Here is a 110444-nt window from a genome sequence, read left to right on the forward strand (position 1 = left end):
GACCAGCTACCTGATCCCCACCGTCATGATCGCGGGCATCACCTGGATCATCTCCCTCCTCAACCCCGCCTCCGCCTTCGTCCGCGCGGTCAAGGGAATCATCGACATCGTCACGTTCATCGTGAACCAGGGCGCCCAGATCGTCGAATTCGTCAACGCCGTCCTCGACTCCGTCATAGCCATCGCCAACGGCGGCACAGCAGGCGTCCCCAAAATGGTCGAAACCGCACTCGCCGCCAGCGTCCCCCTCCTCATCGGCTTCCTCGCCTCACTCCTCGGCATCGGCAACCTCGCCAACAAGGTCAAATCCGTCTTCCACGCCGTATCCCGACCCGTCAACCGCGCCATCGACAAAATCGTCAACTTCATCGCCAAGAAGGGCAAAGCCCTCTGGGCGAAACTCAGGGGAAAGAATAAGACAAAAGACGAGCCAGCCACCCTTGAGGAGAAGCAGACCCGATTGCGCAAGGCTGTCCACGCAGCCATCAGCCAGGTAAACGAAATGCCTGGTGAAACCGCGGAGAAACGCGACATGGATCCCATACTGGATTCCACTCGGGTGAAGTACGGCCTGACTCGCCTCTACGCGGTGCTCGAAAAAGCGAACTGGGTGATCGTCGGAGAAATCAACCCCAAGCGAAAGGAAACCTCCAACAAGAAGTCAAAGAAGAAGAACAAGAACTCGGATGCGCTCATGCGGCTCGCCGAGGACAACAAGGGCAAATGCAAGGCGGTGGCAATACTCCGCACGGCCGGTGGCGGAACGTACGAAGGTGCGAGCACGCAGAAGCGTCCGGCATCATCCATCCACCCGGAGGCACTCAAGGAGATACGGCGATTACGGCCGAATCACCATCTGGGGTGTGCAGAAATAGAGTGCATCAGTGAAGCATACAAAGATAAAGCACGGAAAGAAAGGGAGCGGGCAGAACACAACAGGCGTAATAGAATATATGAAGATGAGACGTCGAGTGAGGGGGAGGGCAATCCGGCACGGAATGGCTCCATGGAAGCGGCCAAAGCAGAGATGGACAACTGCGGAGATCCTTATATGCCCTGCGATTTCTGCGCACCCTTGCTCTCCGCCATGGGCATAAGCGTCAGCAATCGCTGATCGTCGACCACAGCCACGAAACCAATGGAGTATTTCGAGTGAGATTGCAGAAGTTGATCAAGAGGATGTGTACATCTGATCGCCAGGCTGCTCTTTCGGCACTGAGTGCACTTGAAGAAAGGATCAGCCCGCAAGGTGCAGCCTTTACCGAAGAGGCCGTGACAGCAATCCCCATGCTGTTTGATGCCGCCACACGCTCGGAAACAACAATTCGGAGCGAGGTCTTAAATTACCTGGGAAGCGCTTACGAGTACACGCTGGGGACCTGGCGCTTCCGATGGGACGAGGATCCGGACACACGCCATCACTTCACCGAGATGGTTTCGTGGGAGCAGATGATCTCGGAGAGCTACTGGAACCGCGCCCCCTCGGTCGTACCTCTCCTGGGAGCGGATCACGACGAAGCAGTGCGAGGATCGGCTGTCTATCTGCTGTCACGGATCAAGGAATCGGGTCCGGAGTTGGTACCGACACTCCAGCATATGTACGACGAACAGGTGGGTGAGCCATTGCGGATCGACATCATCGAAGGCGTGGCAAACCTGACCTTCACGCAACGGCCTGCCCGTGCGTCCGACCTGCAATGGCTCCATGAGAAACTGAACGATTCCTCGCCGGCCATCCGATTGGGGACTGCGTTGAGCCTCATGGCGAGGGAAGGGCAGGAAAAAGAGGCAGGACACGAGGATGACGGCCGCAGCCCTTTGAAACAGATCGCCCTCGATGCCCGAGCCGAGGGGGAGCACGCGTTGCGGCAGACCGCTTGGCTGGCGAATAAGTCGACCGACTGGGCCCTCGAACGCACAGCCGATCAGAACGCGGAGTCCGGTGGAACGGGCGTCTGAAGGGGAACGATGTCGGGCGGGAGGCGCCCGGATCGCGCTCGGTGCTGCTGCACTCCACCCCGACCACCGGCCGCGCAGCCCACGACGCGGGCAGTCGCTCGCACCGCGCAGCCGTTCGTCCCTGCCGGCCTCTGGTTCAGGCCGCGACGGCCCGTGACGTCTGTGCCCGGAGTCGCCGGAGGCCATCTGATCTCGGGCTAGGGTCATCGTATGAGCGACAGTTCGCGTGCAGGCGGTGCCCACGGGGTCGACAGCGCCGATGACTCCCTCCGCGAGCGCTGGCGGAACGCGCTAGTCGGTGCCCGAGGCGGGGCGTCCGGGCCCGATCCGACGCCGTACGCCGACAATCTGCTGGCACGCTGGGCCGAGCCGCAGCGGCGCTACCACACCACCGCGCACCTGGTCGCGGTGCTCGACCGCATCGACACGCTCGCCGGATACGCGGCCGATGCGGATGCCGTGCGCCTCGCCGCCTGGTTCCACGATGCGGTCTACCGGCCCGACCGGTCGGAGAACGAGGAGCGCAGCGCGGCCCTCGCCGAACTGGCCCTGCCGGAGGCCGGCGTACCGGCCGACGTCACGGCCGAGGTCGCCCGGCTCGTACGCCTCACCGTCACCCACGACCCGGCGGACGGCGACACCAACGGCGAGGTGCTGTGCGATGCGGATCTGGCCGTCCTGGCGGCACCCCCGAAGGAGTACGCGGCCTACGCGGCGCAGGTGCGCGAGGAGTACGGCTTCGTGCCCGACGACGCGTTCCGGGAGGGGCGGGCGGCGGTGCTGCGTCAGCTGCTCGGACTGCCGCGGCTGTTCCGTACACCACACGGGGTGGCCCGGTGGGAAGCGCGTGCGCGGCAGAACCTGCTGACCGAGCTGGAGCTGCTCAGCCACTGAGCAGCTCACGGCAGGGGCGGTGACCGAAAGCCGACGGTCGTGGAGGAGCCGGGAATGTAACGGCCGTGATGGCTGTTGGCAGCTGTCATGCCCGACTCTGCCGCTCGCCGCTCACGCATGCCCCTCGCCGTGTACATCCTGGGCCTCTCGGTCTTTGCCCTGGGCACCAGCGAGTTCATGCTCTCCGGGCTGTTGCCGCCCATCGCCGACGACATGAACGTGTCCATCCCCCGGGCGGGACTTCTCATATCCGCCTTCGCAATCGGCATGGTGATCGGCGCCCCGCTGCTCGCCGTGGCCACGCTGCGGCTGCCGCGCCGCACCACACTGATCGCCCTGATCTCCGTCTTCGGCCTCGGTCAGGTCGCGGGTGCGCTGGCTCCGACGTACGAGGTGCTCTTCGCGTCCCGTGTCGTGAGCGCCTTCGCCTGCGCCGGATTCTGGGCGGTGGGGGCGGCGGTCGCCATCGCGATGGTGCCGGTGAACGCGCGGGCCCGTGCGATGGCCGTGATGATCGGCGGTCTGTCGATCGCCAATGTGCTCGGCGTGCCCCTGGGGGCCTTTCTCGGTGAGAACCTCGGCTGGCGGTCGGCGTTCTGGGCAGTGGGTGCGGCGTCCGCCGTGGCACTGGTCGGGGTGTCGACGCTGATTCCGCGCATTCCGCTGCCGGAGCAGAAGCCGCGGCTCAAGCAGGAGATGAGCATCTACCGGGACCGGCAGGTGTGGCTGTCGATCGTGATCACGGCGCTCGCGGCGGGCGGTGTCTTCTGCGCGTTCAGCTATCTGGCCCCGCTGCTGACGGATGTCGCCGGGCTGGACTCCGGCTGGGTGCCGACGGTGCTCGCGCTGTTCGGGATCGGTGCGCTGGTCGGCACGACGATCGGCGGCCGGGTCGCGGACGCGCATCTCTTCGGGGTGCTGATGAGCGGTATCGCGGCCTCGACGGTCTTCCTGGTCGCGCTGGCACTGTTCGCCTCGAACCAGGTCGCCGCGGTCGGGCTCTCGTTCCTGCTCGGACTGTCGGCGTTCTACACGGCCCCGGCACTGAATGCCCGGATGTTCAATGTCGCGGGCGCCGCTCCGACGCTGGCCGGTGCCACGACGACGGCCGCGTTCAACCTGGGCAACACGGGCGGCCCCTGGCTGGGCGGCACGGTGATCGACGCGGACTTCGGTTTCGCCGCGACCGCGTGGGCAGGGGCCGCGATGACGGTACTGGCGCTGGTGGCCGTGGTGTTCTCGCTGCGGCTGCAGGGCGGGGGCAGGTCGCGACGGGTGACCGGATCGCCCGCCGCGGCGTCGTCGGGAGTGTCCGGAAAGGCGTCGGCGGACGCGGGTACCCCCGCGGTCTGACCCGCGGCGGTCAGCCGGCGGGGGCCGGGCGTCCCTTGGGCCGCCGCAGACCGGCCTCCGTGATCCGGCGGACGAGCTCCTTCGAACCGATCTGCTTCGCCCCGGCCCGTACCGCGTCCTCGTACCGCGATTCCGGTACGTCGTAGTGGTCCCGCTCGAACGCGCGGGGCGGGCAGCCGATGGATGCCGCGAAGGCGTGCAGTTCCTCGAAGGACACATCGCTGACCAGGTGCGACCAGAACCGCCCGTGCCCCGGCCAGTCCGGCGGGTCGATGTAGACCGTCACCGCCGCAGTATCCCGCTCAGCGAACCGACCGGTGCGACGGCCACTGCGGCCTTGGTGCACACCCAGTGCGGGTCCGGGCCCAGCTCCGGTTCGACGTCCAGGGCGTGCGGGTCGCCCGCGTCGCAGACCGGGCAGAGCGGCCACCGCCCGTACCGTTCGAGCAGGGCGTCCTGCACGTCCTGAGCGACGAGGCCGACGACGAACGAGGCGCCGTCGGGCCACTGTTCGACCCACCACCGGCGATGCGTCACCGCGTCCTCGACCAGCGAGACGATCCCGGCCTCGGCGACGTCACCTGCGGCGAGATCGGCCATGACCAGCGCACGGGCCGTGTGCAACGCCTGTTCCAAGGGATTCATCTCCATGGGCCCATTGTCACCCCGCCCGAGAACCCGCTTCGCGCGCCCGCCCCTGCAGTTTCCGCACTGTCGGCAGTGCCGTGGAAGCGGCCTCGGAAGTGGTGTCGGAGGGAGGGACCAAAGGGGGTTGACGGGCAACCGGGTTGAAAATATCTTTCAAAGGTGACCAATGACCTGAAGGAAAGTTTCAGCGCTGATTCACCGCCCGCCCCGGCGGCTCTCGCGGCCAAGGTGCGCACGCTCGCGCCGTCCATGACCCGCTCCATGCAGCGCGTCGCCGAGGCCGTCGCCGGTGACCCCGCAGGCTGCGCCGCCCTCACGGTCACCGGTCTCGCCGAGCTCACCGGCACCAGCGAGGCGACCGTGGTCCGCACGGCCCGCCTCCTCGGCTACCCCGGCTATCGCGATCTGCGTCTGGCCCTCGCCGGGCTCGCCGCGCACCAGCAGTCGGGCCGGGCTCCCTCCGTCACCGCCGACATAGCGGTCGACGACCCGATCGCCGATGTGGTCGCCAAGCTGGCCTACGACGAGCAGCAGACCCTCGCCGACACGGCCGCGGGGCTCGACACCGTCCAGCTCGGTGCCGCGGTCGCCGCCGCCTCCACCGCCCGGCGCATCGACATCTACGGTGTGGGTGCCTCGTCCCTCGTCGGCCAGGACCTGGCGCAGAAGCTGGCCCGTATCGGCCTGATCGCGCACTCCCACACGGACCCGCACCTCGCGGTGACCAACGCCGTGCAGCTCCGCTCCGGCGATGTGGCCATCGCGATCACGCACTCCGGCTCGACCGTCGATGTCATCGAGCCGCTGCGGGTCGCCTTCGACCGCGGTGCGACGACGATCGCGATCACCGGCCGCCCCGACGGCCCGGTGACGCAGTACGCCGACCACGTGCTGACCACGTCCACGGCCCGGGAGAGCGAGCTGCGCCCCGCCGCCATGTCGAGCCGTACGAGCCAGCTGCTCGTCGTCGACTGCCTGTTCATAGGGGTCGCGCAGCGCACCTACGAAACGGCCGCACCGGCGCTCGCCGCCTCCTACGAGGCGCTGGCCCACCGCCACACCCCACGCCCGCGCTGACCCCGACCCGAGCCGAACCGGCCCTCACCGCCCGCACCCGCTGAACCGTACGAGATCGAGAAAGCAGAGCCGCTCTCCATGACCTCCACCACCGACGCCGACACCACCACCCCCGACGGATACGGGGAACTGCGAGCCCAGCTCGACACGCTCACCACCGAGGCGTTCCGGCCCGAGCTCGCCGAGATCGACCGCCTGGACACGCTTGAGATTGCCCGGATCATGAACGGCGAGGACCGGTCCGTCCCGGCCGCCGTCGGCGCCCGGCTGCCCGAGATCGCCGCCGCGATCGACGGCACCGCTGAGCGCATGGCCCGCGGCGGCCGGCTGATCTACGCGGGCGCGGGCACCGCCGGCCGGCTCGGCGTGCTGGACGCCAGCGAGTGCCCGCCCACCTTCAACACCGACCCCTCCGAAGTCATCGGCCTGATCGCGGGCGGCCCGTCCGCCATGATCAAGGCCGTCGAAGGCGCCGAGGACAGCAAGGAGCTGGCCGCCGCCGACCTCGACGCCCTGGATCTCACCGCCGACGACACCGTGGTCGGCATCTCCGCGTCCGGCCGCACGCCGTACGCGATCGGAGCCGTCGAGCACGCCCGTGTCAAGGGCGCGCTGACCATCGGGCTGTCCTGCAACGCGGACTCCGCACTGGGTGCCGCGGCCGAGCACGGCATCGAGATCGTCGTCGGTCCGGAGCTGCTCACCGGCTCCACCCGGCTCAAGGCGGGTACGGCCCAGAAGCTCGTCCTCAACATGCTCTCGACGATCACGATGATCAGGCTCGGCAAGACGTACGGAAACCTCATGGTCGACGTCCGCGCCTCCAACGAGAAACTGCGCGCCCGCTCCCGCCGCATCGTCTCGCTCGCCACCGGAGCGTCCGACGAGGAGATCGAGGCCGCCCTCGCCGCGACCGACGGCGAGGTGAAGAACGCCATCCTCACCATCCTCGGCCAGGTCGACGGGCCCACCGCCGCCACCCTGCTGACCGCGTCCGACGGCCACCTCCGCGCCGCCCTCGCCGCCGCCCCCCGCACCACCTGACCCACCGGCCCCACCCCGCACCCCCGCACAGCAAGGCACCACGCACCATGGCAACAGAAGACAAGAACCGCGCCACCGCCGCCGCGATCCTTCCGCTCGTCGGTGGCGCCGCGAACGTCAGCTCCATCGCCCACTGCATGACCCGGCTCCGGCTGGGCCTGCACGACCGCTCGCTCGTCGACGACGAGGCCCTGAAGGCGGTACCCGCCGTCATGGGCGTGGTCGAGGACGACACGTACCAGATCGTCCTCGGCCCGGGCACCGTCGCCCGGGTCACCCCGGAGTTCGAGCGGCTGGTGGAGGAGGGCAGGGCACCAGCCCCTGAAGCGGCAACTGTTTCCGCCCCGGCCTCGGCTTCCGCTTCCGCCTCCGCCTCCGCCTCCGCCCCCGCCTCCGCTTCCGCTTCCGCTTCCGCTTCCGCTTCCGCGGATGAACTGGCCGCCCAGGGCGCAGCGATCAAGGCAGCGCGGAAGGCGAAGAACGCCACCCCGTTCAAGCTGTTCCTGCGCAGGATCGCGAACATCTTCGTCCCGCTGATCCCTGCGCTCATCGGCTGCGGCATCATCGCCGGTCTCAACGGCCTGCTGGTGAACCTGGGCTGGCTGACCTCGGTCACGCCTGCCCTGGCCGCGATGGCGTCCGGATTCATGGCGCTGATCGCCGTGTTCGTCGGCTTCAACACGGCGAAGGAGTTCGGCGGTACGCCGATCCTGGGCGGTGCGGTCGCCGCGATCATCGTCTTCCCTGGCGTCGCGAACATCGAGGCGTTCGGCCAGAAGCTCTCCCCCGGCCAGGGCGGTGTGCTGGGCGCACTGGGTGCGGCGGTGCTCGCGGTGTACGTGGAGAAGTGGTGCCGCCGCTGGGTGCCCGAGGCACTGGACGTGCTGGTCACCCCGACTCTCACCGTCCTGGTCTCCGGCCTGGTGACGATCTTCGGGCTGATGTATGTGGCCGGTGAGATCTCCACCGCCATCGGTACGTTCGCCGACTGGCTGCTCTCCAACGGCGGCGCGGGCGCGGGCTTCGTGCTCGGCGGTCTCTTCCTGCCCCTGGTGATGCTGGGCCTGCACCAGGCACTCATCCCGATCCACACCACCCTGATCGAGCAGCAGGGCTACACGGTCCTGCTCCCGATCCTCGCGATGGCGGGTGCCGGCCAGGTCGGCGCGGCCGTGGCGGTCTACTTCCGTCTCCCCCGCAACGAGTCGATCCGCCGCACCATCAGGTCCGCGCTCCCGGCCGGTCTGCTGGGCGTCGGCGAACCGCTGATCTACGGTGTCAGCCTCCCGCTCGGCCGCCCGTTCATCACGGCGTGCGTGGGCGGTGCGTTCGGCGGCGGCTTCATCGGCCTGTTCAACCAGCTCGGCGACAAGGTCGGCTCCACGGCCATCGGCCCGTCCGGCTGGGCCCTGTTCCCCCTCCTCGACGGCAACCACGGCCTGGGCACCACGATCGCGATCTACGCGGGCGGCCTGCTGGTCGGCTACCTCGCCGGGTTCCTCGCGACGTACTTCTTCGGCTTCGGCAAGGACCTGCTGACGGAGTTCAACGTCTCCCGGGAACCGGCCGAATCCACGGTCGCGGCAACAGGCGGCCCGGCGTCCCCGACGACGGGCCCCGACAGCCCGGCAAAGGAACCGGCCGGGGTCTGATCCCTGCATACGGATACGCATGAGGGGCGGCACCCAACCGTCGGGTGCCGCCCCTCTCCTTGCTTCCATGCCCGCTCAGACCGGGAATTCCTCCGTGAGGAGGGTCGTACCGAAGGGCTCCGGCAGCGTGAGCGGCTTGCCGAACGGCACCGGGTCGGAGCGCTTGTACGTCCCGTCCTCGTTCGGCTCCGTGAACAGCGTGGCCATCGCACCACGGGTGTCGAACCGGTCGATCAGCAGGTACAGCGGCACGCCCGCGCGCGCGTAGGCGCGGTACTTCTTCGTCCGGTCCTCCCGGGCATTGCCCTTCGACGTGATCTCGACGATGAGCAGGGCCTCGGAGGCGTTCATCGGATCGCTGGATTCCGGATCGGCTTCCACAATCAGCTCCGACGGCATGACGACCAGGTCGGGAACGTAGAGCTTGTCCAACGGGGCAACGTGTACGCCCAAGGTCTGGTAGATGCCCAGTTCATCGGGGAGGCCCCGATACAGGCGCCGCTGCACCATCTCGGCGATGCCGTTGTGATGCGCATGAGGCGGAGGTACCAAGACGATCTGCCCTTCGTCGATCTCGGCGCGCCACCCCTCGGGCACGTCCAGTTCACGCCATGTCTGCAGCAGGTAGTCCCACGGGCGGCCCTCAGAGGCCTGGTCGTTCTCGACCATCGCGGCAGTCATCGCGGGTCCCTTCTCCTGTGGCCTGTCGAAGGAGCGTAGATCGACGGTTCTGCGGCAGTTCGCCGCTCCCACCAGCGTCCCACGATCGTGTGACGTATGCGGCGACCCTCCGCCGTCCGCCCGGTCGCGGTGCGCGCTTCCGAACGGGCAGGGGCTCCTTCTACGCATGCCGGCGGGGTGGCCGGGCCCGCTCAGGCGGTCGTTGACCTGCTGGAGGCGTTCCCAAGCGCCAGGCCCCGTTCTGTTGCCGAGCACATAGTGCAGGACGGGCCGGGCGGCCGGGCCGAGCTGGGTGGGCGCGGTGTCGGCGAGGACCCTGCGAGCGTGATCGAGGCCCACGGCCGGCCAGGGCGTCGGGCCCACCTGCTGCTCCGCCCCGGCCACGCCCGGATGGTGTCGCACGCCACCTGATCAGGGCCTGAAAGCGCTGGGGTGCCCAGCACGAATCGGGTAATACTGGCCCGGTGACCGCTGCACGCATTCTTGTCGTCGAGGACGACCACGGCCTGCGCGATGTCCTGGCCCGTGGCCTGCGCGACGAGGACTTCGACGTCGTGACCGCCGTCGACGGCGCGACCGCCCTGAAGACCGTCGACGAGTCGGTGCACGCGGTCGTGCTCGATGTGGGGCTGCCGGACTCCGACGGGCGTGATGTGTGCCAGGCGATGCGCGGTACGGGGTTCACCGCTCCGGTGATCTTCCTGACCGCCCATGGCAATCTCACCGACCGGCTCTCCGGTTTCGCCTCCGGCGGCGACGACTACCTGGTCAAGCCCTTCCACCTCAGCGAGCTCGCGGCCCGCGTCCGGGCGGTCCTGAACCGGGCCGGTCACCACGGCACAACAACCCTCGCCGACAGCGCGGGTGCCATGCGGCTGAACCCGGTCAAGCACGAGCTGACGGTCCACGGCCACCCCGTGGCCCTGACACCGACCGAGTTCCGCCTGCTGGCGTGCCTGATGGCGGGCCCCGGGAGCGTGGTGCGCCGCCGGGCCCTGCTGCGGGCGGGCTGGCCGGAGGGGGCGCAGGTCAGCGACAACACCTTGGACCAGTACCTGACCCGCCTGCGCCGCAAGCTTCGCGAAGCGGACAGCCCGCAGACCATCAGCACCGTCCGCGGCATCGGCTACCGCTTCGGCTGAGAACCAGAACGGCAACACATCCGCCGCGTCCGACCAGAGGCCCCGATGCACCGATGAAACGCCCCCTGACCCTCCGCGGCCGCCTCGCCCTGATGGCCCTCGCCACCAGCGTGTTGTGGATCGGCGTCCTGACCACCGTCTTCAACATCGCCCTCGACAAACGGCTCCACGCACAGGCCGACGACGTCCTGCGCACCCGCGCCGAGGCCGTGGCGGCGACGGTGGACGTACGACCGGACGGCCGGCTGGTCGTCCGGGAGCCGACCGAGGACCAGGCCCTGGACGCCGGGATCTGGATCTTCCAGGGCGGCACGGTGGTCGAGAAGCCCCCCACCGCACCCGCCGGCCTGGAGGCGCAGGCGGCCCGCCTCGCCGGCCGGCGCGAGACGTTCGCCGACACCGAGGGCCCCGGGTCGTGGCGGCTGTACGCCTTCCCCGTCGACACCCCCGCCCGGCAGGGTCACACACCCACGCAGGCCGGCACCGTCGTCAGCTCCGTCAGCCTCGACCCGTACCGCAGCACGGCGGACACCGCACTGATCGGTTCGATCGCGCTGGCGGTGCTTCTGCTGGCCACCATCTATCTCCTGACCCGCCTCGTCGTACGACGGGCCCTGCGCCCGGTCGCCGCGATGAGCGAGCAGGCCACGCAGTGGAGCGCCGCGGGCGCTCCCGAACGGTTCGGTGCGCAGGGCAGACCCGCCGAGCTCGCCGCGTTCGCCACCAGCCTGGACGCGCTGCTGGACCGGCTGGCCGCCGTCCTGCGCCACGAGCAGCAGCAGGCCGCCGAGCTCTCCCACGAACTGCGCACACCGCTCGCCCGCATCGCCGCCGAAACCGAGTGGCTGACGGGACGCCCACGCAGCGCGGAGGAGCAGGAAACCTCTCTGGAGGCCATCGCGGGCGCCGCCGCGACCATGCAGCAGATCTGCGACTCGCTGCTCTCCGAGGTCCGTACCCGCAGTGCGCAGACCCCCGGCCGCTCCCGCTTCTGCGACATCGCGCACCGTTTGGCGGAGCGCAACGCGGCCCTGTTCCCCGACGCCCCGCCGGTGACCGTCGCGGCGGGCAGCAGCGCCCCCGGCGGCCCACCCGAGGTGAGCATCGGCGTCTCGGAGGACGTCGCCGAGCGCATCCTGACGCCGCTCCTGGACAACGCCCGCCGCTACGCGGCCCACTCGGTCACTCTCACCTGCGAGGCGAGCGCGGGCGAGGTCACGGTGTACGTGTCCGACGACGGACCCGGCGTGCCGGAGGACTTCGTCGCCTCGCTCTTCGAACCCGGCCGTCGCGCCCGCCCCGAGGACGGACACGACGGCGCGGGACTCGGTCTGGCCCTGGCCCGCCGGCTGGCCAGGGCAGCGGGCGGCGACATCGCGCTGGACACCGCGGCGCCCGGCGCGCGCTTCGTCGTCACCCTTCCTGCGGGCTGACCTCGGCAGGGCTGTTCTGCGCCACATCGCGCCGCGTCCGGGTCAGGAAGACGACAAGAGCGAGGATGACGACGAGGAACAGGATGCTGGTGCCGACCGTGCCCAGTCCCAGCCCGCCGTCCGCGGTGGGCTGCGACAGGTAGTCGCCCAGCGAGGCGCCGAGCGGCCTGGTCAGGACGTACGCGATCCAGAACGACCACACCGCGTTGAAGTCCAGCGTGCGGTGTGCGAGGGCCACCGCCGCGATCAGCGCGGCGAACACGAGCGCGGAGAGCCAGTACCCCAGGTCCAGCTTCTCCGCCGTGAGGTCGCCCGCGGACGTGCCCAGAGCGAAGGTGAACAGGATCGCCAGCCAGTAGAACGCCTCGCGGCGCGTCGTCCGGATCGAGTGGATGGACAGCGTCCGCTCACTCGCGTACCAGGCGAAGAACGTGACGGCGAGCGCCACCGCGAACACCACGGTCGTGGTCTGGAGCGGAACGCCGAGGTTGTCGGTCAGGTTGTCGCTGATCAGCGTGCCGACCACGCTGATCAGGACCACGGAAAGCCAGTACAGGCCGGGTACATACCTACGCACCCGGAACTGGAAGACCAGGGTGACGACCAGCAGCGCACTCATCAGGTACGAGGTGTTGGTCAGCCCCATGCCCAGGTTGTCGTTGAGCAGATCGGCCGCGGTCTCACCCACGGTGGTGCACAGCACCTTGATCACCCAGAAGTAGATGGTCACTTCCGGGACCTTGTTCAGCATCTGCCGCGCCCGGGAGCGCGTGCCGGACGCATACGTGTCGGTCATGTCGGTTGTCATGGAACGGCACGCTGGCAGGGCCTCCCTGAAATTTTCCTGACTGCGCTCAGCACTGCGCTCAGCGCCGGAGCCACCCCTCCCCCATCGCCGTCGGTCTGCCGTTGCCCACTCAGGACCGCTTCCGCGGTCTCAGTGCTCCCGGTAGTGGTCGGCGACGGCGTTGAACGCGGCCTTGGGTTCCCATGGCAGGTCGGGGTAGGTGGTTCCGAGGCGGTCCTCGAAGACCTTGACGATGCCGTAGCTGGCCAGGTCCAGGTCTTCGCGGGGGTCGCCGTCGGGGCGGTGCACGTGGTCGTACAGCGCAAAGGTGAACACAAACGTGCTGTCGATGCCGCCGGCGTCGAAGGCCTCCAGCAGTTCCCGCACATACGCGGCCTGACCGGCCTCGTCGCGGGCGTACTCGCCGTTCAGCCGGAGTGGACCGGCGTCCTTGTCGTACTCGACGATCTCCAGACCGTGGGCTCCCCGGTCACCCGCACCCCGGTAGCCGGCCGCGCCGAACTCGGTGATCGCGACCGGCTTTCCCTGCGCGACGAGGTGATGGACGCCTTCGGCGAACCGGTCGGCGGTCTCGGCCGACCGGTAGAGATCCACGGACATGATGTCGAAGGGGGCCCAGTCGACACGTTCGAGCGGTACGGACGCGTAGGTCACCTTGCCGCCGAAGCGCTCGCGGACGAGTGCCACGGCTTTGTCGAGGAAGTCGTTGACACGCGCACCGACCTGCCCGATGTGCTCGCGCACGCGATCCGGCCGGCTCAGCAGCGCGACCCGGTCGTCGATGCTGTCGCCGGGCAGGAACCCCTTGTTCATCAGACTCAGCTCGGCGCCGACGACGAACACGACCTCCGCTCCCCGCCGCCTCAGTCGCTCCGCGCGCTCGGCGCAGTCGGCGAACAGCGACAGCATCTCGTCGGTGGTCAGTTCGAGCGGGTACGGGGAGAACCAGACCTCAAGGCCGAGATCGGCGGCGTACCCCGCCGCGAGCTCCACCCGTTCCGGATCACCGCCCATGACGCGGACCGCGTTGCAGTGCAGGTCGTCACGGATGATGCGCAGTTCGCGCCTGACCACCTCCGGGTCGAAGAGCTTTCGGGAGACCACTCCGTTCTTGACGAAGCCGGTGTCGTAGCTGATGCCTCTGGCCCGCATGCGTCGCATCCTCTCCTGACGGAAGAATTTACGGTACTTGCCGTACCCTAATTGCCGCTCCTCGGGGATGGCAACCACAATGGGAAGGTACGAGCGGTACCGCTTACGAGAAGGGGCCATGACGGAGAATCCGATGAGACAGCCGGGCGCCGGGCAGACGCGGCGACGCGGAGCCGTCCTGGAGGAGGCGATCCTGCGCGCAGCGGTGGACGAACTCACCGAGTCCGGATTCGCCGGGTTGACCATGGACAAGGTCGCCGCCCGCGCGGGCACCAACAAGAACGCCATCTACCGCCGGTGGCCCAACCGCCTCGCGCTCGGCATCGCCGCCTACCGGCAACTGGCCACGACAGTGCAACCGCCCGACACCGGCGACCTACGCAGCGACGTGCTCGAACTGCTACGCGGGGCCAACCGTCACTGGAGTTCCCCCCTCGGAGCGATCCTGCGCGAACTGCTTTCCGCGGCCGGCGGCACGTCGGAACTCCTGGCACAACTGCAAGAACAGTCCAGCGACGCCGCAGCCGCCCCCTGGCTGACCGTCCTGGGGCGCGCGGTCGCACGCGGCGAGGCCTCCCCCGAAGCGCTCCATCCACGGGTCGCCACCGTGGCCGTCGTCCTGCTGCGTAATGAATTCGTCGTGCGCGGAGCCCCTACGGCACCCGACGACGTCCTCGTCGAGATCGTCGACGAGGTGTACCTGCCCCTGGTGCGGCGCCGCGGCCCGACCCCGAACTGACCGTGCGACCCGTCGCGTGTCCACCCGACGAGGCCGGTGGCCCCTTGCCGCCCGGTCTCATCTTCTGTCCCTGGACTTCAGAGCTCGTACGCGAAGTCCCGGCCCCTTGAGGTACTCCCTGGCCTGAAGTCCAGGGATTCCGGCCTGGGTCGGCTGACCCTTCCGAGGGCTTCCTGCTTCAACGCGCTGTGCCGGCTTGGCGAGGCGCGTCGATCTGCCGGTCGAGGTCCTGAGCGATCGTACTGACGCGGGCGTAGGCGAGATCGGCTTGCCGATCCGGCACACCCGGCCAAGCGGTCCGGGTGTGCCGGGCACGGTCTTGAGACCTACCGGCCGCTGCGGTCAGCGGCTGTAGCGGGGCGGCAGCACAAGGCGGTCGTTGGGGTCCAGAAGGATGTCGGCAGGGCCGAACTTTCCAGCCAGCTCATGGATTTCGGGGTCGTCGAGGAGCAGCAGGTAGCCGTCCTCGATGAAGGGCTTGCCGTCGAGGGTGATGGTCGGCCTGTCGAACTGGCAGTCGCAGTGGGCATGTCCGGGGCCTTTGCGGTCGGCCGTTCCCTCCGGGGTGAGTCCGTCGAGGCCGAAGTAGAAGGCGCCGGCGTGCTTCTCACGCTCGAACTGGGTTCCTCCTGCGGACCGCACCTTGGGGTTGAGCCCGATGAGCGCGTGGCGCATGTAGTAGCCGTTCGGTGCGTAGCGCCGCAGTGCGGCGGCTGCGCCGCCCTCGATGGCGGTGACGCGGTTGTTGGCCAGCTCAATTGTGGTCCGTTCGGCGGGGACGCCGGTGACGGTGGATTCCTCGATGACGACGACGCCGTCGGTCTGGTCGGGGTAGAAGTTGACACCGCCGTAGGGGAAGGGGCGCCACATGCCGGGGGTCAGGGGGGCGTGGTGTCCGGCGGTGGTGAAGTTGCGGAAGGTCACATCGGTGCCGAGTGCGGTGGTCACCCGGATTTCTTCAGCAGCGGCGAGCTCGGCCGTTGCCCTGGCCTCCAGCGCAAAGTACAGATCGAGTGGGAGCCGGGCACCGGTGGACAGGGCCGCGGCGGTCGCCGTTTGGTGCAGCGAGACGAACCGGGCTCGGCGCTTGGCGATCTCATCGAAGAACAGGTGCGGTGTGTGCACCTCTCCCCACCAGGTCAGTGAGATCACGACATCGGCAGCGCCATGGGCGGCGGGCAGGAGCGGGGAGGGCGTCGCGCGGTCCCATCCGCCTGCGCTGAACGGTGCGGTGGACAGCACGTGGACGTCGGCGTTGCGGTAGGCGGCCGCTGCCGCGATGGCCTGGATGACCACCGGGTCGGTACCGTGCTCGGCAAGTATCAATACCTGTTCCCCTGCCGCGACGGCGGCGTACTCCAGCAGGTTGTAGACGCCGGGCATCAGCTCGGTGATCGACAGAGGTGCCGCTGTCGGCGTGTCCAGGTAGCTGAAGGGGGCGGTTACGGTCATGGTCGTCAATCTCCGATCCGTACGGGTGTAGAACTGCATGAGGTGGTCTTCAGGAGGAGGTCCCGGCCGGCGCCGGCTCCGACGACGGCCTGGGTGAGAGTGAGGGCGACCAGCACGGTCAGCGGAAACGCCCAGCCGCCGGTGAGGTCGTGCAGCGCGCCTAGAAGCAACGGCCCCAGAGCTGCCACCAGGTAGCCGACGCTCTGCGCCATGGAGGCAAGCGCGGCCGCCTGCGAGGCATCGGCCGCCCGCTGGCCCTGGAAGGCCAGGGCCAGGACCAGGCACGCTCCGCCGCCGAAGCCGATGAGCACACTGGAGACGACCGCCAGCTGGGGGGCCACCGCCAGCAGTGCGAAACCCAGAGCGCCGATCGCCGAGGCGGCCGCGGCCAGGATCCGCTGGTCTTTCCACCGGCGGGTCAGGACAGGCAATGTGCTGCTGGAGACGAGGCCGACGATCTGGAAGAGAAACAGCTGCCACCCGGCGGCGGCCTCGCCCACTCCCTGATCGTGCACGATGCTGGGCAGCCAGGTGATGGTGCTGTAGAAGCCGAGGGACTGCAGCCCCATGAACAGGCTGACCTGCCAAGCCAGGGGGGAACGCCAGGGAATGCGCTGCCGTCCCGCATACGTGGGCGTCGCGGGGCCGGTGCGGCGGTACTGCGGAGCCCACACTGCGTAGGCCAGCACCGCGAGGACGGCCCAGCAGCCCAGCGCGGCGCGCCAGCCCCCGGGCAGATGGTCGGCCAGCGGCACGGACACTCCTGACGCCACGGCGGCCAGGAAACCCATGGCGGTGACGTACAGGCCGGTCACCTGGCTGATCCGGTCCTCCGGCACGGTGCTCTTGACCACGGACGGCAGCAGCACGTTGCCGTAGGCGATCGCGGCGGCGACCACCACAGTGCCCGCGAACAGGAAGAACGTGCCGGGAAGGGACCGCAGCAGCAGCCCGACCGCCAGGACGGCCAGAGAGAGGCCCAGGGTGCGCGGGGCGCCGTAGCGGTGTGTGGTGCGGCCGACCAGCGGGGAGGTGGCGGCGAACGTGAGCAGTGGCAGGGTGCTGAGCAGTCCGGTCCAGGTTCCGGACAGGCCGGTCGATCTGCCGATGTCCGGAAGCAGCGGACCGACCCCGGTCAGCGCGGCGCGAAGGTTCGCGGCCACCAGCAACACGCCCACCAGCAGCAACGCGGACAACTGGCCGCCACGTACGGCACCGGGCACCTCACGCATCAGGACCGGCCCCGGTCTACCGCATCGTCGTGTTCGGCGACCGCGTCCTGGCCCGCTTCGTCGGCCAGCCGGCTGGTCACCCGGACCAGCATGGATGCCGCGTAGCGGGCGGCAACCGCGTCGCCGGCGGCGACTGCGTCGACGAGCGCACCGTGCCAATGGTCGTGCTCGACAGCGACGTCGTCGTCCCAGGGCAGCGCCGTCAGCAAGGACGACAAAGCACTGCCCAGGTAGTCGTACAACTCCCCGAGCAGTTCGTTGCCACCGGCCTGTACCACCGCCCGATGGAAAGCGCCGTCGGCGGCAGCGACCTGCGTCATGGACCCCGAGCGGTTACTCTCCTGCACCGCCGCAAGCACCTCGCGCAGCCGCGCAATGTCTGCCTGGGAGCGCCGTTCGGCAGCCAGCCCGGCGGCATGCTCCTCCAGCACCGCCCGCAACTCCAGAACATCCACCGGCCGCGTCGTGGCCGTCCGTCGCAGCAGGACGGCTTCCAACTCGTTGGCCACCCGGACATAGGTGCCGTCGCCGACCCGCGACTCCAGCAGACCCAGATGCACCAGAGCCCGCAGCGCCTCACGGACTGTATTCCGGCTGACCTGGAGCAGGCCGGCAAGCTCCAACTCTCCCGGGATCCGGGTGCCTACCGGCCATTTCCCCGTGGCCAGCTGCTCCCGCAGCTGGTCGGCGACCTGCGCGGCGAGAGTCGACGCTCGGCGCGGCTGCCGCAAAGCATCCATGGAGACCTCCAAATGTTGGACATCTGAACATCTGCATAAAAACACACGGACAGTCGAATCGGATAGCGCCGACTCGGGTCGATGAGCATCGCGCGGGCTTCGTCGTGTCCGACGATGAGCCACACCTCACGGCCGGCCAGGAGGGCGGACCCACTGAACGGGCCCCTGCGCACGCAGATCGACGTATACGGGAGGGAGGTCGGCGGTGAACGCCTGCCGGTCGGAGCCGAGGTCGATCACGGTGCCTCCTGGGGTGGGGGACAGGAGGTCAGCGGCTGGGCTCGTAGGTGAGCTGCTTGACCTGGCGCAGGATGAAGGCGGTCTCGGCAGACCGGATGCCCTCGAGACTGCCGATCTTGTCGCTGAGGTAGGCGTAGACGTGCTCGGGGCTACGGAAGAGGCCAAAGACGACGAGGTTGGCCAGGCCGGTAGTGGCGGAGGCGAACTGCACCTCAGGGTGGCTGGCCAGGGCCTGTCCGGCGGCGGTGGTGGCGTGAGGGGCGACGGTGAGCCAGAGCATGGCCTGCACGTCGTGGCCCATGGTCGCGTGGTCGTACTGGACGTCGAAGTACAGGACGCCCGTGGACCGTAGACGGTCGAGCCGTCTTTTGACGGCGGATTCCGGCTGCCCGGTGACGGTTTGCAGAGTGCTGAGGGTGCTCCGGCCATCCCGTGACAGGAGAGCCAGGAGTTCGTCGTCCGCGGCGTCGAGCAGGACGGGGTCTTCGAGGGGTGCAGGGGCCGGCGGGCGCAGTGCTTCCTGCTGGCTGCGGTCGAGCGCGTCGATCTTGGCAAGCCATCCGAGCGGGCCGCCGTAGAAGCGGTGCAGCAGGCAGTGGGCCGTCACGGAGCCCACGTGCGGGGTGCGGGGCAGCCGTTCGAGGAGCAGTTCGTCTCGCTCGCGGGTGCTGCGCGGCTTCATCCCGCAGATGACTTCGGTGCCGCCGGACATGAGGGCGACGTAGATCGTGTCAGGGCGCTTGGCGAGCGCGCCGGCGAGCCGTTCGGCCACGTCCGGTGTGCAGTGCAGGCGGACGATCCAGTTCTGCCGCGCGAGCCGGGCGTCGTCGGTCCTGCCAAGGACACGGAGGTCGACGGCGGCGAGCAGGCGACGGTAGCGACGGGCCACGGTCTGGTCGGAGACACCGAGCACGGACGCGATCCGTTTGAAGGGGGCGCGTCCGTCGAGTTGCAGCGCCTGCAGGAGCTTCAGGTCGAGGGAATCAAGTGTGGGCAAGGGCACCGGTGCTCCTGACGGACTGAGTCTGGGCGGGCTGTGGTGTCGGACATGCGGCCCGCGGCGATTCCAGGATCAGCCCGGTTCGGGGTGGGATGCCGCCGTGTGTCCGTCGGGTGGGAGGCCGGGAGCGGGCGCCTCCGCTCCCGGCCTTGCAGGGTGTCCCGCTGTTCCCGCAGGGAACACCCTGCAGGCAGTGGGGCCGCTGTCAGGTTGCTGTGTGCCCTGCGGGAAGGCCGGTCTGTACCAGCGCAGCAGTGGTTTCACGGACTATTCTGCGCCGGTCGTCCTGGATATCCGGTGTGTCGGGCGTCGAGTGCTGCGGTGGGCGGCGCAGCAGGACCATGCCGACCAGCGCTGCGAGCAGAACCAGGGCTGCGGCGACGATCAGGCACAGATGGATGCCGTCGAGGAAGGAATCGCTCACGGCGCTCAGGGCCCTCCCCTTGGCGCTTCCCAGATCCATCCGGGCCACTGCGCCCAGGCCCCTGCTGCTTACGGCTGACATGATCCGGTCCGTGGTCGGTCCGGGCAGGCCGGCCCCGGTGAGGTGGCCGGGCAAGGCGTCGGTGGCCTTGGTGGTGAGCAGCGCGCCGAGGACCGCAGGTCCGAGCGCGCCACCGACTTGACGGAAGGCGTTGTTGCCGGCGGCAGCCATGCCTGCGAGGTGGTGCGGGACCGAGGCCACGGCCGTGGCGGTCATCGGCGTGATGATCGCGCCCAGGCCCGCGCCCAGGAGAGCCAGCCGCCAGGCCAACGATCCGAAGGAGGTGTCGGCGCCGATGCCGGTCAGGGAAAGCAGGGCAGCCGCCGTGACGAGCAGCCCGCTGGTGATGAGCAGGCGCGCCGAGACCCGGTGCATCAGACGTCCGGCCGGGATGCCCACCAGGATGGACATCCCGGTGACCACGAGGAGCCTGTAGCCCGCCGCCAGGGTGTCCAGCTGCTGCACGAGACCGAAGTACAGGCTCAGGACGAAGAAGAAGCCGATCAGCCCCAGGAAGGTGATCGTTGCGATCAGGGTTGTCCCGGTGAATGCGGGACTGCGGAACAGGGACAGGTCCAGCATGGGACTGCTGCTGCGGCGCTCCGCCACCACGAAGGCCACAGCGCTGACCGCGCCCACCATCAGCGACAGAACCACCCGGGAGTCGGTGAAGGAGGCGGCGCCACCCTCGATGACGCCGTAGACCAGGGCGGTGACGGCAAGGGCGGCAGTGATCTGGCCGGGCCAGTCCAGGCGTCGTGTACCTGGGGCGCGGGAGTCGGTCACCAGCCGGGCCGCAGCCGCCATGGTGAGAAGGCAGGCGGGAATGGGCAGAAGGTAGATCCAGTGCCAGGCAGCGCGGTCGAGGATGACACCGGCGATCAGCGGCCCGACGGCCAGGGCGGCCAGAAGGGCGGTGGCCCACAGGCCGACGTACTTGCCACGCTCGCGCGGGTCGGGCACTGCGTGACTGATCAGCGCCAGCGTGGTGGGCAGCAGCGCGGCCGCGCCGAGCCCGGCGAATGCCTGGCCGACCCACAGGACCTGGACCGACTGGGAGCACAGGGCGATAGCGGCGCCGACCGCGGCGAAGGCGAGCCCGGCCTGGAAGACCTTCTTGCGGCCGTGGACGTCACCGAAAACACCGGCGGTCAGGATCAGCGCGGCCATGGGCAGGACGAAGGCGTCAGAGACCCAGGACAGCTCGGCCGTCGACGTGTGCAGGGCCCGTTGGATGGCCGGCAGGCTCACTGACACGGTGGTCACTGGCAGATAGGCGACAAACACGCCGACGCAGGCCATCACGACCGTGGCCGCTCGCCGCTGGGATGGCAGGTTTGCTGGACTGGGGGCGTTCACAGAGTTCTCCCTTGCGGCGCCCAGCGCCGCGGTCAGATGATTCCGGCCGTCACCCTCGGACACGGACCGTTCCGAGGCCAGCCACCGGCGCGAGCCACCGGAAAATCGACACAGGCACCCAACGTCGTGAGGATTTGCGACACCCGCTTGTGGTGCTGACCGATCGGCCTTGAGCGCCGTTCCCCTGGGCGCAGGAGTGCCGCGATCTGTGGAAAGCCCTGGCAATGGCCAGCGTCCCGCTCCTCGACTCGCTGGCCCAAGCAGGGATACATGACATGAGTCGTCATGTATGTGGGGAGCAAGCTCTGCGGGCAATCCGTGCCGCGCGGTCGGCGCGCGGGGGAGTGGGACCGGTCACGCCGCCGACGTCCGGCCACACTGCACGCGGACAAGGGCTACGACAACGACCACCTGCGCCGATGGCTCCGCAAACGCGGCATCCGCCACCGCATCGCCTGCAAGGGCATCGAGTCCTCAACCCGCCTCGGCCGCCACCGCTGGGTCGTCGAACGGACCGTGTCCTGGCTCGCCGGCTGCCGACGCCTGCACCGCCGCTACGAACGCAAACCCGAGCACTTCCTCGCCTTCGTCGGCATAGCCGCAACCCTCATCTGCCACCGCCGCCTCACCAAGTGAAACGACCTCTTGGAGTGCAGGTCAGAGCAGTCCTGAGATGCATTCATCCCCGGAGTGAACGCCGGGGCTTTCTGCAAGGCTTCGGTAGGGCGAGTCGACCGGACCGGCCGGCCCGATCGAAGGGCGGCACCCGTCCAGGGCGTCGCCCTTCCTCTCGTCCGCCGCCGCGTCAGGCCCGACACCCCGACACCTTCACGGCAGCCGCCCCTCCCGGTTGACCTCCCTGACCTGGGCCCGCAGCACTTCCCCGAGTGGTGCCGGGCGCACCGATTCCGGCGGGCAGTCCCACTCGGCCCCACCGCCCGGCGCCCGCAGCTGTACGTACGGCCCGACAAACCCCATCACGCGCCCCACCCGCCCGTCCCGTGTGTCCACCGCGAACGACCCGGGCTCCGGCGTACACGACTCAAGCCCCTCACCCGTCATGACCGGCCAGCCCCTGCGCCTCCAGGACCGCGCTCAGTCGCAGCGCCGTGTCGAGATTGCACCGGCCGAGGTCCACCAGCGGCGACGCCGGTTCGTTCCCCGCGCACGACACGGGGTCGACCCGCAGCGACGGCAGCGTGATCCCGACCCCGGAGAACCCCTCCCTCAGCCGCGCCACAGCGTCCTCCGCCGCCCGCACTCTGCCCTCTGCCGTCCTGCGCCGTTCCATCGTCGTCATGATCCATCCCTTTCCACGCTGAGTAATGACAATGCATACCCAGCGTGGCCAACACGTCGCTAGCCTGGAAGAGGCGCAGAACCAACAACCGCACGTGTGTCACAGGGAGTTGTCATGCCAGGCCCCAAAAGACTCGACCCCTCCTCCTCGCCACGCGCCCTGCTCGGCGCCGAACTCCGCCACCGGAGAGAGGGCAAAGGCCTCTCCCAGGAGGAGCTGGGCCTTCCGCTGTTCGTCAGCGGCTCCTTCATCGGGCAGCTGGAGTCCGGCACACGACGGATGCAGGTGGATCAGGCCGAGAAACTGGACGAGATCCTGAAAGCGGACGGGTTCTTCGTGCGCAACTGCGCCGCCCTGAAGAAGTCGAAGTACCCGGATCACTTCGCCGAAGCGGCCGAGGCGGAGGCCGTGGCAAAGACGATCAAGGAGTACGCGCCTCAGCTGATCCCGGGGCTGTTGCAGAAGGAGGCATACGCGCGAGCGGTGTTCCGGGCGTACCAGCCAACGGCGGTGGAAGACGTCATCAGCGATCTGGTCGCGGCACGGCTGGAACGAGCTCAGCTCCTGACCGATCCAACAACGCCCTTGGTTTGGGCGGTTCTGGATGAGGCGGTGTTACGTCGCCAGGTTGGCAGCCCGGCGGTGATGGCTCAGGCGCTCCGCCACATCCTGGAGCTGGCCCGCAAACACCGGATCATCGTGCAGGTGCTGCCGTTTCACGCGGGCGCCCACATGGCCATGGAGGGCCAGCTCAAACTGATGTCCTTCGAGGACGCGCCCCCGCTCGCCTACCTTCAGGGTCTGAGCACAGGGACGTTGCACGATGAACCGGCAACCGTCAGGCACTACGAGCTGACCTACGATCTGGTGGTGGCCAGCGCATTGTCACCGGAATTGTCCCTGGCTCTGATCGAGTCGGTGGCGGAGGATTACGCCCATGAAGATCAGCGGTTCTGACTACGACCTGTCCACGGCCACCTGGCACAAGTCCTCCCACAGCGGCGGCAGCGGTGGAGACTGTCTGGAGGTCGCGACCTGGCGGAAGTCCACGTACAGCGACGGCAGCGGCGGCGACTGCCTGGAGGTCGCCGACGGCCACCCCGGCCTCGTCCCCGTCCGCGACTCCAAGGCCACCGAGGGCCCGACGCTCGTGTTCCGGGCCGCCGCCTGGACGTCCTTCATCGCGGAACTCAAGCACGCCTGAGAAGTCATCCCGCTGCGGAGAGGCCGGCCGCACGGCCGGCCTCTCCGCGGGTCAGCTGGTGTCGGGCGGCTCGCGCCGGGGACGGAACCAGGCCGTCACGGCTTCAGCTTGTCGGCCTCCCTGACTTCGTGGAGGTGGATGAGGACGTCGTAGGCCTTGGCGAGTGCGGTGTCGCGCCGCTCCACGGGAAACAGCGTGCCGACGTTGAGCGTGGGCCGGGCGGTGTTCAGCCAGTCGCGCGCGGCGGCCGGGGCGGTGCGGACGTCGAGGTAGAAGTCCCGGTAGCGGACCTTGTCGAGGGTGGCCTCGTTCCGGTCGGGCTCGGCGGCGGGAACGGTGAACTTCTTCCACTCGCCGCCCAGCGCGGCGTCCTTCGACAGGAACGAGCCCTGGTCGAAGGTGAAGCCGATGGGGAGGTAGTTCTTGCCCATCGTGTCGCGCAGGAACGACCCCTGCGTCTTGGAGTACGTCTCGGGATCGCTGGCGACGTAGGCGACATGGTCGTTGTGCGCGGACAGCAGCACCTTCTGGCCGGTGCGCTGCTGCCACCAGGAGACGTTCTGGGCCATCACCTCGTCACGGAAGCGCTGGGAGGCGGCGTTGGACTCCGGGTCGTCGGGGTTCAGGGTGAGGAACTTTGCGGTCTGGGCGACGGACCGGGCGTTCTGCTCGGCCCAGTCGAACGCGTCGCCGCCGGAGCCCTTCAGACCGCTGACCAGCTCCAGGGCCTGCTGCGCCTTGGCGGCGAGCTGCTGCCGTTCCGCGAGCGGCTTGCCCAGGTAGGCGAAGACGTCGTCGATCGGGCGCAGGCCGGTGTAGAGCTCGTTGAGCCGCGGCAGCGCCGCCGGGTGGTTCTTCTGCACGTAGCCGGTCACCCGGCCGAAGAACTCGTCGCTCAGTGAGGGGGCGCCGATGTCGTCACCCATGAAGTGGACGGTGCGGTCGGGGTGGTGGCGGTTGTAGTCCCGCATCCACTCGATGAGGCTGACGAACTCCTCGCGTTCCCAGGGCGAGTTGGTGAGCGTCTCCTTGGCGATCTTGCGGGCATCGCCCTTGCCGGTCTGGAGGTAGTCGTCGATCTGCAGTCCCGCGGACCAGCTCAGCTCCAGGGCGAAGGTGGTGAAACCCTTCTTCTCGACGAGGTGGCGGAAGACCCGCTCCTTCATGGTGAAGAACTCGTGGGAGCCGTGGGTGGCCTCGCCGAGGCCGACCACCTTGGCGTCGCCGATCATCGAGCCCAGGGCTCGCAGGTCGGCCGTGTTCCCCCCGGGCTCGGTCGAGCGCAGCGGGTGGGCCGCCTGCTCCAGTGCGCGGACCGGGTTCTGCCCCCTGCCGGCCGTGTCGGCCGTGGCTGCCTGGACCGCCGCAGGGGCGAGGACCGCTCCCGTCGCGACCGCCGCCGTCGCCAGCAGTACCCGCCGACTGATCCGCTTCCGGTGCCTAGCCATGCTGCTACCTCTCAACTTTCGTATGGCAACTTGAGAAGGATCATTGCCTGCGATTCCACTGCCGCGCGCTGGGAGAAGCCTCCGGCTCTTCCGGGGGGACAGCCCCCGGAAGAGCCGGAGGGCAGCGCCCGCTACACGCACTCGATCGGGTGGACGTTTCCGGCCATAGATGCGGTTTGGGTGAAAATGCCCTCGCCGAACGCGATCATTCGGCGGTGATCTCAACAATCCGGACGGCCCACCGTCCCAAGTCCCTGCTCCCGGCCGGGCTCGGCGTAGTCGCCGTACTGTCCCTGCTTCCCGCGGTCCCGGCGACGGCGGCACCGGTCGGCGACGCGTCGCCCCGCGCGGTGACCCAGGCCGAGCGCAGGACCGCCGCGTACCTCGACTCACTGCGTAACAAGCCCGAGGGGCTGAAGGCCTTCTTCAAGGCGCTGCCCAAGGGGGGCGACCTCCACAACCACCTGTCGGGCGCGGCAGAGACCGAGTTCCTGATCAAACTCGCGGGCGAGAAGGGGCTGTGCATCGACGCGACGATGACGGCCGTGGCGCCGCCGTGCGGACCGGGCAAGCGGCCCGCCGTCGACGCACAGACGGACGCCGTCTTCCTGCAACAGATCGTCCGGGCCTGGTCCATGCAGGACTTCCCGTCCGATCAGTCCGGTCACGACCACTTCTTCGACACCTTCGGCAAATTCAGCCTGGCGACCTGGGACCGCGGCAAGCTGCTCGCCAATGTGGCCGACACCGTGGTCGAGCAGAACCAGTTCTATCTGGAGACCATGGTCACCCCGGCGTCGGACAGCGCCAGGAAGCTTGCCGACGCCGTGGGTTACGACCCCGACTTCGCCGCCTTCCACCGCAAGCTTCTGGCCGGCGGGCAGCTCGACCGGGTCGTGGACGATGCGGTCAAGGAGGCCGACGACGCCGATGCCCAGTTCCGGGTGGCCGCACACTGCGACACCCCACGCCCCGACCCGGGCTGTCGGCTTCCCGTCAGGTGGATCTCCCAGGTCTCCCGGGGCAGCACGCCGGCGCGGGTGTTCACGCAGATGGCGGTCGGCATGCGGCTGGCGGAGCGCGACCCGAGGTTCGTCGCGGTCAACCTCGTGCAGCCCGAGGACGGGGAGAGCGCGCTGGCCAACTACAGCCTCCAGATGCGGATGCTGAACTATCTGCGCGGCCAGTACCCGGGCGCCCACCTCACCCTGCACGCCGGGGAATTGGCTCCCGGCCTGGTCAAGCCCGAGGACCTGACGTTCCACATCCGCGAGGCCGTACTCGTCGCCGGAGCCGAACGCATCGGACACGGCGTGGACCTGGTCCACGAGGACGACTGGCGGCAGCTCGCCCGGACGATGGCGCAGCGCAAGGTGGCGGTCGAGGTGCCGTTCAGCAGCAACAAGCAGATCCTCGGCATCGCGGGCGACGACCACCCGTTCAACGCGTACCGCCGCTACGGCGTCCCGGTGGTCCTGTCCACCGACGACCCGGGGGTCTCGCGGATCGACATCAGCCACGAGTACCAGTACGCCGCCAGGACGTACGACCTCGGCTACACCGAGCTGAAGGACCTGGCCCGCGCCTCGCTGGAGTACGCGTTCCGCAACGGCCGCAGCCTGTGGGCCACCGGCTCCGCCCCCTCCGGCTACCGCCTGGTCGACGCCTGCCGCAGCGACCGGCCGGGCACCGACCACCCGAGCGCGCGCTGCGCCCGCTATCTCGCCGACAACCCGAAGGCGGCGACCGAGTGGCGTCAGGAGACGGCCTTCGCCACCTTCGAGAGCCGTCACCGGTAACAGGGCACAGCACACGTCCGGGCCCGGGGCCCCGGGCCCGGACGTGTCTCCGCTACTCCGCCGGAGCCGACCAGAGGTGCCTGAGCGTGCCCAGCACGAGACGGCACACGTCGTCCGGATCGGCCCCGGCCAGTGGCTCGCGCGCGACGACCGTCCGCATCAGGCCGATGCCGAGAAGCCACGCCATGGCGAGATCCGCACGCAGGGCACCGTCCTCGGTGCCGGAGAGCCCGGCCAGCACACTCTGGTACTCCTCGCCCAGCTCCCGCAGGGTTCCGGCCGCCTCGTCACCCCGCCCGATGGAACGCAGATAGACCTCCAGGGAGCGATCCCCCGCGCCGCCGACCGCGCTGCGGGTCAGCATCGAGCGCAGGGCGGTCTCGAAGAGCTCTTCGGGCGGTGTCGCGCGCAACTGCTCAAGTCCGCCCTGCGCGAGGACCTCCGTGAGCAGCCCCTGTTTGGACCCGAAGTACCGGAACAGCAGCGCCTGGTTGGCCCCGGCCCGCTCCGCGATACTGCGGACCGTCGTCCCTTCGTAGCCACGCTCCGCGAACAGGTCACGAGCCGCTTCCAGCAGTCGGCGACGCGTGGCCGCGGCATCGCGACGGCGCTCTCCGGACGGCGGTGCGGGCGCGGACTCCATGGCGGGTTTCCTCTCGGACGGCCCGTCAGGATAACGGCCGTAAAGCATTGTTGACCGCCCCAAGGCACACTCCTACCGTTGTAAGCAGCTGCTTACATAAGGGAGACCGCAGTGACGACAGCAGACAACACCCCCACCGCCTACCCCTTCAACACCCCCGACGGGCTCCAGCTCGCCGACGCCTACGAGCGCGCCCGCGACCGGCCCGGCCTCTTACGGGTCCAGATGGAATACGGCGAACCGGCCTGGCTCGTCACCCGCTACGCCGACGCCCGGCTCGTCCTGGGTGATCAGCGCTTCAGCCGGGCCGCGGGCGCCTCGCACGACGAGCCCCGGCAGTCCGAAGGCCGGCGCGACGGTGGCATCCTCAGCATGGATCCGCCCGACCACACCCGGCTGCGCTCCCTGGTCGCCAAGGCTTTCACCGTCCGCCAGATCGAGAAGTTGCGGCCCCAGGTCCGGGAGCTGACCGCCGGCCTCCTCGACGACATGGAGGCGGCCGGACCGCCCGCGGACCTGGTCGATCTCTACGCGCTGCCGCTGCCGGTCGCGGTGATCTGCCGAATGCTGGGCGTACCCACCGAGGACCGTCCACGATTTCGGGTGTGGAGCGACGACGCGCTGTCGACCAGCTCTCTCACGGCCGCGGAGTTCGACGCCAGCCGCGAAGAACTGCGCGCCTACATGGCCGGATTGATCGAGCAGCACCGGCAGTCGCCGCAGGACGACCTGATGACGGCACTGATCGAGGCCCGCGACGGCGGCGACCGGCTCTCCGAACTCGAACTCGTCGACCTGTGCGTGGGCATCCTGGTGGCAGGACACGAGACCACGGCGTCCCAGATCCCCAACTTCGTCCTCACGCTGCTGGACCACCCGGATCAGCTGGCCAGGCTCAGGGCCGAGCCCGAACTCATCCCGAACGCGGTGGAGGAACTACTGCGATTCGTACCGTTGGGGAGCGGCGCCGGCCAACCCCGTTACGCCACCGAGGACATCGAGGTCGGCGGCACCCTCGTCCGGGCGGGCAGTCCGGTCCTGGTCGCCATGGGCGCCGCCAACCGCGACGCGCTGCGGTTCGCCGCCCCGGGCGTGCTCGACATCGCCCGCGAGGGCAACCAGCACCTCGGCTTCGGCCACGGCGTCCACCACTGCCTGGGCGCCCCACTGGCCCGGCTGGAACTTCAGGAGGCACTGATCGCGCTCATCACCCGCTTCCCGGGGCTGAAGTTGGCCGGCGATGTGACGTGGAAGTCCGAGATGCTGGTACGCGGCCCGCGTGTCATGCCGGTCGGGTGGTGACCGGGATGACCTGGAACGTACGCGTCGACCCCCAGCTCTGCCAGGCATCGGGCATGTGCGCCGGGGCCGTACCCGAGGTGTTCGCGCTGGACGGGGAGCACGCCCGGGTGCGGGCGGACGGCATCGAGCCGGACGAACGGGTCCTGGACGCCGCCGACATCTGCCCGGCCCAGGCGATCACCGTGCACGACGGGAAGTCGGTCATCGGCCCGCGCCGCGAGTGAGAAAACGCCCCGTGCCTGGAAGGACGTTCCAGGCACGGGGCGGGTCGCGCCATCGACCGAGCAGGTACTAGCCGAGCCGCTCCATGATCCACTGGGGCCCGCCGTCAGGGCTGATGATCGCCCGGTGGCCCTGCGTGGTCAGGTTGCCCAGCTCGCCCCGGCCGAGGGCGATGGCGACCGGCTCTTGCGAGGCCTCGCCCTGGATCGTCCACTGGTCGGGCTGCCTGCCGCACTCGTCGACCCACACCGCCGGCGGGTAGATCCGGATCGGCGAGAGCGCCAGGCAGCGGCCTTCACCGCGCGCCTCGACGATCTGGGCCAGGCCGTCACCCTGGTTGCGGATCTCCCACACGGTGCGGGGGCTGCAGGGCTCGATGTGACCGCCCATCGGGCCTTCACCGCCCGCCAGGCATGCGCCGGTGCGTACGTCACGGATGAGGTAGGTGCCGTCGTCGGCGGCCTGGGACGGGGTGGCGAGCGCCAGGACCGCAACGGCGGACGCGGCCAGCGACAGGATCGAGCGAATACGCACGGGACTCCTCATACGAGTTCGAGGCGGGAAGTACGGACCACCTGGCCCGGACACCAAGTTCACAAGAGCTCGCCGCCCTTGCCCCGCTTCCCGCATCGCGCCCCCACCGATCCACCCCCTCAGCAGCGGCGCATTCGGAGTACACCCGGCGCATTCAAACCAACGCGCACGCCCCCCTCACCAGGTGAAATCCCCCGGAGCTCAAGCCGCGAAGTCCGAGCGCTCTTTCCGAGGAACGGGAGGTGGGCCACTTCCCACCCACCCTCCCTGTCCAACCAGTTGACTTTTCGTGACCGGCTTGCCACGGATGGTGGCGACGCCCGGGTCGGATTCACCCTCGACACGGGCAGGCTCAAGGACTTCGTCAGCTGACGGCCGGATGTCCGAAACCGGCTCCCACCTGGGAGTGGTTTGATCCACTTCCCCCCTCCTGGTCGCTACTGCGCGTGCTCATCTTGACACGCGTTGTAACAAACCAGCCCAAAGGGGAACGAACCATGTCCGAACCGACCTACGAGCAAATCGTCTCGGAGTTCCACAGCAGGCGCCCCATCACTCTCGCCCCCGGACCCCGTCTGGACGCCGAGAAGCACGGCGCCCTCCCGCTGCCGCCCAACACCGTGTGGGATCTTCCGGGCGGCACCGCCTGGGTCTACTACGGCGAGGGACACTCTGGTCTCACGCGGCCCGTGATCTTCGCCGACGGATTCAACACCGGGCCGAGCAGCCTGGACTTCTCCTGGGAAATCATGGAGTTCGGCGACTACGCGCTCATCAGCGAACTGCGCCGCCGTGGACACGACGTCATCATTCTCGGCTTCCATGAGCGCAGTGCATCGATTCTGGACAACTCCCGGACCGCGCAGGCCGCGATCCTGCACGCCATCGCGGAGCGGCAGGGCAACGCGCCGCTGGCCGTCGGCGGGTTCAGCATGGGCGGGCTCGTCACCCGGCATGCGCTGGCCAAGATGGAGAGCCAGGGCATCGACCACCAGACCTCTCTCTACTTCTCGTACGACAGCCCGCACCGGGGCGCCTGGATCCCGATCGCGCTGCAGGCGTTCGCGCACTACATCAAGGATCTCGACAGCCGGTTCTCCGACCAGATCAACAGCCCGGCCGCGCGTCAGCTGCTGTGGCGGCACATCGAGAAGTGGGACGGGACGCCGGACCGGAGCGATGAGCGCGCCACGTTCCTCGCGGAGATGGAGGCCATCGGCGAATGGCCGCGCCGGCCGCGGCTGATCGGTGTCGCCAACGGTGTGGCCGACGGCACCGGCACCGATGCGCAGGCCGGCGAACTGGCCCTGGAGGGCAAGGGCCTCTCGGTCGTGGGCACCAAGCTCTACACCCAGTCCCCGGGCGACAACGAACTCGTCGCGAAGATGCGAGTGGTGACGCTGAAGACCAACCAGGTGCATACGTCCGGACTCCCGTCGGTCGACGGCGCACCCGGCGGCTCGCTGGAAGGATTCGGCATCCTCGCCGACGGGCTCAACGCCCTCAGCCCCGTCCTCGGGTTCAAGACCGACGTACGTATCCGCTCGCACTGCTTCGTGCCGGCTGTCAGCGCCGTCGACGTAGGCGACCTGGACACGGACGAGGAGCTGTACAAGGACATCTCCGCACTCCCGCCGAATGCCGGCGGGCTCGACGAGTTCAGGCTCGCGTCCCACAACGAGGGGCACACCCTCGTGACGGAGGAGCTCTGCACCTGGCTCCTCGACCGGCTCCCGTAGTCCCTCAGTTCCGCAGTTCCGTCGTGCGGGGTATCACGCGCTCACGGTGCTCCGGCGGGCATCGTGGGTGCAGAAACGACATCGACCCCCGGGACCTGCTGGTCCCGGGGGTCGATGCGGCAAAGCTGTACAGGAACTACCGATCCGTCAGGATCAGAAGTCCATGTCACCGCCCGGCATACCGCCCGGAGCGGCCGCAGCGGCCTTCTCCGGCTTGTCGGCGATGACGGCCTCGGTGGTGAGGAACAGCGCGGCGATGGACGCGGCGTTCTGCAGAGCGGAGCGCGTGACCTTCGCCGGGTCGAGAATGCCCTCGGCGATCATGTCGACGTACTCACCGGTCGCGGCGTTCAGACCGTGGCCGACGGCCAGGTTGCGCACCTTCTCCACGACGACGCCACCCTCGAGACCACCGTTGACGGCGATCTGCTTGAGCGGGGCCTCCAGCGCAAGCTTGACGGCGTTGGCGCCGGTCGCCTCGTCACCCGAGAGCTCCAGCTTCTCGAAGACGGCCGAGGCCTGGAGCAGAGCCACGCCACCACCGGCGACGATGCCCTCCTCGACGGCGGCCTTGGCGTTGCGCACCGCGTCCTCGATGCGGTGCTTGCGCTCCTTGAGCTCGACCTCGGTCGCGGCACCGGCCTTGATGACGGCCACGCCGCCGGCCAGCTTCGCGAGGCGCTCCTGGAGCTTCTCGCGGTCGTAGTCCGAGTCGGAGTTCTCGATCTCGGCACGGATCTGGTTGACGCGACCCTGAACCTGGTCGCTGTCACCGGCACCGTCGACGATCGTGGTCTCGTCCTTGGTGATGACGACCTTGCGGGCGCGGCCGAGCAGGTCGAGACCGGCGTTCTCCAGCTTGAGGCCGACCTCCTCGGAGATGACGGTGCCACCGGTGAGGATGGCGATGTCGCCGAGCATGGCCTTGCGGCGGTCACCGAAGCCCGGGGCCTTGACGGCGACGGACTTGAAGGTGCCACGGATCTTGTTGACGACCAGGGTCGACAGGGCCTCGCCCTCGACGTCCTCGGCGATGATCAGCAGCGGCTTGCCGGACTGCATGACCTTCTCCAGCAGCGGAAGGAGGTCCTTCACGTTGCTGACCTTGGAGTTCACGATCAGGATGTACGGGTCGTCGAGGGACGACTCCATGCGCTCCATGTCGGTGGCGAAGTACGCCGAGATGTAGCCCTTGTCGAAGCGCATACCCTCGGTGAGCTCCAGCTCCAGACCGAAGGTCTGGGACTCCTCGACGGTGATGACGCCTTCCTTGCCGACCTTGTCCATGGCCTCGGCGATGAGCTCGCCGATCTGGGTGTCGGCGGCGGAGATGGAGGCGGTCGAAGCGATCTGCTCCTTGGTCTCCACGTCCTTGGCCTGCTCCAGGAGAGCGGCGGAGACGGCCTCGACGGCCTTCTCGATGCCCCGCTTGAGGGCCATCGGGTTGGCACCCGCGGCGACGTTGCGAAGGCCCTCGCGGACGAGAGCCTGGGCGAGAACGGTGGCGGTGGTCGTACCGTCGCCGGCGACGTCGTCCGTCTTCTTGGCGACCTCCTTGACCAGCTCCGCACCGATCTTCTCGTACGGGTCCTCCAGCTCGATCTCCTTGGCGATGGAAACACCATCGTTGGTGATCGTGGGGGCGCCCCACTTCTTCTCAAGGACGACGTTGCGACCCTTGGGGCCAAGGGTGACCTTGACGGCGTCGGCGAGCTGGTTCATGCCGCGCTCGAGACCGCGCCGGGCCTCCTCGTCGAACGCGATGATCTTGGCCATGTGAAGTGGTCCTCCCGGACAGGGGTGGATTTCTCCGGACCGAGTGGCGCCCGCGACGGACGGCCTGCGTGACCGGTGGTTCCTTGCCCCACCGGACCTGCGGGCCTCACCGGCCCGGTCCAAGTTCTGTCACTCTCACCTGGAGAGTGCTAACGCCAATGATTAGCACTCGACCCCCTGGAGTGCAAGCGTCCGCCTCGGGGTGTGGACAACGACAGCCACGCATGGGTGGCCACGGACGCGGACGCACGGAGGGCCCGTACCTCAGGGGTACGGGCCCTCCGTGCGTGAGTAGTGTCGTTGGCCGACCGCGTCGAGCTCAGCCGACGGCGAGCTTGACCATGTCCGCCTGCGGCCCCTTCTGGCCCTGCGAGATCTCGAATTCAACTCGCTGACCCTCTTCGAGGGTGCGGTACCCGTCCATCTGGATCGCGCTGTAGTGGACGAAAACATCCGCACCACCGTCGACCGCGATGAAGCCGTACCCCTTCTCCGCGTTGAACCACTTGACGGTGCCCTGAGCCATGCCTAACTCCCCTATTACTGGCCCTTGCACAGGACCGCACTTCGCGGACCCGGGTCAGAACCCACCCCCCGACAGGAGGGGGTGCGTGCGCCGGAACGCGTCGACCGCGGCCGAATGTATCTGCCCAACTGCCCTCTGCAACAGGTCAATCGGACGAGAATTCTGGGCAGCACCGAACGCCCGAATATGAGGAATTCACTGGATTCCAGGGCAAGTCGGGCCGGGCAAAGGTGACTTATGGCGCAAGGCGATCGAGCACTTTGGCTGCTTCTTGTCGTGGCCGGGCGCATTCTCATATGCGGGCGGCATGGGCAGCTGGGGGGACTTCCCACACTCTACCGCGCCCAACCATGCAGAATTGCCCCCTCCGCTTCTCTCGCAGAGGGGGCAATTCCGATAACGCTGTGAAGTCGGACGGACGGTCAGCAACCGCCTGCGACTGCGGGGATGATCGAGATGCCCGCGCCGTCCGGCGTCGCCGCCTCCAGGCCGCCCTCGAAACGCACGTCGTCGTCGTTGACGTACACGTTCACGAAACGGCGCAGCTTGCCCTGGTCGTCCAGGACGCGGGCGGCGATGCCCGGGTGGTTCTGCTCCAGGGACTCGATGACCTGGGAGAGGGTCGAGCCCTCGGCCGGGACCTCGGCCTGGCCGCCCGTGTAGGTGCGGAGGATGGTGGGGATGCGGACCTTGACGCTCATGAGGGGTGCCTTTCTTCGGTCTCGGGTGGTCAGCTGGTGGCGAGGCCGGCGGCGCGGAACGCGTCCAGGCTCGGGCGGATCGTCGCGGTCGCCTGCGAGGTGGCGGCCACCGCGTCCAGGGTCTTGAGGCCGTCACCGGTGTTGAGGACGACGGTGGTCAGCGCCGGGTCGAGCAGGCCGGCCTCGATGAGCTTCTTCGTCACGCCGACCGTCACCCCGCCCGCCGTCTCCGCGAAGATGCCCTCGGTGCGCGCCAGCAGCTTGATCGCGTCGACGACCTGCTCGTCGTCGACGTCCTCGACCGCTCCGCCGGTGCGGCGGGCGATGTCCAGGACGTACGGGCCGTCGGCCGGGTTGCCGATCGCCAGGGACTTGGCGATGGTGTTCGGCTTCTGGGGCCGCACGACGTCGTGACCGGCCTTGAAGGCGGTGGAGACCGGGGAGCAGCCCTCGGCCTGGGCGCCGAAGATCTTGTACGGCTTGTCCTCGACGAGGCCGAGCTTGATCAGCTCCTGCAGACCCTTGTCGATCTTCGTGAGCTGCGACCCGGATGCGATCGGGATGACGATCTGGTCGGGCAGCTGCCAGCCGAGCTGCTCGCAGATCTCGTACGCCAGGGTCTTGGAGCCCTCGCCGTAGTACGGGCGCAGATTGACGTTGACGAAGCCCCAGCCCTCGCCGAGCGGGTCGCCGATGAGTTCCGAGCAGAAGCGGTTGACGTCGTCGTAGTTGCCCTCGATGCCGACCAGCTCACCGCCGTACACCGCGGCCATGACGACCTTGCCCTGCTCCAGGTCGTGCGGGATGAACACGCAGGAGCGGAAGCCGGCGCGGGCGGCGGCGGCGCCCACCGCACCGGCGAGGTTGCCGGTGGAGGAGCAGGAGAGGGTGGTGAAACCGAAGGCGCGGGCGGCCTCGACGGCGATGGCGACGACGCGGTCCTTGAAGGAGTGCGTCGGGTTGCCGGAGTCGTCCTTGACGTACAGGCCGCCGGTGACGCCCAGCTCGCGGGCGAGGTTGTCGGCCTTGACCAGCTTGGTGAAACCGGGGTTGATGTTGGGCTTGTCCGCGACATCGGCGGGGACCGGCAGCAGCGGCGCGTAACGCCAGATGTTGTTGGGCCCGGCCTCGATGCGCTTCTTCAGCTCGTCGGGGGAGCCGCTCGGCAGGTCGTACGCCACTTCGAGCGGCCCGAAACAGGACGCGCAGGCGAAAATGGGGCCGAGCTCGAAACGCTCGCCGCACTCGCGGCAGGAAAGCGCCGCGGCGGGTCCGAGGTCGACAGCTTCGGCGGAAGAATCGGTGCTTGCTGCAACAGTCTGCACGGCCATGATGGCGGAGGCCCTTTCTCCTCATCTTCCTTGCGACGCGTTTCGCCACAAGACGGAATTGGCACCTTCCCCACCGTGACCTCGCGGTCGGCAGGAGGGTTGCCGGGACTTCAACGGGCCGTTCCCTCAGTCCCTCTGGATGAGCGCTGTGGCACTGGATCACCGATCCAGGCATTTGTTGGCGGACCGACCCCGACATGCAACGGCCGTCCGCGTTGTTCAAGACTGTAACCGAAGCACCGGACAGTTGAGATAGTCGTCCGAACCGCGAGATGGATCACATACAGGGAGTATCGACCGTGCTGGAAGAGGTCGAACGCTGGCTGGCCAGGCGTTCCTGGTCGGCCGCCGACCGCCCGCTGGACCGCATCCTGGCCGCCAAGGCCAGGGACCCGCGCCGCGGAAGCGTGAGCGTCGTACTGCCCGCGCTGAACGAGGAGGCGACGGTCGGCCTGATCGTCGCGACGATCCGGCGCGAGCTGATGGAGAAGGTCCAGCTGGTCGATGAACTCGTGGTGATCGATTCCGGCTCCACGGATGCCACCGCGAAGGTGGCCCGGGAGGCAGGCGCCCGGGTGGTGCACCGGGACGGGATACTCCCCCGGATACCCGCCGTACCCGGCAAGGGCGAGGTGCTGTGGCGGTCGCTCCTGGTCACCAGCGGTGACATCGTCTGCTTCATCGACGCCGATCTGAGGGACTTCTCGGCGCACTTCGTCTCCGGCATCGTCGGCCCGCTGCTGACCGACCCGAGCGTGGAGTTCGTGAAGGCGATGTACGACCGTCCCTTCGGTGACACCGCAGGTCAGGGGGGTCGCGTCACCGAGCTGGTGGCCCGTCCGCTGCTCAATCTGCACTGGCCGCAGCTGGCCGGTTTCGTCCAGCCGCTGGGCGGGGAGTACGCCGTACGCCGCTCCCTCCTCGAACGGCTGCCCTTCCCCGTCGGCTACGGGGTGGAACTGGGCCTCCTGGTCGATGCGCTGCACACGGTGGGTCTGGACGCGCTGGCCCAGGTCGACGTAGGGGTGCGCAAACACCGTCACCAGGACGGGCAGGCGCTCGGCCGGATGGCCGCGACGATCTACCGGACCGCTCAACTCCGGCTGTCCCGGGGTCACCTGGTGCGGCCTTCGCTCACCCAGTTCGAGCGCGGCGAGGACGGCTTCGTACCGCGCACCCATGCGGTGGACACCGAGGAGCGGCCCCCGATGCGCGAGATCGAGGAGTACGTCTCGCGCCGGGCGGCCTGACGTGGCCTGACTTCGCACGTTTGGGCGGTTCGTGATCTGGCTAGATTCCGCAACATGGTCTCCGCGTCCGAAGCCCAGTCCGCTGCCCAGGTCCTCGTTGCGTCCAACCGCGGCCCGGTGTCGTACACCCTCGCCACGGACGGATCGCTCGACGCGAAGCGCGGCGGCGGCGGGCTCGTCTCCGGGCTGAGCGCCGTCAAGGACAAGCTGTGGGTGTGCGCCGCGCTCGGTGACGGGGACCGGGAGGCGATCCGGCGCGGGGTCGGTGAGCAGGGCGTACGGATGCTGGACATCGACGCGGCCGTCCACGCGGACGCGTACAACGGCATCGCGAACTCGGTGCTCTGGTTCGTCCACCACATGCTGTACCAGACGCCGCTGGAGCCGGTCTTCGACGCGGAGTTCCGGCGGCAGTGGGCGTCGTTCGAGACGTACAACCGGGCCTTCGCCGAGGCGCTCGCCGAGGAAGCGGGCCCGGGTGCGGCGGTGCTGGTGCAGGACTACCACCTGGCGCTGGTGCCCGGCATGCTCCGCGAGCTCCGCCCCGACCTGCGGATCGGCCACTTCTCGCACACCCCGTGGGCGCCCGTCGACTACTTCCGCCTGCTCCCCAACGACATCGCCGAGCAGCTGCTGCACGGCATCCTGGGCGCGGACCGGGCGGCCTTCCTGACCCGGCGCTGGGCGGACGCGTTCATCGGCTGCTGTACGGAGATCCTGGGCGGCACCGGCCGGACCAGGATCGGGGTGCACGGGCTCGGCGCGGACGCGGAGTTCCTGCGCAGGCGCGCGCACGAGGCGGACGTGGACGAGCGGATGGCGGCGCTGCGGGAGCAGGTCGGCCCCGGCCGGAGAACGATCGTACGAGTGGACCGAACGGAACTGTCCAAGAACATCGTGCGCGGTCTGCTCGCGTACCGCGAGCTCCTCGAAGAGCGGCCTCAATGGCGTGAGCGCGTCGTCCATGTCGCCTTCGCGTACCCCTCGCGGCAGGACCTGGCGGTGTACCGCGACTACACGGCCGAGGTGCAGCGGGTCGCCGACGAGATCAACGCCGTGTACGGCACGGCGGGCTGGACGCCGGTCGTGCTCCACGTCAAGGACGACTTCGCCCGCTCGCTCGCCGCGTACCGGCTGGCCGACGTGGCGCTCGTCAACCCGATCCGCGACGGCATGAACCTGGTCGCCAAGGAGGTCCCGGTCGTCTCCGACCACGGCTGCGCGCTGGTGCTGTCGCGGGAGGCGGGGGCGTACGAGGAACTGGGCAGCGACGCGGTCGTGGTGAACCCGTACGACGTGTCCGCGACGGCGGCGGCGCTGCACGAGGCTCTGACGATGGCGGACGACGAGCGGGCCGCGCACACGGAGCGGCTGGCTGCGGCGGCGGTGGCGCTGCCGCCGCAGCAGTGGTTCCTGGACCAGCTGGACGCGCTGCGGCGGGAGTGAGCCGGAACGGGCTAGAGCTGTCGCGCCAGGGTTGCCAGGAAGTCGACGACGGCCCCCGGGCCGTTCAGCAGCAGATCGGCCCGCTCGGCCAGTTCGGGAACTTCCGCGCTGCCGCTGCAGACCAGCAGGCCCGGGATGCCGTCGGGGCCCTCGGTGCGGAGCTTCTCCACGGCGGCGTACGCGGCGAGGTCACCCAGATCGTCGCCCGCGTACAGAACGGACTCGGCGTCCAACTCCCGTACGTACTGCGCGAGCGCCACGCCCTTGTCCATGCCCGGCGGGCGCAACTCCAGGACCAGGCGGCCCGGTTCGACGATCAGCCCGTGCCGGGCGGCGAGCTCGCCGAGGGGGCCGCGCAGGGCCTCGAACGCGGCCTGCGGGTCGGCGGCGCGGCGGGTGTGGACGGCGAGCGCCCGGCCCTTCTCCTCGATCCAGGTTCCGTGCCACGAATCGAACCGGTCGAGCACGCCCGGGAGTTCGGCACGGACCGCGGCCACGCCGGGGTGCGCGGCGGGGGCGTGGACGGTGCCGGAGACGGCGTCCCAGCGTTCGGCGCCGTAGTGGCCGAGGACGACGAGGTGGTCGAGTCCCGGTACTCCGGCGAAGCCGCCGTGCCGGACCGCGACGCCGGCCGGGCGGCCGGTGATCACGGCGATGGAGGCCACTTTCGGGGCGAGCGCGACGAGCGCGCCGACGGCGCCGGGGTGGGCGCGGGCCTGTTCCGGGTCCGGGACGATGTCGGCGAGGGTCCCGTCGAAATCGAGCGCGACGACGGCACGGTCCGGGCGCGCGAGGATCGCGGCCAGGGCTTCGCGGCCGGCTGGGGTGGTGGGGGTCGGGAGCTCGGACGGGATCTCGCTCGGCGCGGGTACGTGCGGATTGCTGCCCATGGGGCCGAGCCTATAGGCGTACCGCCGGGCACAGCCATGGGTGACGTGGCCCGCGGGCGGCATCCGCGGCATGACGTACACGCAGCGGCTGACTGCCGCATGAGCGTGAAACATCGAACGGACGCACCATCCCGGACCGATGCATGGCATCGGCGAGGCCGACTCCTCGGAGAAGGCCGTCACTGCCACGATGACCTTCAACTGCGGCGCGGGTGTGTAGGGAGAAACGATGGGTGATGCGGTGCGGGACTCCACTCTGCTCATGGGCGTGCACGGAGTTCTCACCCGGCATCCCTGGCTCGCACCGCCCGAGGGCACCTCGGAGCCCGACGTCGATGTCTTCGGCCTGGCGGTGAACCGGGCCGAGGTCTACGGGTGGAGCAGCACCCTTCTGGGGGCCGGCATGGAGCTCGGGGGGAGCCGGTGGGGGCACAACGACGCCGGGGAGGACTGGACGCAGGACGGGCGCGTACGGGAGATCGGCTGGCTCCAGGTGGACGTGCCCGCCCACCTGAACCGGCAACGACTGCCCGTACTGCCCGTGGCGACGGTCCTCGGCGACACACTGCGGCAAGTGGGCGACATCCGCGTCACCGGCGTGCACACCGTCGCGCCGGTGCACCTGGCGCCGGACCCCGCCGCCGCCCTCCTGTACGCCGCCGGCTGGTACGAGCTGGCCGACCCGGGCGCGGTCAGGCAGATCACTGTGACCGTGTCGGGCCGCGAAGCGGAGCTGGCCGGCCGCGCCGGGCGCATTCGCGAGGAGGCGCTGGCGTGCACGTACGGATGCATGACCGTCGAGCCGGAAACCACCGACGTGGACCTCCCGGGTCTGGCCCTGCCGCTGACCGGTGAAGTGCAGACCGAAGGGATGCACCGGGCCCTGGCCTTCCGCTGCCGGGTGCCCGTGTGGTCCCTTGACGCGGCAGCCTGGACCACGGAGGTCTTCGTCGAGGCACTACGCGTCACCGGCACTGCGGAACCCGTCATGATCACCGTCTCCGACTGAGTGGGTGCCGGTTTCAGCGGCGCCCCCGCCTCGCATCCCGTACCCGGCGCAGGCGGTTCACCGTCACCGGGTCCTCCTCCAGCGCGCGGCGGTCGTCGAGGAGCGCGTTCAGCAGCTGGTAGTAGCGCGTGGGCGAGATGCCGAGCTGTTCGCGGATCGCGCGCTCCTTCGCCCCGGGTCCGGCCCACGACTGCCGTTCGACGGCGAGCACGGCACGGTCCCTGGCGGAGAGGCCGACGGGACCGTCCGTGTCATCGGGGCCATTCGGAGGGGCGGTCATATCAGCCAACATATCGCCCGGACGGAAAGCCGCCGCCCGTTACTCCGCTTCCTCCGCCGCCCTCGCGTCCTGTGCGATCTTCCCCAGCACGCTCTCGGGGCTCTCGTTCGGCGCGACCGCGTTGCCGATGTTCTCCTTGATCGACTCGCTGGCCCGCGCCCAGGACGTCTTGCCGAACGGGTAGAACTCCGAGTTCGGCAGCGCGGCCAGGAACTTCCACAGCGGCTTGTACTCGGGATCGGACTCCATCGCTGCGGAAGCGCTGCCGGTGACCGGCAGCAGGTCGTACTCGTCGGCGAAGTCGATGACGTTCTTGTCGGTGAACAGATAGTCGAAGAACTTGCCCATCTCCACACGGTGGCCGCGCTGTTTGAAGCCCATGATCCAGTCGGCGACGCCCATCGACCCCTTTGTGGGGCCGCCGATGCCGGGCAGCGGCACCATGCCCACGGAGACGCCCTTCTTCTTGGCCTCCTGCATCAGCGTCGGGTGACCGTTCAGCATGCCGACCTCGCCGCGCGTGAACGCGTCGAACGCCTTGCCCCGGTCGAGCTTGCCGGGGGCGACGGGGCCCACGAGGCCCTTGTCGACCAGGTTCGTCTTCAGCCAGTCGAACGTCTTGACGTTCTCGGCCGAGTCGATCTCGTACGAGTCGACGTCGTCGATGTAGCCGCCGCCCCCGCTGAGCAGCCACATCATGGTCTCGGCCTGGGACTCCTCCGGACCGAGCGGCAGTGCGAGCGGGTACGTCACACCGCGCTGCTTGAGCACCGCCGCGTCGTTGCGTATGTCGGCCCAGGTCTGCGGGGCATCGAGGCCCGCCTGTGCGAAGAACTTCTTGTTGTAGAAGAGCAGTCGGGTGCTGGCGACGAACGGCAGTCCGTACTGGGTCTGGTCCACGCTGCCCGCGTCGGCGAGGTGCGGCAGGAAGTTGGCCTGGGTGGGGATGTTCAGCATCTCGTCGGCCCGGTAGAGCTTGCCGGCCTTGGCATAGTCGGCGTACGCGCCGATCTGGGCGATGTCGGGGGCCTGCCCCTTCTTCACCATCTCGGCGACCTTGCGGTCGACGTCCTTCCACGAATAGACGCTGACATCGACCTTGATGCCGGGATGGGACGCTTCGAAACCCTTCACGAGCCCGGCCCAGTACTTCCTGGAGCTGTTGGCCGCGCTGTTGCCGTAGTCCGCCGCGACGAGCTTGAGGGTGACATCCCCTGATCCGCTGCCGCTGCCGCCGCATCCCGACAACGTTGCCGTCAATCCCAGTGCGGCCACAGCCGCCGTCAGTCCCAAGTAGCGCCGCTGCACAGCCCAGTCCGTCCTCGTCCATTAACGTCATCCGCGCCGGCCACGTCCTCGTGGGGGCCTCCGGTGAGCTGCGATCCTCCCCCGAGCGCTCGTCGAAGGTCTACACCACCGGTGTATCGCTTTGGCAACGCACCCGGACCCGCCCCCAGTTGGCGCCTGAGGGCATTGCCCTTGACCTGCGCCGACCGCTAAGTAGGTTTCGGCGCAAGGTTCTTCATGACCCAGACCTTTGCTCCGCTGCTGTGTCGCACCGCCCGCATCATTGTCGTTCCACGCCGCAAGAAGCCGTCCAGCATGTCCCGTAGCGCATCAGAAATCGCCACCCAGCCCGACTGCCGGCGGCGTGCCGCAGAGGCGGGGGCGGCGTTCGACGGGCTGCCGCGGCCGGGCGAGCGGGGCGCCGTCACCGGGTGCGGCACCTCCTGGTTCATGGCGATCGCGTACGCGGCGCTGCGCGAGGCGGCCGGTCAGGGCGAGACTGACGCGTATCCCTCGTCGGAGTTCCCGGCCGGGCGCCCGCACGACCGGGTGGTGGCGATCACCCGGTCCGGTACGACGACCGAGGTGCTGGAGCTCCTCGGCGAGCTGCGCGGCAAGGTCACCACCGTCGCCCTGACCGCCGCCCCGAAGACGCCGGTCATGGACGCCGCCGACGCGGTGGCCGTACGGGATATGCGTCGCCGCTCAGGACGCGAAAGCGGAGGGCCGGTGCGCCCAAGGCCGTTCGGAGCATGCCGGTGAGACAGGACTCACTCCTGCTCACCGCCCAGGAACGGTACGGCCCGGACCACCCGCGCAACCTCTCGCGCAACGTGATCCTTTCGTCCTGAGCCGTCCGAAAGGGCCCTGAGTCGGTTGCGGAGGTGTCGCTGGCGCGATTTTGTACGGGCACGCAACAAACCGCGATAGTGGACTAGACCTTTTGGGGTTCGTCGGGCGAAACTGTTTCCCGTGAAACACGTCATCGCCCTCGATGTGGGCGGCACCGGAATGAAGGCCGCACTGGTCGGGGCCGACGGCTCCCTGCTGCACGAGGCACGGCGGGCGACCGGCAGAGAACGCGGTCCCGACGCCGTCGTGGAGTCGATCCTCGCCTTCGCCGCGGACCTGCGGGCGTACGGCGAGGAGCACCTCGGCGAAAGCGCCGTCGCGGCCGGTGTCGCCGTGCCCGGCATCGTCGATGCCGAGAACGGGATCGCGGTCTACGCCTCGAACCTGGGCTGGCGCGACGTACCCATGCGGGAACTGCTCGGCGAGCGGCTCGGCGGTGTCCCCGTCGCGCTCGGCCACGATGTGCGCACCGGCGGACTCGCCGAGGGCCGGATCGGCGCGGGCAAGGGCGCCGACCGCTTCCTCTTCGTACCGCTGGGCACCGGGATCGCCGGGGCCATCGGCATCGCGGGCACCATCGAGTCCGGCGCGCACGGGTACGCGGGCGAGATCGGCCACATCGTGGTCCGGCCGGACGGCCCGGACTGCGGCTGCGGCCAGCGCGGCTGTCTGGAGACCCTGGCGTCCGCCTCCGCGGTGACCCGGGCCTGGGCCGCGGCGTCCGGCGATCCGACGGCGGACGCCGCGGACTGCGCGAAGGCCGTGGAGTCGGGCGATCCGGCGGCCGTGGAGGTCTGGCGGAACGCGGTCGACGCGCTCGCCGCCGGGCTGGTCACCGCGCTGACGCTGCTCGACCCCAGCGCGCTCATCATCGGTGGCGGTCTCGCCGAGGCCGGGGAAACCTTGTTCACACCACTCCGTGCGGCCGTCGAGGAACGTGTCACGTTCCAGAAGCTGCCCCACATCGTCCCGGCGGCCCTCGGGGACACCGCCGGATGCCTGGGCGCAGGGCTGCTCGCCTGGGATCTTCTCTCCACGGAGGTATCCGCCTGATGGCCGGACGCGCAGACAGCACAGTTCTCGCAGGTGCCCGGGTGGTGCTTCCCACCGGGACCGTCGAGGACGGCCGGGTGGTCGTCGAGGGCGCCCGGATCGTCGGCGGTGCGGCGGAGGGCGCCCGGACCGTCGACCTGAGCGGCCATTGGGTGGTCCCCGGCTTCGTCGACATGCACAACCACGGCGGCGGCGGCGCGTCCTTCACCTCCGGCACCGTCGACGAGGTCCTCACTGGCATCCGCACCCACCGCGAGCACGGCACCACCACGCTGGTCGCCTCCACCGTCACCGGCGAGATGGACTTCCTCACCCGGCGGGCCGCTGTCCTCTCCGAGCTGGTCGAGCAGGGCGACCTGGCCGGTATCCACTTCGAAGGGCCGTTCATCTCACCGTGCCGCAAGGGCGCGCACAGCGAGGATCTGCTGCGCCACCCGGACCCGGCCGAGGTCCGCAAGCTGATGGACGCGGCGCGCGGCACCGCGAAGATGTTCACGCTCGCCACCGAACTCCCGGGCGGCATCGAGTCGGTGCGGCTGCTCGCCGAGCACGGGGTGATCGCCGCGATCGGGCACACCGACGCGACGTACGAGCAGACCGTCGAGGCGATCGACGCGGGCGCCACCGTCGCCACCCACCTCTACAACGCGATGCCCGGCCTCGGCCACCGCGCGCCCGGCCCGATCGCGGCCCTGCTGGAGGACGAGCGGGTCACCGTCGAGCTGATCAACGACGGTACGCATCTGCACCCCGCCGCCCTGGAGCTGGCCTACCACCACGCGGGCGCCCACCGCGTCGCGCTGATCACCGACGCCATGGACGCGGCCGGCTTCGGCGACGGCCGGTACCAGCTCGGCCCGCTCGCGGTCGAGGTCAAGGACGGCGTCGCGCGACTGGTCGAGGGCAACTCGATCGCGGGCTCCACGCTCACCCTGGACACCGCGTTCCACCGGGCCGTGACCATCGACAGGATCCCGGTCGGCGATGTCGTGCAGTCCATCTCCGCCAACCCGGCACGGCTGCTCGGCGTGTACGACAGGGTCGGCTCGCTGGACCCGGGCAAGGACGCGGACCTGGTGGTCCTGGACGCGGAGTTCACGCTCAAGGGCGTCATGCGCAAGGGCGAATGGATCATCGATCCACAGATCGGTTGATTTGGCCCGTTATTGACAACGGGTCGAATACGTAACGAAGAGACGGCGGTTGGTCCCGAGGCCTGGGCCGACCGCCGCCTCTTTGACATGATCGCCTGGGAAACAGGCAGAGAAAGCGCATTCCGTCCAAGGATTCGCGCTCCAGAGCAGGGATCGAGGGAGCGGCCGCGGTGATCCTCACGGTCACACTGAATACGGCACTCGACCTGACGTACGGCGTCCCGGAGCTCGTCCCGCACGCCAGCCACCGCGTCAGCGACATGTCCGAGCGCCCCGGCGGCAAGGGCCTCAACGTGGCCCGGGTGCTCTCCGCCCTCGGCCACGAGACGGCAGTCACCGGCTTCGCCGGAGGCTCCACCGGAGCCGTCCTGCGCGAACTGCTGGCCGGCCTGCCGTCGCAGGACGCGGACACGAAGACCGGGAACGGTGCCACGCCCGCCGCCGCGCCGGTCACCGACGCCCTCGTCACCGTCGCCGGGAACACCCGTCGCACGATCGCCGTCGTCGACCGGGCCACCGGCGACACCACCCAGCTCAACGAACCCGGCCCGCTCGTCACCGCCGACGAATGGACCGCCCTCCTCGGCCGGTACGAGGAGCTCCTCACCGGGGCCGACGCCGTCGCCCTCTGCGGCAGCCTGCCGCCCGGCATCCACGTCGGCGCCTACGCCGAACTGGTCCGCCTGGCCCGCACCGCCGGCGTCCCCGTGCTCCTGGACACCAGCGGCGAACCGCTGCGCCGAGGCATCGCCGCCCGCCCCGACCTGATCAAGCCCAACGCCGACGAACTCGCCCAGCTCACCGGCTCCCGCGAGCCGCTGCGGGCCACCCGCGACGCCCGCCGCCGCGGCGCGCACGGGGTCGTCGCGTCACTGGGCCCCGACGGCATGCTGGCGGTCACCCCCGACGGCGTCTGGCAGGCGTCCCCGCCCGCCAAGGTCCTGGGCAATCCGACCGGTGCGGGCGACTCCGCGGTGGCCGGGCTGCTGTCCGGCCTCGTCGAGGGCCTGAGCTGGCCGGACCGGCTGCGGCGGGCGGTGGCACTGTCGACGGCGACCGTGCTCTCCCCGACGGCCGGTGACTTCGACCGCGCGGCGTACGAGGAGCTGCTGCCGCGCGTCGGCATCGAGGAACACACCACGGCGGCCTGAGGCCGCGCCCGTCCCGGACCCGCGTTCAGCCGGTTCGAAGAAGTAACAAGAGGTCAGCATGCCGCTCGTCAGCACCGGTGAACTCGTCTCCGCCGCCCAGGCCGAGGGACGCGGGATCGCCGCCTTCAATGTCATCACGCTGGAGCACGCGGAGGCCATCGCGGCCGGAGCGGAGCGGGCCGGGGCGCCTGCCATCCTGCAGATCTCCGAGAACGCCGTGAAGTTCCACGGCGGACGGCTCTCCGCCATCGCCGCCGCGGCCGCCGCCGTCGCCCGTACCTCCGGCGCCCCCCTCGCGCTCCACCTCGACCATGTCGAGTCCGTGGAACTGCTGCACCAGGCGCACACGGAGGGCTTCGGCTCGGTGATGTTCGACGCCTCCAAGCTCCCCTACGAGGAGAACGTGCGGGCCACGGCCGAGGCGGTGGCGTGGGGGCATGAGCGCGGCATCTGGATCGAGGCCGAGCTCGGCAAGGTCGGCGGCAAGGAGGGCGAGGCCCCGCTCGACGCCCACGCCCCCGGCGTCCGTACCGACCCGGCCGAGGCCGCCGCGTACGTCCGCGACACCGGGGTGGACGCGCTGGCCGTCGCGGTCGGCTCCTCCCACGCCATGACCGAGCGCACCGCCGCCCTGGACCACGAGCTGATCGGCCGGCTGCGCGACGCGGTCCCGGTCCCGCTGGTGCTGCACGGCTCCAGCGGTGTCCCGGACGACGAGATCCGCCAGGCCGTCGCCTCCTCCGGCATGGTCAAGATCAACGTGGGCACGGCGCTGAACACGGCGTTCACCGGCGCGGTGCGGGCGTACCTGGCCGAGAACACCACGGGTGTGGACCCGCGCAAGTACATCGCACCGGGGCGCGAGGCGATGGCCGCGACGGTGGCGGGGTTCCTGAGCCTGATGGGCTGACGGCCCGCACGCAAAAGCGGTCCGGCCCCCACACCCGAAGGCGTGGGGGCCGGACCGCTTACGTACGGGTCAGCGCTTCACGTGACCGGCCTTCAGCGACAGCTGGTCCAGGTTGGCATCACACTGATCGCCCTCGTTGCAGGAGATCATCAGGGTGTTCGCACCCTTGGTGAGGTTGAGCCAGGCGAACGTGGTCGTCCAGCCCTTCTCCAGGTCACCCTCCGGCGCGTGCGCGTAGTTCTCCATGTTGATGCCGCGGGGAGCCTCGGCATTGACCGTGAGGGACGTCTTGGCGTCCTTGCCCGGTACGCCGTACGTCACGAACAGCGTGTACGGACCGGCCTTCGGCACCTCGACCGACCAGGTCGCCGACCTGCCGACCTCGTTGAGGTTGATGTACTGGCCGTTGGCGCTCTTCGCACCCTTGGTGGTGTTGTCCAGCTGGGCCGTGCCGCCGAGCTTCAGCGTCGCCGCGTCCTGCTTGGGGAGCTCGACCGGAGCCTCGGAGCTCGGGGACTCCTTGGGCTTCGGGGACTCCTCGACCTGGTCGCCGGGTCCGGCGGAGGAGGTGGCCTCGTCCTTCTTCTTGTCCTTGTTGCCGTCGCCCGTGATCAGCGCCGCGCCGATGCCGATGAGCACGACCAGGACCACCGCGACGGCGCCGATCAGCAGGCCCTTGGTGTTCGGGCCGCCCCTGCCGGGGCCGCCGGAGCGGCCGCGGCCGCCCTGCTGCGGGACAGGCGCGGTGGGGGCGCCGCCGGGGTACATCTCCGGGGCGGCGTACTGCGCGTTCGGCTGGCCGTACGGCTGCTGGTGCGGCACCTGCTGCCCGTACTGGCGCTCGCCGACTGTCCGCACCTGGTTGTACGAGGTCCGGGGCACGCCGGGCTGCGGGGCCGCCGGCCCCGGGTAGCCGTAGCCGCCCTGCCGTGGCGGCTGGGCGCCTGCTGCCTGTCCGTCCTCGTACAGGTAGCCGAACGGATCGTCGTCCTCGGGCTTGCTTGCGCCGTTGTTCCCGGCCGTCATCCCTGGGTCACTCCTCACCATGTCGCCAGCCGTCGCCGAATTTCGCCAGCCGTGGCCGACCGGCCGAGCCTACCCCGAACGGACCGCACCAAGAATTGCCGTCGCACGTCCTGGAACCGCGAGCGGATGCGGGGGCAGCGCCGTCGTGAACGTCAGCCGGCCCTGCGGTGAACCTTCGCCCGGGACCGCTTCTCCACATACATCCGCTGGTCGGCGGAGCGCAGCACCTCTTCGGCTGTCATGCCGCACTCCGCCCAGCCGATGCCGAAGCTCGCCCCGACGCGCACCGCCCGACCGTCGACCCGAATGGGCGGAATGATGGCGTTACGGAGGCGTACGGCCAGGTCCGCGGCATCTGCGGCGCCGAGTCCGTCGGCGAGAACGACGAATTCGTCACCCCCGAGCCGGGCGACGGTGTCGCCGTCACGGACACAGGTGGTGAGACGGCGGGCGACCTCGATCAGTACCGCGTCCCCGGTGTGGTGGCCGAAGCGGTCATTGATCGACTTGAAGCCGTCGAGGTCGCAGAAGAGGACCGCGAGGCCCTTCGCCCCGTCGTCGTTCTCGGTGTCGGGTGCGACGGCATGCACATGGTGGTCGTACGGGCCGCCGGGCACCGAGTCCACGTCGTAGCCGTGCGTCCGCGTGTCCGGATCGTCGACGTCGCCGTAGGCCGCGTCCAGCGCCTCCACCGCGGTGGTGGCCACCGAGTGCGGGCGCTCGCAGAGCCTGGAGCCGAGCCGGGAGCGCAGCTCGGCGCTGTTGGGCAGGCCGGTGAGCGCATCGTGCGAGGCTCGGTGCGCGAGATGCAGCTCGTGGCGCTTGCGCTCCTCTATGTCCTCGACATGGGTGAGCAGGAAGCGCGGGCCGTCCGTGGTGTCGGCGACGACGGAGTTGCGCAGCGAGACCCAGAGGTAGGTGCCGTCCCGCCGTCCGAGCCGCAGCTCGGCGCGGCCGCCCTCGGCGGAGGTGCGCAGCAGGGTGCCGATGTCCTCGGGGTGGACGAGGTCGGCGAAGGAGTAGCGGCGCAGGACGGACGCGGGGCGGCCGAGCAGCCGGCACAGGGCGTCGTTGGTGCGCAGCAGCCGGCCGTGCTGGTCGCCGCCCATCTCGGCGATGGCCATGCCGCTGGGCGCGTACTCGAAGGCCTGGCGGAAGGATTCCTCGCTGGCCCGCAGCGCCTGCTGCTCACGTTCCAGACGGACCAGGGCGCGCTGCATGTTTGCTCTCAGCCGGGCGTTGCTGATCGCGATGGCGGCCTGTGATGCGTACATCTGGAGCGCCTCACGGCCCCAGGCGCCGGGGCGGCGGCCGTTGCGCGGGCGGTCGACGGAAATGACACCCAGGAGATCGAGGCCGCCGCCGGACGCGTACATCGGGGCATAGAGCCGGTCCTGGGGGTGCCACTCGTCCTCGAAGCGGGGTTCGGGCCCCTCGGTGTGCCACTGCGGTACGTCGTCGTCGAGGAGGACCCAGCCGTCGGTGTGCGGTATGAAGCGGAGCTCGTCCCAGGCCTCGCCCATCGAGAGCCTGCGCTCCCAGGAGCTGCGCGTGCCGACGCGGCCGGTGATCAGGGCTTCTGCGGCACTGTTGCCGGCGAAGGCGGCGACGACGAGATCACCGTCGGGGCGGACCAGGTTCACACAGGCCAGCTCGTAGCCGAGACCGGCGACGATTCCGTCGGCCACGGTCTGCAGCGTGTCGGCCAGACTCCGCGCCGTATTGAGATCGGCCACGGCCTGGTGCAGTTGCCGCATCGTCGCTAGACGGACGTACGGCTCCGACTCGGCCTCCATTGCTCGCACTCCCCGAGACCTCGACAGCACTCCAGGTTTCATATCGACGTACTGGCTTCAGTGTCACGGCCACTGAATCACAGTGAGCTGTGCAGTCGGTACACAGGGTCAGCAAATATTGCACTCTGTGACTCAAGTCACAACAGATGGTAAAGAGATCAGAGGGCCGCGCGGATGCGGTCCATCCTTTTCTTGAACGCACATCCGTACGTCGCAGTGCCGGGCCGCCGCCGCCACGGACCGCGGGTCCTAGGACCAGGCTGGTCCCCTGGCCCGATGCGACGGCACAGCATCCACGGCTAGCGTGCCCGGTGTGTTGCAGACGAAGCCCCCCACCCCGCGTTCCGAGCCCATCCCCCATGCTGAGGGGGTGAGCAACGATGAGTTCCGAGGCGCCCTCGCCCGGCTGGCCGCCGGTGTCGTGCTGATCACCGCCGAAGAGCCGCCGCTCGACGAGAACGGACGCGGCGAGGACGTCGGGATGACGGCGACCGCCTTCATGTCGGTGTCGCTGGACCCACCGCTTGTGATGGTCAGCCTGCGCAACGACTCACGGATGGACGACCTGCTGTCGGAGCAGCCGCTGTGGGCGGTCTCCGTACTCTCCGAGAGCCAGCGGCACATCGCCGGCCGGTTCGCGATGAAGGGCCGGATCAGCGACCGGCTGCTGTTCGAGGACATCCCCTGCACAAGGGGTGAAATCAGCCACGCACCCCTGATCGGAGGCGCGCTGGCCACGCTGGAGTGCCGCACCGAACAGCGGGTCCTGGCGGGTGACCACACGCTGGTGATCGGCCGGGTGCTGAGCGCGGCCCTGCCGAGCGGGGACGGATCGCCGCTGACGTACTTCCGGGGGCGCTACCGGCAACTGGGGTGAGGGGGCGGCATCGCGCGGGCGCGGCCACCGGTCGCGGCCGGAGCGGCGGTCACCAGTCGCGGCCGGAGCGGCCGCGCTTCGTCTCGCCGCGCTGCTTCTTCTCCCGCAGGCGGCGTTCGTTGATGCCGCGCGGAATCCTGGTCTTGCGCCGTGGCCTGGGAGGTGGCGCCGTGGCCTCGGCCAGCAGGGACGCGAGCCGTACGAGAGCCGTCTCGCGATTGCGCCACTGGGAGCGGTGCTCGGAGGCCCGTACCGCGATCACCCCGCCCACGAGCCTGCTCTCCAGTCGCTGGAGCGCCCGCGCCTTCCACACCTCGGGAAGCGACTCGGTCGCCGCGAGGTCGAAGCGGAGCTCCACCTGGGAGTCGCTCGTGTTGACGTGCTGCCCGCCGGGCCCGGAGGACCGCGAGAAACGCCACATGAGCTCGGCCTCCGGCAGGGAGACCGAACCGCGGATGACATAGGGCCCGGACATGGCACCCATGTTCCCCGGCCCACAGGGCGTTCGTCACCTTCTTTTGCCGTACGAACCGTACGGACCGTCGGGCCGACCGGGGGACTTCGGTAAAGAAAGTAAAGGGAGCAGGAACCTCCCGGTCCCTTGCCCGCGTTATGACCTGTGACGGTAGCTTCGTGAGGGCACGAAGCCCGCGATCGACGATGAAAGGGACTTCCCATGGCTGTAAGCCTGTCCAAGGGCGGCAACGTCTCGCTCACCAAGGAGGCCCCGGGCCTGACCGCCGTCACGGTCGGCCTCGGCTGGGACGTCCGCACCACCACCGGCACCGACTTCGACCTCGACGCCTCGGCGATCGCGGTCAACCCCGGCGGCAAGGTCGTCTCCGACGGCCACTTCGTCTTCTTCAACAACAAGTCGACGCCGGACCAGACCATCGTGCACACCGGTGACAACGTCACGGGCCAGGGCGAGGGCGACGACGAGCAGATCAACGTCAACCTGGCGGGCCTGCCGGCCGACGTCGACAAGATCGTCTTCCCGGTCTCGATCTACGACGCCGAGACCCGCAGCCAGAACTTCGGCCAGGTTCGCAACGCGTTCATCCGCATCATCAACCAGGCCGGCGGCACGGAGATCGCCCGTTACGACCTGAGCGAGGACGCCGCCACCGAGACCGCCATGGTCTTCGGCGAGCTCTACCGCAACGGCGCGGAGTGGAAGTTCCGCGCGGTCGGCCAGGGTTACGCCTCGGGCCTGCGCGGCATCGCCCAGGACTTCGGCGTCAACATCTGACGCAGGAGCTCATCACGCAGAAGCCCCCGGCCGCTGGAACTCAAGCGCGGCCGGGGGCTTCTGCGTGCGCACCGACCGGGCTTGAGCCGGGGCCGTTGCGCATGAGCACTCTGCGCACCGTCACGGATCACCGCACAGCCAACACCGAGCAGGCCGAGCAAGGACGGCGGCCCGTCCGCGCCGGTCGAAGACGGTCGGCCGGCTCGATGTCCACCACTCGTCAGGGCCGGCCCCACGACCCTTCACGCGCCGCGCACATGCTCCGCACCGCCGGAACCGTGCGCGGCGTTTGCGTGTGCGGAGTTCCGAGCCGCGGTCACTATCGGACTCCGCCAAATAACGAACACAAGCGCATCCCATTCGGACAAGAAGTGGTCAAAAAAATGTGAGGCATTTGTTAGTACACCGTCAATGGTGGTCATTCGGTGGCACGCTCTCGGCTCGTAACCCCCCACGGAACGAGCAACGGAGAACGCATGACCCCCCACATGAACACCCGTCGCGCCGCAGCCCTGGCCGCCGTGGCCGCGATGGTCGTCGTCGGCGTCCAGACCGGTGCGGCAAGCGCCGCGCCGGACAACGGAAATGACGGCCCCTCCGCCTCTCGCAGCGCCGCCCCCTTCGGCGCGAACAGCGCCTCGAAGCGCACAGCCGCCATCAAGTCGGCTCAGTCCGACGCCTCTTCGACCGCCGACTCCCTCGGGCTCGGCAGCCGGGAGAAGCTGATCGCCCGTGATGTGATCAAGGACGCCGACGGCACCGTCCACACCCGCTACGAGCGCACCTACGCCGGCCTCCCGGTCATCGGCGGCGACCTCGTCACCCACACCGCCCGCAGCGGAAAGCTCAAGAGCGTCACCAAGGCGACCCGGGCCCGGATATCCGTGCCCTCGACGACGCCGAAGATCAAGACCGTCGCGAGCGGCCGCAAGGTGATCTGGGCGGGCGGCGGCAAGCCCGTCCTCGCCTTCGAGACGGTGAAGACCGGGGTGCAGAAGGACGGTACGCCGAGCAGGCTGCACATCATCACCGACGCGACCACCGGCAAGAAGCTCCAGAGCTACGAGGCGATCGAGACCGGCGTCGGCAACAGCCAGTACAGCGGCCAGGTCGACCTGACGACCACCGCGGCCGGCTCCGGTTTCGAGCTGACCGACGGCGACCGCGGCGGCCACAAGACGTACGACCTCAACCAGGGCGAGAGCGGCACCGGTGACCTCGTCACGGACGACGACGACACCTGGGGCGACGGCACCGGCAACGACCGCCAGACCGCCGCCGTCGACGCCGCCTACGGTGCTGCGCAGACCTGGGACTTCTACAAGTCGGCGTTCGGCCGCGACGGCATCGCCGGTGACGGCAAGGCCGCGTACTCGCGGGTCCACTACGGCGACGGGTACGTCAACGCGTTCTGGGACGACAGCTGCTTCTGCATGACGTACGGCGACGGCGCCGACAACAAGAGCGCCCTCACCGCTCTCGACGTCGCGGGTCACGAGATGAGCCACGGCCTGACCGCGTCCACCGCCAACCTCGACTACGTCGGGGAGTCCGGCGGCCTGAACGAGGCGACCAGCGACATCCTCGGCACCTCGGTGGAGTTCGCCGCCGACAACAGCACGGACGTCGGCGACTACCTCATCGGCGAGAAGATCGACATCAACGGCGACGGCACCCCGCTGCGCTACATGGACAAGCCGAGCAAGGACGGCGGCTCCGCGGACTACTGGGACAGCAGCGTCGGCGACCTCGACGTGCACTACTCCTCCGGTGTCGCCAACCACTTCTTCTACCTGCTGTCCGAGGGCAGCGGCGCGAAGACGATCAACGGCGTCGACTACGACTCCCCGACCATCGACGGCTCGACGGTCACCGGCATCGGCCGGGACAAGGCCGTCCAGATCTGGTACAAGGCCCTCTCCGAGTACATGACGTCGACCACCGACTACGCGGCCGCCCGCACGGCGACCGAGAAGGCGGCGACCGACCTGTACGGGGCGGACAGCGCCGAGCTCGCGGCAGTCGACGCCGCCTGGAGCGGCGTCAATGTGAAGTAGCCCCACTGCTGCACGCGGGAGCCGGTCAGCCCTTCGAGGCGGGCCGGCTCCCGCCGTACAGCCAGGTGTTCCACAGCGCCGTCAGATCCTGACCGGTCGCCTTCTCCACATAGGCGGTGAAGTCGGCGGTCGACGCGTTGCCGTGCCGGTGGGCCCGCGTCCAGCCCCTGACGAGCGCGAAGAAGCGTTCGTCGTCGCCCACAGCCTGCCGGATCCTGTGGACGACCATCGCCCCGCGCCCGTACACCGGCGCCTGCGAGATGTCCGCGGCGGTCGGCGGATGGGCGGGCGGAAAGGCCCAGTTGTCGTCGTCGTCGAAGGCGGCGTCGAACCGTTTCTGTACCGGGTCGCCCCCGTGGTCGGCCTCCCACAGCCACTCCGCGTAGGTCGCGAAGCCCTCGTTGAGCCACATGTCCCGCCAACTCTTGGGCGTGACGGAGTCCCCGAACCACTGGTGCGCCATCTCATGGACGAGCAGTCCGGCGTCCGGCACCCCCGGGAAGTACGGCCGGTTCTGGGTCTCCAGCGCATATCCGGCGTCCCCGGGTCGCCCGACGATCGCACCCGTGGCGGAGAAGGGGTACGGGCCGAAACGTTCCGCTTCCCATTTCACGATCTCGGGAACCCGGGCGAGAACCCGCGCGCTGTCCGCCGCCACCTTCGAGTCCGCGGCGGTGAACACCTTGATGCCGTCCGGGGTGGTCGACGTCTTCGTGTCGAAGCGGCCGATGGCGACCGTCGCGAGATAGCTCGCCATCGGTTCGGCGGTGTGCCAGTGGTACGTGGTGGTGGTGCCCGAGGTGCCGCGGGATGTCAGCTCGCCGTTGGAGACGGCCGTCAGGCCCTTGGGAACGGTCACGGCGATGTCGTACGACGCCTTGTCGCTCGGGTGGTTGTTGCCGGGGAACCAGGCCATGGCACCGGTCGGCTCACCGAGCGCTACCGATCCGTCCGCCGTTCTCAGCCAGCCCTCCTTCGACTTGTCGGGGTCGGTGAGGGTCTGCGGGGAGCCGGAGTAGTGGACGACCGTACGGAACGTCCTGCCCTTGTGGAGCCGGCTCTCGATCTCGGCGTCGGGGCGCAGCGTCAGCTCGTGCCCCGCCCGGTTGACCGCGGCAGGGCGGCCCTCGACGGTCGCGGACCGCACGGTGAGCCCGGCGAGGTCGAGGTTGAAGGCGCTGAGGTCCTGGGTGGCGCGCGCGGTGATCGTGGCCGTGCCGCGCAGATGGTGAGCGGCCGGGTCGACGTCGAGGGCGAGGTCGTAGTGCGTGACGTCGTAGCCGCCGTTGCCGAGCTTCGGGAAGTACGGGTCGCGCAGACCGGCGGCGCCGGGGGTGCCATCGACACCGCCGGCGCAGGCTGCGGACGTCGTCAGAACCAGCAGGGCGAGGGCAGCGCGTGCCGTGCGGCGTACAGATGTTCGCTGATCCACACAAGTGATCCTAGGCGCGAAATGTCCGAATGCGCTTGTGCAGGCACGGCGGCCCCCATGTGCCGGTCGGTCCTACTTCGCGAGAGTGGCGACGCCGGCCTTCGCGAACTTCTCGTCGAGGTCGCCGCTGGGGGCCCCGGCCACTCCGATGCCCGCCACCGGGGCACCCTTGACCTGCACCGGGGCGCCGCCCGCGAGGAACAGGGTGCCGGGGATGTCCTTGAGGTTCGGGGCCTGCTCCAGGCGCTTGGCCAGCTCGGAGGTGGGCGCGTTCCAGGAGACGGCGGTGTACGCCTTCTTCACGGCCGACTCGTACGACTGCGGTCCTGCGCCGTCACCGCGCAGCGTCACGACGGTGTTGCCGTTGCGGTCGACGACGGCGACGGAGACGCGCTGGTTCTCCTTCTCCGCGGCGTCGAGCGTGGCCTGCGCGGCCTTGGTGGCGGCGGCCACGGTCAGGTGGGTGGTCTGCTGGAGGTGCCGGTTCGCGGTGTCGGCGGCGACCGCCGCGGCGGGTGCGGCGGCCGGGGTGGAAGCGTTGGCGGACATGGCACCGAAGGTTCCGGCGCCGAGGGCGGCGGCGGCAACGGCACCGGTCAGGACGCGAGTGCGCAGCGACAGCTTCTTCATGGTGGGCTCCTTCAACAGCGGGGTCGGCGGATGAGCTTGTTCGGCTCTGTCATCGATCCTCCGGCCGCGTCCGGCGCCGTACGGTCGACGAACCGGCTCGACGCCACGCGCGGTACGGTCGACGGCCCCATCGGCCGATCGGTTGATGCGGGGGTGGTCATCCGGGGTGACCATGGACGTATCTGCGCAGGTCAGCAGCGCCGATGGCGATGGTGAGGAGCGAGGGGTACGAGGTGGAGCACCGAACCCGGCCGACGCCCGGCACGGTCACGGGGCAAACCGACGGCACCGTGGCAGGGCGGACCGGCGCCTTCGGCGAAAGCAGGAACGGCACAACCGGGGCCGGCGACCCGGATGCCCGATGGCTGACGCGCCTGATGCACGCCGCGTTCTTCCTGCTGCTCGGCGCCTCGCTCGCCCGCTTCCTGCTGCGGCACCCGGGCGAGGCCCGCACCCCGTGGATCATCGCGCTCTCCGTCGCCCTGGCCCTGCTGTACGTGCTCGGGCCGGTGCTCGGTTCGCGTCCGACGCCACGCAGCGTGGTGTGGCTGGGGGTGCTGGTCGCCGTATGGATGGTGCTGGTCGTCCTCGCCCCGAGCTTCGCGTGGTGCGCGGTCCCGCTCTTCTACACCGGACTGCGGATCCTTCCACCACGCGCCGCACTCGCGCTCGTCGCTCTGCTCACTGTGTTCGTCGTCGCCGCGCAGCTGCGGCTGGCCGACGGATTCGACCCGAACCTGGTGCTCGCCCCGCCCGCGGTGGCGGCGGTCGCGACGGCGGTCTTCGTCCATATGCAGCGTCAGGCCGTGCGTCAGCGCGAACTGTCCGAACGGCAGGGCGAACTGATCGACGACCTGCTGCGCACCCGCCGCGAACTGGCCGCAACCGAGCGCCGCGAAGGAACCCTCGCAGAACGCCAGCGGCTCTCGATGGAGATCCACGACACTCTCGCGCAGGGCCTGTCCAGCCAGCAGATGCTGCTCCAGGCCGCCGACCGCACATGGGACGCCGACCCGGCGACGGCCCGCCGCCATGTCCGTACGGCAACGGGCATCGCGGAACGCAATCTCGCCGAGGCCCGCCGCTTCGTCCACGACCTGGCCCCGGCCGATCTCGCGGAGGGCGGCGGCCTGGAGGCCGCCCTGCACGCACTGGCCGCACGCGAGACGGTCCAGGCGCAGGGGCGGCTCACCGTCCGCTGCCATGTGGAGGGAGAGCAGCACACCGCGCTGCCCGACCGGGTGCAGTCGGCGCTCCTGCGCATCGCGCAGGGCGCACTGGCCAATGTGAAGGAACACGCACACGCGACGGAGGCGGCGCTGACGCTGACCCATCTCGACGACCGGATCGTCCTGGACATCGCCGACAACGGCCGGGGCTTCACACCCGCCGAGCGCGCCGGACCCACCGGTGGTGTGCGCGGCCACGGGCTGCCCGCGATGCGCGCCAGGCTGCACCAGCTCGGCGGCACGCTGACGATCGAGTCGGCCCCGGGCGAGGGTACGGTCCTGTCCGCCGCCGTCCCCCTCACACCCGCACCCGCACCGACGACCGCCCCGGAGGCCCCCGCATGACCGCGCCGCCCGTACGCATCCTGCTCTGCGACGACCACGCCGTCGTACGCGCAGGGCTGCTCGCCCTCCTCGGCAGCGAACCGGACATCGAGGTCGTCGGCGAGGCCGGCAGCGGCGAGGAGGCCGTCGCCCTGGCAGCCAAGCTCACCCCCGACGTCGTCCTGATGGACCTCCAGCTCGGCGAGGGCATCGACGGCGTCGAGGCCACCCGCCGCATCGCCGCCACCGGCGTCCACGTACTGGTCCTCACCACGTACGACACGGACGCCGACATCACCCGCGCCATCGAGGCGGGCGCCACCGGCTACCTGCTGAAGGCCGAACGCCCGGAGGAGCTCTTCGCCGCGATCCGCTCGGCCGCCCAGGGCCGCACCACGCTCTCCCCGCCCGTGGCCAGCCGCGTCATGGCCCGGATGCGCAAGCCCCGGCCCACCCTCACCGACCGGGAACTCGACATCCTGGCCCAGCTCTCCCAGGGCCTGGGCAACCGGGACATCGCCCGCGCCCTGTTCATCAGTGAGGCCACGGTCAAGACCCACCTGGGCCGCATCTACGACAAACTCGGCGTCGACACCCGCGCGGGCGCCGTAGCCGTGGCGAAGGAGCAGCGGCTGCTGCCCTAGGAGGGTGTGCTGCCGGACTCCTGGGGCCCTGCGGCGCAGCGGCCCCACCCGACGGTGTCGGCCCCCGTCACCGGGCATGACACCATCGAACTGTGCTCGACATCGGCTACTCCCTCTCCCGACGCTTCCCCGATCCCCCGCAGACCGACTACCGCCGCGCGGACGTCCACGCGCTGCGGCACGATCTGTTCTCCGGGGACGTCTACCTCGCGGACACCAAGGCGGACCGCGAAGTGTCCACAGCCTGGGGATGGGTGCCGGTGCTCGACTTCGCGTGGGCGCTGTGCGACATCGTCGAGCAGATCGACCAGGACCCGCGCGGCAACCGCTCACACCGGCGGCAGTTCGCCGAGCTGGACTTCACCGAGTCGTCCGACCGGATGTTCTTCGAGCGCCGCTTCGGCTGGGTCGATGTCGAGGCCGACTGGATGCCCGGCGACGAACCCCCGCTCACCTTCAGCCACTCGCTGCTGCGCCGCGAGGCCCGCGACTTCCTGCACGACCTGATCGCCGACCTCGCCGACATGCACGAAGGGCTCGCCGACAACCCGGTGATCTGGGACCTCCAGGCCCGCTTCCCCCGTATCTGACCCGGCCCCGGCGGGCTACGCCTCCACCCGCACCCCGATCTGCGCCGCGAACGCCGGGGCCAGCTCCATCAGCTGTGACGGGCTGATCACCGCACCCGCCAGCCGCTCCACCCCGCGGGCGATGTCCAGCTCCGCGACCGTCCGCAGATCCACCGACTCCATCCGTACGGAAGTGAAGTCGGCCCGTTTCAGCACACAGTCGCGGAACTCCACCCGCACCAGCTGCGCATCCCCGAAATCCGGCTCGGACAGCACACAGCCCTCGAACACCACGTCCTTCAGCCGCGCCTTCCGCAGATTCAGGTAGTCGATCTTCCCGCCGCGCACCAGCACCCGCTCCAGCACCGCACCGTGCAACTGCACCCCGCCCAGCCGTGCGTCCACCACCTCCACGTCGCGCAGCGATGCCCCCGCGAGATCGGTGCCCACACCCCGTACACCCGTCAGCACCGAGTCGATGAAACGGGCCCTGACCAACTCCGTACGGTCCAGTGCGCAGCCGTCCAGCGCACAGTCCATGAAACGGGCCCCCGGACCGGACTCGTCCGCAAGATCCGTCCGGTCGAACCGCACACCGTCGTAGTCCCCGTCCGGCTCCAGTCCTCCCCCGTCGTACGGAACGAGCGGCGGGAGCCGCACCTCCGGCCGCCGTGCCGCTGCGATCGTGTCCGTCTTCCTGCTGCGCACCATGCCCCCATCGTGACCCACCCCACTGACAACGCCCCCTCGCCGATGTCACAAACCAGCGCCGCGAGCCGTCCCGTACACAGCAGCGCCCTTCAGCGAAGGAGACCGGGACCATGCAGCGCATCCACATCATCGGCGGCGGCCTCGCCGGGTTCACCGCAGCGATCACCGCCGCCGAGTCCGGCGCCCTGGTGACCGTCCACGAGGCCCACCACACCCTCGGCGGACGGGCCAGGACCGCCGAAGGCCCGTACCGCACCAACGAAGGACCCCACGCCCTCTACCGCCGCGGACCGCACTGGACCTGGCTCGACCGGCGCAACCTCCTGGGCCCCGTGGCCACCCTCCCGCCCCTCGAAGGCGCACGGCTCCGCTTCCGCCTCGACGGCACCCTGCGCCGCACCCCGCCCCTCGCCCTCCTCCGCCTCAGCCGCCGCCGCGCCGAACAGGCCCCCGTCGACGCCGACTTCCGCACCTGGGCCATCGGACAGGTCGGCGAGGCGGGCGCCCGCGCGGCCGCGCACTACGCCGCCGTCGCGCTCTACCACCACGACCCCGGTGCGCTCTCCGCCTCATTCGTCCAGGAACGGCTGCGCCGCGCCGCCGCGCTGCCGCCCGAGGCCCGCTACCCCGTCGGCGGCTGGGCACAGGTCATCGACCGGATGGCGGCCCGCGCCTGGAACCTCAGCGTCCGGATCGAGACGGCGGCGCGCGTGGACCCCGACACCCTCGACACCCTGACCCGACAGGGTCCGGTGATCGTCGCCACCTCCCTCGACGCGGCCCGCACCCTCCTCCGCGACCCCTCACTGACCTGGGACAGCGGCAGAACCGCGCTCATCGACCTGGCCCTGCGCACCCGGCGCGGCGACGCCTTCGCCGTGTCCGACCTCGACGCCCCCGGCTGGATCGAACGCTTCAGTGCCCAGGACCGCACCCTCGCACCCGCCGGACAACAGCTCGTCCAGGGGCAGTTCCCCCTCGCTCCCGGCGAGTCCCGGGCCATCGGCATCGCCCGCGCCGAGGAGCTGCTCGACCTCGGCCACCCGGGCTGGCGCGAGCGCACCGTATGGCGGCGCGAGGCCCTCGCCTCCGGCCGCACCGGCGCGGTCGACCGGCCCGGCACCACCTGGCGCGACCGGCCCGCCATCGACCGCGGCAACGGCATCTACCTCGCGGGTGACCAGGTCGCCGCGCCCGGACTGCTCAGCGAGGTGTCGTTCAACAGCGGAATCGAGGCGGCACTGCTCGCCCTCAAGGCTTCCGAGAACCGGACCACTGCCCGCACCTCCACGGCAGGGCTTGACCTCAAGCAGGCTTGAGGTCGGAGGGTGGCTGCACAGGGCCAAGGACCCAAGCCCACAGGCCCACACCAACGGGGAGTTCACCGTGCACGCCATCCGCCTCCACACCTTCGGTCCGGCCGAGAACCTCACCTACGAGCGGACCGACGACCCCGTACCCGGCCCCGGCCAGGTCCGTATCGCCGTCGCCGCAGCGGGCGTGCACCTTCTCGACACTGCCCTGCGCGAAGGCATGACGGGCCCGTTCCCGGCCCCCGTCGAGCTGCCGACCATCCCGGGCCGCGAGGTCGCGGGCCGGGTCGAGTCGCTCGGCGAGGGCACCGACCCCGGCTGGCTCGGCAAGCGCGTCGTCGCCCATATCGGCATGGTCCCGGGCGGCTACGCCGAACTCACCGTCGTCGACGCCGAGAAGCTGCACACCGTCCCGGACGGCCTCGACGAAGCCGAAGCCGTCGCCATGATCGGCACCGGCCGCACCGCCCTGGGCATCCTGCAGTTCACCGACCTCGGCCCCGGCTCGACCGTCGTCGTCCCCGCAGCCGCGGGCGGCATCGGCACCCTGATCGTGCAATACGCCAAGAACGCCGGGGCCACCGTCATCGGCCTCGCCGGCGGCCCCGCCAAGGTCGCCGCCGTGCGGGCGAACGGCGCCGACCTCGCCGTCGACTACACCCTCCCCGACTGGCCCCGGCAGGTCCGCACCCATCTGCACGGACTCGGCCGTCACGCCACCGTCGTCTACGACTCCGTCGGGGGAACCACCGGCCGCGCCGCCGTCGACCTCCTCGGCAAGGGCGGGCAGCACATCGTGTTCGGCTGGTCCGGCGCCGGGCTCCACGACGGAGCACCGCTCACCTTCACCGACGACGAACTCGCCGAACGCGGCATCACCTCCGAGAGCGTGCTCGGCCCCGTCATGATGGCGAAGGCGGGCGGCCTGCGCGCCCTCGAAACGCGATCGCTCTCCGAGGCGGCCTCCGGCCGGCTCCGCCCCGCGGTCCAGCGCTTCCCGCTCGCCGAAGCAGCCGCCGCCCACCGCGCCCTGGAGACCCGGGGCACGACGGGCAAGGTCGTCCTGATCCCTTGACCCGGCGAGGGCCTACTCTCCGCCGGGCCGTTCCCCGAGCTTCGACAACGCCCCGTCCGTCAGCCGGTACACCGTCCACTCGTCCTGCGGCCGCGCGCCCAGCGACTCGTAGAACGAGATGGACGGGGTGTTCCAGTTCAGCACCGACCACTCCAGGCGCTCGTAGCCGCGCTCCACACAGATCCGCGCCAGCTCCGACAGCAGCGCCTTCCCGTGCCCGCCGCCGCGCCGCTCCGGACGTACGTACAGGTCCTCCAGGTAGATGCCGTGCACCCCGCGCCACGTGGAGAAGTTCAGGAACCACAGCGCGAAGCCGACGGCCTCGCCGCCGTCGTCCGACTCGGCGATGTGCGCGTACGCGGCGGGCCGCTCACCGAACAGTGCCTCGTGCAGTTGCTCCTCGGTGGCGTTCGCCTCGTGCAGGACCTTCTCGTAGTCGGCCAGCTCACGGATCATGGCGTGGATGACAGGGACATCAGCGGGGGTAGCGGTACGAATCATGAGGGCAGCGTAGGCACGGGCTCGCACCCCACCGACCCCGCCCCAGCAGCTGCCGTGCGATCTCGGCCTGATCCGGCTCCGGCCGCCGCTCCCCGTCCGTCACAGCCCACAGACCGTTCTGCAGCAGCCGCCCCGGCGGAAGCACCAGCGCGCACAACCCATGGAACGCCTCACCGTCCCGCCGGAGACCCCACCGGTCCAGGAACTCGGCCGCCCGGCGCGGCAGCGCCGCGAGAAAGGCCCGCCCTGCCGCCCCGTTGCACTTGGACCGGGTGTCGATCAGCCCGTCCGGAATGTCGATCACGCGGACGATCGTAGAGCCGTGCATCAATCGGATATGACTCCGAGCAGCCCCGCCCCGCCCACCCGGCCGCGCACCACCGCCGGCTCGTGGATCCGCAGCGTCGGCTCATGGATTCGCAGCGCACCCGGCACCTACATCTGGCTGGCTGCACTCTTCGTCACCGACGTCATCGTCCACCAGATGTCACCGGACTTCGAAGAGGACTTCCTGCGCCAGCACTCGACCAACATCCACGAACTCTCCCGGGACCCCGTACACGTACTGATCAGCAGCGCCTTCTGGACCGACGGCGGCCACTGGGCTCCCTACGCCGTCCTCTACACCGTCTTCCACGCCCCCGCCGAACGCTGGCTCGGCACCCTGCGCTGGCTCGCCGTCGTCATCGCGGCCCATGTCCTCGCCACCCTCGCCAGCGAAGGCGTCCTGGCCTGGGCCATCCGGCACGGACACGTACCGCCGGCCGCCGCCAACACGCTCGATGTCGGGGTCAGTTACGCGCTCGCGGGCGTCGTCGCGGTCCTCACGTACCGCGTCCCGGCGCCCTGGCGGTACGTGTACCTCTTCGCCGTGCTCGTCTTCTACGGCATCCCGCTCATCACCGGCCGCACCTTCACCGACCTCGGCCACTTCACCTCCGTACTCATCGGCCTCGCCTGCTACCCGCTGACCCGGTCCCGGCCGAAGACGAAAACCCCTCCGGCGCAGTAACGTCCCGCCCCAGAGAAAGCACGACCTCAGGCACGGCTTCACACCGGACAAAGCAGGGGCAACATGAGCACCGTCAGCACCGTCAACGGCGGCATATCGTTCTGGTACGCGGACCAAGGAACCCCCATCCCCCGGGAACCCCTCCCCGGCGACGCCACCGCCGACATCTGCATCGTCGGCGGCGGATACACCGGACTGTGGACCGCCTACTACCTCAAGAAGGCCGTCCCCTTCCTCAACATCACCGTCCTCGAAGCCAAGTTCTGCGGCTACGGCGCCTCCGGGCGCAACGGCGGCTGGCTGTACAACGGCATCGCGGGCCGCGACCGCTACGCCAAGCTCCACGGCCACGAGGCCGCCGTCCGTCTCCAGCAGGCGATGAACGACACCGTCGACGAGGTCGTCCGCGTGGCCGCCGAGGAGAACATCGACGCCGACATCCACCAGGGCGGTGTGCTCGAAGTCGCCTACACCCCCGCCCAGCTGGCCCGGCTCAAGGACTTCCACTCCGTCGAGATCGCCTTCGGCGAGAAGGACCGCGTCCTGCGCGGCGCCCGCGAGACCGGCGAACGCATCAACGTCACCGGAGCCGTCGGTTCCACCTGGACCCCGCACGGCGCCCGCCTGCACCCGGTCAAACTCGTCAAGGGCCTCGCCGCGACCGTGGAGGCGCTCGGCGTCACCATCCACGAGTCGACGCCCGTCACCGAGATCGAGCCCAAGCACGCCCACACCCCGTACGGCACCGTCCGCGCCCCGTACATCCTGCGCTGCACCGAGGGCTTCACGGCAAACCTCAAGGGCCAGAGGCGCACCTGGCTCCCCATGAACTCCTCGATGATCGCCACCGAGCCGCTCCCCCGGTCCGTGTGGGACACCATCGGCTGGGACGGCCGCGAAACCCTCGGCGACATGGCCCACGCCTACATGTACGCCCAGCGCACCGCGGACGACCGCATCGCACTCGGCGGCCGCGGCGTCCCGTACCGGTACGGCTCAGGTGCCGCCCACTTCAACGACACGGCGCGCACCCAGCCCGCCACCATCGAGGCCCTCCGCGACATCCTCGTCCGCCTCTTCCCCACCACCGGGGCCGCCCGCATCGACCACGCCTGGTCCGGCGTCCTCGGCGTCCCCCGCGACTGGTGCGCCACCGTCACCCTCGACCGCTCCACCGGCCTCGGCTGGGCCGGCGGTTACGTCGGCTCCGGCGTCGCCACCACCAACCTCGCCGCCCGCACCCTGCGCGACCTGATCCAGCAGGACTCCGGTCAGTCCGGCCCCACGGACCTGACCACGCTGCCCTGGGTCAACCACCGGGTCCGCCGCTGGGAACCGGAACCCTTCCGCTGGCTCGGCGTCCATGGCATGTACGCCGCCTACCGCACCGCCGACCGCCGCGAACTCACCTCGCCCCGCCCCGGCACGGACCCCATCGCGAAAGCCGCGGACCGGCTGTCAGGACGGCACTGACCGGAAACCGGACGGGCACCCGCCACCGGGTGGTGGCGGGTGCCCGTGGTCCGTTCGGTCACCTGTGCGGAGGTCGTGTCACTTCGAGTGGCAGGGTTTCTTGCCGCGGCACGGCTTCGGCTTCGGCTTGGGCTTGGGCTTGGGCTTGGGCTTGGGCTTGGGCTTGCAGTGCTTGGCATCGGCGTCGGCGACCCGGTAGGTGCCGGTACAGGTGGTGCTGTCGCCGGACTGCCCGGCCGGGGCGAGCGTGGTCGCCCCGCAGATCACACGGGCCACCCGGTCGTCGGTGACCCCGACCCCCGTCAGCTCCTGGGAACCGGTGTTGGTGACGGTGTACGTGTACGTCACCTTCTCGCCCACCCGGTACACGCGGGTGTCGTCGGCCGACTTCTCCAGCCGGACCCCGGTCACGGCCGGCGGCAACGGATCGACCGATCGCACGGCCGAACCGGGAACCGGAACGCCTGACGGCTCACCTGCGCCCGACCTCAATCGGGCCCCGGCCGACCGATGCCCCGCTGTGCACCGATCATCCCGAGACCGTCGATCGCGGCCGGGGACAGCGTCGAGTCCTTCAGGCCCGACAGGGGCATCCAGGTCACTGCGCTCGTGGAGTCATCGGCCTTGGTGACCGTCAGCGGGCCGGGCTTGAGTTCGGCGATGTAGAAGAGCCCCACCAGGTTCCAGCTGATCCCGAGCCGGGTGGCCGTGTACGCCCGCGCGTCCACCAGGCGGGCGTCAAGGAGTTCGAGGCCGGTCTCCTCGTGCAACTCGCGTGCCAGCGTCTCCCGTGGCTGCTCGCCCGGATCGATTCCGCCGCCCGGCAGGTGCCACAGCCCGGGCTCGAAGACCGGTGAGGAATCGGAGAGTTGGGTCAACAGCAGTTGGTCCTGCACGGTGGCGACGGCATAAGCCGATACACGCGAACGCACGTGACTGTTCACTGTGCCCCTCCGGTTTTCAGGCTCTGCGGCCTCGACCGCCCAGTGCCGGGCAATCTATCGACCGTGCGCCGAGAGGATGTGGGCGGGCTCCACAGGGCAGCGAAGGTGAACCACCCTTCGCAGAGGACATGTTGATCCGACTGCGGGCCGATCGCCACCTGCCGGCCCGGTCGGCGCACCGGCAACGGAAGAAGGCCGGCGCCCTCCCGGGGCACCGGCCTTCTTCGCGAGGTCAGGCGATGAGTTCGGGCTCCTCGGCCTGGGCTGCGGCGGGCTCGGGCTTGGTGTCGCGCATGACCAGGGTGGCCAGGAGGGCCGCGGCGAGGACGCCGATCGCGCTGATGGTGAAGGTGGTCGACATCGAGGCGGTGAAGGCTTCCCGGGCGGCCCGGACCAGTCCGGTGTCGCCGTTGGCGGCGGCCAGCGCACCGGCGATCGACTGCTTGGCCTGCCCGGGCGCGTCGGCGGGCATCTCGCTGCGGAAACCGCTCGTCAGGAGCGAGCCGAGGATCGCGATGCCGAGCGCGGCGCCGGCCTGCTGGATGGTGTCGTTCAGCGCCGAGCCGACGCCGGCCTTCTCCGCCGGGATGGTACCCATCAACGCACCGACCGCAGCCGGCATCGCGAGACCGGCGCCGAGGCCGAGCAGTCCGAGCGCGACCGCCGGGACGGTGAAACCGGAGTCTGCCGAGACGGTGGTCAGCAACGCGAAGGAAGAGGCCATGACGAGCATCCCGCCCAGCACCAGGAAGCGGTTGCCGATCTTCGCGGCGAGCCCGGCACCGGCGCCGTTGCCGATCAGCGCGGCGACGGCCAGCGGCACGAACGCGAGGCCCGCCTTGACCGGCGAATAGCCGAGCACGAACTGCAGGTACTGGGTGAGCACCAGCAGCAGGCCGCCGTTGCCGATCTGCACGAGGGTCAGCGAGAGCGAACCGCCGCTGAAGTTGCGGTGCTTGAACAGGACCAGCGGCACCATCGGCGCGGGGGTGACGTTCTCCCAGACCACGAACCCGCCGAGGGCGATCACCGCGGCGACCAGCGTGATCGCCGAGCGGCCGCCGAAGGCGCCGTGCTGCGGGAGCTCGATGATCCACCAGATCAGGGCAGTCATACCGACCGCGGACAGCACCGCTCCGATCGGGTCGGGCTTCTGCCAGGGCCCCTTCGACTCCGGCATGAGGACGAGCGCCGCCAGGACGGCGAGCACGACGACCGGGACGTTGATGAAGAAGATCGAGTGCCAGGAGAAGTGGTCGATCAGCACGCCACCGAGCACCGGGCTGCCGACCAGGCCGAGCATCGACACCGAGCCCCACGCCGCCATCGCCCTGGGGCGTTCCTCCTCGTCGAAGACGGTGATGAGGATCGACAGCGTCGAGGGCATGATCAGCGCCCCGCCCACGCCCATCGTGATCCGCGCCGCGATCACCTCGCCGGGGTTCGCGCAGAAGGTCGCGGCCAGCGACGCCACCCCGAAGAGCAACAGGCCGATGATCATGATCTTCCGGCGGCCGAAGCGGTCGCCGAGGCTGCCGGAGGTGAGCAGGAGCCCGGCGAAGACCAGGATGTAGGAGTCGAGGATCCACTGGATGTCCTGGGCGCTCGCGCCGATGTCCTCGGTCATCGACGGCACCGCGACGGTCAGCGCCATGCTGTCGACCACCAGGACCAGCGTGCTGAGGCACAGCACGATGAGGATCCACCAGCGGCGCGGATTGCGGGTTTCCATGGGATTTCCTCTCGGGCTGCGCACGACGTTCCTTCGTTGCGAACACTGTACGCATGCGAGTACGACGTTCGCAAGAACCTATTCCTGTACGCTGAATGCGAACGCTGTACGCCTTGAAGGAGGGTCATGGCCGCCAAGACGAACCCGATCCCGTCCGTGTGGGCCCGGCAGCAGCCCGCGCCCGACCAGCCCGCACTCAGCCGGGCCGCGATCGTCCGCGAGGCGATCGCCATGCTGGACGCCGAGGGCATCGAGGCGCTGAGCATGCGCAAGCTCGGCGCCCGCCTGAACGCCGGCGCGACCTCCCTCTACCGGCACGTCGCGACCAAGGACGAGCTGATGGAACTCGCGGTGGACGAGGTCGCCGCCGAGATCGTCGTCCCCTCTCCGGACATCGTCCGGGGAGACCCCGAGGCCGGCAGCCCCGACTGGCGCGCCGCCGCCACCGAGGCCGCCCGGTCCTTCCGGGCGACCGCCCTGCGCCACCCGTGGCTGTCCTCGGTCCTCGGCCAGGCGGGCCTCGCCTACCTCGGCCCCAACCTCATGTCCTTCTCCGAGCGACTGGCCGCCCTGTTCACGGCCGCCGGCTTTCCCGAGCCGAGCCGCGCGATCGACACCGTCCTGTCCTACGTCATCGGTATGAGCACCACGGAGGCGGCCTGGCTCACCACGGTCGCCCGCTCCGGCGAGACCGAGGCCGCCTTCATCGCCCGACTCATGCCTGCCGCCCAGCAGGCCGCAGCCGGCCACGACCACCTCACCGACGCCTACGCCGAGCCCCCGGCCGCCGACCCCGCAGAGATCCGCGAAACCAAGTTCGCCTACGGCCTGGAGGTCGTTCTCGACGGCCTGTCGATGCGCCTCCCGCACTAGCTGTTCTGTCCATGGCGGTGGGTGACGGGGTTCACGGTCGAGTGATCTCGACATGGGTGAGGGGGCCTTCTGGCCCGGTGTGGATGGCGACATCTGCACCGGCGGCCGGAAGGGCCTCATGCCTCACCGTGATGCACCCCTGACCGAGACCGGTCGCGCCTGCGCCCGGCCCGCTGTGTGGTCGAGGAGGGCCGGCGCTGCGGCGGACTGCCGAGCGCTTCCGGGTCTCGCCCACAACGGACCGGCGTCGGGCGGACCGTTACCGGCCTTTCGGTGAGGCGGGCATGACGGACCGTTCGAGCCGTCCGCACGCGAGCCCGCGCCGCACTCCGACCCGGACCGGACGGCGGATCATCACGGTCCGGCTCCTGCACCAATGGGGACCGGCCGGCCCTTGCGCCGCTACGAACGCGACCGGCCCGGTGAACCGGTCCACGTGGACATCAAGAAGCTCGACAACATCCCCGACTGCGGCGGCCACAGAGCGCTCGTGTCGACCGGCAGTGATCGCGATCGACATGGGCTCTCGGCCCTGCCCGACAGCCGGATGCAGCCGCCGCCGGGCCCATACGAGCGGTCGACCGGGCCCCCGACCGCCGGCAACAGCGGCTCCACCACAGCCCACTGCTCGTCAGCCGGCTCTCCAAGCACCACGAACCAGGATCACTTCCTATAGGGATCCGGTTTCGATGCACGCCCTGCTCAGCACGGCACATCGCCACCGCACCGCCACAGGGTGTCCCGGTCCGCGTAGACGTTGGCGCGGGGCGAGAACGCGTGGCCGATCCACTCCTGTCCGTCGCCTGCGGCAATGTACGCCTCCGCCTGATAGGCCAGCGGAGCGTCCTGACGTGCCGTCTCGCAGTGGGCCGGATCGGTCGTGAATGTGGCGCCCGGTTCAACGGTGGTGTGCGTCATGGCAGGCCCGGGTTCACAGGTGTGAGCCACTCCTGCCCAGGAGCCACTCACCTTGACCGTGACTTTCACGGCGGAAGCTGTGGGGTTGTCGACCTCGATGGCGAAAGCGACCTTGTCGCTCTGCACCCGCGCGCAGGCGCGCAGTTGCACACCGGACGGACCGGCTTTGGGCGGAGAGCAGCGACTGTCTCCCCCAACGCGTCACTGGACGGGGCGGGTGTTCCTGCGGGCGGTGCCGCTGAGCCGGAGGAGGACCCGGTCTGATCACCGTTCCCGGTCGACCCGGACCATCCCTTCCCAGCGATCACCAGGACGGTCAACAGGCCGACAGCCACAGTGATGGCGATGAGCCGCTTCCACGAGCTGGGGGCGGCAGGGACAGCAGGGTCTGCGGGCTCCGGCGGGACAGGTCTGCCGGCGGCGGGATGCTCGCTGTCCTCGCTCAGGACGACCGGGGCGGTGGACCCGATTGCCGGGGCCGGCGTAGGCATGTCGTCAGCGGGAACGAGCGGTGGGCCGGGGGGCTCGGGAGAGGGCGCCGAAGCAGTCGGCCCCGGCGCGCTGGGCCGCTCCGGGGCCCTGAGCGCGTTGACTACTGCGCTACGCCATTGATGGCCTTTGATCTTGTACAGCTGGGCCTTGTGGGACTCGATCCGTTTGGCGATCCCCATCAGTCGCCGGCGTTGGGACGCTGCGTCGACCGGGAAGGTCGCCACGATCCAGGTGGTGTCCTGGATGGTCGGTACACGGCCGGATCTCTTGTTCTCACCGAGCAGCTGATTGCGGCCGAGCAGCCAATGCCCGAGAAGAGGATTGTCGATCTTCGGGTCCGCGTCCCGCAGCCGGGCGACCAGTCCCGGACGGGAGGGTCCAGACCCCTCCAGCACCTCTTGCAGGCACTCGCTCCACTCGTCCAGGGCCTGGACGAGGGCGTACGCCAACTCCTCGAAGGACGCCCCCGGTTCCGCCACCACTGGTTCCCCTCCTGCCCAAAGCTTGCACTGCGCTGGTGAAACAGCAGGTCAAAGCTTGTGCACCTTGCACTGCAAGCGCCTGCCGGACAAAGGATCTGGAGCGGGCTTCCAGCGTTCAGGAGAGTGGATCGCGGCGGACGGGAACGAGCTGATCCGCCTTCAATCCACCTATGCAGCAACGGAGTCCTGCCATGAACCGATCGACGACCCGAAAGCATCGCACACTCCTGACCCTCCTCGCGGCCGTGTTGTCGGCGACCGCCGTACCGATGGTCGCCCCAGTCGCAGCCGAGGCCGCCGCCGCGGGCGGCCGGGTGTGCCTCGTCCTGGCGCCCAACTCCGTCGACCTCGACGGCCGCGGGCCGGCCGCACCGGTCGGGCACATCGGCTGGGCCTTCCGCAACGGCACCGGCAGCACCTGGACCTACGGGGCCACCGAGGGCGACACCGGCCGGCCCAAGTCGACCTTCATCACGACCGGCTCCTGGAGCAGGATGCTCCACAACTTCAGGACCAGGCACACCGGCAAGCAGCGCTACGTGAAGTACCGGTGCCTCAACACGCCCGCTGCCGACGTGGCCAAGGCGCAGCGGTCGGCCCGCACCAGCGCGAGCAACGGCTACAACCTGGCCCGGAACAACTGCCTGACCAAAAGCGTGGACATCTTCCACGCCTACAGCCCATGGCTGAACAACACGCGGCACCTGCCCGACCCGAAGCCCTACGGCATCTCCCTCACCCCCAACCACTACTACAACAACGCGCTGCCCAAGGCCGGGTGGAGCGGCACCGTAAACCTGTGACCCCACCACCTGCCGGCCAGAGACATCCGACCGCCGACAAGGCAACGAAATGAGGACTCACCATGTGGAACAAATGCCAGCGCTGCAAGGGCGATGGAAAGTGCACCACCTGTGACGGATCCGGCTTCCGCGGCGTGTGGAAGTGCGACAGCTGCCGAGGCAGCGGCGACTGCAAGGCGTGTGACGGTCGCGGCTGACCCTCTCTCCCCCGGGCGTTGATACCGCGCCCGGTCGAGGGCTTCCGCCGGGTGAGCCCGGCGGAAGCCCCACCCCCTGCCCACAAGCCCGGTAACGGTTCGAGCGGCGGCCTCGCACCGGCCGGATCCACATCCGCCCCCGCCACTTCAAGCCCAAGGAGAACGATCCTCATGAACGAGGCGCCTCACTCGGAGCCCGAGCAGAGCAACCTCCCTGGCCGGCAGCCGGGATTCGGCTTCTCCCACATGCCGCCCCGGCCGGGTCACCCTCCGCAGCCTCAGATGTCGCCCGGCTTCGGGTACGTGCAGCAGCCGGGGTACGCCGGCTGCTCCCTGGACATGCCGCAGCGGGTCAAGGCCGCTCGCATCGTCCTGTTCCTGCTGACGGGCTTCCTGATCATTCTGGGCCTGGCCGCGCTCGCTCAGGCCGAGGCAGCGCAGAGCGCTCTCGACCCTTACAGCGGATCTCCGGGGTTCATGGCCCCCGCTGTGCACGAGGCGGAGCAGGAGGCGGCTGCACACATGGTGGTCGCGCAGTCCGGGATGCTCTGGGATGTCATCTACGGCGCCTGGCTCTGCGTGGTCGGCACCTTCGCTCTCGGCCTCACTGCCAGCATCGCCCCCGCCACCAACGTCATGGCAGCCCTCGTAGAGCCGGCCGCCGGTGTTCTGCTGATCGTCTTCATGGTTCAGAAGGACGGCGTGACCTGGTTCAGCCGCCCACGCCACTGAGCGCAGCGGGGACGAGGCCGAACCGCGTCGAGCTTTGGTCCTTCCCTACCCCACCGCTGCACGCCGGAGGGGTTGCCCCAGCAGGAGCGGCGCCGCAGGTCGTCCACCACGGCCGCACCGGCTCCTGCATGGCACGCGTGAGCGGGCATGGTCCAGGGCTCGGGAGATCGTCTCCCGCGCAGCGGCCACGACGGTTTGGAGAGCGCGACGCCCCTGCCCTGAGCAAACGAAAAGGCCAGGTCACGAACTATGTGACCTGGCCTTCTCCGGAGCCCCCTGTCGGATTCGAACCGACGACCTACGCATTACAAGTCCCGGCAGGGTCCTGCCTGTACGTCCATCAGCTTCCGCGCTAGTCCAGAAATGCCTGGTCCGAAGTGCCTCAGACGCCGGAGAACATCGCCGCGCTCACGGCCGTGACTGCTGGCAGCAGCATGAGGACGGCGCCGTGCACGCATCTGTTCTTGGTACGGGCGATGCGGCTGGTTACTGTCAGGGCGCGGAACAGGCGGGGGTGCGGATCGGAGCTGCTCAGGAGAAGTCCGGACGACAGTTCCGCACGCTTCTCCGCCCGGACCACGTCCTCGTAGTAGGCGAGGATGCGGGAGCTCTCCCTGATTCTCGGTCCGTGGCGGGGCAGCAGCGCCGCCAGGAGAAACAGCAGGGCTACGGTCGTGGTGACCGCCGCCGTCCACCACAGCGGGTGGGGCCAGGAGGTGCCGGGCGGGCGGCGGATCAGGAGGAGTCCGAGCAGCGATCCCCCGGTGGCGAGCAGGACGGCGGCCTTGCCGTCCGCCCGGCCTATCTCAATGTGGTTCTGAGCGATCAGCTCGCGTGACAGTTCCACCACGTCCGCCGGATCGGCCCCTTGCGGCGGGCGGCGGGCGAAGGGCAGGCGGGGGATCACCGGTGATCCCCGTACGGGCCGTTCCCGTCCTCCGCCGCGTCGGTGTGGCCGATTCTGCGCAGAATCTCGTCGCCCTGCGGGACCCCCACGTCACTCAGGACGCGCGCCAGGTTGACGCCGACGAAGCCCCGGTCCTCAGGTGTCAGTGACTGAAGCGTCGCCGCGAGGGTGCGTTCCCAGCCGTCCCGGTCGGAGAGGAGATTGCGGTGAGTCACCGTCCAGTCGAGCACGTCCCTCGCCTGTTCCGGCTGGTGCAGGAGCCAGAGGGCCGCCAGGCCGACGGGACCGCCCGCGACAACCTCCCGGTAGAAGCGGTACGCCTCGCGGTGGGCTTCGCCGAAGCCCGGCGGAAGGGTGGGTTCCGCACCGGTGCCGGGGGTAGGCAGAAGCGCGGCCGGAGGGTCCAGGAACCAGTACGTCAGGCCGAAGCCGTCGATCACCTGTGGACGGCCGGGCGGTTCGACCTCGGTCGTACCGAAGTGGGGTGGGGGCTTCCGCAACGGGTCGGCGGTGCCGGGCAACGTGGCGTTCTCGCTGATGTGGCCGACCACCAGGTGTCGGGCCCGTTCCTCGGTTATCCGGTTCCTCGCCGCAATGACCGGGTTGGTGATCTTCCAAGCGACCCCGTAACGGGCAGGGGGTTTCGGCGGCCGGCGCGGGATATCGACCGAAATCCGCCGTTCCGCGAGCGAGACCCACACGATGTCGAAGAAGTCCCCCTGACGCACCGCGCGCGCTGTCGGTCGCGGATAGCCCCAGTAGTCGCCGCCGCGGGGCGGCACCATTCCGTCGGCCCCGTCGTCCGCGAGAAACACCAGGGCGCGGTCCTCCGGGGAGCCGAGGCGTAGGCGGAACAGCTGCCAGGCCGGCGAGGAGTTCAGAGGTGTGATGAGCGGGCCGGTCATGAGGCGAATCCTTCTGCCGGAGAGGCCGTACGGACGCGATGGCGGCGCAGGACGAATCGCATGACGCCACGGTGGCTCCGGGCCGTGCCGGAGAGTGCGGCAAGGAAGTGCGGGAAGGCGGTCCGATGCCGTGGGCCCGGGTCGTTCTCGATCAGTGACAGGCCCGTCGCCGTCGCTTCGTGGGTGGCAGGGTCGTCCAGGGCTGTGACCACGAGGTCGAAGGCACGCTCGGGGTGGTCCACGAGCAGGTCGGCGAGACGCACGCGCCGTACGCCCGGCGCGCCGGGCCGGGGAAGGCCGTCAGGCTCATCGATTCGATGACGTGAACCGCCAGGGCGTGACGCTGTGTGCCCGGATCGGCTCCCTGCCACTCCCGCAGGCGGTCGAGGACGAGGGTGTGGTTGGTGTCTTCGGAGAGAAGGGTGCTGAGAGCGAAGGACACCGCGGTACGCAATCTGTCCTCCAGGTTCTTGTCTGGTCTATCGAGTGCGGCGTCCAGGAGTTTCAGGGCCACGGCGGGGCGGGCCAGGCCGTAGCTGCCTGCGCAGGTCTCGGCCACGGTGCAGCGGAGGGGGACGGGGGCGGCCCGGCTCCATTGCCGTAACTGATCCCGTACCGCGCCGGTGAGGGCGGGGAACTGGACCATCTCCCCGAGCGCGTAGGCCACCAGACGGCGGCGCCAGCGCTTGTCCGACGCGGCGAAGGGGTACAGCTGGCGCAGAGTGTCCGGGCCGGTCGCGTGGGCCAGTACCTTCCCGATCGCCTGGCCCGCCGCCAGTTCGATGCCGGAGTGGTGGGGAGCCTCGTCCAAGGTCTTCCACAGCAGGGCCGCCATGCCCTCGTAGTCCAGCCACAGGCACCGGAGCAGGGCGTCCGACCGGTGCCGGCCGGAGAAGACGACCGGCTGGACCGGATAGCGCCGCGCCGCCCCGAAACGGGGCGGCAGCAGGCGTGCGCCGACGGCCGCCAGCCGGTCCTCGAAGGCCGGTCCGAGAACGTCGCGCCGCGTCTGCGGCCGCTCCGTAACCGGTCCGTGCGTATCGATGCGCTCCGGTCGCCCGGCCATGACCGGTGCCGGGCCGCCGCGTTCGTCGATGTGGGGGCGCAGAATCGCGCTGAACTCCTCGATGACCGTACGGTCCTGTTCGGACAGCAGCGAGATAGCCGCCATCAGGGAGAGGCTGTCGGCTCGGTGGCTCGATTCCGCCAGCGCTTTGCGGGCCGCCGCGGGGCTGCCGGTCTGCAGATCGTCGAGTACGGACGCGGCGGGCTTCCCCGACACGACGAGATCACGCAGTCCCTCCGCCACTTCGACACCGTCCCGTGGCAATGGGTGGGCGTGCAGATAGCCGGTGAAGTCTGCGGAGGCGAGGTGTCCCAGCGCGTCGGCGCCTTGCTCAGTGGTGAGTTCACCCGCCTCGACCATGGTGTTCATTCGCTTCGTGGTCACCTCGGTCGGCGGCGGCGGGCGGTGCACGACCTGCCAGGGCACCGTGTCGCCGGGAAGCGCCGTCTCCGTCCGCACGGTGACGACCAGATGGGCGCCCGATCGGCGCAGCAGCGCGGCCAGTGCGGTGAGCACGACTTCGCCGAGCGAGGCGGCGGCCGCCGGGGACAGACCCTGGAGCAGATAGCCGCGCCCCTCCTTGGGGCGCCAGCGCGAGAGGTCGTCCGGTGAGTCCAGGCCGGTGATGCCGTCAGCTCCGTACCGTTCTGCCAGCAGTGCGAACGCGGCGGTGCTCGCGCCTGTGCCGCTGTCGGCCCTCAGCATCAGGATGTGGCAGTCCAGCACCTTCCGGCACTGTGCGTAGGCCGGTGGCTCGACGAATCCGCGCAAGCGGGCGTGGACATCGTCCGCAGGGTACGGGCCTTCCCGCAAGCGAGGTTTGACGATGTGGTCCGTGGCGGTCTCGTCGAGCGGGGCGCCGATCATCACGGTGACGTCGCCGGCGATTCCGCCCATGACCGCCATGCCCTGGTCCAGCCGCTGCTGGTTGTCGCGGTAGGAGTCCCTCGGATCCGGTCGGCCGTCGGCGTCCGGACCGTCCGGACCAGGAGAGGTGTCCGCGTCGGCGCTCACCGGTGGTCTCCGGTTCCGCCAACCCGCTTGTCGCCCGCCACGTTGTCGCCGCCGCCCCAGTGCTGGTTGGTGCCGCGGTACGAGGTGGAACCGCCGGTGTACGTGATGTCCCGTCCAACGTTCCCCATCACGGCAGCGCCCTCGCCCACATGCTGCGTGTTGCCGCTGTAGTGCGTGCCGGGCCGCGTCACCGGGTCCTGTTCCTGATCGGTGGATGCGCTGGCCGGTGCTGCGGATTCCTCGCGCGGTCGCACACCGGCCTGTACGAGGTTTCCGGACGGCGACGGGACGTACAGCCATGCCCGCTGCGAGAAGTTCTTTCCCTCCACGGTGGCCGGGACCTCCACACAGCGGTCGGGGTGCAGCCCGGTGTACGCGCCAAGCACGACGTCCTCGTAGACGCGCTGGGAGATGACCGCGGCCAGGTGGGTGACCTGCTCGCTCGCCGCAGCCAGGATGGCCTTGACCGGACGGGAGTCCAGCAGCCGGTGCGTGTCGTTGCGGGCGGTGCCGTTGCCGTCGCTGGCACCGCCCGCGTCCGGCAGCGGCCCGACGTGGACGCTGGCCCGGAGCCGGATGCGAGGGCCCACGCACTGCCTGTTGTACGCGCCGAGGATGTCGTCCAGCACGCCCAGGAACGGCCAGAGGACAAAGGGCAGCAACGCCGGATCGAAGCCGAACACCACGCCGTCCCCGGTGTTGGCCGGAAACCGCTTGGAGTCGCGCAGCTCGTGGAGCTCGGCTCGCTCCAGCGCCTGGTCGACGAGTTCTGGGATCAACTGGCTCACCGGACCGTGCTGCACGGCGGGAAGACCGGTGAAGTCCTTTGCGTCGACGGCGAACAGGGCACGGTAGGGAGGAAGCGGCCGGCTCTCGGTGTACGGGGCGGGAACGGGCGTGGACATGCTTGATCTCCTCGTGGACGGTGGGACGGTGACGAAGCCGGTGGCCGGCTGATTCGAGGTTCCGTCGGTTCGGTCCGTCCGACTGCACAGCGCAGGGCACTCCGCGGGTGTCCCATGTCACAGCGTGGGCGTGCTCAGGCGACGGTTCCCGCTCCCGGCGCGGGCGCGTTCATTCAGCCGGGGACGGCGAGAAGGGTGACGTGGGCGTGGTCCTCGGTGCGGTCGTCGCCCAGTCGCGTAGCGCCTTCATGTCCTTGATGACGATCACTCTGCGGGCCGTCTCCACTGCGCCGGACTCCCTCAGCCGTTGCAGTCCGGTGGTGACCGCGTTGCGGGTCACCCCGGTCGCCTGGGCGATCTCCTCCTGGCTCAGGCCGGTCAGCCGTACGACATCCGATTCGGTGCCGGGCGCGGTGAGTTCGGCAAGGCGCAGGAGTGCCCGCGCCAGCCGGACGACCAAGGGAAGGGTCAACAGTTCGGTGCGGTGAGCGTCGGACTCTCGCAGTCGGGAGAGGGCCTGGCGCATCAAGTCCATGACGAGCCCACGCTGTTCGACAAATCGGCGGAACCGTTCCGCCTCCAGCACGACAGCCGTGCAGGGGGTGAGTGCGACCACTTCCGCCGTGCGCGGGGTGCCGTGGAAGACGGACACCTCGCCCAGCAGGTCGCCCGGCCCCCGGAAGGCCAGCCAGGTCACGACTCCGCCCGGTTCCCGGCACACGACCTTGGCGAGGCCGTCGGTGAGGGCGAGCAGGTGCGTTCCCGCAGAGCCCTGTCTCAGCATCACGCTGCGTTCGCGAAAGCTGCGGGTCGCACCTTGGTCCCGTAGCTCGCGCCACGTCTCGTCCGACAGCACTCGTCGCCTTCCCCGTCCGCCCTGTACGCGGCCTCGCTCTGCCCGTACGCGGCCTCGTCGGCCTCGCCCACCGTCATGATTTCTACGCCGGGCCGGCCGCTCCCGCCGCCAATCGGGCGACCTTGTCCGAGAACGGCTTACGCCGGCACGCCACCACGCAGACACCTGTGCGGGCGAGTGTCGAACAGACCGGCGGCCGGTAGGGGGTCGTTAGGCGGATATCGCTCTGGACGCCGCACGTCGCCAGCGGCATTGCGCCCGATCGGCAGAGGGCCGCCGACGGCTGTCCCGCTCTGTGCTCAGCCTAGGCGAGGGATGGCTCGCTGATCTGTACGGCTGAGACTGTGCCGGGCTGTAGCTGGGCAAGTACCAACCCATGAACGGAACAATGTCGAAGTGGGCACGTGCTGTGGCCGAGGCGGAGTTGAGCGAGCCGCTTCCTCGTAGATGGGCGCACTCACAAGGAGTTGCGCAGCGCGCGGCCGACCTGGCTGGGGTTCTGGGAGACGACGCGGAGCTGCTGGCCTCTGCGGCTGTCTTGCATGATGTGGGCTACGCTCCGCGGCTGGCCGTGACCGGGTTTCATCCGCTGGATGGCGCCCGGTTTCTTCGTGACGTCCATGCTGCGGATGCACGGCTGGTCCGGTTGGTGGCGAACCATTCGTTGGCGTTGCTGGAGGCTGAGGAGCTCGGACTGCGGGACGTGCTGGAGGCCGAGTTTCCGTTGCTGGAGGACCAGCCTCTTGTGGACGCGCTTATCTACTGCGACATGACGACCACGCCCGATGGCGAGATCGCTTCCGTCGAGGCTCGGCTGGCGGAGATCACCGCCCGTTACGGCGCTGACAGTCTGGTGGGGCGATTCATCCGTCGGGCGGCGCCGGACATCCTTGCTGCGGTGCGGCGGGTGGAATCGGCGTTGGTGGCTCAGCCCAGGTAGGGATAGGTGCCGGCGAGGTAGTCGCCGATCTGTTGGCGCATGCTGGGATGGATGTCGTACTGATCCAGGTCGGACGGCTGGATGTAGCGGACACCGTCAGCTTCATCGTTGATAGTGGGCTCGCCGCCCACTGGGCGGCCGATGTACGTGTTCTCGTACTGCTGGCGGATCTCACCGTCGGTGTAAGCCACGATGTGGTTGGGGTTCGTGTAGACCCCCAGGAAGCCCGTGATCTCTGCGATGATGCCGGTCTCTTCGAGGCATTCGCGCACGGCGCACTGTGCCGCCGTCTCGCCGATGTCCTGGGCGCCACCCGGCAGGGCCCATTGGGCTGTGTCTCGACGGCGCTGGAGCAGGATGGCTCCGCTGTCGTCGACGACGAGCAGGTTGTTGGCGGGAATGAGCGTGTTTGCCTTGGGGGCCTTGGGATCGTTGTAGTACTCAGTCCTGCCCATGTGACGAGGGCCCCTCCTGGTCTGGCGTCCAAGGCCGCGCGGTGGCCCAGACAGCTTCGAAACTCTGAGCGTAGTTGTCGAACCACCCAGCAGCATCAACTCTCTTGAGATGGAGCAGAGGGTTGGCACTGGCTGGCTGTCCCCAGACATGCGGGTTGACCAGCAGGTCGTTGTCGTAGCGGAACAGGGAGGTGTAAAGCGTGGTGTCGTGCAGCCTGACCTCGCAGCCCGCCTCGGGCAATAAGGGCCGGTAGTAGGTCAGGGAGGCGCGGATCTTGGCGGCAAGCGCGTCGCCAAGGCCCTCTTCGCGGCCGCGGACAGCCACAGCTCGGCCGCTCGACTCACCGAAGCAGAGCCGCACTTGCACCCCGTCTGCCGCCCGCTCGGCAAGCATCTTCGCGACGTGAGGGTTGGACTGGGCAAAGAACGTGCCGGAGAAGACGAGGACACTGATCTGCTCCTGGGCCCCCTTCAACAGCGAGAGCCACATGTCCCGCGGAACACTGGCCCTGTTCTGGTAGGTCCCGACCAGCTCCAAGCCCGACCCGGAAGTGGGCTGTCCGGCACTCGGCACCGGGGCCGGCCAAAGGAACAGCTCCTCCACACGCAAGTGCTGAGCGGCACGGAATCTGTGGCGCGCGTGGGGAACGCGCCCCCCGAGCCACCGACCGACGGTCTTGGGATCTACCTCACATACTTCAGCAAGTGACTCTGGCGAGAGGCCGCGCTGGGCGAGTACGGAGTGCAGTCGCTCGTTCACAGACGTCATAAAAGCCGAGGCGGTCAGGAGCGGGCAAGGACGTTATGGGACGTTCCTCAGAAGCCAGAGTTTCGACCACGGTACTTACGCTGGTCGTATGGAGCTCATCGTCCTGTGGGACATCGACCACACGCTCATCGAGAACGCCGGGGTCAGCAAGGAGATCTACGCTGCCGCATTCACGGCGCTGGCGGGAACCGGTCCGATCGAACCTGCGCGGACGGAGGGCCGTACGGATCGCCTGATCATGCGCGACATGTTCCAGCGGAACGGCCTGTCCGAGCCGGACTGGGCGGCCGTCGAGGTTGCTCTTGCCAGTGCCGGGGAGGAACGCCTCCACGATCTCAGCGAGCGCGGGACGGCCCTGCCGGGCGTGCGTGACGTCTTGAAGGCGGCCTCGGTACACGAGGGCTGGGTATCTTCGGTTCTCACCGGCAATATCGCGGCCAACGCCCGCGTGAAGGTATCGGCCTTCGGCCTGGACCCCCTCCTCGACCTGTCTGTTGGTGCTTATGGGGCTGACGCTCTCCAGCGTCCCGGCTTGGTGGCTGTTGCCCGGGAGCGCGCCCAACGCCTCCGAGGCGCGTGGGATGACGTGCCTGTCGTGTTGGTAGGAGACACCCCGAGGGATGTCGAGGCCGCGCTCGCCACGAACTCCGGGATCATTGCAGTCGCTTCTGGCGTCCACAGCGCCGAAGAATTGAGGGCTGCCGGCGCGCAGGTAGTGCTACCGAACCTGACGGACACTGCGCATGTTCTCGGGATCCTGGAGACCTTCGCGGCCCACTGAAAACGTCCCAGGACGTCCCCGGGGCGTCCGGATACGCGGTGATGCCGTCCGTACTCGTTCCGCCAGCATCAGGTCTCCCACCAGGCAACTGCCCGAAGGAGACCCACGTGATCGGGGAAGTCACCGGGATCCGCAGGATCCGGATGCTGTACCTGCAGCTGTTGTACCGCTGCAACTTCGAGTGTCTGCACTGCTTCCATGGCAAGAGGCTCAAGCACGCCGATGCCTTCACTGCAGACGAGGCCGTCAACCTCCTCACACTCATGCGCGACCAGTACGGCACCGAGGCCGTCACCCTGCTGGGCGGCGAGCCGTTCGTCTACAAGGACCTCGCCTACGTCGTCCGGTACGCCAAGCAGGAACTGGGCATGCAGGTCGAGATCTGCACCAACGGCTATCGAATCGAGCGACGGCTCACCGAAATCGCAACCCACCTGGACCTGCTGCGCGTATCGCTGGAGGGCATCGGCTCGACCAACGACCACGTCCGCAAGTTCGGGAGCTACCGGAGTGCGCTGAGCGCACTCGACATCGCCCGGGGACTCGGTGTCCGCACCGGTGCGACCTTGACGGTCACCTCTCACAACATCGGCGAGGTGGTCCCGCTTGCTCGCACCCTCCAGAACTACGGGGCAGAGCAGTTGAAGCTTCACTGCCTCCGACCGGTCGGCAACGCAGCAGATCACCCCGAGCTCCTCATCACCGACTCCGCCGCCTACATCCGCCTACGTGAACAGCTCCAGACCGCCGACCTGACCATCGAAGTGATCGTCGACGAGGACTTGTCCGAGAACGGCGCCCCGGAGATCTGCGCTCCTGCAGGTGGCCTGACTCAGATCGATCGGATCGAGGCCGACCCGCGCGGCGCACTCACCATGTCCTGCAAGGCCGTCGGCAAGGACTCCCACGCTTTCTGGTACGACAAGCTCGCTGACCACATCGACCACCGGCCATCCGCCACCGACGAACTCACACTCGCAGTACCGGACGTCGTATACGGCCGTGTCTGACGCCCCGCTGTTCGAGAGCCTCGAAGGACTTCGCGGCACTGGCAAGTCGACCATTGCACCGATGCTGGCAGCAGCCCGTGAAGCCGTTCTGGTCCCGACCGTGCCGCTCTTCTACCAGCCGCTGCGGCGCGAGGTGGACCTGCGGGGCAACGCCGAGGCCCGGTTGTGCTTCTACCTGTCCGCGTTGTTCACCGCGGCTGACGAGATACGGCGCTACCTGTCCTCAGGCACCCCGGTCGTCGTGGAGAGCTACTTCGCTCGCTGTCTCGCCACCCACCGCGCTCTCGGCGTTCGTCTCGGGGTCAGTCTGCCGCCCGACCTGCCGCAGCCCGTGACCTACCAGCTGACGTGCGGCGAAGACGAGCGTCGGCGTCGGCTCGCTGAGCGGACCAAGCCGGTCTCCCGCTGGGACACCCTCGTCGAGGGCTCTGGCGACCGGGTTACCGACGCCTACGCCCAGTTCCCGATGCACCGCGTGGACACCACGCGCCTGGACCCCGGCGAGGTCCTCCAGGCGATCCTCGCCACTGACACGCAAGGAGCCCACCACCGTGCAAACGCAGAGCCTGTGGGAGCACGCCCTCACCTTCTTTCCCCAGTTCCTCGCCGCGCTGAAGGAGCGTGCCACTCCTGACGCCACTGTCGCGGTCATCGGCGCGAGCGACGGCAAGTTCATCCTGCCGCTGGCCGCCGCCGGCTACCGAGTGATCGCCGTAGAACGCGACCCCCTTGCTCTTCACGGTGGTGAGGTCACGCTCCCGGGTGACAACCGGGCCCACGCGATGGGCCTCATCGACCGGCTCAAGCTCGAATCGCTGTACGACCGAGTGCAGGTCGTGGAGGAGGACTTCCTTCAATGGGAGCCTCTGGACATGCCCTGCGACGCCATCTGGACGAGCTGCTCGTGGCATTACAGTGCCAACCACCATCGCCCGCTCGCCGAGTTCATCACCCGCATGCAGTCGTCCGTGCGCCAGGACGGTCTGTTCGGCGCGGAGTTCATGATGCCTGTCACTCAGCGCCAGCACCTGATCGAGCACTACACGTCCCCGGAGAAGCTCAGGCGTCACTTCATCGGCGACTGGGACGTTCTGCTGACCCTGCGAACGAATGAGTTCGCCGAGCGAGCCCACATCGGCCAGCTCCAGGACCACACCCACCGGATGGGCCTGCTCCTCGCGGCCCGCACCCCCTCGTAGCGCAAAGGAAAAGCCCATGAAGCATGAGTACGAGGCCAAGTTCCTCGCCATCGACGTCGCCGGCCTTCAGGCCAAGCTGACCACTCTGGGCGCTGCCCAAGCGTTCCCGCGCACCCTTCTCACCCGCAAGATCTTCGAGAACGACGCCCTCGAAGGAGGTGCCTGGGTGCGGTTGCGCGACGAGGGCACCCGATCGACGCTGACACTCAAGCAGGTCACCGACGCCACCACGATCGACGGCACAACCGAGATCGAGACCGAGGTCACGGACCTGCACGCCCTGGCCGAGATCCTCCGCAGCCTCGGCATGCGCGAGGTCCGGTACCAGGAGAACTACCGCGAGGAGTGGCGCCTCGGCGAGGTCGCCTTCGACTTCGACACCTGGCCGGACCTCCCCACCTTCGTCGAGATCGAAGGGCCTGACGAGGCATCGGTCCGACGGGCAGCTGCACTGCTCGAACTCGATTACACCGACGCCCGGTTCGGTAGCGTAGATGAGATCTACAAGAGCGAATGCGGCCGCGACATCCTGGCCGAACCCACCCTCCTCTTCGCGGACGCCAGCAAGAGTGGGGCAGCCCGAGTGGCCGCCCATGGCCACTGACCTTGAGGGCTGAACTGTGCTTATGGAACTGGCCGTGCCACACCGGGTGATACCCGGGATCGCCGAGTTCGCTCGCGGTGGTCTGCCCGCACCGGCAGGTACCGATGACGGCAACCACTGGATCGATGGGCTCTGCTGGCTCTACTGCGGCCAGCAGTGGACGCGTGTCCTGTGGATCGGTCCCGTGAGCGTGGCCGGTGCCCAAGCCGCGATGTACGCCTGCGGCCCCTGCATCCGGGCACTTCAGGAGCAGGTCTGGCAATCCATTCTTCTCAATGGTGATCCGGTTCGTTCGACGCGGCCCGGGATCCCCGCTCAGGCAGAGCCAGTTGGCGGACGTCGGATGGGGAAGCATCGAGCACGAAGTGGATTCTTGCGCCGCGGATAGGCCTGCTTGTTCGGGGCGGTCACCGCGACTCTCCACAGCGATGGCTCTGCGCGAACGCCGTACCAACCAGCCGCAGGGGACGGTCACCCAACGGGTTTCCGTCCCCTGCGGCTGTAACGACTTCTATCGGCGGCGGGGCTGTTGGCGCTTGTCTGTGGGCGAGGCTGTTGCTGCGTGTTTTGAGGTTCGGTTCTGCTGGACGGGGGTTCCTGCGCTTGTGGTGGTACGCAGGCGGGCCACTTCGGCTCGACGGTTGCGTACGGGGTTGCGGCTGGTGTGCTACGCGCGCGGGTTGACGGGCGGTGGTCAGTTCACGTTGAGCGGCGGCTTCCTGGAGAAGCTGGTGGGGTTTGTGGCCGCGTGCTTCGGCGTCGGCGAGGACGGTGGCGAGAGCGGGCCAGCCGGGGTCGGTGAGGATCCGGTCGGTGTATTCGGGGACGGCGGCGCGTACGTCGCTGGCCAGGGTCCTACGAGTCTCGTCCTTCGGGCGGCGGGCTTCGAGCTTTGACCCACCCGATTGGGTCCCTGACACCACCACGGAGGAACGCCGTTAAAGGGCTCCACTTACCGCCGCTGCTCCTGCCGCGACCCGAAGACCGGCAAGGAGCTCGGCTCCTCCTGCCCGAAGCGCACCAGCAGGAACCACTGCACCTACTCCGTCTCCGTACGTCAGGAGCTTCCGCCCCGCGAGGACGGGGGTCGGCGCTCCTTTGCACAGGGCGGGTACGGCAGCCTCAAGGCCGCCCAGGCCGATCTCGACCACATACGCGCCCTCCTCGGGCTCGCTGACGCCGACGACCCCGAGGGCGTCCAGCTGATCGCCGAGATGCTCGCCGAAGTCAGCCACGGCAAGCTGCCCCTCCCCGACGTGGAGGAGAGCCGACGACGCCTCAAGGCTTGGCCAAGACCTCGTGGGCAGCCTCCCGTGAGCGAATGCTGGACCGGTGGCTCGCGGGCAAACGCACAAGGCCACGCTCCGCGCGGCCCTGAACGACACGGTCAGGCAGCAGATCATCACGTTCAACCCGGCGGCCCACGTCAAGATCGACCCGGTCCGCAAGCCGAAGGCCCTGGTATGGACGGACGAGCGGGTCGCCCGGTGGCAGCAGACCGGCGAGAAGCCTTCGCCCGTCATGGTCTGGACTCCGGAACAGACGGGTGCCTTCCTCGACTTCGTGGCCGCCGACCGGCTGTACAGCCATGTGGCACCTGACCGCCTTCCGCGGCCTGCGACGGGGCGCTCACGCAAGCAATCCCACGGCACCCCGGCCATGTGACGCACCATGCCCCAAGCAACAGAAAACCCCAGGTCACGGGCTATGTGACCTGGGGTTTCACAGAGCCCCCTGTCGGATTCGAACCGACGACCTACGCATTACAAGTGCGTTGCTCTGGCCAGCTGAGCTAAGGAGGCATACCGGAGCAGTGTAACCAACACCGTTCCCTGCGCGGTCCCAAAATTTCGCGTCCCTCGAACTACTGACAGATTCCAAATGGCCGGGTAGCGTCGCTGAGGGTTCACCCAAGTGGACCAGACCACTCCCTTACTCGGATCGTCCGGCACGTTCCTGCCGGTGAAGGAGAAGATTCAGCATGGCCAGTGTCACGTTCGACAAGGCGTCCCGCGTCTACCCCGGCTCCACCAAGCCGGCCGTGGATCAGCTCGAGATCGACATCGCGGACGGCGAGTTCCTCGTCCTCGTCGGTCCTTCCGGTTGTGGCAAGTCGACCTCCCTGCGCATGCTCGCGGGTCTTGAGGACGTCAACGGCGGCGCGATCCGCATCGGCGACCGCGACGTCACGCACCTGCCCCCGAAGGACCGGGACATCGCCATGGTGTTCCAGAACTACGCGCTCTACCCGCACATGAGCGTCGCGGACAACATGGGCTTCGCGCTCAAGATCGCCGGTGTCAACAAGACCGAGATCCGGGCGAAGGTCGAAGAGGCCGCCAAGATGCTGGACCTCACCGAGTACCTGGACCGCAAGCCGAAGGCGCTCTCCGGCGGTCAGCGTCAGCGTGTCGCGATGGGCCGCGCCATCGTGCGTGAGCCGCAGGTCTTCCTCATGGACGAGCCGCTGTCGAACCTCGACGCCAAGCTCCGTGTCTCCACCCGTACGCAGATCGCCTCGCTCCAGCGCCGTCTGGGCATCACGACCGTGTACGTCACGCACGACCAGGTCGAGGCCCTGACCATGGGTGACCGTGTCGCGGTCCTCAAGGACGGCCTGCTCCAGCAGGTCGACTCGCCGCGCAACATGTACGACAAGCCGGCAAACCTCTTCGTGGCCGGCTTCATCGGCTCCCCGGCCATGAACCTGGTCGAGGTCCCGATCACCGACGGCGGCGTGAAGTTCGGCAACAGCGTCGTCCCGGTCTCCCGCGAGGCGCTTTCCGCCGCCGCGGAGAAGGGCGACACCACCGTCACGGTCGGCATCCGCCCCGAGCACTTCGACATCGTCGAGCACGGCGGCGCCGCCGCGAAGTCCCTCTCGAAGGACAGCGCCGACGCCCCGGCCGGCCTGGCCGTCTCGGTCAACGTCGTCGAGGAGCTCGGTGCCGACGGCTTCGTCTACGGCTCCGCGCGGGTCGGCGGCGAGGACAAGGACCTGGTCGTCCGCGTCGGTGGCCGCGCCGTTCCGGAGAAGGGCACCAAGCTGCACGTCGTGCCGCGCCCGGACGAGCTGCACGTCTTCTCGACCTCGACGGGTGCGCGTCTCACCGACTGACACCCCGCACACCCGCGCCGCGAACGGCCCCGCACATTCTCCGTGCGGGGCCGTTCGCGCGCCGTGGGGCGTGCTTGGGTTTGGATCCGTACAGCGCCGGATTCCCCGGCACACCGGTCATTTCACTGCGGATCGTCAACACACGATTCGAAAAGCAGTCTCGAACCATCCCCCTCAAGAGTGACGCAATGTCGCCGAATCATCACTGCCCGCTACGCTCGCTGCGTGACCCACACCGCGCGCCGCATCGGCCGAACCCTCGCCTTCGTACTGCCCGTCGTGATGGTCCTCTCCGGGACTCTCGCCGTCACCAGCGTGCCGTGGGCAGCGCACAATTCCGAGTCGCAGGTCCTGACCGCATCGGCTCACAATGTCTCGAAGCGTGCCAAGGCGCGCACCCCGCAGGACATCCTCCGTGACCGGCTGCTCGTGGAGCTCCGGGAGAAGGACCCGGGTGTCGCGCTGACGGACCTGCAGCGTTCCGTCGAGGGCCGCCCCTCGCTCGCCCGGCACTGCATGTCGATCGCGAAGGCCCTGGGCCGCGCAGCGGTCGAGCAGTACGGTCCGACACGCGCTCACCGGTTCTCGCGTCCTGTCTGCGACACGTCGTTCGCCTCGGGCGTCGCACAGTTCAGCTGACCCGCCGGTCCGGGCACCGCATATCGTGCCTGGCATGCATACGTATCCGACGCAGGCCGTGGTCCTGGCGGGTGGCCAGGGATCGCGGCTGCGCCCGTACACCGATGACCGCCCCAAGCCGATGGTCGAGATCCCGGGCACCGGGACTCCGATCATCGGCCATCAGCTGTCCTGGCTGGCCGCCGAGGGCGTGACCGACGCCGTGGTGTCGTGCGGTCATCTGGCCGAGGTACTGCAGGAGTGGCTGGACTCGGCAGTGCTGCCGCTGCGCGTGACGACCGTCGTGGAGTCCGAGCCCCTGGGCCGTGGCGGCGGGCTGAAGTACGCCGCCGCCCGGCTTCCCGATCCGGAACAGCCCTGGTACGCCACCAATGGCGACATCTGGACGCGCTTCTCCCTGCGCGAGATGGCCGCGTTCCACGCCGAGCGCGATGCGACCGCCACACTGGCCCTGGCCCGTCCCCGCATCCCGTGGGGTGCCGTGGAGACGGACGCGTTCGGGCACATCACCGACTTCATCGAGTCGCCGCCGTCGCCGTACCTGATCAACGCCGGTGTGTACGTCTTCTCGCCGACGTTCACGACGCTGCTGCCGGAACGGGGCGACCATGAGCGGACGACGTTCCCGCGGCTGGCCCGTGAGCGCAGGCTGGCCGGGTACCCGCTGCCGCACGGGGCGTACTGGCGGGCCATCGACACGGCGAAGGACCTGACCGAGGCCGCCAAGGAGCTCGACGCGCAGTAGCGAACAGCGGCAAAGTACGCGAAGGGGCGGTCACCGGTTCGTTCCGGTGACCGCCCCTTCGTCTGCTGCGGTCCGGGGGTCTCAGCCGAGCAGACCGCCGATGGGGTTCTGCCCGCCGCCGGACGTTCCGCCGGTGGAGCCGCCGCCGCTGTCCGAGCCGCCGCCCGTGGAACCGCCGCCGGTGCCGGTGGAGCCGGAGGAGCTCGGACCGGAGCTGCTGGACCGCGGCTGCTGCGGGGTCGTCCGCTGCGGGGGCTGCTGGGCGGTGCCCTGGGTCTGGCTGGGCTGTCCGGCACCGGCACCCGCCTGGCCGGACTCGCGGACGGCTTCCGCAGCGGGCGTGGACGCCTTGGCGGACGGGGTGGTGGAGGCGCTGCTGCGGGAGGGTGAGGGGCGCCGCCCGTCGGACGTGTGGGAGGTCCGGCCGCTACGGGACTCCTGCGGGAGCGGAGAGCCGGGGAGCTGGTTGGTCGGGTCGCCGTTCGGACCGGGCACGGTGACGACCTCGGAGGAACGGACGGCGCCGCCGAGCATGGAGCCCACGAGAAGGGTGAGGCCGACGACGACGGTGGCGACGACGGCACCCCGGCGCAGCACCCGGCGGCGGAGGTCCCAGATCGCCGAGCGCGGGCCGAGCCTGCGCCAGGCCTCACCTGCGAGCCGTCCGTCGACGGAGTAGACGGGGGCGCCCGCGATGATCAGCGGGCTCCAGGCGGCGAGGTAGATGATGTCGGGCGCGTCGTAGACGGCGACGGTGCGCCAGGTGACGGTGACCAGCAGGGCGGCGGAGAGGAGAGCGCCGACGGAGGCGGCGACGCGCTGCCAGAGGCCGAGGACGGTGAGGACGCCGACGACGACCTGGAGGAAGGCAACGGTGAGTCCGGCGCCCACCGGGTGCGAGAGCGCGAAGTCGCGCAGTGGCTCGGCCAGCCCCCAGGGGTGCAGCGAGGTCAGCCACTTGACCATGGAGCCGCGCTCGCCGCCGTCGAAGTAGACGGGGTCGCACAGCTTGCCCATGCCGGCGTAGATGGAGATGAAGCCGAGGAAGACACGCAGGGGCAGCAGCACGACGCCGAGGTTCATCCGGCGTCCGGGGTAGTACGCGTGCCGTACGGAATCGCCGCCGTGTCGCCGCCCCCGGGCCTCGGTGATGTCGTCGTACTCGTCCTCGCCCTCGTCGTACGCCTCTCGGCCGTACGGCCCGGTGTCGACGGGATCGTAGGCGCCGACCGCCCGACGCATGGGCGGCAGCAGGGGGCCGCTGCCGTGGCGGCCCGGCTGCTGGGGCCCGGTGACGACGGGGTTGGGCTGGGTGTCTTCGAGGCGCTCGATGACCTGGGTGCCGCCCGCGCCGAGCCCGCCGTCGAACTCGCGGCCGGAGTAGGGGTCGTACGCGGTGGCCGAGCGGCCCGCGGTGGAGTTCCGTACGGCCTGGAGGAGCCCGGTGGCGCCGGGGTCGCCGGGGGCGGACCGGCCGCTCCACACGACGGGCGAGCGCCGGCCGCGCACAGCTCCGACGGAGCCGCCCATGGCGGGAATCCTGGGCGCGCCGGCGGGGGCCAGACCGCGCAGCCGCGGGCGCTGGGCGGGGGCGAGCTGCACCCGGAAGCTGGCGTGGTTGACGATGACCTGCGCGGGGTCGCAGTCCACCTTGGCCATGCTCAGGGCGGGTTGTTCGTCGAACCGAGGCGTTCTGGTGTCCACACTCATCTAACCGAGTGATGTGTGTTTAGGACACTGCCTTGACGGGCCCGATGTGTCCGAGGCCCGTCAATGGGGTCCGGCAGGGGGCGCCCCGGTCGGCCGCCCCCCGGCCGGGTGCACTTCAGCCCCTGCGCCGCGCGACCTCGTACAGGACGATCCCGGCCGCGACACCCGCGTTCAGCGACTCCGCGCCGCCCGGCATCGAGATGCGGACCCGGTAGTCGCAGGTCTCGCCGACGAGGCGGCCCAGGCCCTTGCCCTCGCTGCCGATGACGATGACGACGGGGCCGGCGAGGGCCTCCAGGTCCTCGACGGTGTGCTCACCGTCCGCGGCGAGGCCGACGACCGTGATGCCGGCCTTCTGGTAGCCCTCCAGGGCCCGGGTCAGGTTCGTCACCCGGGAGACCGGCGTGCGGGCCGCCGTGCCCGCCGAGGACTTCCAGGCGCCCGCCGTCATCCCGGCCGCGCGCCGCTCCGGCACGACCACGCCGTGGCCGCCGAACGCAGAGACGGAGCGGACGATCGCACCCAGGTTGCGCGGGTCGGTGACGCCGTCGAGGGCGACGATCAGCGGGTCCTCGCCCTTGTCGTACGCGGCGGCGGTGAGGTCCTCCGGGTGCGCGTACTCGTACGGCGGGACCTGGAGGACGAGGCCCTGGTGGTTCAGGCCGTTCGTCATCCGGTCCAGCTCGGGGCGCGGGGCCTCCATCAGGTTGATGTTGCCGCGCTCGCCGGCGAGCTGGAGCGCCTCGCGGACCCGCTCGTCGTTGTCGATGTACTGCTGGACGTAGAGGGTCGTCGCCGGGACGCCGTCGCGCAGGGCCTCGTAGACCGGGTTGCGGCCGACGACCATCTCGGACGTTCCCTTGACGCCGCCGCGCCGCGGCGCGGGACGGCGCGCCGCGGCCTGCTTGGCCTGGGCGTTGGCGATCCGGTTCTTCTTGTGTCCCTTGCGGGCGGAGGCGGGCGGCGTCGGGCCCTTGCCTTCGAGGCCACGGCGTCGCTGCCCACCGCTGCCTACCTGCGCGCCCTTCTTGTTGGACGTGCGGCGGTTCCTGCGCTGGCTGTTCCCGGCCATGACCTACCTGTTTCGTTGCTTCTCAGACGTGCGTACGTATAAGTGAAGTGTGCCGCCCGGATCGCCGGGCGGCACATGGGGGACTACTGGCGCGGGCCGAGTGTCCACCGTGGTCCGGCCGGGCTGTCCTCGATGACGAGTCCGGACTGGTTGAGCTGGTCGCGAATCGCGTCGGCGGCCGGCCAGTCCTTGCGCTCGCGGGCCGACTGGCGCTGGTCCAGGACGAGGCGTACGAGCGTGTCGACGACGCCGTGCAGATCGTCGCCGCGGTCGCTCTCGCCCGCCCAGTGCTCGTCGAGCGGATCGAGGCCGAGGACGCCGAGCATCGCGCGGACCTCCGCGAGCCGGGCGACGGCGGCTTCCTTGTCGTCGGCGGCGAGCGCTGAGTTGCCCTGGCGGACCGTGGTGTGGACGATCGCGAGCGCCTGCGGGACGCCCAGGTCGTCGTCCATCGCCTCGGCGAAGGCGGGCGGCACCTCGGTGGCGGGCTCGACCGTCTCGCCCGCCTTCTCGGTGACGCGCTGCACGAAGCCCTCGATCCGGGCGAACGCGGACTCGGCCTCGCGCAGGGCCTCCTCGCTGTACTCGATCATCGACCGGTAGTGCGGGGTGCCGAGGTAGTAACGCAGCACGATGGGGCGCCACGCCTTGACCATCTCGCTGACCAGCACCGAGTTGCCGAGCGACTTCGACATCTTCTCGCCGGACATGGTGACCCAGCCGTTGTGCACCCAGTACTTCGCGAACTCGTCGCCGTACGCCTTGGCCTGGGCGATCTCGTTCTCGTGGTGCGGGAAGATCAGGTCGATGCCGCCGCCGTGGATGTCGAAGGCGGTGCCGAGGTACTTGTGCGCCATGGCGGAGCACTCCAGGTGCCAGCCGGGCCGGCCGCGGCCCCACGGGGCCTCCCAGCTGGGCTCGCCGGGCCGGGTGGCCTTCCACATCGCGAAGTCGCGCTGGTCACGCTTGCCGGTCTCGCCCTCGCCGGACGGCTGGCGCAGGTCGTCCAGGTCCTGGTTGGAGAGCTCCAGATAGCCGGGGAACGACTTCACGTCGAAGTAGACGTTGCCGTCGGCCGCGTAGGCGTGACCGCGTTCGATCAGGCCCCGCATCATCTCGATCATCTCGGTGATGTGACCGGTCGCGCGGGGTTCGTAGGTGACCGGGAGGCAGCCGAGCGCGTCGTAGCCGGCGTTGAACGCCCGCTCGTTCTCGTAGCCGATGGACCACCACGGGCGGCCCTGCTCGGCCGACTTCGCGATGATCTTGTCGTCGATGTCGGTGACGTTCCGGATGAACGTGACGTCGTAGCCGCGGTAGGCGAACCAGCGGCGCATGATGTCGAAGTTCAGCCCGGACCGGATGTGCCCGATGTGCGGGGCGGCCTGGACGGTCGCGCCACAGAGGTAGATCGAGACACAGCCCGCTGTGAGCGGTACGAAGTCACGGATCTGCCGGGCGCTGGTGTCGTACAGGCGAATAGTCACGCCTCAAGGGTAGTGGGCGCGCACCAGTGCCCCGCGACCCCTTGGGGATCGCGGGGAAAAGTTTGTGCCGGCCGGGCACCCTCCTAGGAGCCGGTGAACCTTTCCGGTCGCAGCACTAGATGCGTCCGACGACCTTTCGCGGGGTGATCCGGACGACCACGCGCTCGTCGTCGGCACCGGACTCGGGGTTGAACTCCGCGTACTTCTTGCCGGTGTACTTCACCGACAGCTCGTCGATGAGCTCCTGGCCGCCCTCGGTGGTGAGCGTGGCGGTGCCGCGGATCTCGGCGTACGTGTACGGCGCGTCGAAGGGCTGCACGACGACGGAGACCCGCGGGTCGCGGCTCAGGTTCTGCTCCTTGCGGCGGCCGACCGTCGTGGAGATGAGCAGATCGTCGCCGTCGCGCTTCACCCAGACCGGGGAGACCTGGGGGCTGCCGTCGGGCTGGACGGTGGCGACGGTGACGAAGACGGGCGTGTCGAGAAGCGCCTTCAGTTCTGCGGAGAGTGCGGCGGTCATGGCGTACGTCCTCCAAGTGGGGTCGATGGTGCCTCTACCCGTACCCCAACCCCGCATCGCCGCCCCCGCTTCCCGTTCCTGCATTCGTGCACGCCGGGAGGCACGGGGACCGGCGCGAGGGCCCCGCCCCCACCCACCGGACAGATCAGCCCGCGCGGTAGACCAGCGCGGTCGCGATCCCCGCGAGCCCCTCGGCCCGCCCGGTGAAGCCGAGCCCGTCGGAGGTGGCGGCGGAAAGCGAGACGGGCGCCCCCACGGCGGCCGACAGCACCTTCTGCGCCTCGTCGCGCCGCTTGCCGATCTTCGGCCGTACGCCGACCACCTGAACGGCGACATTGCCGATCTCGAAGCCCTCGGCCCGTACGATCCGCGCCGCCTCGGTCAACAGGGTGACCCCGGCGGCGCCGGACCACTCGGGCCGCCCCGTGCCGAAGTGCTGCCCGAGGTCGCCGAGCCCGGCGGCCGAGAAGAGCGCGTTGCACGCGGCGTGCGCGACGACATCGGCGTCGGAGTGCCCCGCCAGGCCGGGCCCCTCGCCCTCCCACAGCAGTCCCGCGCACCACAGCTCGCGGCCCTCTTCGAAGGCGTGGATGTCCGTACCGATCCCGACGAGCGGGATCACGGGCCCGGTCCGTTCCTCAGAAGCCATCGTTCGCCCTCCTGCGTGCGAGTACCGCCTCGGCCAGCACCAGATCCAGCGGCCGGGTCACCTTGAACGCCTCTTCGTGACCGGGTACGACCACGACGGGCGCCCCGAGCTGCTCCACCATGCCCGCGTCGTCCGTGGCGCCCTCGCCGCCGACGGCGACCGTCTTGTGCGCGCGTACGAGCGTGTCGCGGTCGAAGCCCTGCGGAGTCTGTACGGCGCGCAGCCTGGCCCGTACGGGTGTGCCGAGGACCGGCTCCGGCTCCCCCGGCGGGCCGGGCTCGACCTCCTTGACGGTGTCGGCGAGCGGCAGCGCGGGGACGACGGCGGGCGCCCCGTCCCGTACCGCCTCGATCACCGCGTCGACGGTGTCGACGGGCACCAGCGGGCGCGCCGCGTCGTGGACGAGGACGACACAGACGCCCTCGGGCAGGGCGTCGAGACCGAGCCGCACCGACTCCTGCCGCGTCTCGCCGCCGGGCACGACGAGGTAGTCGGTGCGCTCGGGCAGGGCGTGCTCGTCGAGCAGGTTCTTGACCTCGGCGGCGCCGTCCGGCGGCGCGACGACGACGACCAGGGACACGGAACGGGACGCCGCCATGGCCCGTACCGCATGGATGAGCATGGGCGTCCCGCCCAGCGCGCGGAGCGCCTTGGGGGCGCCCGGGCCGAGCCGTACGCCGCGGCCGGCCGCGGGAATCACGGCGGCGGTGCGGTACGGACGCGATTGATCAGACATCGGTTGCACTCCGAAGCTTCGGCATGTTTGTTTCCACAGCCGACATGGGTATGGCCACAAGCGAGCCGGGCGCCATGCCATGACTCGACCGGGCCCTTTCCGTGACACCCGGTCGAAGTCGGACAAGCCGCACCGGCCGCTCGGGATCGGCTACACAAGATCGCGAGCAACGTATCGGGGGGATCGCCGATGAAGCCAACGCATCGGTGAGTCAGAACGTAATCCAGACACGCCGTGGCCGAATCCGGACATGCCGCAGCGCCCGACGACATACCGTGAATACGGTTGTCAGCGGGCACCGCGGCACATTTTTACGACCGGCACAAGCCGATTCAGGACGCGAGTACCTCGTCGAGCAGAGCCTCGGCCTTGTCTTCGTTCGTGTTCTCCGCGAGAGCGAGCTCACTCACCAGAATCTGGCGAGCCTTGGCGAGCATGCGCTTCTCACCTGCGGAGAGTCCACGCTCGCGCTCACGACGCCACAGGTCGCGAACGACTTCGGCGACCTTGATGACATCGCCGGACGCGAGCTTCTCCAGATTTGCCTTGTAGCGCCGGGACCAGTTCGTCGGCTCTTCGGCATACGGTGCACGCAGCACCTCGAAGACCCGGTCCAGCCCCTCCTGCCCGACCACGTCGCGCACACCCACGAACTCCGCATTGTCCGCCGGCACACGAACCGTCAAGTCGCCCTGGGCGACCTTGAGCACCAAGTAGGTCTTGTCCACGCCTTTGATCTGGCGAGTTTCGATAGCCTCGATCAGCGCGGCCCCGTGATGGGGATAGACCACGGTGTCGCCAACCTTGAACGTCATGTGACAGGTACCCCTTCCGTGGCTATCAAGGGTAACACGAGAACAGCTTCTCCTGAATGGCGTTTTCGCAGGTCAGGGCATATCTCGGGGCTTGACAACAGCAACACGAACGTGCTGCGGAAGGCTCACGGGGGACGGTATTCGCAGGTCGGAGCGGCTGTACGGGCGAGGTGAAACGCGCACGTTACACACATCCGAACCCCTCTCCAAAGTGGTCGAACGTCCCGTTTTGCCGGATTCCGGATGATGAACTTTCCGTACTCTGTTCGAGCATCGATCACCCGTACGGATGTAAGTGTGGTGGATCAATGGAATTGATCAGCCTCCGATGTGATCGGTTATGTGCGCGGAATGCGCCACGCTCCATGAATTGATCACCGGCGATATGTGAACGGCGCGTGTCGACCTGTTTCGGGATGCGCCGGTCCGCAAACCTCGGGCGGGTGCGGACACCGAACGGCACCGGCCCCGGGAAGTGCCGATGCGCGAAGGGGCGGGTCGGGTGCGGGGCGGGACGGGCGGCTCGGTAGCCTAAGGCCGCTGACACACCCTTAGGGCGGCTTTACGTCGCCCGCCCCTCCCCGTCCGCAGTCCGAACGTTCAAGGAGTTGCCGCCGCCGTGAGCCGCAGCCTTCGACACGGCGCCCTCGCCGCCACAGCCATCGTGTTCTCGATCGCCTCGCTCGCCGCGTGCGGTGCGGGCAATGACGCCGCGACGCTCAAGGTCAGGCCGGACAGTGCTGCCACCACCTCCGGTGACATCAGCATCCAGAACGCCAACGTCATCACCCAGCCCGAGCGCAACGCCGAGGGCCCGGCCGTCGTCTCCGCGACGCTGTTCAACAGCGGCACCAAGCAGCAGACCCTGGACTCCGTCACCCTGCCGGGCACGAGCGTCGCGGTGAAGCTGCACGCCGCCAAGGGCGCCGGACCGGTCGTGGTCCCGGCCGGCGGCAGGGTGGTTCTCGGCGGCGACGGCAATGCGTCCGCCGTGATCGAGAACGGCCGCGAAGCCGCGCAGGCCGGCAATGTGCAGCCCGTCGTCTTCAAGTTCAGCTCGACCGGTGAGATCTCGCTCGGCGCGTTCGTGGTGCCGGCCACCAGCTACTTCCAGGGCTTCGGCCCGAGCTCGCTGCCGGTGGCGCCGGCGCAGTCGCCCGCGACCTCCACCACGCCGTCCGGTACCACTTCGCCGGCCGCGGGCGCCCCGGGCACGTCGGAGTCCGACAGCGACACGGTCGCCCCGAGCGACTCCGCGTCCGCCTCGGCGCAGACCGGCTGACCGTACGCAGGTACGCGGACGGCGGAGGGCGCTCCCCCGAGAGGAAGCGCCCTCCGCCGTCGCATACGGGCCGGCTTACGGCTCGAACTTGTACCCCAGGCCCCGCACCGTCACCAGGTAGCGCGGTGCACCCGGGTCGGGCTCGATCTTGGCGCGCAGACGCTTGACGTGGACGTCGAGGGTCTTGGTGTCGCCCACGTAGTCCGCGCCCCACACCCGGTCGATCAGCTGCATGCGGGTCAGGACCCGGCCCGCGTTGCGCAGCAGCATCTCCAGCAGGTCGAACTCCTTGAGCGGGAGGTCGACCTTGCCGCCGGAGACCGTGACGACGTGGCGGTCCACGTCCATCCGGACCGGGCCCGCCTCCAGCGCGGCCGGCGTGACCTCCTCCGGCTCGCCGCGGCGGCGCAGCACCGCGCGGATGCGGGCGACGAGTTCCCGCGAGGAGAACGGCTTGGTGACGTAGTCGTCGGCCCCTATTTCCAGGCCGACGACCTTGTCGATCTCGCTGTCCTTGGCCGTGACCATGATCACGGGGACGTTGGAACGGCTGCGCAGCTGACGGCAGACCTCCGTACCGGGCAGGCCCGGCAGCATCAGGTCGAGCAGCACGAGGTCGGCGCCGTTGCGCTCGAACTCGTCAAGGCCGTCCGGGCCCGTGGCCGCGATGGCGACCTCGAAGCCCTCCTTGCGGAGCATGTAGGACAGGGCGTCGCTGAAGGATTCCTCATCCTCGACGACAAGCACTCGGGTCACGGAAGGACCTCCGGGGCAGGGAATGGTTCAAGGGTGTCGGGGTGAGCTGGTCCGTAATGGGCCTCGTCGCCGTTGACGATGAGCGGTCCGCCCGAGCTGCGGTCCCGTTCCCGTACGGCGCCCGCTTCGGGCAGCCGCAGGGTGAAGGTGGAGCCCTGGCCCTCCGAGCTCCAGACCGTGACCTCCCCGCCGTGCGAGGCGGCCACGTGCTTGACGATGGCGAGGCCGAGGCCGGTGCCACCGGTGGCCCTTGAGCGGGCCGGGTCGACGCGGTAGAAGCGTTCGAAGACTCGCTCGCGGTCCTTCTCCGAGATACCGATGCCCTGGTCGGTCACGGCTATCTCGATCTGGTCCCCGCCGGGTACGGACAGTCGCCTGGCGGCGATGCCCACTCGGGTACGGGCGGGGCTGTAGTTGACGGCGTTCTCGACGAGGTTGCCGAGCGCCGCTGCGAGCTGGCCGCGGTTGCCCCAGATACGGAGCTCCGCGGTGCCGCCCGCTGCCATGGTGATCTGCTTCGAGCCGGCCTGCTGGCGGCAGCGGTCGATGGCCTCGGCCACCAGCTCGTCCACCCGGACCGGCTCGGCGTCCTCCAGCGGGTCGTCGTTCTGCACCCGGGAGAGGTCGATGATCTCCTGGACGAGGTTGGTCAGCCGGGTCGCCTCGATCTGCATCCGCCCCGCGAACCGCTCCACCGCCTCCGGGTCGTCGGAAGCGTCCAACACGGCCTCGGAGAGCAGCGAGAGCGCGCCGACCGGGGTCTTGAGCTCATGGCTGACGTTGGCGACGAAGTCGCGCCGTACCGCTTCTATGCGGCGGGCCTCGGTGAGGTCCTCGACCAGCAGGAGCACCAGACGGGAGCCCAGCGGGGCGACCCGGGCGGAGACCGCGAGGGCCTCGCCGCGGCCCGTACCGCGCCTGGGGAGGTCCAGTTCGACCTGCCGTATCTCACCGTCCCGGCGGGTGTCCCTGGCCATGGTCAGCATCGCGTCGACGGCGAGCCGCCCGCCCCTGACCAGGCCCAGCGCGTAGGCGGCGGAGCTGGCCTTGACCACGCTGTCGCTCTCGTCGAGCACGACCGCGGAGGAGCTGAGCACGGACAGGACCGTGTCCACTCCGGGGGGCAGGGGGGCATTGCTGTCGGGCCGCAGGGAGGTTCGAGTCGGCTTCTTCTGGTCGCGCTCGCTCCAGCGGAACGCCAGCATGGCGATCACGCCGGTACACGCACCGCCGATCGCCGCAGCTGCGGCGACTGCCGCGTTCACGTCCATACGTCAAGGTTATGCGGGTCCGGGAGGACTCTCCCAGCCATCCGAGTGCGGATCCGAACACTCGTCGCCCAGAGTTCACCGAGGAGCAAGGGTTGGTTCACTTGGGCGGCCGGAAGCCGACGCGTACGCCACCCATGGTGGCAGCGTGGGGTTCATAACCTGGCCCCGGCCTTAGTGAGGACTGGAGAGGGACTTCCATGCGTGACGCGTACCACGAGGAACTCGACTCGATCGGCGAGGGACTGGTCGAGATGGCCCGGCTCGTCGGGTCGGCGATCGGCCGGGCGACGACGTCCATGCTCGATGCCGATCTCAAGCTCGCGGAGAGCGTGATCGCCGCGGACCAGAAGGTCGACGACCTCCAGCACGACCTGGAGGCGCGGGCCATCGCCCTGCTCGCGCGCCAGCAGCCCGTGGCGACCGATCTGCGGATCGTGGTCACCTCGCTGCGAATGAGCGCCGACCTGGAGCGCTCGGGCGACCTCGCCCAGCATGTCGCCAAGCTGGCCCGGCTGCGGTTCCCGGAATCGGCGGTACCGCACGACCTGCACGCCACCATCCTGGAGATGGGGCAGCTGGCGCAGCGCCTGATGGCCAAGGCGGCCGAGGTGATCATCACCAAGGACGTCGATCTGGCGCTCCAGCTGGAGCAGGACGACGACGAGATGGACCTGCTGCACCGCACGCTGTTCCAGCACCTGATGGACGACCGCTGGAAGCACGGCATCGAGACGGCCGTCGACGTGACGCTGCTGGGCCGCTACTACGAGCGCTTCGCCGACCACGCGGTGTCGGTCGCCAAGCGCGTGGTCTACCTGGTGACGGGCGAGCACGCCGACGAGATCCAGCAGCAGACACCGGTGGAGGGCGCGTAGCGGCGTACGCCGTCGTGTCCCGTCGCACATGTGTCTCTGCGCGTGTGCGCCGTTGATGCGCCCGCCCGGTTGGGCATGCAATGGGGTGGGGCGGCACGCCTTGTCCGTACGCCCCGGTCGTACGCGCGTCGTCGTGGCGTACGGCCCTGTCGTGCGCAATGAGGAGGAACCATGGCCGATTCCCCCATGACCGACCCCCAGCAGGAGGCACCCGGTGAAGTGGTGCACCTGACCGTGCTCGGCGCCTGCGGCTGCGGCTCGGGCTGCGGATGCGGATGCCAGTCCGGGGCCCCGTGCCAGTGCGGTGGCTGCTGCGGCTGACCGGCCGGCCTGCACGGAGCCGGAAAGGCGCCCCGCGCGGAGCGGACTGCTCCGCGCGGGGCGCCCTCCGTGTGCCGATGCGATGTCGGGCGGCGTCCGCGCGTCTCCTAGACGGCAGGCCCCCGCCCGGCATCGGCGTCGGCCCCGGGACCGACCGGGACGGCATCCCCCGCATCCCGGCCGCTTCCCGGCACCGTCCGGCCGCTCTCCGCCACCCGGCTGCCCTCGGGGGCCGCACCGTCCTCCCCCGGCAGATTCCGCATCAGCAGCCAGTACCCGAGCGCGGCCCCGGTGCCCAGCACCGCACACGTCCCCCACAGCCACTGCGCCCCGAACCGGTCGATCACCACACCCGACATCAGCGGTGCGACCAGCGCCGCCGCGGACCAGGACATCGTGTACATGCCCTGGTAGCGGCCCCGGCCCTGAGCGGGCGAGAGCCGGACCACCAGACCGGTCTGGACGGGCGAGTTGACGATCTCGGCGACCGTCCAGACGCAGATGGTCAGCGCGTACACGGCGACCGAACCGGCGAACGCGGTGAGCCCGAATCCGTAGCCCGCCAGCAGCGACGAGACGATGAGCAGCCGGCGCGGATCGCGGTGCTGGATGAAGCGGGTGACCGGGATCTGGAGCACCACGATCAGCACACCGTTGACGGCGACGGCGGTGCCGAAGTCGGAGCTGGAGAACCCGTCCGTCCCCATGGCCACCGGCAGCCCCACGTACCCCTGCTGGAAGATCAGGGCGATGACGAAGGACAGCCCGACGACGCTCATGAACCGCCCGTCGCGCAGCACGGTGGAGAGCCGGACCTCGTCGGCGCCGGTGACCGCATGGCCGGTCGGCGCCGCCTTCTCCGGCCGTGACTCGGGCACCTTCATGAAGACGACGAAGGCGCAGACGAGCGTCATCGCGGCCTCGCCGAGGAACCCGGCGAGGTAGCTGTACTCGGCGACGAACCCGGCCCCGGCCGAGGAGACGGCGAAGCCGAGATTGATCGCCCAGTAGTTGAGCGAGAAGGCCCGCACCCGGTCCTCGGGCCGGACGATGTCGGCCATCATGGCCTGCACGGCGGGCCGCGAGGCGTTGCTGGCCATGCCGACGACGAAGGCGACGGCCGCGATCGCCACCGGATGGACCATGAACCCGAGCACGGCCACGGACACGGCGGTCGAGGTCTGCGCGATGAGCATGGTGGGCCGGCGGCCCAGCCGGTCGGTCATCACCCCCGCCCCGAGCGAGGAGACGACCCCGCCGAGCCCGTGCAGCGCGGCGACCAGACCGGCGTACGAGGCGGAGTAGCCCCGGTCGAGGGTCAGGTAGAGCGCCATGAAGGTGGCGACGAACGCCCCGAGGCGGTTGACCAGCGTGCTGGTCCACAGCCACCAGAACTCCCTGGGGAGACCGGACACGGATTCGCGTGCGGCCCGTCTGAGACCGGCGACAGACATACGGAATCCCCCCAGGGAAGTACGGAACGAACATCGACGGTAAGAGGCCCGTCGGCAATCCGAACATTACGAATCCCGGATTCCGGTCCGCCAGTCAATTGACGCCTGCCGTCAATCGTCACGCCCCCGGCCCCTCACCCGCCCCGCCTGTCCGCCCTGTGACCGGCCGCGCAGCGCCCGTACGGCTTCGATTACGCTCGGGCCCATGGCCGACGCACCGTACAAGCTGATCCTCCTCCGCCACGGCGAGAGCGAATGGAACGCGAAGAACCTGTTCACCGGTTGGGTGGACGTCAACCTCACGGAGAAGGGCGAGAAGGAGGCAGTCCGCGGCGGTGAGCTGCTCAAGGACGCCGGCCTGCTCCCCGATGTCCTGCACACCTCCCTCCAGAAGCGCGCCATCCGCACCGCGCAGCTCGCGCTGGAATCCGCGGACCGCCACTGGATCCCCGTCCACCGCTCCTGGCGGCTGAACGAGCGCCACTACGGCGCCCTGCAGGGCAAGGACAAGGCGCAGACGCTCGCCGAGTTCGGCGAGGAGCAGTTCATGCTCTGGCGCCGCTCGTACGACACCCCGCCGCCCGCCCTCGAGGACGGCACCGAGTTCTCCCAGAGCGACGACGCGCGTTACGCGACGATCCCGCCGGAGCTGCGCCCGCGCACCGAGTGCCTCAAGGACGTCGTCGTCCGCATGCTGCCGTACTGGTACGACGGCATCGTCCCGGACCTCCTGGCCGGCCGCACGGTCCTGGTCGCCGCCCACGGCAACAGCCTCCGCGCCCTGGTCAAGCACCTCGACGGCATCTCCGACGCCGACATCGCGGGCCTGAACATCCCGACCGGCATCCCGCTCTCCTACGAGCTGGACGCCGACTTCCGCCCGATCAAGCCGGGCGGCACGTACCTCGACCCGGACGCGGCGAAGGCCGCCATCGAGGCCGTGAAGAACCAGGGCAAGAAGAAGTAAGAAAAGTGATCATGCCCCCGACCTGCGCGTACGGCGTGGGGCGGGGGCATTTTCACGGCCTGGGCCCACTGTGGGACCTCAGCGCGGCGAATCTTGCGGCGGCCGAAGTGCCTGCCCGAGTGCTTTCCGCACGCCGGGCGCGGCGAGTTCGTCGGCGGCCGTCTCGACTTGGAACAGGCGCTCGTCATGGGCGAGCGCGCCCTCGAAGGCGAGCGCCAGTCCGTCCCTTCGCTCATCATGACGAGCCGGGAGCCGGCAGCCGAGATGAGGAACCGATACGCGGCCGAGCCTGCCGCTCAGGACTACCTCGCTCGAAGGTGCGGCCTACGGCCGCGCAAACCTTGGCAGCTCGCTGCGCTCGCGCGCGACGGCGTTCGGGAGCTCCCGCCCGCCGCGTGCTTCCGGGCCGACTCGGACCTGGCGTGCCCGACGGGTCGGTACAGTCCCTGCGACTCTCCCGGCTACGCTCGCGCGGGAGCGCCCCGCGGCGCGTGGCTGCGGGGCGCCTTGTGGGGCTTTAGTCGACCCTCTGCCCGTCGTGCATACCGCCCTTGCAGAGGTTGTCCGCCAGATCGGGCATTCCGCCGCCCTGCTTGCATTCAGAAGGGGTGACGTAAGACGCGGCACCCTGTGCGGTGGCGGTGGCAGCGCCTGTGAGGCCCAGTCCGGCGAGGGCTGCCGTGGCGATGACGGCGGCGAGGATTCGTCGAATGCGCATGTGGTTCCCCTTTCACGGATTGCCTCGGTCGGGGCACTAGCCAGCTTGATCTCCACCCATGTGGGTGGCACGTCATATTGCGCCATTCGGGTCACAGCGTTGTCGGGTGCGGGGGCAGTGACGCGACCCGTCGGACAAGCGACGCGACAAGCCACTAGCGGCTCAGGGCGCCAAACCCGGGACCTCCGAGGACGACCGACAACGACAGACGACGACCACCAACGACCGCCCGATCGCAGGTCAGTTGGGGCCAGGTGGATCAAATTTGATGACGCCATCCGTCGAGTCCATGGATCCCCTCCCCGAAGTGACCAGGTCCGAGCATCCTGCCGGACCACCTGCGGCTCCCGCGGTTCGGGGTGCAGACGCTTCGAACAGACGTCAGACACGGCTCTGCCGGTCCGCTCCCGGCTGGAGGGCATGAGGTGCGCGTGGACGCGGAGCGTCAGGCCAGGGTCCGAGTGGCCGAGGTACTCGGCTGAGGATCTTCGAAAATCCCCGGGCTCGCTCCAGTCCCACTTGGTTGCCGGCTTCATCGATGAGGCAGACAGAGCGTTGCGCCTGGACGGTGAGCTGCTGCTCCTCGGAGCCGGTTGACGCAGCAGGGGATAACCGTTAGACATAGCCGCCAGTTGCGGAGAGGCAAGGGATGCAGGACGCGTTGCTGGCGATGCTGACCAAGGAGCCGACCCACGGATATGCGCTGCGTGCCCGGCTGCAGGCGGCGCTGGGGCCGCTGGGTGCGGCGATGAATCCGGGCCAGGTGTACGTCACGCTGTCGAGGCTGGAAAAGGCCGGCCTTGTGGCATGCACGGATGCCGAGGGGCCGGCAGACCGGAAGGTCTACGAGGCCACAGCCGCCGGCCGGGAACGCGTAGCGCGGTGGCTCGCCGAGGCGGGGTGGCCGAAGCCGGATCTGGCCGGGTTCCACCTGAAGCTCGTCGCCGCCGCGGCCAGTGGTCTGGCTGATCCGGTGGATCTCGTGGCTGTGCAGCGCCGGGAGTTGATGCGCCGGCTGCGTGACGCTCAGCGGGCGGGGGTGGACGGGCCCGGCGATCAGATGTCCGCGTTGCTGCTGGAGGGCGTCGTGCTGCGGCTGGAGGCGGATCTGCGCTGGTTGGAGGCGTGCGAGCGGACGTGGCGTGGGAACAGGGAGGACGCATGACCGGGGAATCGAGCGGCGCTTTGCTGCTGCAGGCGCGCAGGGTGTCCAGGGAGCATGGCGAGGCCGAAAGCCTGGTGCGGGCGGTCGACGACGTCGATCTGGAGGTCCGCGTGGGCCAGAGCGTGGCCGTGATGGGCCCGAGCGGCTGCGGTAAGTCCACACTGCTGAACCTTCTCGGCGGCATGGACCGTCCGACCCTCGGGGAGATCTGGCTGGCCGGACACCGCCTGGACGTGCTCGGCGAACGGGTCCTGGCGCGACTGCGCCGTCGGCACGTCGGCTTCGTCTTCCAATCGTTCCATCTCGTGGACGAGCTGTCCGCCTTGGAGAACGTGGAGTTCCCAGCGCTGCTCGCCGGATGCGGACGCCGCCGGGCCCGCCGCCGGGCCGTCGAGCTGCTGGAACAGGTGGGGTTGGGCGACCGGGCGAGCCACCTGCCGTCGGCGCTGTCCGGGGGACAGCGCCAGCGGGTCGCGATCGCACGGGCGCTCGCCAACACGCCGTCGCTCGTCCTGGCCGACGAGCCGACCGGCAATCTGGACAGCATGGCGACGCGTGAGGTGCTCCGCCTCTTCGAGGAGCTGCGCCTTGCCGGGCAGACGCTGGTGATGGTCACGCACGATCCGAGGATCGCCGCCACCGCCGACCGGCTGATCACCATGCACGACGGAGCCTTCGTCGACGACACCACCTTCGCGGAAGCCCGGACGCCGGCCGCTTCGTTGATCGACCTGGAGGGGTGACCGATGGGCCGCCTCACCCTGATAGCCCGCCTCGCCCTGCGCGGCCTGCGCCGCCACCTGCTTCGGTCCGTGACTCTGCTCCTGGCCGTGACCACCGCCTGCGGCGCCATGGCGCTCGGGATGATGCTGCGCGACGCGGCGGCACAGTCCTACGCGCAGATCCGGGCCGCGACCAACGGACCGGACGTGATGGCCATGCCGATCAGCACCGGTGACACCGCCCGGAACGACCTGGCTCCGCTGTTCGGCATGCCGGGGGTCGTCACGCACAGCGGGCCCTACCCCGTCGCCTTCCCCATGGTCCAGGCGCACGGGCTGACCGTGCAGGCCGTCGTGGCGGGACGCACCACGGCACCGGACGTCATCGACCACCCGCAGCTGACCCAAGGCAGCTGGGTGCGTCCCGGAGGAGCGGTGGTCGAACGCGCCTTCGCCCTCGCCCTCGGACTACACACCGGAGACCACCTCACCGTCGCCGGGCGGACCTTCACGGTCACCGGCATCGCCCTCACCGCCGCCGCCGAGCCCTACCCGGGCGCCCAGTGGTCCCCTCAGGGAGGCGGCCCCTCCCTCAACGCCGGCCTGCTCTGGCTCACCCAGGCCGACCTGCGCAGCCTCGCCTCACCCCGGCTGCCGCTGTCCTACACAGCGAACCTGAAGCTGGCCGAGCCGCAGGACGCCGAGTCGTTCGTGAACTCCCCGGCCGTGCAGGCCGTCCAGGCGAACGTGCGCACCTGGCAGGACCTCGCCCGGAACGACCGGCGCGGCTTACGGATCGTGCACGAGGCCGTCACGGTCGGCAGTTGGCTCCTGATCAGCCTCGCCCTCGCCGGGGCGAGCGCTCTGGTCGCGGGCCGCATGGCCGAACAGACCCGCAGGGTCGGGCTGTTCAAGGCGGTCGGCGCCACCCCCGGCCTGGTAGCCGCGGTGATGTTGACCGAGTACCTGGCCCTGGCCCTGGCCGCGGGCGCGGCCGGCCTGGCCCTGGGGTGCCTGCTCGCGCCCGCGCTCACCGACCCCGGCGCCAGGCTGCTCGACATGGCATTCGCCGCCCCCTCGGCAGGCACCGTCACGGCCGTCGCCGTCACCGCGCTCGCGATCTCCGCCGGCGCGACGATCGGTCCCGCCTGGCGGGCCGCCCGCACCACCACTGCCCACGGGCTCGCCGATCCGGCCCGCGCACCTGGGCAGTACTCCGCGCTCGGCCGCCACGCCGCCTGGCTGCCCATCCCGCTCATGCTCGGACTGCGCCTCGCCGCCCGCCGACCACGCCGTGCCCTCCTCACCGCGGCGGGCACCTTCACCGTCACCACCGGACTCTTCGCGGCATTGACGTTCCAGGCCCAGCCGCCGTTCCGGCTCGACCTGGGCGCATCCACCCTGCCCGACCCGAGCGATGTACTGACCAACCACATCGTTCAGGGCGTCATCGTCGCCCTGAACGTACTGGCCGTGGTCAGCGCCGCCGCCACCGCCTGGAACGCCGCCCTCGACGCACGACGCCCCCTGGCCGTCGCCCGCACGCTGGGCGCCACTCCGGGGCAGGTCACCACCGGATTGATCTCAGCCCAGTTGCTGCCGGCCCTGCCCGCGGCCGCGATCGGCGTTCCGGCCGGCATGGGCCTGTGCGCGCTCCTGCAGGCCGGTCCCGATGCCCTGATCCTGCCCTCCTCCGGGCAGACCGTCGGCATGGTCGCCGCGACGCTGCTCGGTCTCGCAGCGCTGACCACGGCCCCAGCCTGGCTCAGCGCCCGCCAACCCGTCCACAAGGCACTGCACAGCGAACAGAGCTGACGCCTCCCGCACCGCCCATACGCCGAACAACTCATCCACAGGCGGGGAAGCAGCAGGCTCAGCCGTGGGCCGACGGGCGAACTGTCCTGCTGTATCTGTCCAGGAGCGAAGCACGAGCCTGCCAGACCTGGGGCAAGAAGAAGCAGGTCTGCTCGGTCGAGCCCCCTGCCTGCGGTTCCTCCGCAGGCAGGGGGCTCGTTGCCGCACTGGGCGTTTCAAGACCTCTGCCCGCCGCCCGGCGAGTCGTCGGCCCGGTTATCGGTCGCAGGAAATCTCAGCCAGCCATTCCGGTGCGTAGCACTTGACGAACGACCACTTCTGGTCCGAGTACTGGTCGTCCGTGCTGTCGGTGTACATCTCAAGCCTGCCCTGCGGCGTCAAGCGGTAGTACTCGCGGATCAAGTCTCCTTCCGTGGTGGGATGGGTCACCTTCAGTTCTGCGCTCTCACCGCTCTTGAGGGCTCGCCGGAGGCAGACGATTTCCCGCACTGCCTGCTTCTGCATTTCCTCACCCTGATCCAGGCGCACCTCGCCACAACGCGAAAACTCGGTTCTGGACTCCCAGCGTTCCTTGACCGGATCGTTCACCATGCCGCAACCGGCAGCCAGCAAGGACATGGCCGCTACCGCGACGAGCCGCACGCGGACCGAATCACCTGCCGCACAGCGGTGGTTGTCGCTTTTCTCACCTGTCACGCCCCGCCCCCTTCCGGCCGTTGGACGCGGCTCCGGAGAAACCGGTTCCGTGCCCGTGCGTGCCGGATCCGTGCCGGACCGAGCGGTCAGCCACGGTCGATCGGGGTGTGTGGCGACGCAGAGACCGCCGGCAGATCCGGTGCCCCTGTAGGCCAGTTGAACTGATATGACAGCTCCCGCTCCGCTCCCTGCGCACCCAACGCCCGTCCGATGCGCGCCGCCAGCGTGTCCCACGGGCGGCAGGCGACCACCGGCAGAGCGTGCAGGCGGGCCTGGTCGCCGAGCCACCGCGAGTACTCCGCGCTGACCTGCGCCCGATGCCGCTGTTCTCCGCTGTCGGGCTCCCGGGAGGCGTAGTTGGCGGCGATCCGGTCCGGGTCCGCCTCGTGCAGGAACACCGCCCGCACGAGGCGGCCCGCCGCCCGGCCCTCGTGTATCGCCGCCGCAGCGGCGGCCGGGGTGAGGTAGTCGCCCTCGATCACGGCAGGGACGTCGACGGTCAGGCGGTTGCGTACGACTCCCGACACCGCGGGCTCCAGGGCCCTGGCGGTGGCGATCTGGAGGTCCAGCACCTGCTCCGTGGCGAGTTGCGCGATGTCGGGGATGTCATCGAAGTGGTGGAGGGCGGGGTGGTGTTCAGCCGCCGTCATGGCCTCGACGGCACTCACTACGTCGTCGAACTCGACCACGAAACCCTTGGCCGCAGCCGCCAGTTGCGCGGCGACCCGGCTCTTGCCGACGCCCGACGCCCCACCGAGAAGCAATATGTCCCACGATGTTCCTGTCACGGGGCGAACGTATCGCGTGGGCTCCGCGTCGGCCGTGCGCCCTGGCGCTACCGTGGCGCGAGCACCGGCCCGCGCATGGGCGGAGCCGACCGGGCGGGCCGTGCGAAGAGAGCAAGGAGAGCGGGGAGAGCAATCATGGGCGAGCCCCTGAAGACCTACGTCGGCGGTGCCGAAGTCGACGTGCCCAACAGCATTCCGGACATCCGGGCCACCCTGCCCGAAGAGAGACGTGAGGAGTTCGACCGCGCCATCAACGACGCCGGTGTGAGCGAGATCCAGGCGGTCATGCGGCACTGGATGCTGGAGGCCGTACCCGATCCGGAGGCCGAGAAGATCCTGGACCGGCTGGCGCAGGACGAGGCCGAGAGGCGGACCGTCGCTTGAGCTTCCGCATCTCCTACGCCCCGCCGGCCGACGACACCCTGGCCAAGATGCGTGGCAGCGAGGTCTTCCGGGACGAGATGGCGCGCACCCTGGGCCTCGACCCGTACGGGCACGGGTCATCGGCCGTCAAGAGCGAGCACGACCGCCGCGAGGCGACGGTCGCCGGGGCGATCGTGCTCTATTACGTCTCCGGGTCCGTCCTGATCGTCACCGTGGTGAGGCTCGTCCCACTGCCCTGAACCATCACCGAACCGAGGGGATGTCCCGGGGCGAGCCCCACCCGGCCCCTTACGCCAGCTTCGCGGCCTGGGCCTCGACCACCGCGGTCGGCAGCTCGAAGTCCTCGCCCCCGCCCATCGCGGCCAGGTTCATCGAGGAGAACGAGGCGAACGAGGGGCCCTGACGCATGGCCACGAGCTTGAACTGGACCTTCTCGCCGCCCTGCTCCACCTGCACCGTCCAGGCGGCCGCGTCCTCCCCGCCCTTGACCTGCTCCTCGGTGATCTTGCTGACCTTCTGCTTCTCACCGGCGGCCGTGAAGTCGAACCCGCCCGCGCAGTCGGTGGCGGCGGTGCGCAGCGAGGCGACCGACTCCTCCGCGCCCTTGCCGTCGTACGAGCCGAGGGCCAGCTGCGTCGTCGTGATGTCGAACGCCGCCTTGAACGCGTCTTCGGCATCCGCGCCGTCCTGCTCGTCCATGCTGCCCTTCTTGGGCTCGCTGACGACCGTCCGCTTGGTGAACGCCGCGGGCTCACCGACCTGCGCCCCCATCAGCGCGTCGGCGAACGGGGCGCAGACCTCCTTCTCGACCTTGATGTCGTCGACGGAGATCACGTCCTTGGCCGCGGCCTTGGCGATCTTGTGCCCCTTGACGTCGCCCTGGGCCAGCGCCGCCTTCTCCAGCTCGGCGGCGGTCAGCTCCTTGGCGGCCGGCTTCGCGGCCGCGGACTCCTTGCCCTTGGCATCCGCCCCCTTGTCACCGGAACCGGAGTCCGATCCGCCGCAGGCGGTGGCGAGCAGGGCCAGGGACACCGCGGTGGCGGCAACAGCAGTACGGCGTATGGCGGTGGATCGCATGGTCCGGTCCGTCTCTCTGAGCTGGGCGTTCGGGTTTTGCTCACTCTATGAGCGACAGATGGTTTGACGATCAATCAATCGGGGCACGGGATCTGATCGTGATGGCGCCGTGATCATCCTGTGAAAGCGCTGTCTCGCCGCAAGCCGGATGGAACACCGACACAGAGGGCAATTCATCCCATGCAGCCAGATGACACAACTGCGCACGTTCTCCGGTCCGTTGGCGTGACAGAGGACCGTATCGCCGCAGTGGCGCCCCTCGCCGGAGGCACGTTCAACGCCGTCACCCGGGTGACCCTCACCGACGGCAGCGACTGGGTGGTGAAGACACCGCCGCCCACGACCGAGGGAACCCTGATGAGTTACGAGCGCGATCTGCTGGCCAACGAGGTCGAGTTCTACACCTGCGCGGGCGAGTCGGCGGCAGTCCCCCGCGTCCTGCACAGCGAACTCGATCCGGACGCCCCGACCGGCCCGTACGTGATCATGTCGGCCTGCCCGGGTCGGCCCTGGTACGACATCGCCGGGGCCGCGGGCGATCGCGTCCTGTCCGACGCCGAGGAGCGTCGGCTCAGGAACGAACTGGGGCGCACCGTCGCCCGGTTGCACTCCGTCACGGGCTCCGGCGGATTCGGCTATCCGGCCCGGGCGTTGGGCCCGTTGGCCCCGACCTGGCGGCAGGCGTTCACGACGATGACGGACGCCGTACTCGCCGACGCGGACACCTACCGTGCCCGGCTGCCGCGCCCTGCAGTCGGTATCCGCGCGCTGATCGCCGCCGCCTCGCCCGTACTCGACGACGTCACCCGGCCCGCCCTGGTCCACTTCGACCTCTGGCCGGGCAACCTGCTCGTCGACGGGGAGCCCGGCGCGCGCACCATCGGCGGGATCATCGACGGTGAGCGGATGTTCTGGGGCGACCCGGTCGCCGACTTCGTATCGCTCGCCCTGTTCGCGGACATGGAGGAGGACGAGGACTTCCTCGCCGGGTACGGGAGCGGGCGCGGGCAGCCGTTGGTCTTCGACGCGTCCGTGCGGCTGCGGCTCGCGCTCTATCGCTGCTACCTCTACCTGATCATGCTGGTGGAGACCGTTCCGCGCCGCGTTCCCCAGGAGCACCTCGATCGGGTGTGGAAGGAAGTCGGTCCGCAGCTCGAATCGGCACTGGCCGACGTGGAAGCGGCACTGCGGGCACGGGACTGACCGCAGCGCCGTCTCCCCCTCAGCCGGCCAGCGCCCGCTGTGCCTCGTGGAGGTTCGG

General features: G+C 69.5%; 110 protein-coding genes, 1 tRNA gene, 8 pseudogenes and 1 riboswitch (1 of these 120 running past the window's edge). Of the genes and pseudogenes, 59 read left to right on the plus strand and 60 right to left on the minus strand.

Annotated features, from left to right (window positions below):
* The 4 genes and pseudogenes from GA0115254_RS46065 to GA0115254_RS15125 all read left to right on the plus strand — a co-directional run.
* Positions 1-1114 (plus strand): annotated as a pseudogene (locus tag GA0115254_RS46065) (hypothetical protein); the annotation flags it as partial.
* A gap of 38 nt (positions 1115-1152) precedes the next feature.
* The gene (locus tag GA0115254_RS15115; protein ID WP_141720831.1) at positions 1153-1959 is read left to right on the plus strand and encodes a hypothetical protein; all 807 of its coding nucleotides are present in this window, start codon (positions 1153-1155) and stop codon (positions 1957-1959) included.
* A 210-nt stretch (positions 1960-2169) separates the two neighbouring features.
* Positions 2170-2853 carry an HD domain-containing protein gene (locus tag GA0115254_RS15120; RefSeq protein ID WP_093895803.1) on the plus strand — a complete coding sequence of 228 codons (684 nt, stop codon included), beginning with the start codon at positions 2170-2172 and terminating at the stop codon, positions 2851-2853.
* A gap of 117 nt (positions 2854-2970) precedes the next feature.
* Positions 2971-4206: a Cmx/CmrA family chloramphenicol efflux MFS transporter gene (locus tag GA0115254_RS15125; protein WP_176740141.1), complete on the plus strand. Its 1236-nt coding sequence runs from the start codon at positions 2971-2973 to the stop codon at positions 4204-4206.
* A gap of 10 nt (positions 4207-4216) precedes the next feature.
* Here the strand turns inward: GA0115254_RS15125 and GA0115254_RS15130 are convergent, their stop codons facing one another.
* Entirely contained in the window at positions 4217-4492 is a 276-nt protein-coding gene (locus tag GA0115254_RS15130; protein WP_093895805.1) for a DUF4031 domain-containing protein, read from the minus strand.
* Positions 4489-4857 (minus strand): hypothetical protein, encoded by a 369-nt coding sequence (locus GA0115254_RS15135; RefSeq protein ID WP_093895806.1) that lies wholly within the window; start codon positions 4855-4857, stop codon positions 4489-4491. Before GA0115254_RS15135 ends, GA0115254_RS15130 begins: the two co-directional genes overlap by 4 nt.
* A 156-nt stretch (positions 4858-5013) precedes the next feature.
* Here GA0115254_RS15135 and GA0115254_RS15140 point away from each other — a divergent pair, with 156 nt between their 5' ends.
* The 3 genes from GA0115254_RS15140 (at position 5014) to GA0115254_RS15150 (ending at position 8627) form a co-directional block, all read left to right on the plus strand.
* Positions 5014-5931: a MurR/RpiR family transcriptional regulator gene (locus GA0115254_RS15140; protein ID WP_093895807.1), complete on the plus strand. Its 918-nt coding sequence runs from the start codon at positions 5014-5016 to the stop codon at positions 5929-5931.
* 78 nt (positions 5932-6009) lie between these two features.
* A complete protein-coding gene (murQ, locus tag GA0115254_RS15145) occupies positions 6010-6975 on the plus strand; it encodes an N-acetylmuramic acid 6-phosphate etherase (RefSeq protein ID WP_093895808.1) in 966 nt (321 codons plus the stop codon).
* Positions 6976-7022: 47 nt separating this feature from the next.
* Positions 7023-8627 (plus strand): PTS transporter subunit EIIC, encoded by a 1605-nt coding sequence (locus GA0115254_RS15150; protein WP_093895809.1) that lies wholly within the window; start codon positions 7023-7025, stop codon positions 8625-8627.
* Positions 8628-8702: 75 nt separating this feature from the next.
* On the opposite strand, the gene GA0115254_RS15155 is transcribed toward GA0115254_RS15150, so the two are convergent.
* On the minus strand, positions 8703-9308 hold the full coding sequence (locus GA0115254_RS15155) for a Uma2 family endonuclease (RefSeq protein ID WP_093895810.1): 606 nt from the start codon (positions 9306-9308) through the stop codon (positions 8703-8705).
* A gap of 246 nt (positions 9309-9554) precedes the next feature.
* Positions 9555-9710 (minus strand): annotated as a pseudogene (locus GA0115254_RS47570) (hypothetical protein); the annotation flags it as partial.
* Between the two features lie 62 nt (positions 9711-9772).
* Between GA0115254_RS47570 and GA0115254_RS15165 the strand changes: the two are divergent.
* Together GA0115254_RS15165 and GA0115254_RS15170 are read left to right on the plus strand one after the other, a co-directional pair.
* A complete protein-coding gene (locus tag GA0115254_RS15165; RefSeq protein ID WP_093895812.1) occupies positions 9773-10450 on the plus strand; it encodes a response regulator transcription factor in 678 nt (225 codons plus the stop codon).
* Between the two features lie 53 nt (positions 10451-10503).
* On the plus strand, positions 10504-11883 hold the full coding sequence (locus GA0115254_RS15170) for an ATP-binding protein (protein ID WP_093895813.1): 1380 nt from the start codon (positions 10504-10506) through the stop codon (positions 11881-11883).
* Here GA0115254_RS15170 and GA0115254_RS15175 read toward each other — a convergent pair.
* Together GA0115254_RS15175 and GA0115254_RS15180 are read right to left on the minus strand one after the other, a co-directional pair.
* The gene (locus GA0115254_RS15175) at positions 11864-12691 is read right to left on the minus strand and encodes a COG4705 family protein (RefSeq protein WP_093895814.1); all 828 of its coding nucleotides are present in this window, start codon (positions 12689-12691) and stop codon (positions 11864-11866) included. The genes GA0115254_RS15170 and GA0115254_RS15175 overlap by 20 nt on opposite strands.
* A 129-nt stretch (positions 12692-12820) precedes the next feature.
* Complete coding sequence (locus GA0115254_RS15180; protein ID WP_093895815.1) at positions 12821-13843, minus strand: hypothetical protein; 1023 nt, start codon at positions 13841-13843, stop codon at positions 12821-12823.
* A 133-nt stretch (positions 13844-13976) separates the two neighbouring features.
* On the opposite strand from GA0115254_RS15180, the gene GA0115254_RS15185 reads away from it, so the two are divergent.
* Entirely contained in the window at positions 13977-14582 is a 606-nt protein-coding gene (locus tag GA0115254_RS15185; protein WP_093895900.1) for a TetR/AcrR family transcriptional regulator, read from the plus strand.
* A gap of 342 nt (positions 14583-14924) precedes the next feature.
* Here GA0115254_RS15185 and GA0115254_RS15190 read toward each other — a convergent pair whose 3' ends face one another.
* From GA0115254_RS15190 to GA0115254_RS15210, 5 genes are all read right to left on the minus strand, one after another.
* Positions 14925-16034 (minus strand): 2,5-dihydroxypyridine 5,6-dioxygenase NicX family protein, encoded by a 1110-nt coding sequence (locus tag GA0115254_RS15190; RefSeq protein ID WP_093895816.1) that lies wholly within the window; start codon positions 16032-16034, stop codon positions 14925-14927.
* Between the two features lie 5 nt (positions 16035-16039).
* Positions 16040-17266 (minus strand): MFS transporter, encoded by a 1227-nt coding sequence (locus GA0115254_RS15195; protein ID WP_093895817.1) that lies wholly within the window; start codon positions 17264-17266, stop codon positions 16040-16042.
* Positions 17266-18006, minus strand: a complete 741-nt coding sequence (locus GA0115254_RS15200; RefSeq protein WP_176740133.1) for a FadR/GntR family transcriptional regulator — start codon at positions 18004-18006, stop codon at positions 17266-17268. Before GA0115254_RS15200 ends, GA0115254_RS15195 begins: the two co-directional genes overlap by 1 nt.
* 268 nt (positions 18007-18274) lie before the next feature.
* Positions 18275-19249, minus strand: coding sequence for an Lrp/AsnC family transcriptional regulator (locus tag GA0115254_RS15205; protein WP_093895818.1), 975 nt, complete (start codon positions 19247-19249; stop codon positions 18275-18277).
* 202 nt (positions 19250-19451) lie between these two features.
* Entirely contained in the window at positions 19452-21032 is a 1581-nt protein-coding gene (locus GA0115254_RS15210; RefSeq protein ID WP_093895819.1) for an MFS transporter, read from the minus strand.
* A gap of 417 nt (positions 21033-21449) precedes the next feature.
* Here GA0115254_RS15210 and GA0115254_RS15215 point away from each other — a divergent pair.
* Positions 21450-21725 (plus strand): annotated as a pseudogene (locus GA0115254_RS15215) (transposase); the annotation flags it as partial.
* Between the two features lie 192 nt (positions 21726-21917).
* Here the strand turns inward: GA0115254_RS15215 and GA0115254_RS15220 are convergent.
* Entirely contained in the window at positions 21918-22151 is a 234-nt protein-coding gene (locus GA0115254_RS15220; protein ID WP_093895820.1) for a hypothetical protein, read from the minus strand.
* Complete coding sequence (locus GA0115254_RS15225; RefSeq protein ID WP_370740879.1) at positions 22141-22389, minus strand: hypothetical protein; 249 nt, start codon at positions 22387-22389, stop codon at positions 22141-22143. The genes GA0115254_RS15220 and GA0115254_RS15225 overlap by 11 nt, the downstream gene beginning before the upstream one ends.
* A gap of 114 nt (positions 22390-22503) precedes the next feature.
* On the opposite strand from GA0115254_RS15225, the gene GA0115254_RS15230 reads away from it, so the two are divergent.
* A complete protein-coding gene (locus GA0115254_RS15230; protein ID WP_093895822.1) occupies positions 22504-23346 on the plus strand; it encodes a helix-turn-helix domain-containing protein in 843 nt (280 codons plus the stop codon).
* Complete coding sequence (locus GA0115254_RS15235; RefSeq protein ID WP_093895823.1) at positions 23327-23593, plus strand: DUF397 domain-containing protein; 267 nt, start codon at positions 23327-23329, stop codon at positions 23591-23593. Before GA0115254_RS15230 ends, GA0115254_RS15235 begins: the two co-directional genes overlap by 20 nt.
* 95 nt (positions 23594-23688) lie before the next feature.
* Here the strand turns inward: GA0115254_RS15235 and GA0115254_RS15240 are convergent, their stop codons facing one another.
* Positions 23689-25041, minus strand: a complete 1353-nt coding sequence (locus tag GA0115254_RS15240; protein ID WP_093895824.1) for an erythromycin esterase family protein — start codon at positions 25039-25041, stop codon at positions 23689-23691.
* A gap of 215 nt (positions 25042-25256) precedes the next feature.
* Here GA0115254_RS15240 and GA0115254_RS15245 point away from each other — a divergent pair, with 215 nt between their 5' ends.
* On the plus strand, positions 25257-26840 hold the full coding sequence (locus GA0115254_RS15245; RefSeq protein WP_093895902.1) for an adenosine deaminase family protein: 1584 nt from the start codon (positions 25257-25259) through the stop codon (positions 26838-26840).
* Positions 26841-26892: 52 nt separating this feature from the next.
* Here the strand turns inward: GA0115254_RS15245 and GA0115254_RS15250 are convergent, their stop codons facing one another.
* A complete protein-coding gene (locus GA0115254_RS15250; protein ID WP_093895825.1) occupies positions 26893-27483 on the minus strand; it encodes a TetR/AcrR family transcriptional regulator in 591 nt (196 codons plus the stop codon).
* Between the two features lie 111 nt (positions 27484-27594).
* Here GA0115254_RS15250 and GA0115254_RS15255 point away from each other — a divergent pair, with 111 nt between their 5' ends.
* Entirely contained in the window at positions 27595-28785 is a 1191-nt protein-coding gene (locus GA0115254_RS15255; RefSeq protein ID WP_093895826.1) for a cytochrome P450, read from the plus strand.
* Positions 28786-28790: 5 nt separating this feature from the next.
* On the plus strand, positions 28791-29009 hold the full coding sequence (locus tag GA0115254_RS15260; protein WP_093895827.1) for a ferredoxin: 219 nt from the start codon (positions 28791-28793) through the stop codon (positions 29007-29009).
* Between the two features lie 67 nt (positions 29010-29076).
* Here the strand turns inward: GA0115254_RS15260 and GA0115254_RS15265 are convergent, their stop codons facing one another.
* Positions 29077-29541, minus strand: a complete 465-nt coding sequence (locus tag GA0115254_RS15265) for an RICIN domain-containing protein (protein ID WP_093895828.1) — start codon at positions 29539-29541, stop codon at positions 29077-29079.
* A gap of 497 nt (positions 29542-30038) precedes the next feature.
* On the opposite strand from GA0115254_RS15265, the gene GA0115254_RS15270 reads away from it, so the two are divergent.
* Entirely contained in the window at positions 30039-31280 is a 1242-nt protein-coding gene (locus tag GA0115254_RS15270; protein WP_093895829.1) for an esterase/lipase family protein, read from the plus strand.
* Positions 31281-31433: 153 nt separating this feature from the next.
* On the opposite strand, the gene groL is transcribed toward GA0115254_RS15270, so the two are convergent.
* The 4 genes from groL to thrC form a co-directional block, all read right to left on the minus strand.
* On the minus strand, positions 31434-33056 hold the full coding sequence (groL, locus tag GA0115254_RS15275; protein ID WP_072487928.1) for a chaperonin GroEL: 1623 nt from the start codon (positions 33054-33056) through the stop codon (positions 31434-31436).
* Between the two features lie 319 nt (positions 33057-33375).
* Complete coding sequence (locus GA0115254_RS15280; RefSeq protein ID WP_003967346.1) at positions 33376-33582, minus strand: cold-shock protein; 207 nt, start codon at positions 33580-33582, stop codon at positions 33376-33378.
* A gap of 422 nt (positions 33583-34004) precedes the next feature.
* A complete protein-coding gene (locus GA0115254_RS15285; protein WP_093895830.1) occupies positions 34005-34283 on the minus strand; it encodes a MoaD/ThiS family protein in 279 nt (92 codons plus the stop codon).
* 29 nt (positions 34284-34312) lie between these two features.
* A complete protein-coding gene (gene thrC / locus GA0115254_RS15290; protein ID WP_093895831.1) occupies positions 34313-35614 on the minus strand; it encodes a threonine synthase in 1302 nt (433 codons plus the stop codon).
* Positions 35615-35632: 18 nt separating this feature from the next.
* Positions 35633-35760, minus strand: a riboswitch (SAM riboswitch).
* A gap of 153 nt (positions 35761-35913) precedes the next feature.
* On the opposite strand from thrC, the gene GA0115254_RS15295 reads away from it, so the two are divergent.
* On the plus strand, positions 35914-36864 hold the full coding sequence (locus GA0115254_RS15295) for a glucosyl-3-phosphoglycerate synthase (RefSeq protein ID WP_093895832.1): 951 nt from the start codon (positions 35914-35916) through the stop codon (positions 36862-36864).
* Positions 36865-36918: 54 nt separating this feature from the next.
* Positions 36919-38310, plus strand: coding sequence for an alpha,alpha-trehalose-phosphate synthase (UDP-forming) (locus tag GA0115254_RS15300; protein ID WP_093895833.1), 1392 nt, complete (start codon positions 36919-36921; stop codon positions 38308-38310).
* Positions 38311-38321: 11 nt separating this feature from the next.
* On the opposite strand, the gene otsB is transcribed toward GA0115254_RS15300, so the two are convergent.
* Positions 38322-39200, minus strand: coding sequence for a trehalose-phosphatase (gene otsB / locus GA0115254_RS15305; RefSeq protein ID WP_093895834.1), 879 nt, complete (start codon positions 39198-39200; stop codon positions 38322-38324).
* A gap of 229 nt (positions 39201-39429) precedes the next feature.
* Here otsB and GA0115254_RS15310 point away from each other — a divergent pair, with 229 nt between their 5' ends.
* Positions 39430-40209 (plus strand): hypothetical protein, encoded by a 780-nt coding sequence (locus GA0115254_RS15310; protein WP_093895835.1) that lies wholly within the window; start codon positions 39430-39432, stop codon positions 40207-40209.
* A gap of 13 nt (positions 40210-40222) precedes the next feature.
* On the opposite strand, the gene GA0115254_RS15315 is transcribed toward GA0115254_RS15310, so the two are convergent.
* Together GA0115254_RS15315 and GA0115254_RS15320 are read right to left on the minus strand one after the other, a co-directional pair.
* On the minus strand, positions 40223-40489 hold the full coding sequence (locus GA0115254_RS15315; protein ID WP_093895836.1) for a DUF3263 domain-containing protein: 267 nt from the start codon (positions 40487-40489) through the stop codon (positions 40223-40225).
* Positions 40490-40528: 39 nt separating this feature from the next.
* Complete coding sequence (locus GA0115254_RS15320) at positions 40529-41782, minus strand: extracellular solute-binding protein (protein ID WP_093895903.1); 1254 nt, start codon at positions 41780-41782, stop codon at positions 40529-40531.
* A 309-nt stretch (positions 41783-42091) separates the two neighbouring features.
* Between GA0115254_RS15320 and GA0115254_RS15325 the strand changes: the two are divergent.
* The 5 genes and pseudogenes from GA0115254_RS15325 to GA0115254_RS15345 form a co-directional block, all read left to right on the plus strand.
* Positions 42092-42469, plus strand: a pseudogene (locus GA0115254_RS15325) (SIS domain-containing protein); the annotation flags it as partial.
* 279 nt (positions 42470-42748) lie between these two features.
* Entirely contained in the window at positions 42749-43681 is a 933-nt protein-coding gene (locus tag GA0115254_RS15330; protein WP_093895837.1) for an ROK family protein, read from the plus strand.
* On the plus strand, positions 43681-44835 hold the full coding sequence (gene nagA / locus GA0115254_RS15335; RefSeq protein ID WP_093895838.1) for an N-acetylglucosamine-6-phosphate deacetylase: 1155 nt from the start codon (positions 43681-43683) through the stop codon (positions 44833-44835). The genes GA0115254_RS15330 and nagA overlap by 1 nt, the downstream gene beginning before the upstream one ends.
* Before the next feature lie 170 nt (positions 44836-45005).
* Positions 45006-45986 carry a 1-phosphofructokinase family hexose kinase gene (locus GA0115254_RS15340; RefSeq protein ID WP_093895839.1) on the plus strand — a complete coding sequence of 327 codons (981 nt, stop codon included), beginning with the start codon at positions 45006-45008 and terminating at the stop codon, positions 45984-45986.
* A 58-nt stretch (positions 45987-46044) separates the two neighbouring features.
* Positions 46045-46896, plus strand: coding sequence for a class II fructose-bisphosphate aldolase (locus tag GA0115254_RS15345; protein WP_093895840.1), 852 nt, complete (start codon positions 46045-46047; stop codon positions 46894-46896).
* 69 nt (positions 46897-46965) lie between these two features.
* Here GA0115254_RS15345 and GA0115254_RS15350 read toward each other — a convergent pair whose 3' ends face one another.
* The gene (locus GA0115254_RS15350) at positions 46966-47922 is read right to left on the minus strand and encodes a carbohydrate-binding protein (protein WP_093895841.1); all 957 of its coding nucleotides are present in this window, start codon (positions 47920-47922) and stop codon (positions 46966-46968) included.
* A 152-nt stretch (positions 47923-48074) separates the two neighbouring features.
* Positions 48075-49718 (minus strand): diguanylate cyclase CdgB, encoded by a 1644-nt coding sequence (gene cdgB / locus GA0115254_RS15355; protein WP_093895842.1) that lies wholly within the window; start codon positions 49716-49718, stop codon positions 48075-48077.
* A 370-nt stretch (positions 49719-50088) separates the two neighbouring features.
* Between cdgB and GA0115254_RS15360 the strand changes: the two genes are divergently transcribed.
* A complete protein-coding gene (locus tag GA0115254_RS15360) occupies positions 50089-50595 on the plus strand; it encodes a flavin reductase family protein (protein WP_093895843.1) in 507 nt (168 codons plus the stop codon).
* Between the two features lie 49 nt (positions 50596-50644).
* Here GA0115254_RS15360 and arfB read toward each other — a convergent pair whose 3' ends face one another.
* Positions 50645-51079 carry an alternative ribosome rescue aminoacyl-tRNA hydrolase ArfB gene (gene arfB, locus GA0115254_RS15365; protein WP_093895844.1) on the minus strand — a complete coding sequence of 145 codons (435 nt, stop codon included), beginning with the start codon at positions 51077-51079 and terminating at the stop codon, positions 50645-50647.
* Positions 51080-51271: 192 nt separating this feature from the next.
* Here arfB and GA0115254_RS15370 point away from each other — a divergent pair, with 192 nt between their 5' ends.
* Together GA0115254_RS15370 and GA0115254_RS15375 are read left to right on the plus strand one after the other, a co-directional pair.
* Complete coding sequence (locus tag GA0115254_RS15370) at positions 51272-51847, plus strand: TerD family protein (RefSeq protein ID WP_093895845.1); 576 nt, start codon at positions 51272-51274, stop codon at positions 51845-51847.
* A 476-nt stretch (positions 51848-52323) separates the two neighbouring features.
* Positions 52324-53904 (plus strand): M4 family metallopeptidase, encoded by a 1581-nt coding sequence (locus GA0115254_RS15375; RefSeq protein WP_093895846.1) that lies wholly within the window; start codon positions 52324-52326, stop codon positions 53902-53904.
* A gap of 25 nt (positions 53905-53929) precedes the next feature.
* Here the strand turns inward: GA0115254_RS15375 and GA0115254_RS15380 are convergent, their stop codons facing one another.
* The gene (locus GA0115254_RS15380) at positions 53930-55336 is read right to left on the minus strand and encodes a M1 family metallopeptidase (RefSeq protein WP_093895847.1); all 1407 of its coding nucleotides are present in this window, start codon (positions 55334-55336) and stop codon (positions 53930-53932) included.
* 72 nt (positions 55337-55408) lie between these two features.
* On the minus strand, positions 55409-55966 hold the full coding sequence (locus GA0115254_RS15385; protein ID WP_093895848.1) for a GlcG/HbpS family heme-binding protein: 558 nt from the start codon (positions 55964-55966) through the stop codon (positions 55409-55411).
* Between the two features lie 209 nt (positions 55967-56175).
* Here GA0115254_RS15385 and GA0115254_RS15390 point away from each other — a divergent pair, with 209 nt between their 5' ends.
* The 3 genes from GA0115254_RS15390 (at position 56176) to GA0115254_RS15400 (ending at position 58753) form a co-directional block, all read left to right on the plus strand.
* A complete protein-coding gene (locus tag GA0115254_RS15390; RefSeq protein ID WP_093895904.1) occupies positions 56176-57540 on the plus strand; it encodes a sensor histidine kinase in 1365 nt (454 codons plus the stop codon).
* The gene (locus tag GA0115254_RS15395; protein WP_093895849.1) at positions 57537-58163 is read left to right on the plus strand and encodes a response regulator; all 627 of its coding nucleotides are present in this window, start codon (positions 57537-57539) and stop codon (positions 58161-58163) included. The genes GA0115254_RS15390 and GA0115254_RS15395 overlap by 4 nt, the downstream gene beginning before the upstream one ends.
* A 92-nt stretch (positions 58164-58255) precedes the next feature.
* The gene (locus tag GA0115254_RS15400; RefSeq protein ID WP_093895850.1) at positions 58256-58753 is read left to right on the plus strand and encodes a hypothetical protein; all 498 of its coding nucleotides are present in this window, start codon (positions 58256-58258) and stop codon (positions 58751-58753) included.
* 15 nt (positions 58754-58768) lie between these two features.
* Here GA0115254_RS15400 and GA0115254_RS15405 read toward each other — a convergent pair whose 3' ends face one another.
* Positions 58769-59443 (minus strand): pentapeptide repeat-containing protein, encoded by a 675-nt coding sequence (locus tag GA0115254_RS15405; RefSeq protein WP_176740134.1) that lies wholly within the window; start codon positions 59441-59443, stop codon positions 58769-58771.
* A gap of 110 nt (positions 59444-59553) precedes the next feature.
* Here GA0115254_RS15405 and GA0115254_RS15410 point away from each other — a divergent pair, with 110 nt between their 5' ends.
* Together GA0115254_RS15410 and GA0115254_RS15415 are read left to right on the plus strand one after the other, a co-directional pair.
* Positions 59554-60762 (plus strand): NAD(P)-binding protein, encoded by a 1209-nt coding sequence (locus GA0115254_RS15410; RefSeq protein ID WP_093895851.1) that lies wholly within the window; start codon positions 59554-59556, stop codon positions 60760-60762.
* Between the two features lie 67 nt (positions 60763-60829).
* Positions 60830-61831 carry a zinc-binding dehydrogenase gene (locus GA0115254_RS15415; protein WP_093895852.1) on the plus strand — a complete coding sequence of 334 codons (1002 nt, stop codon included), beginning with the start codon at positions 60830-60832 and terminating at the stop codon, positions 61829-61831.
* Positions 61832-61843: 12 nt separating this feature from the next.
* Here GA0115254_RS15415 and GA0115254_RS15420 read toward each other — a convergent pair whose 3' ends face one another.
* Both GA0115254_RS15420 and GA0115254_RS47575 read right to left on the minus strand, forming a co-directional pair.
* The gene (locus tag GA0115254_RS15420) at positions 61844-62332 is read right to left on the minus strand and encodes a GNAT family N-acetyltransferase (protein ID WP_093895853.1); all 489 of its coding nucleotides are present in this window, start codon (positions 62330-62332) and stop codon (positions 61844-61846) included.
* Complete coding sequence (locus tag GA0115254_RS47575; RefSeq protein ID WP_176740135.1) at positions 62307-62636, minus strand: hypothetical protein; 330 nt, start codon at positions 62634-62636, stop codon at positions 62307-62309. The genes GA0115254_RS15420 and GA0115254_RS47575 overlap by 26 nt, the downstream gene beginning before the upstream one ends.
* A gap of 33 nt (positions 62637-62669) precedes the next feature.
* Between GA0115254_RS47575 and GA0115254_RS15430 the strand changes: the two genes are divergently transcribed.
* Both GA0115254_RS15430 and GA0115254_RS15435 read left to right on the plus strand, forming a co-directional pair.
* Positions 62670-63344 (plus strand): rhomboid-like protein, encoded by a 675-nt coding sequence (locus GA0115254_RS15430; protein ID WP_093895854.1) that lies wholly within the window; start codon positions 62670-62672, stop codon positions 63342-63344.
* Between the two features lie 63 nt (positions 63345-63407).
* Complete coding sequence (locus GA0115254_RS15435) at positions 63408-64817, plus strand: NAD(P)/FAD-dependent oxidoreductase (protein ID WP_093895855.1); 1410 nt, start codon at positions 63408-63410, stop codon at positions 64815-64817.
* A 78-nt stretch (positions 64818-64895) separates the two neighbouring features.
* On the opposite strand, the gene GA0115254_RS15440 is transcribed toward GA0115254_RS15435, so the two are convergent.
* The 3 genes from GA0115254_RS15440 to GA0115254_RS15450 form a co-directional block, all read right to left on the minus strand.
* A complete protein-coding gene (locus tag GA0115254_RS15440) occupies positions 64896-65258 on the minus strand; it encodes a DUF7507 domain-containing protein (RefSeq protein WP_176740136.1) in 363 nt (120 codons plus the stop codon).
* Between the two features lie 47 nt (positions 65259-65305).
* The gene (locus tag GA0115254_RS15445) at positions 65306-65749 is read right to left on the minus strand and encodes an NUDIX hydrolase (protein ID WP_256102588.1); all 444 of its coding nucleotides are present in this window, start codon (positions 65747-65749) and stop codon (positions 65306-65308) included.
* 244 nt (positions 65750-65993) lie between these two features.
* On the minus strand, positions 65994-67493 hold the full coding sequence (locus GA0115254_RS15450; RefSeq protein WP_093895858.1) for an MFS transporter: 1500 nt from the start codon (positions 67491-67493) through the stop codon (positions 65994-65996).
* A gap of 126 nt (positions 67494-67619) precedes the next feature.
* Here GA0115254_RS15450 and GA0115254_RS15455 point away from each other — a divergent pair, with 126 nt between their 5' ends.
* Both GA0115254_RS15455 and GA0115254_RS15460 read left to right on the plus strand, forming a co-directional pair.
* Positions 67620-68366, plus strand: coding sequence for a TetR/AcrR family transcriptional regulator (locus tag GA0115254_RS15455; protein ID WP_093895859.1), 747 nt, complete (start codon positions 67620-67622; stop codon positions 68364-68366).
* A gap of 118 nt (positions 68367-68484) precedes the next feature.
* A pseudogene (locus tag GA0115254_RS15460) lies at positions 68485-68880 on the plus strand (leucine zipper domain-containing protein); the annotation flags it as partial.
* Between the two features lie 188 nt (positions 68881-69068).
* On the opposite strand, the gene GA0115254_RS15465 reads toward GA0115254_RS15460, so the two are convergent.
* Positions 69069-69434, minus strand: a complete 366-nt coding sequence (locus GA0115254_RS15465; protein WP_141720833.1) for a hypothetical protein — start codon at positions 69432-69434, stop codon at positions 69069-69071.
* A gap of 1015 nt (positions 69435-70449) precedes the next feature.
* Here GA0115254_RS15465 and GA0115254_RS15470 point away from each other — a divergent pair.
* Together GA0115254_RS15470 and GA0115254_RS15475 are read left to right on the plus strand one after the other, a co-directional pair.
* Positions 70450-71061, plus strand: coding sequence for a hypothetical protein (locus tag GA0115254_RS15470; RefSeq protein ID WP_093895861.1), 612 nt, complete (start codon positions 70450-70452; stop codon positions 71059-71061).
* A gap of 368 nt (positions 71062-71429) precedes the next feature.
* Positions 71430-71990 carry a hypothetical protein gene (locus tag GA0115254_RS15475; protein ID WP_093895862.1) on the plus strand — a complete coding sequence of 187 codons (561 nt, stop codon included), beginning with the start codon at positions 71430-71432 and terminating at the stop codon, positions 71988-71990.
* A gap of 382 nt (positions 71991-72372) precedes the next feature.
* Here GA0115254_RS15475 and GA0115254_RS15480 read toward each other — a convergent pair whose 3' ends face one another.
* The 5 genes from GA0115254_RS15480 to GA0115254_RS15500 all read right to left on the minus strand — a co-directional run bounded on the left by GA0115254_RS15480 (position 72373) and on the right by GA0115254_RS15500 (position 77643).
* The gene (locus GA0115254_RS15480; protein ID WP_256102589.1) at positions 72373-72897 is read right to left on the minus strand and encodes a Pycsar system effector family protein; all 525 of its coding nucleotides are present in this window, start codon (positions 72895-72897) and stop codon (positions 72373-72375) included.
* Positions 72894-73802 carry a hypothetical protein gene (locus GA0115254_RS15485; RefSeq protein WP_256102590.1) on the minus strand — a complete coding sequence of 303 codons (909 nt, stop codon included), beginning with the start codon at positions 73800-73802 and terminating at the stop codon, positions 72894-72896. The genes GA0115254_RS15480 and GA0115254_RS15485 overlap by 4 nt, the downstream gene beginning before the upstream one ends.
* Before the next feature lie 151 nt (positions 73803-73953).
* Positions 73954-75882, minus strand: coding sequence for a hypothetical protein (locus GA0115254_RS15490; protein ID WP_093895863.1), 1929 nt, complete (start codon positions 75880-75882; stop codon positions 73954-73956).
* The gene (locus GA0115254_RS15495; RefSeq protein WP_093895864.1) at positions 75879-76787 is read right to left on the minus strand and encodes a hypothetical protein; all 909 of its coding nucleotides are present in this window, start codon (positions 76785-76787) and stop codon (positions 75879-75881) included. The genes GA0115254_RS15490 and GA0115254_RS15495 overlap by 4 nt, the downstream gene beginning before the upstream one ends.
* Positions 76788-76956: 169 nt before the next feature.
* Positions 76957-77643: a Crp/Fnr family transcriptional regulator gene (locus tag GA0115254_RS15500; protein ID WP_093895865.1), complete on the minus strand. Its 687-nt coding sequence runs from the start codon at positions 77641-77643 to the stop codon at positions 76957-76959.
* 376 nt (positions 77644-78019) lie between these two features.
* Here GA0115254_RS15500 and GA0115254_RS15505 point away from each other — a divergent pair, with 376 nt between their 5' ends.
* Positions 78020-78583 (plus strand): HD domain-containing protein, encoded by a 564-nt coding sequence (locus tag GA0115254_RS15505; protein ID WP_093895866.1) that lies wholly within the window; start codon positions 78020-78022, stop codon positions 78581-78583.
* Here the strand turns inward: GA0115254_RS15505 and GA0115254_RS15510 are convergent.
* Complete coding sequence (locus GA0115254_RS15510; protein ID WP_093895867.1) at positions 78571-79038, minus strand: NUDIX hydrolase; 468 nt, start codon at positions 79036-79038, stop codon at positions 78571-78573. The genes GA0115254_RS15505 and GA0115254_RS15510 overlap by 13 nt on opposite strands.
* The gene (locus GA0115254_RS15515; RefSeq protein ID WP_093895908.1) at positions 79025-79798 is read right to left on the minus strand and encodes a helix-turn-helix domain-containing protein; all 774 of its coding nucleotides are present in this window, start codon (positions 79796-79798) and stop codon (positions 79025-79027) included. The genes GA0115254_RS15510 and GA0115254_RS15515 overlap by 14 nt, the downstream gene beginning before the upstream one ends.
* A gap of 97 nt (positions 79799-79895) precedes the next feature.
* Here GA0115254_RS15515 and GA0115254_RS15520 point away from each other — a divergent pair, with 97 nt between their 5' ends.
* The 5 genes from GA0115254_RS15520 (at position 79896) to GA0115254_RS15540 (ending at position 83401) form a co-directional block, all read left to right on the plus strand.
* The gene (locus GA0115254_RS15520) at positions 79896-80588 is read left to right on the plus strand and encodes an HAD family hydrolase (RefSeq protein WP_093895868.1); all 693 of its coding nucleotides are present in this window, start codon (positions 79896-79898) and stop codon (positions 80586-80588) included.
* A 107-nt stretch (positions 80589-80695) separates the two neighbouring features.
* Entirely contained in the window at positions 80696-81598 is a 903-nt protein-coding gene (locus tag GA0115254_RS15525) for a radical SAM protein (protein ID WP_093895869.1), read from the plus strand.
* A 61-nt stretch (positions 81599-81659) separates the two neighbouring features.
* Entirely contained in the window at positions 81660-82232 is a 573-nt protein-coding gene (locus GA0115254_RS15530) for a hypothetical protein (protein WP_093895870.1), read from the plus strand.
* A complete protein-coding gene (locus tag GA0115254_RS15535) occupies positions 82150-82797 on the plus strand; it encodes a class I SAM-dependent methyltransferase (protein WP_093895871.1) in 648 nt (215 codons plus the stop codon). Before GA0115254_RS15530 ends, GA0115254_RS15535 begins: the two co-directional genes overlap by 83 nt.
* Positions 82798-82813: 16 nt before the next feature.
* Complete coding sequence (locus tag GA0115254_RS15540) at positions 82814-83401, plus strand: class IV adenylate cyclase (RefSeq protein ID WP_093895872.1); 588 nt, start codon at positions 82814-82816, stop codon at positions 83399-83401.
* Positions 83402-83912: 511 nt separating this feature from the next.
* On the opposite strand, the pseudogene GA0115254_RS46075 reads toward GA0115254_RS15540, so the two are convergent.
* Positions 83913-84297, minus strand: a pseudogene (locus GA0115254_RS46075) (mobilization protein); the annotation flags it as partial.
* A 42-nt stretch (positions 84298-84339) separates the two neighbouring features.
* Between GA0115254_RS46075 and GA0115254_RS15555 the strand changes: the two are divergent.
* Positions 84340-85046, plus strand: a pseudogene (locus GA0115254_RS15555) (site-specific integrase); the annotation flags it as partial.
* An 83-nt stretch (positions 85047-85129) separates the two neighbouring features.
* On the opposite strand, the gene GA0115254_RS15560 reads toward GA0115254_RS15555, so the two are convergent.
* Positions 85130-85203, minus strand: a tRNA-Thr gene (locus GA0115254_RS15560).
* Positions 85204-85382: 179 nt separating this feature from the next.
* Here GA0115254_RS15560 and GA0115254_RS15565 point away from each other — a divergent pair.
* From GA0115254_RS15565 to GA0115254_RS15575, 3 genes are all read left to right on the plus strand, one after another.
* A complete protein-coding gene (locus tag GA0115254_RS15565) occupies positions 85383-86519 on the plus strand; it encodes an ABC transporter ATP-binding protein (RefSeq protein WP_093895874.1) in 1137 nt (378 codons plus the stop codon).
* Between the two features lie 225 nt (positions 86520-86744).
* Positions 86745-87158 (plus strand): hypothetical protein, encoded by a 414-nt coding sequence (locus tag GA0115254_RS15570; protein ID WP_093895875.1) that lies wholly within the window; start codon positions 86745-86747, stop codon positions 87156-87158.
* 34 nt (positions 87159-87192) lie between these two features.
* Positions 87193-87903 carry a nucleotidyltransferase family protein gene (locus tag GA0115254_RS15575; RefSeq protein ID WP_093895876.1) on the plus strand — a complete coding sequence of 237 codons (711 nt, stop codon included), beginning with the start codon at positions 87193-87195 and terminating at the stop codon, positions 87901-87903.
* Between the two features lie 81 nt (positions 87904-87984).
* Here GA0115254_RS15575 and GA0115254_RS15580 read toward each other — a convergent pair whose 3' ends face one another.
* From GA0115254_RS15580 to GA0115254_RS15610, 7 genes are all read right to left on the minus strand, one after another.
* On the minus strand, positions 87985-89613 hold the full coding sequence (locus GA0115254_RS15580; RefSeq protein WP_176740138.1) for a DoxX family membrane protein: 1629 nt from the start codon (positions 89611-89613) through the stop codon (positions 87985-87987).
* Between the two features lie 115 nt (positions 89614-89728).
* Positions 89729-90685: a 23S rRNA (guanosine(2251)-2'-O)-methyltransferase RlmB gene (rlmB, locus tag GA0115254_RS15585; RefSeq protein ID WP_093895878.1), complete on the minus strand. Its 957-nt coding sequence runs from the start codon at positions 90683-90685 to the stop codon at positions 89729-89731.
* 83 nt (positions 90686-90768) lie between these two features.
* Positions 90769-92172: a cysteine--tRNA ligase gene (gene cysS, locus GA0115254_RS15590; RefSeq protein WP_093895879.1), complete on the minus strand. Its 1404-nt coding sequence runs from the start codon at positions 92170-92172 to the stop codon at positions 90769-90771.
* Positions 92173-92287: 115 nt separating this feature from the next.
* Entirely contained in the window at positions 92288-92692 is a 405-nt protein-coding gene (locus GA0115254_RS15595; RefSeq protein WP_093895880.1) for a PPOX class F420-dependent oxidoreductase, read from the minus strand.
* A gap of 145 nt (positions 92693-92837) precedes the next feature.
* Positions 92838-93341 carry a 2-C-methyl-D-erythritol 2,4-cyclodiphosphate synthase gene (gene ispF, locus GA0115254_RS15600; protein WP_093895881.1) on the minus strand — a complete coding sequence of 168 codons (504 nt, stop codon included), beginning with the start codon at positions 93339-93341 and terminating at the stop codon, positions 92838-92840.
* A complete protein-coding gene (gene ispD / locus GA0115254_RS15605; RefSeq protein ID WP_093895882.1) occupies positions 93331-94077 on the minus strand; it encodes a 2-C-methyl-D-erythritol 4-phosphate cytidylyltransferase in 747 nt (248 codons plus the stop codon). The genes ispF and ispD overlap by 11 nt, the downstream gene beginning before the upstream one ends.
* 332 nt (positions 94078-94409) lie before the next feature.
* Entirely contained in the window at positions 94410-94892 is a 483-nt protein-coding gene (locus tag GA0115254_RS15610; protein WP_006380568.1) for a CarD family transcriptional regulator, read from the minus strand.
* Between the two features lie 619 nt (positions 94893-95511).
* Between GA0115254_RS15610 and GA0115254_RS15620 the strand changes: the two genes are divergently transcribed.
* Positions 95512-96174 (plus strand): copper chaperone PCu(A)C domain-containing protein, encoded by a 663-nt coding sequence (locus tag GA0115254_RS15620; protein ID WP_093895884.1) that lies wholly within the window; start codon positions 95512-95514, stop codon positions 96172-96174.
* Positions 96175-96249: 75 nt separating this feature from the next.
* On the opposite strand, the gene GA0115254_RS15625 is transcribed toward GA0115254_RS15620, so the two are convergent.
* Positions 96250-96930, minus strand: a complete 681-nt coding sequence (locus tag GA0115254_RS15625) for a two-component system response regulator PhoP (protein WP_003968183.1) — start codon at positions 96928-96930, stop codon at positions 96250-96252.
* Positions 96927-98201: a two-component system sensor histidine kinase PhoR gene (locus GA0115254_RS15630; RefSeq protein ID WP_093895885.1), complete on the minus strand. Its 1275-nt coding sequence runs from the start codon at positions 98199-98201 to the stop codon at positions 96927-96929. Before GA0115254_RS15630 ends, GA0115254_RS15625 begins: the two co-directional genes overlap by 4 nt.
* Positions 98202-98398: 197 nt before the next feature.
* On the opposite strand from GA0115254_RS15630, the gene phoU reads away from it, so the two are divergent.
* Complete coding sequence (gene phoU, locus GA0115254_RS15635) at positions 98399-99076, plus strand: phosphate signaling complex protein PhoU (RefSeq protein WP_093895886.1); 678 nt, start codon at positions 98399-98401, stop codon at positions 99074-99076.
* 171 nt (positions 99077-99247) lie between these two features.
* The gene (locus GA0115254_RS44490) at positions 99248-99397 is read left to right on the plus strand and encodes a hypothetical protein (protein ID WP_176740139.1); all 150 of its coding nucleotides are present in this window, start codon (positions 99248-99250) and stop codon (positions 99395-99397) included.
* Between the two features lie 107 nt (positions 99398-99504).
* On the opposite strand, the gene GA0115254_RS15640 is transcribed toward GA0115254_RS44490, so the two are convergent.
* Positions 99505-100851 (minus strand): MDR family MFS transporter, encoded by a 1347-nt coding sequence (locus GA0115254_RS15640; protein WP_093895887.1) that lies wholly within the window; start codon positions 100849-100851, stop codon positions 99505-99507.
* 205 nt (positions 100852-101056) lie between these two features.
* Here GA0115254_RS15640 and GA0115254_RS15645 point away from each other — a divergent pair, with 205 nt between their 5' ends.
* Positions 101057-101818 carry a phosphoglyceromutase gene (locus tag GA0115254_RS15645; RefSeq protein ID WP_093895888.1) on the plus strand — a complete coding sequence of 254 codons (762 nt, stop codon included), beginning with the start codon at positions 101057-101059 and terminating at the stop codon, positions 101816-101818.
* A 517-nt stretch (positions 101819-102335) separates the two neighbouring features.
* On the opposite strand, the gene GA0115254_RS15655 is transcribed toward GA0115254_RS15645, so the two are convergent.
* Together GA0115254_RS15655 and GA0115254_RS46085 are read right to left on the minus strand one after the other, a co-directional pair.
* Entirely contained in the window at positions 102336-102536 is a 201-nt protein-coding gene (locus tag GA0115254_RS15655; protein WP_093895890.1) for a hypothetical protein, read from the minus strand.
* 377 nt (positions 102537-102913) lie between these two features.
* Positions 102914-103018: pseudogene (locus GA0115254_RS46085) on the minus strand (integrase); the annotation flags it as partial.
* Between the two features lie 167 nt (positions 103019-103185).
* Between GA0115254_RS46085 and GA0115254_RS15660 the strand changes: the two are divergent.
* The 3 genes from GA0115254_RS15660 to GA0115254_RS15670 are packed head-to-tail and all read left to right on the plus strand — an operon-like array spanning position 103186 to position 106238.
* On the plus strand, positions 103186-103701 hold the full coding sequence (locus GA0115254_RS15660) for a PadR family transcriptional regulator (protein ID WP_093895891.1): 516 nt from the start codon (positions 103186-103188) through the stop codon (positions 103699-103701).
* Positions 103698-104444, plus strand: coding sequence for an ABC transporter ATP-binding protein (locus GA0115254_RS15665; protein WP_093895892.1), 747 nt, complete (start codon positions 103698-103700; stop codon positions 104442-104444). The genes GA0115254_RS15660 and GA0115254_RS15665 overlap by 4 nt, the downstream gene beginning before the upstream one ends.
* 3 nt (positions 104445-104447) lie before the next feature.
* Entirely contained in the window at positions 104448-106238 is a 1791-nt protein-coding gene (locus tag GA0115254_RS15670; protein WP_093895893.1) for an ABC transporter permease, read from the plus strand.
* A 255-nt stretch (positions 106239-106493) separates the two neighbouring features.
* Here GA0115254_RS15670 and GA0115254_RS15675 read toward each other — a convergent pair whose 3' ends face one another.
* Both GA0115254_RS15675 and GA0115254_RS15680 read right to left on the minus strand, forming a co-directional pair.
* Positions 106494-106934, minus strand: coding sequence for a hypothetical protein (locus tag GA0115254_RS15675; protein ID WP_141720836.1), 441 nt, complete (start codon positions 106932-106934; stop codon positions 106494-106496).
* An 86-nt stretch (positions 106935-107020) separates the two neighbouring features.
* Positions 107021-107722, minus strand: a complete 702-nt coding sequence (locus GA0115254_RS15680; RefSeq protein ID WP_176740140.1) for an AAA family ATPase — start codon at positions 107720-107722, stop codon at positions 107021-107023.
* Between the two features lie 135 nt (positions 107723-107857).
* Here GA0115254_RS15680 and GA0115254_RS15685 point away from each other — a divergent pair, with 135 nt between their 5' ends.
* Entirely contained in the window at positions 107858-108106 is a 249-nt protein-coding gene (locus tag GA0115254_RS15685) for a hypothetical protein (RefSeq protein WP_093895895.1), read from the plus strand.
* The gene (locus tag GA0115254_RS15690) at positions 108103-108345 is read left to right on the plus strand and encodes a hypothetical protein (RefSeq protein WP_093895896.1); all 243 of its coding nucleotides are present in this window, start codon (positions 108103-108105) and stop codon (positions 108343-108345) included. The genes GA0115254_RS15685 and GA0115254_RS15690 overlap by 4 nt, the downstream gene beginning before the upstream one ends.
* A 49-nt stretch (positions 108346-108394) precedes the next feature.
* Here GA0115254_RS15690 and GA0115254_RS15695 read toward each other — a convergent pair whose 3' ends face one another.
* Complete coding sequence (locus GA0115254_RS15695) at positions 108395-109183, minus strand: hypothetical protein (RefSeq protein ID WP_093895897.1); 789 nt, start codon at positions 109181-109183, stop codon at positions 108395-108397.
* 180 nt (positions 109184-109363) lie between these two features.
* Here GA0115254_RS15695 and GA0115254_RS15700 point away from each other — a divergent pair, with 180 nt between their 5' ends.
* Positions 109364-110386: a phosphotransferase family protein gene (locus tag GA0115254_RS15700; RefSeq protein WP_093895898.1), complete on the plus strand. Its 1023-nt coding sequence runs from the start codon at positions 109364-109366 to the stop codon at positions 110384-110386.
* 19 nt (positions 110387-110405) lie between these two features.
* On the opposite strand, the gene GA0115254_RS15705 is transcribed toward GA0115254_RS15700, so the two are convergent.
* Positions 110406-110444: part of a glycosyl hydrolase family 28-related protein coding region (locus GA0115254_RS15705; protein WP_093895899.1), annotated on the minus strand (this coding region is incomplete at its 5' end). Its footprint extends 1427 nt past the window's final position; the window shows 39 of its 1466 annotated nt.

This window comes from Streptomyces sp. Ncost-T10-10d, assembly GCF_900091955.1.
GTDB lineage: Bacteria > Actinomycetota > Actinomycetes > Streptomycetales > Streptomycetaceae > Streptomyces.

What these genes read in the sequence shown, in the direction of transcription:
- GA0115254_RS15120 (WP_093895803.1), top strand. Translation starts at nt 2,170, where the DNA reads ATGAGCGACAGTTCGCGTGCAGGCGGTGCCCACGGGGTCGACAGCGCC.
- GA0115254_RS15125 (WP_176740141.1), top strand. Translation starts at nt 2,971, where the DNA reads ATGCCCCTCGCCGTGTACATCCTGGGCCTCTCGGTCTTTGCCCTGGGC.
- GA0115254_RS15135 (WP_093895806.1), bottom strand. Translation starts at nt 4,857, where the DNA reads ATGGAGATGAATCCCTTGGAACAGGCGTTGCACACGGCCCGTGCGCTG.
- murQ (WP_093895808.1), top strand. Translation starts at nt 6,010, where the DNA reads ATGACCTCCACCACCGACGCCGACACCACCACCCCCGACGGATACGGG.
- GA0115254_RS15150 (WP_093895809.1), top strand. Translation starts at nt 7,023, where the DNA reads ATGGCAACAGAAGACAAGAACCGCGCCACCGCCGCCGCGATCCTTCCG.
- GA0115254_RS15155 (WP_093895810.1), bottom strand. Translation starts at nt 9,308, where the DNA reads ATGACTGCCGCGATGGTCGAGAACGACCAGGCCTCTGAGGGCCGCCCG.
- GA0115254_RS15170 (WP_093895813.1), top strand. Translation starts at nt 10,504, where the DNA reads ATGAAACGCCCCCTGACCCTCCGCGGCCGCCTCGCCCTGATGGCCCTC.
- GA0115254_RS15175 (WP_093895814.1), bottom strand. Translation starts at nt 12,691, where the DNA reads ATGACAACCGACATGACCGACACGTATGCGTCCGGCACGCGCTCCCGG.
- GA0115254_RS15180 (WP_093895815.1), bottom strand. Translation starts at nt 13,843, where the DNA reads ATGCGGGCCAGAGGCATCAGCTACGACACCGGCTTCGTCAAGAACGGA.
- GA0115254_RS15185 (WP_093895900.1), top strand. Translation starts at nt 13,977, where the DNA reads ATGAGACAGCCGGGCGCCGGGCAGACGCGGCGACGCGGAGCCGTCCTG.
- GA0115254_RS15190 (WP_093895816.1), bottom strand. Translation starts at nt 16,034, where the DNA reads ATGACCGTAACCGCCCCCTTCAGCTACCTGGACACGCCGACAGCGGCA.
- GA0115254_RS15195 (WP_093895817.1), bottom strand. Translation starts at nt 17,266, where the DNA reads ATGCGTGAGGTGCCCGGTGCCGTACGTGGCGGCCAGTTGTCCGCGTTG.
- GA0115254_RS15200 (WP_176740133.1), bottom strand. Translation starts at nt 18,006, where the DNA reads ATGGATGCTTTGCGGCAGCCGCGCCGAGCGTCGACTCTCGCCGCGCAG.
- GA0115254_RS15210 (WP_093895819.1), bottom strand. Translation starts at nt 21,032, where the DNA reads ATGGCCTGCGTCGGCGTGTTTGTCGCCTATCTGCCAGTGACCACCGTG.
- GA0115254_RS15220 (WP_093895820.1), bottom strand. Translation starts at nt 22,151, where the DNA reads ATGACGGGTGAGGGGCTTGAGTCGTGTACGCCGGAGCCCGGGTCGTTC.
- GA0115254_RS15225 (WP_370740879.1), bottom strand. Translation starts at nt 22,389, where the DNA reads ATGACGACGATGGAACGGCGCAGGACGGCAGAGGGCAGAGTGCGGGCG.
- GA0115254_RS15230 (WP_093895822.1), top strand. Translation starts at nt 22,504, where the DNA reads ATGCCAGGCCCCAAAAGACTCGACCCCTCCTCCTCGCCACGCGCCCTG.
- GA0115254_RS15235 (WP_093895823.1), top strand. Translation starts at nt 23,327, where the DNA reads ATGAAGATCAGCGGTTCTGACTACGACCTGTCCACGGCCACCTGGCAC.
- GA0115254_RS15240 (WP_093895824.1), bottom strand. Translation starts at nt 25,041, where the DNA reads ATGGCTAGGCACCGGAAGCGGATCAGTCGGCGGGTACTGCTGGCGACG.
- GA0115254_RS15250 (WP_093895825.1), bottom strand. Translation starts at nt 27,483, where the DNA reads ATGGAGTCCGCGCCCGCACCGCCGTCCGGAGAGCGCCGTCGCGATGCC.
- GA0115254_RS15260 (WP_093895827.1), top strand. Translation starts at nt 28,791, where the DNA reads ATGACCTGGAACGTACGCGTCGACCCCCAGCTCTGCCAGGCATCGGGC.
- GA0115254_RS15270 (WP_093895829.1), top strand. Translation starts at nt 30,039, where the DNA reads ATGTCCGAACCGACCTACGAGCAAATCGTCTCGGAGTTCCACAGCAGG.
- groL (WP_072487928.1), bottom strand. Translation starts at nt 33,056, where the DNA reads ATGGCCAAGATCATCGCGTTCGACGAGGAGGCCCGGCGCGGTCTCGAG.
- GA0115254_RS15280 (WP_003967346.1), bottom strand. Translation starts at nt 33,582, where the DNA reads ATGGCTCAGGGCACCGTCAAGTGGTTCAACGCGGAGAAGGGGTACGGC.
- GA0115254_RS15285 (WP_093895830.1), bottom strand. Translation starts at nt 34,283, where the DNA reads ATGAGCGTCAAGGTCCGCATCCCCACCATCCTCCGCACCTACACGGGC.
- thrC (WP_093895831.1), bottom strand. Translation starts at nt 35,614, where the DNA reads ATGGCCGTGCAGACTGTTGCAGCAAGCACCGATTCTTCCGCCGAAGCT.
- GA0115254_RS15300 (WP_093895833.1), top strand. Translation starts at nt 36,919, where the DNA reads ATGGTCTCCGCGTCCGAAGCCCAGTCCGCTGCCCAGGTCCTCGTTGCG.
- otsB (WP_093895834.1), bottom strand. Translation starts at nt 39,200, where the DNA reads ATGGGCAGCAATCCGCACGTACCCGCGCCGAGCGAGATCCCGTCCGAG.
- GA0115254_RS15310 (WP_093895835.1), top strand. Translation starts at nt 39,430, where the DNA reads ATGGGTGATGCGGTGCGGGACTCCACTCTGCTCATGGGCGTGCACGGA.
- GA0115254_RS15315 (WP_093895836.1), bottom strand. Translation starts at nt 40,489, where the DNA reads ATGACCGCCCCTCCGAATGGCCCCGATGACACGGACGGTCCCGTCGGC.
- nagA (WP_093895838.1), top strand. Translation starts at nt 43,681, where the DNA reads ATGGCCGGACGCGCAGACAGCACAGTTCTCGCAGGTGCCCGGGTGGTG.
- GA0115254_RS15345 (WP_093895840.1), top strand. Translation starts at nt 46,045, where the DNA reads ATGCCGCTCGTCAGCACCGGTGAACTCGTCTCCGCCGCCCAGGCCGAG.
- GA0115254_RS15350 (WP_093895841.1), bottom strand. Translation starts at nt 47,922, where the DNA reads ATGACGGCCGGGAACAACGGCGCAAGCAAGCCCGAGGACGACGATCCG.
- cdgB (WP_093895842.1), bottom strand. Translation starts at nt 49,718, where the DNA reads ATGGAGGCCGAGTCGGAGCCGTACGTCCGTCTAGCGACGATGCGGCAA.
- arfB (WP_093895844.1), bottom strand. Translation starts at nt 51,079, where the DNA reads ATGGGTGCCATGTCCGGGCCCTATGTCATCCGCGGTTCGGTCTCCCTG.
- GA0115254_RS15370 (WP_093895845.1), top strand. Translation starts at nt 51,272, where the DNA reads ATGGCTGTAAGCCTGTCCAAGGGCGGCAACGTCTCGCTCACCAAGGAG.
- GA0115254_RS15375 (WP_093895846.1), top strand. Translation starts at nt 52,324, where the DNA reads ATGACCCCCCACATGAACACCCGTCGCGCCGCAGCCCTGGCCGCCGTG.
- GA0115254_RS15385 (WP_093895848.1), bottom strand. Translation starts at nt 55,966, where the DNA reads ATGAAGAAGCTGTCGCTGCGCACTCGCGTCCTGACCGGTGCCGTTGCC.
- GA0115254_RS15390 (WP_093895904.1), top strand. Translation starts at nt 56,176, where the DNA reads ATGGTGAGGAGCGAGGGGTACGAGGTGGAGCACCGAACCCGGCCGACG.
- GA0115254_RS15395 (WP_093895849.1), top strand. Translation starts at nt 57,537, where the DNA reads ATGACCGCGCCGCCCGTACGCATCCTGCTCTGCGACGACCACGCCGTC.
- GA0115254_RS15405 (WP_176740134.1), bottom strand. Translation starts at nt 59,443, where the DNA reads ATGGTGCGCAGCAGGAAGACGGACACGATCGCAGCGGCACGGCGGCCG.
- GA0115254_RS15410 (WP_093895851.1), top strand. Translation starts at nt 59,554, where the DNA reads ATGCAGCGCATCCACATCATCGGCGGCGGCCTCGCCGGGTTCACCGCA.
- GA0115254_RS15420 (WP_093895853.1), bottom strand. Translation starts at nt 62,332, where the DNA reads ATGATTCGTACCGCTACCCCCGCTGATGTCCCTGTCATCCACGCCATG.
- GA0115254_RS15430 (WP_093895854.1), top strand. Translation starts at nt 62,670, where the DNA reads ATGACTCCGAGCAGCCCCGCCCCGCCCACCCGGCCGCGCACCACCGCC.
- GA0115254_RS15435 (WP_093895855.1), top strand. Translation starts at nt 63,408, where the DNA reads ATGAGCACCGTCAGCACCGTCAACGGCGGCATATCGTTCTGGTACGCG.
- GA0115254_RS15450 (WP_093895858.1), bottom strand. Translation starts at nt 67,493, where the DNA reads ATGGAAACCCGCAATCCGCGCCGCTGGTGGATCCTCATCGTGCTGTGC.
- GA0115254_RS15455 (WP_093895859.1), top strand. Translation starts at nt 67,620, where the DNA reads ATGGCCGCCAAGACGAACCCGATCCCGTCCGTGTGGGCCCGGCAGCAG.
- GA0115254_RS15470 (WP_093895861.1), top strand. Translation starts at nt 70,450, where the DNA reads ATGAACCGATCGACGACCCGAAAGCATCGCACACTCCTGACCCTCCTC.
- GA0115254_RS15475 (WP_093895862.1), top strand. Translation starts at nt 71,430, where the DNA reads ATGAACGAGGCGCCTCACTCGGAGCCCGAGCAGAGCAACCTCCCTGGC.
- GA0115254_RS15485 (WP_256102590.1), bottom strand. Translation starts at nt 73,802, where the DNA reads ATGACCGGCCCGCTCATCACACCTCTGAACTCCTCGCCGGCCTGGCAG.
- GA0115254_RS15495 (WP_093895864.1), bottom strand. Translation starts at nt 76,787, where the DNA reads ATGTCCACGCCCGTTCCCGCCCCGTACACCGAGAGCCGGCCGCTTCCT.
- GA0115254_RS15505 (WP_093895866.1), top strand. Translation starts at nt 78,020, where the DNA reads ATGAACGGAACAATGTCGAAGTGGGCACGTGCTGTGGCCGAGGCGGAG.
- GA0115254_RS15510 (WP_093895867.1), bottom strand. Translation starts at nt 79,038, where the DNA reads ATGGGCAGGACTGAGTACTACAACGATCCCAAGGCCCCCAAGGCAAAC.
- GA0115254_RS15520 (WP_093895868.1), top strand. Translation starts at nt 79,896, where the DNA reads ATGGAGCTCATCGTCCTGTGGGACATCGACCACACGCTCATCGAGAAC.
- GA0115254_RS15530 (WP_093895870.1), top strand. Translation starts at nt 81,660, where the DNA reads ATGCTGGCAGCAGCCCGTGAAGCCGTTCTGGTCCCGACCGTGCCGCTC.
- GA0115254_RS15540 (WP_093895872.1), top strand. Translation starts at nt 82,814, where the DNA reads ATGAAGCATGAGTACGAGGCCAAGTTCCTCGCCATCGACGTCGCCGGC.
- GA0115254_RS15565 (WP_093895874.1), top strand. Translation starts at nt 85,383, where the DNA reads ATGGCCAGTGTCACGTTCGACAAGGCGTCCCGCGTCTACCCCGGCTCC.
- GA0115254_RS15575 (WP_093895876.1), top strand. Translation starts at nt 87,193, where the DNA reads ATGCATACGTATCCGACGCAGGCCGTGGTCCTGGCGGGTGGCCAGGGA.
- GA0115254_RS15580 (WP_176740138.1), bottom strand. Translation starts at nt 89,613, where the DNA reads ATGAGTGTGGACACCAGAACGCCTCGGTTCGACGAACAACCCGCCCTG.
- rlmB (WP_093895878.1), bottom strand. Translation starts at nt 90,685, where the DNA reads ATGGCCGGGAACAGCCAGCGCAGGAACCGCCGCACGTCCAACAAGAAG.
- GA0115254_RS15595 (WP_093895880.1), bottom strand. Translation starts at nt 92,692, where the DNA reads ATGACCGCCGCACTCTCCGCAGAACTGAAGGCGCTTCTCGACACGCCC.
- ispF (WP_093895881.1), bottom strand. Translation starts at nt 93,341, where the DNA reads ATGGCTTCTGAGGAACGGACCGGGCCCGTGATCCCGCTCGTCGGGATC.
- ispD (WP_093895882.1), bottom strand. Translation starts at nt 94,077, where the DNA reads ATGTCTGATCAATCGCGTCCGTACCGCACCGCCGCCGTGATTCCCGCG.
- GA0115254_RS15610 (WP_006380568.1), bottom strand. Translation starts at nt 94,892, where the DNA reads ATGACGTTCAAGGTTGGCGACACCGTGGTCTATCCCCATCACGGGGCC.
- GA0115254_RS15630 (WP_093895885.1), bottom strand. Translation starts at nt 98,201, where the DNA reads ATGGACGTGAACGCGGCAGTCGCCGCAGCTGCGGCGATCGGCGGTGCG.
- phoU (WP_093895886.1), top strand. Translation starts at nt 98,399, where the DNA reads ATGCGTGACGCGTACCACGAGGAACTCGACTCGATCGGCGAGGGACTG.
- GA0115254_RS44490 (WP_176740139.1), top strand. Translation starts at nt 99,248, where the DNA reads ATGGCCGATTCCCCCATGACCGACCCCCAGCAGGAGGCACCCGGTGAA.
- GA0115254_RS15640 (WP_093895887.1), bottom strand. Translation starts at nt 100,851, where the DNA reads ATGTCTGTCGCCGGTCTCAGACGGGCCGCACGCGAATCCGTGTCCGGT.
- GA0115254_RS15645 (WP_093895888.1), top strand. Translation starts at nt 101,057, where the DNA reads ATGGCCGACGCACCGTACAAGCTGATCCTCCTCCGCCACGGCGAGAGC.
- GA0115254_RS15655 (WP_093895890.1), bottom strand. Translation starts at nt 102,536, where the DNA reads ATGCGCATTCGACGAATCCTCGCCGCCGTCATCGCCACGGCAGCCCTC.
- GA0115254_RS15660 (WP_093895891.1), top strand. Translation starts at nt 103,186, where the DNA reads ATGCAGGACGCGTTGCTGGCGATGCTGACCAAGGAGCCGACCCACGGA.
- GA0115254_RS15665 (WP_093895892.1), top strand. Translation starts at nt 103,698, where the DNA reads ATGACCGGGGAATCGAGCGGCGCTTTGCTGCTGCAGGCGCGCAGGGTG.
- GA0115254_RS15670 (WP_093895893.1), top strand. Translation starts at nt 104,448, where the DNA reads ATGGGCCGCCTCACCCTGATAGCCCGCCTCGCCCTGCGCGGCCTGCGC.
- GA0115254_RS15685 (WP_093895895.1), top strand. Translation starts at nt 107,858, where the DNA reads ATGGGCGAGCCCCTGAAGACCTACGTCGGCGGTGCCGAAGTCGACGTG.
- GA0115254_RS15695 (WP_093895897.1), bottom strand. Translation starts at nt 109,183, where the DNA reads ATGCGATCCACCGCCATACGCCGTACTGCTGTTGCCGCCACCGCGGTG.
- GA0115254_RS15700 (WP_093895898.1), top strand. Translation starts at nt 109,364, where the DNA reads ATGCAGCCAGATGACACAACTGCGCACGTTCTCCGGTCCGTTGGCGTG.